Genomic DNA, 115,343 nt, shown 5'->3' with positions numbered 1-115,343 from the left:
CGCCTACGCGGCCGAGGGCCACCGCCCGGACGCCGTGCTGTCCAGGGCATCCCGCTTCCTGTCGGGCCTGACCGACGCGTACGACCATGCCGACGGGGACGGGTCCGACGCGACGCGCTTCGCGACCTGCCTGTACGCGGAGGCCGACCCGGACACCGGCACCCTCGACATCGCCCGGGCGGGCCACCCGGACCCGGTGGTGATCAGTGTCGACGGCACCGCGGTGATCCGGCAGACCGCGGGCGGGCTGCCCCTCGGGATCGAGACGGACGCCGACTACCCGACGACCCGGGTCGTCCTGGGCCCGGGTGAGACGATCATGCTGTGCACGGACGGGCTCATCGAGACCGGCGGGCACGACATGGCCACCGGCTGGACCCGGCTCCGGCCGGTCCTGGAGAAGCCCGCGGAGGACCTGGAGGAGCTCGCCGACGCCCTGGTCCAGGCCGTGCACGGCCCCGGCTCGCACTACACGACGGGGCCGCTCGTGGACCGGCGCGAGGACGACATCGCGGTGCTCGTACTCCGGCGGGAGGCCGCGCGGACCCGCAAGCCGCCCGGTCGCCGCTCGGCGATGACGATCGCCCAGGCCGAGCCCGAGCGGGTCGCGGCCGCCCGGCAGCAGCTGCGGGAGCTGCTGCACGACTGGGCGGACGCGGAACAGGTCGACTCCGCCGAGCTCATGGTCTCCGAGATGTCCACGAACGTGCTGGTCCACACGGACGGCGACGCCCTGCTCGTGGCGGAGGTGACCGGCGTACGTGGCGAGCGGCGGCTGCGCGTGGAGGTGGCCGACGCGAGCGACGAGCTGCCGCACAAGCGGCGGCCCGGCGAGATGGCGTCCAGCGGCCGCGGACTGGTGCTGATGGAGATGCTCGCCGACGCCTGGGGCGTCGACCCGCGGGGCGAGGGGAAGTCGATCTGGTTCGAGCTGTACGAGTCCGAGGACCCGGTGGAACTCGGCCGAGCCGGCTCATGAGCCCCCGGCGGCCTCGTGTCCCATGCGTTCCCCGCCGTTCCCGTGGTGGGCGCGCAGCTCGCCGATCACGCTGAAGACCGCGGCGCACAGCGGCACCGCCAGGAGGATGCCCAGCAGCCCCGCGACGCTCGCGCCCGCGGTCAGCGCGATCATGATCATGGCGGGGTGCATCTGGACGGTCCTGCTCTGGATGACGGGCTGGAGCACGTGCCCCTCCAGGACCTGGACGGCGAGCACCACCCCGAGCGTCCACAGGGCGATCGCGAGCCCCCGGTCGGCCAGCGCGACGAGCACGGCGACGCCGCCGGAGAGGAAGGCACCGAGATAAGGGATGTAGGCGCCGACGAAGACGAGTGCGCCGAGCCCCGCCGCGCCCGGCACCCGGAGGATCAGCAGGCCCACGGTGATGCAGAGCGCGTCGATCAGGGCGATGACGGTGGTTCCGCGCATGAAGCCCTCGACGGCCTCGAAGGCCCTGCGCCCCATGGCTTCCACGAGGTGGCCCGTACCCCGCGGCGCGATGCTGTGGGCGAGTCTCGCGGCGCGGTCGGAATCGCGCAGGAAGAAGAAGGTCAGCAGCAGGGCCAGGATGCTCGTCGTCAGGAGCGACCCGATCAGGCTGATCCCGCTGAGCAGGCCGCCCGCCGCGCTCGCGCCGAACTTCTCGACGAGCGTCTTCGCGTTGTCGGCGAGATCGTCCACGTCGGCGACGCCGGCGATGTCGAAGTGGTCGATGACCCACTGCGCGGCGTCCTTGAGGGAGTCCACGATCTGGTCACCGGTGTCGACGAGCGCCGTGACGACGATGTAGCCGGCGCCTCCGACCACCGCGACGAGCGCCGCGCAGGTGAGTCCGGCGGCCAGTGACCTGTTCACGCCGTAGGCGCTCAGCCGGCGGTGGACGGGCCCGAGCAGCGCCGTACCCAGCAGCGCCAGCAGGACCGGTGTGACCGCGGTCTTGAGGGCGGCGCAGAGCCAGATCGCCACCGCCGCGACGCCGGCGGCGAGGAGCAGGACACCGCACCAGGCGGCCGTCCGCCGCGCGGCTTCGGGCAGGAGGGGCTTCCGGGTGGGCACCTGTCCACCCGATCACGGGCCGGGCACGGTGTCCCTCCCGCACCGGCGTCCGGGTGACGGCCCGTCACCCGGACGCCGGTGCGGGGTCGTTCACATGCCGTGGACGGCGGGGACCTTGCCGAGGCGGCCGGCCTGGAAGTCCTCGAAGGCCTGCTTGAGCTCGTCCTGGGTGTTCATCACGAACGGTCCGTAGTGCGCCATCGGCTCACGGATCGGACGCCCGCCGAGCAGCACGACCTCCAGGTCCGGTGTGTTGCCGTCCTGGCCCTCGTCGGCGCGGACGGTCAGCGACGAGCCCTTGCCGAAGACCGCGGTCTGCCCGGTGCGGACGGGGCGGCGCTCGGTGCCGACGCTGCCGCGTCCGGCGAGGACGTAGGCGAGGCCGTTGAAGTCCTCGCGCCAGGGCAGGGTCACCTCGGCGCCCGGCCGGACCGTCGCGTGGACCATGGTGATCGGGGTGTGCGTGATGCCCGGCCCCTCGTGACCGTCCAGGTCACCGGCGATGACACGCAGCAGCGCGCCGCCGTCCGGGGAGGCGAGGAGCTGGACCTGTCCGCCGCGGATGTCCTGGTAGCGCGGGGCCATCATCTTGTCGGCCCTGGGGAGGTTCACCCAGAGCTGGAGGCCGTGGAAGAGCCCGCCGGACATGACGAGCGCCTCCGGGGGCGTCTCGATGTGCAGGAGGCCCGAGCCGGCCGTCATCCACTGGGTGTCGCCGTTCTCGATGGCTCCGCCACCGCCGTGGCTGTCCTTGTGGATGAAGCTCCCGTCGATGATGTACGTGACGGTCTCGAAGCCGCGGTGCGGGTGCCAGGGAGTTCCCTTGGGCTCACCTGCCGCGTACTCCACCTCACCCATCTGGTCCATCATGATGAACGGGTCGAGGTGCCGGTAGTTGATCCCGGCGAAGGCGCGCCGCACCGGGAACCCCTCGCCCTCGAAACCGCTCGGGGCGGTCGTGACGGTGAGCACGGGACGGGCCACGGCATCGCCCGGAGCTGCGATCTTGGGCAGGGTCAGCGGGTTTTCGACGGTCACTGCGGGCATGGGAGCCACCTCCGGGAGTCTTCTGACCCCAATTTAGTTGAACACTGAACATCCTGCAAGGCGGCGCGCGCTCCCGCCGCCACCGGACCGCCGCGATCCGGCCGCCGCCCGGACAGCACCGAGGGCCCGCACCTGGTCGGTGCGGGCCCTCTGACCACCTCGTACGCGGGTGTCCGTCAGCCGTACATACGGCGCATGGCGAAGTCCACCATCTGCTCGACCGCCTTGGCGTCGAAGACCATGCGGTGATCACCCTCCATGTCCAGGACGAAGCCGTAGCCGGTCGGGAGCAGGTCGATCACCTCGGCGCCGGTGATCACGAAGTACTTGGACTCCTTGCCCGCGTAACTCCGCAGTTCCTTGAGCGTGGTGAACATGGGGATCACCGGCTGCTGGGTGTTGTGGAGGGCGAGGAAGCCCGGGTTGTCACCGCGCGGGCAGTAGACCTTCGCCGTGGCGAAGATCTGCTGGAAGTCCTCCGCGGACAGGGATCCGGTCGTAAAGGCCCGTACCGCATCGGCCAGGGAGGGCGGCGAGGGCTCGGGGTACAACGGCTGCTCGCCGTAGCCGCCGCCCATCTGCTGCTGTGCACCCGGGTTCTGGTCGTAGCCATACATGCGACAAAGAGTAATCGGACACATCTGTGCCTCGGGGGGTTGCGTCTTATTACTGACGGGTAGCATCATCGTGGGGGTCAGGTGACACACCCACGCCAGGCCGTCCGCCGCCCGATCCTCAGTCCTCCCCGGGGCGCTGCGCGCCACTGCTATTGATTACGGAGCCTTCCCATGGGGCACTACAAGTCGAATCTCCGCGACATCGAGTTCAACCTCTTCGAGGTCCTCGGGCGCGACAAGCTCTACGGCACCGGCCCGTTCGCGGAGATGGACGTCGACACCGCGAAGAGCATCCTGGACGAGGTCACCCGCCTCGCGGAGAACGAGCTGGCCGACTCCTACGCCGACGCCGACCGCACCCCGCCGGTCTTCGACCCCGAGACCAACACCGCGCCCGTCCCGGCCTCCTTCAAGAAGTCGTACCAGGCGTTCATGGACTCCGAGTACTGGCGCCTGGGCCTGCCCGAGGAGATCGGCGGCACCACCTCCCCGCGCTCCCTGATCTGGGGCTACGCGGAGCTCCTGCTCGGCGCCAACCCGGCCGTCTGGATGTACTCCTCCGGCCCGGCGTTCGCCGGCATCCTCTTCGACGAGGGCAACGAGGCGCAGAAGAAGGTCGCCGAGATCGCCGTCGAGAAGCAGTGGGGCTCGACGATGGTCCTGACCGAGCCGGACGCCGGTTCGGACGTCGGCGCTGGCCGCACCAAGGCGGTCGAGCAGGAGGACGGCTCCTGGCACATCGAGGGTGTGAAGCGCTTCATCACCTCGGGCGAGCACGACATGTCCGAGAACATCCTCCACTACGTCCTGGCGCGCCCCGAGGGCGCCGGCCCGGGCACCAAGGGACTCTCCCTCTTCCTGGTCCCGAAGTTCCACTTCGACTGGACCACCGGCGAGCTCGGTGCGCGCAACGGCGTGTACGCGACGAACGTCGAGCACAAGATGGGCCTCAAGGCCTCCAACACCTGCGAGATGACCTTCGGCGACCAGCACCCCGCCAAGGGCTGGCTGATCGGCGACAAGCACGACGGCATCCGGCAGATGTTCCGCATCATCGAGTTCGCCCGCATGATGGTCGGCACGAAGGCCATCGCCGCGCTCTCCACGGGCTACCTCAACGCCCTGGAGTACGCCAAGGAGCGCGTCCAGGGCACCGACCTGTCGCAGTTCATGGACAAGGCGGCCCCCAAGGTCACCATCACGCACCACCCCGACGTGCGCCGCTCCCTCATGACGCAGAAGGCGTACGCCGAGGGCATGCGCTCGCTCGTGCTGTACACCGCCTCCGTCCAGGACGCGATCCAGGTCAAGGAGGCCGCGGGCGAGGACGCCAAGGCGCTCAACGGCCTGAACGACCTGCTGCTCCCGATCGTGAAGGGCTACGGCTCCGAGAAGTCCTACGAGCAGCTCGCGCAGTCGCTCCAGACGTTCGGCGGCTCCGGGTACCTCCAGGAGTACCCGATCGAGCAGTACATCCGTGACGCCAAGATCGACACCCTGTACGAGGGCACGACGGCGATCCAGGGCCAGGACTTCTTCTTCCGGAAGATCGTCCGCGACCAGGGCGCCTCGCTGAACGCCCTCTCCGAGGAGATCAAGAAGTTCCTCGCGGGCGCCCAGGGCGACGAGGAACTGTCCGGGTCGCTGGACAACCTCGCCAAGGCCGCGGTGGACCTGGAGGCGATCGTCGGCACGATGATCACCGACCTCACCGCGACCGGCGAGGACGTCAAGAACATCTACAAGGTGGGCCTCAACACCACCCGCCTGCTGATGGTCTCCGGTGACGTCGTCGTCGGCTACCTGCTCCTCAAGGGCGCGGCCGTGGCCTCCGAGAAGCTGCGCAACGCCTCCCCGAAGGACGTCGCCTTCTACCAGGGCAAGATCGCCGCCGCGAAGTTCTTCGCTGCGAACATGCTGCCGGGCGTCTCTGCCGAGCGCGCCCTCGCCGAGGCGGTCGACAACTCCCTGATGGAGCTGGACGAGGCCGCGTTCTAGTCCTCGTTCCCTGCACGTGCTCCACGCAGAACTGGTGCGGCCCGCCCCCGTCACGGGGGCGGGCCGCACCTATGATCCCGGTGACTACCGAGGGGGACGAGTCCATGAGCACCATACCGATGAGGACAGCGGGCATACGGTGGGCGGCCGCCGGGGCGGCCGCCCTGCTGCTGGCGGGCTGCGGCGGAACCGAGGACGAGGCGACGGCCCTGGACAAGGCACAGGTCGCGTCGGTGCTGCCGGACGAGAGCGCGCTGCCCGGCTGGAACGTCTCGGAGAAGCCGTCGGCCGCCGCGATGGGCGAGGCCGGCCGGAGGGCCATCTGCCTGTCCGCGGAGGGCGAGGGCTGCGAGGACTCCGCTTTTCTCGGCTCCGTCTCCCTCCTGCGGGACGACGAGAGCGCGAGCACCCGCTTCTGGCTGGTCGCGTACAAGGACGAGAAGGCCGCCGAAGCCGCGTACGACGTGCTGTGGACGCAGACCTCGCGCAACGCAGGCAGGGACGAGGCCGACCTGGGCGCGGTCGGCGCGGAGCGCGACGCCGTGGCCGGCCCGTCGGGTTACGACGGCGCGTACGCCGTGACCGGCCAGATCCGGGTGGGGACGGCACTGCTCTGGGTCTCGTCCGACGCCCGGAGCGAGAAGGCTCTCGACGAGGATCTGGTCAAGGACCTCGCGGCACTGTTCTCCGACCGCGCCCAGCAGGCCCAGAACGGCGAGGAGCCGTCCGCACGGCTCTGACCGCGTCAGGACGGGACCGGGCGCTTTCCGGATGACGGCCGCAGGCGGCGGCCGTCCGCCGTGAACCCTCCCGGGCCGCCGTCGTTACAGTGAAGAACATGAGCTCTTCCCTCCGCTTCGACCGCGGGCACACCGACGACCTGATGGCCTTCCTGATGGCCAGCCCCTCCCCGTACCACGCCGTGGCCACCGCCGCCGCACGACTGGAGAAGGCCGGTTTCCGGCAGGTCGAGGAGACGGCCGCGTGGGACGGCTCCACGGGTGGCAAGTACGTCCTGCGGGGCGGCGCGATCGTGGCCTGGTACGTGCCGGAGGGTGCCGGTGCCCACACCCCGTTCCGGATCGTGGGAGCTCACACCGACTCACCCAACCTCCGTGTGAAGCCGCTGCCGGACACCGGGGCGTACGGCTGGCGCCAGGTCGCCGTCGAGATCTACGGCGGAACCCTCCTGAACACCTGGCTCGACCGGGACCTCGGCCTGGCCGGGCGGATCTCGCTGCGCGACGGCACGCACCGGCTCGTGAACATCGACCGGCCGCTGCTGCGGGTGCCCCAGCTTGCCGTCCACCTGGACCGCTCCGCCAACCCCGACGGTCTCAAGCTGGACCGCCAGAAGCACATGCAGCCGATCTGGGGGCTCGGCGACGTCGAGGAGGGCGACCTCATCCGCTTCGTCGCCGAGGAGGCGGGCGTCGACGCCGACCAGGTGACCGGCTGGGACCTGATGCCGCACCCCGTCGAGCCGCCTGCCTACCTGGGCAGGGACCGCGAACTGCTCGCCGGTCCCCGGATGGACAACCTGCTCTCGGTGCACGCGGCGACGGCCGCGCTGGCGGCCGTGGCCGGGCAGCCGGACAAGGAGATCCCCTACATCCCCGTCATGGCCGCCTTCGACCACGAGGAGAACGGCTCCCAGTCCGACACCGGGGCGGACGGTCCGCTCCTCGGCACGGTCCTGGAGCGGTCCGTGTTCGCCCGGGGCGGTTCGCTGGAGGACCGCGCCCGCGCCCTCGCCGGAACCGTCTGCCTCTCCTCGGACACCGGCCACGCCGTGCACCCCAACTACGCCGAGCGCCACGACCCGACGCACCACCCGGTCGCCAACGGCGGCCCGATCCTCAAGGTCAACGTCAACATGCGGTACGCGACCGACGGCAGCGGCCGCGCCGTGTTCGCGGCGGCCTGCGAGAAGGCCGGCGTGCCGTGGCAGACGTTCGTCTCCAACAACGCGATGCCGTGCGGCACGACGATCGGCCCGATCACCGCGGCCCGGCACGGCATCCGGACCGTCGACGTCGGTGTGGCCATCCTGTCGATGCACAGCGCGCGCGAACTCTGCGGCGCCGACGACCCCTACCTCCTGGCCAACGCGCTGGCGGCGTTCCTCGCGGGCTGAAACGCGTCCCAACCGCCTTCCCGGACATGCTTGTTGCCGGGCCGGGTACCCGATCCGTACACCGGCCCGGATTCACCGGGCCGTCGAGGAGGCGGAAATCATGGGACTCGGAGGATGCATTCTCCTGATCGGTGCCGGGGCGATTCTCGCGTTCGCCACGGACTGGGAGATGGACACCGTCAACGTCGACCTGGTCGGCTGGATCATGATGCTCGTCGGCCTCGTCGGGGTCTTCGTCTACGTGAGCATCGCGCGGCGCCGCCGCATGGTCGTGCCGCCCACCACCACGGTCGTCACGGAGGAAGAGCGCCGCTACCAGTAACGGCGCACGGAACGCACCCCGCCCGCCCGGAGCAACCCCCCGTCGGGCGGGCGGGACCACCTGCGCCGTGGGGTGTGGGGTCCCGTCCCGCAGCGACGACGCGGCCGCGGCGGCCTGTCAGGCCTGCTCGTCCATCCCGGCCAGCACGAGAGGAAGCCTGGACGTCCCCCCGGCGGTGACGCTGACGGGAACGCCCCAGTCCTGCTGGTGCACATGACAGGCCGGGTACTCGTTCGCAGGGTCGTCGTCGCAGGAGGCGGCCATCGCGGAGACGTGCAGGACGCCCTCGGTGAACCCCTCCGCGAGGACCAGGTCACGGCTCAGGTCCGTACCCGGCCCCGAGCCCTCGGCCAGGAGTTCCGGCGGGGTCGAGGAGACCAGGAGCCGCGTCGATGGCCCGTAGCGGACATCCAGTTTCTGCCCGGCGGGGGCCTGGAAGACCACGTCCAGCCGCAGGGTGCCGGCGGCGACCTCGGTGGCCGCCCGCTGCGTGCGGTGCGCCCGGTCCGCGACGCGCACGGCCTCCTCGGGCAACCGCAGCCGGGTCAGCCGGTGCCGGGCGGACTCCACGACGACCAGGTCGCCGTCCACGAGGACCGCGTCGCTCGGCTCCCGCAGATCCGTGGCCAGTGTCGTGACCTCGCCGCTCTCCGGGTCGAACCGGCGCAGCGCGTGGTTGTAGGTGTCGCTGACGGCGACGGAGCCGTCCGGGAGGGCCGTGACGCCCAGGGGGTGCTGGAAGAGCGCCTGGCCGGCGGCGCCGTCCCGGTGGCCGAAGTCGAAGAGCCCGGTACCGACGGCCGTGTGCACGCCACCGTCCAGGTCCACGTACCGCAGGGACGAGGTCTCCGAGTCGGCGACCCAGAGCCGGTCCCCGGCCGCCGCGAGGCCCGAGGGCTGCGCGAACCACGCCTCGGGGCCGGGCCCGTCGACGAGACCCTCGTTCGTCGTCCCGGCGGCGACCCGCACCGTCCCCTGCTCGGGGTCGTAGGTCCAGAGCTGGTGGACTCCGGCCATGGCGATCCACAGCCGGTCGCCGAACCAGGCGATGTCCCACGGCGATGACAGGTCCACCTCGGCGGCCGGGCCGCTGGTGGGGGAGCCCTGCCACCACTGGCGGCCGGTCCCGGCGAGCGTCGTCGTCGCACCCGTCGCGAGGTCGAGAGCCCTGATGGCGTGGTTGACCGTGTCCGCGACGGCGATGCGGCCGTCCGGGAGGAAGGCGAGGCCCTGGGGTTCGCTGAACCGCGCCTCGGACCGGCCGCCGTCGGCGAACCCGCGCTCACCGCTGCCGTAGTGCCCGCGCACGGTCTCACCGTCGGCGTCGAGCTCGACCAGGCGGTGGCGCGTGGTGTCGGAGACCAGGAATCCCCCGTCGGGCAGGACGAGTGCCTTGCCGGGGAAACGCAGGTGGGTGGCGACCGGCTCGGGAGCCACGTACGGGCCGTCGCCGCGGCGCAGCGTGCCCTTCTCGGCGTGCTCGGCCTCCAGCTCCTCGACCAGCTTCCCGATGGCGTGCGCGTGCCCTTCACCGGCGTGCTGCGCGACGACGTATCCCTCGGGGTCCACCACGACGAGGGTCGGCCATGCCCGCACGGCGTACTGCTTCCAAGTGGCGAGCTCGGGGTCGTCGAGGACCGGGTGGTGCACCCCGTACCGCTCGACGGCGTCGACCACGGCCTCGTGCTCGGCCTCGTGGACGAACTTCGGCGAGTGGACGCCGATGATCACCACGGTGTCGCGGTGTTTCTCCTCCAGCTCGCGCAGCTCGTCGAGCACATGCAGGCAGTTCACACAGCAGAAGGTCCAGAAATCCAGAATGACGATGCGTCCCCGCAGGTCAGCCAGGGTGTACTGCCGGTCGCCTGTATTGAGCCAGCCGCCCTTGCCGATCAGTTCGGGGGCGCGGACACGTGCACGTGCTGTCATGACAACAGTCAACAGCACCGTGGCCTGCGCGCATTCCGGTCAGGCGTCGGGGAACCTGTGATCCATGAGACTTCTCGTGCGTGAGCGACTGTTCGGCGTCGGCGACGACTACTGGATCGAGGACGCGGACGGGCGGAAGCTCTTCCTCGTCGACGGCAAGGCCATGCGGCTCCGCGACACCTTCGAGCTGAAGGACACGGACGGCCGGGTACTGGTGGAGATCCGCCAGAAGCTGATCAGCCTGCGCGACACCATGCTCATCGAACGGGACGGCGACGAGCTGGCCAAGGTCAAGCGGAAGCGGCTCTCGCTGCTGCGCAACCACTACCGGGTGACCCTGGTGGACGGCACGGAGCTGGACGTCAGCGGCAAGATCCTGGACCGCGAGTTCGCCATCGACTACGACGGCGAACTGCTCGCGCAGATCTCGCGGCGCTGGCTCACCGTCCGGGACACGTACGGCGTCGACGTCGTGCGGGAGGACGCCGACGTGCCGCTGCTGATCGCGGTCGCCGTGTGCGTGATCGTGCTCGCCGACAAGGACCGCGAGGACTGAGAGCGCGCACGAGTCCGGCCCGGTTTCACGTGAAACCGGGCCACGGGCCCCGTGTCCTCAGCGCGGGGGCGCGAGGCCCAGGCGGCGGTCCTTCAGGGCCGGGAACTGCTCCCGGGTGGCGGCGGTCCTCGCCGGGTCGAACTCGACGGTGAGCACTTCCTCGGCCGCTCCGGCCTCGGCGAGCACTTCGCCCCAGGGGTCCACGACGATGCTGTGGCCCGCCTGCTCGACCCCCCCGTGGGTGCCCGACGAGCCGACCGCCAGGACGTACGCCTGGTTCTCCACGGCGCGGGCCTGCGCGAGCAGGGTCCAGTGCGCGCGGCGGCGCTCCGGCCAGCCGGCCGCGACGACCAGGGTCTCGGCGCCCGCGTCGACGAGCCCTCGGAACTGCTCGGGGAAGCGCAGGTCGTAGCAGGTGGCGAGGCCGAGGGTGGTCTCGGGCAGTGCGACGGTGACGAGCTCCTCGCCTGCACCCATCATCACCGCCTCACCCTTGTCGAAGCCGAACCGGTGGATCTTGCGGTACGCGGCGACGCGCTCCCCCTCGGGGGAGAACACGAGCGAGGTGTTGTAGAGGGTGCCGTCCTCGGCGCGCTCGACGAAGGAACCCGCGTGCAGCCAGACGCCGGCCTCGGCGGCGGCCTTCGCCATGACGTCGTGCGTGGGACCCCGCAGCGGTTCGGCCGCGTCCTCGAACGCGGTGTAGGCGAACGCCCCGACGGGCCAGAGTTCGGGCAGGACGACCAGGTCCGCGCCCCGCTGGGCCACGACCAGTGAAGCCGCGCGCTCTCTACGGGAATTGATCGATTCATCCGGGTTTACAGCGATCTGGATGAGCGAGGCGTGCACACTACCACCGTCCTGGCATGGAAGCCGTCAACGCGGGCCTACGATCGTCACACGAAAGCACTGCCGGGGTGCCTGCTCGCAGCGTAACTTAGCGAGCGAACCTCCCACGCAGCCCGCAGACAGCACCGTCGCTGCCGGCCCTCCCGCCGGCACTCCCTGCTCTCCAGCCCATGCACCGCAGAACCGCACGAGGGGTCCCGTGACCGTCCATCCCAGCCTCCAGACCTACGCCGACGCCTGGACCCACTCCGTCGAGTCGATATCCGAGCTGGTCAAGCCGCTCGCCGAGGGAGAGTGGAACCGCCGCACACCCTGCCCGGGCTGGTCGGTCCGCGACATCGTCTCGCACGTCATCGGCATGGAATGCGAGCAGCTCGGCGACCCCCGGCCGATCCACACGCTGCCGCGCGACCTCTATCACGTGCAGAACGACAAGCAGCGCTACATGGAGATGCAGGTCGACGTGCGGCGCCACCACACGGCTCCGGAGATGACCTCGGAGCTGGAGTACACGCTCATCCGCCGGATGCGTCAGCTCCGCAACGAGACGCGCGCCCCCGAGACCATGGTGCGGGCCCCTCTCGGTGCCGAGCAGACCCTGGAACTCGCGCTGCGCATGCGCGCCTTCGACGTATGGGTGCACGAGCAGGACCTGCGTACGACGCTGGGGCAGCCCGGCAACCTCGACTCCCCCGGCGCCCCGCTCGTCAGGGACGTCCTGCTGATCGGGCTGGCGAAGGTGGTCGCCAAGGACGCCGGCGCGCCGCCCAACTCCGCCGTCGTCTTCGACGTGCACGGCCCGCTGGAGTTCCTGCGCACGGTCAGGGTCGACGGCGAGGGCCGGGGTTCGGTCGACGGTGCGCCCTCCCTCGGTCCCGCCGCGACGCTGGCGATGGACTGGGAGACGTACTACCGCCTGGCCTGTGGCCGGGTGCGTCCGCAGGCCGTGGAGGACCGGATCAAGATCGACGGGGACCAGGACCTGGCAGCCGAGATCCTGCGGAACTTCGCCGTCACCCCGTGACGCCCGGCCGGCGACGGACGGGGCGGGCGCAACGCCGGGCCCGCGCGGGCACCGGCCCGGCGGTCAGGCGGGTACGTGCACGGCTTCCACCCGGCTGACGACGTGGTGGTCGCGCTCCCTGTGGGTCGCCCTCCCGTGCAGCCGGAGGATCTGCACGACACCGAGTGCCTCCAGGACGAAGACCGAGGCGAACGCGACACGGTACTCGTCGCCCGTCGCGTCCAGCAGGACCCCTACCGCGAACAGTGTCGTCATCGAGGCGATGAATCCACCCATGTTGACGATCCCGGACGCGGTGCCCTGACGCTCGGGCGGGTTCGCGGGCCGGCCGAAGTCGAAGCCGATCATCGACGCGGGGCCGCACGAGCCGAGCACCAGGCACAGGGTGACGAGCAGCCACATCGGCGCGCGGTCACCGGGGTAGAAGATCGTGGAGCCCCAGAGCAGCGCCGTCATGGCGACCGTACCGAGAGCCAGTGGGGCGCGCGCGGCGTGGTGACGGGCGATCACCTGGCCGTAGACGAGTCCCACCACCATGTTGGAGAGCACCACCAGCGTGAGCAGTTCACCCGCCGTGCCCCTGCTCAGCCCCTGCGCCTCGACGAGGAACGGCATGCCCCACAGCAGCAGGAAGACCATGGCGGGGAACTGCGTGGTGAAGTGGACCCACATGCCGAGCCTGGTACCGGGTTCCCGCCAGGCGGCGGCGATCTGCTTGCGCACGTACGCGGCACCCGCGTGCTCGGCGGGCGGAGGTTCGTGGCCCTCGGGGTGGTCCTTGAGGAAGGCGAGCAGCAGCATCAGTACCAGGACGCCCGCCGCGGCGCTGCCGACGAAGGTCGCCGTCCAGCCGTAGCCGTGCAGGGCACGGGCGATGAAGAGCGTCGAGACGAGGTTGCCCGCCATGCCGAAGAGCGCGGCGACCTGGCCGATCATCGGCCCGCGGCGGGCCGGGAACCACCGGGCGCCCAGCCGCAGCACGCTGATGAAGGTCATCGCGTCGCCGCAGCCGAGCAGCGCGCGGGAGGCGAGCGCCATGCCGTACGAGGGCGAGAGCGCGAAGCCGAGCTGCCCGAGCGTGAACAGCACCGCCCCGAGGGTGAGGACCTTCTTGGTGCCGAACCGGTCGACCATCAGCCCCACGGGTATCTGCATGCCCGCGTAGACCAGCAGTTGCAGGATGGAGAACGTCGACAGGGCCGAGGCGTTGACGTCGAACCGGTCGGCGGCGTCCAGCCCGGCGACACCGAGGCTGGTGCGGAAGATGATGGCGACGAAGTAGACGGCGACACCGATGCCCCAGATGCAGGCGGCACGGCGGCCGCCCGGCGGGTCTCCGGGCAGCGACAGGGCTGGGGCGGCCGAGCTCATCGGTCATCACCCCGGACCAGCACCCTGACCCGGCTGACGTGGCGGCGCACGACCTGTGCGGCGCCTTCGGCGTCACCGGACCTGATGGCCTCCAGCAGTTCACCGTGCTCGGTGATGTTGGCGGCGATCCGGTCGGGGTGGGCCTCCATCACGGCGACGCCCATCCGCAACTGCCGGTCGCGGAGCTGGTCGTAGAGGCGCGAGAGGATCTCGTTGCCCGCGTTTTTGACGATCTCGGCGTGGAAGCAGCGGTCCTTGACGGACACGGCGGCCAGGTCCCCCGCCCCCGCGAGTTCCCGCTGCTGCTCCAGGAGTTGTTCGAGCCTGGCGATCAGGCCCGGGGAGGCCGGCACGGCCTTGCGGGCCGCGAACTCCTCCACCAGCAGCCGGGTCTCGACGACGTCCGCGATCTCCTGGGCGGAGACGGGGAGCACGAGGGCGCCCTTCTTCGGGTAGAGCTTGATCAGGCCCTCGGCCTCCAGCCGCAGCAGCGCCTCCCGGACGGGAGTCCGGGAGACGCCGACGGCCCCGGCGAGGTCGCCCTCGGTCAGGAGCGTGCCGCCCTCGTAGCGGCGGTCGAGCACCGCCGTCTTGATGTGCGTGTAGACGCGTTCGGCGGCGGGTGGGGACTTGGGATCCGCCTTGCGGGCGGCGGGCGGGACGAGGGACGAGGCTGGCATGCGCACAGCATAGATACAAGATGGGTGCGTCCGCCGACGCGTCCGCGATCCGGACCCGCCTCCCTCCCCGGCAGCCCTTCCCGGCATCCCGTCCACCGGCCGAGCGCCAGGCGGACGGCCTCCGTGGCCCGATCGTGTCCGGCCGCCGCACATCCGGCACCCCGCGGGGGGTTCGGACAAGGCCCGCGGTTCGTATAATCCGTGCAGTCGGAATCGATCTCACCCGTACGTGAGCACATCCATTCGGCAGCCTCGCGAGTCTCACCACCAAGCGGCACTCTCACGTGACCGCATTTCAGGTGTATTTGGAGCGTTTGACTTGAAAATCGGTCTTAAGGGCATAAACCGCGCAACCGTTGCCGCCACCGTGGCTCTCACCGCGGGTGCCGTCCTCGCGGGCAGCGCGTTCGCCTCAGCAGCCCAGGCAGCGACCCTGCCGACGCCCACGATCACCGCCAAGGGCGGTTTCGTGATGAACAACGGCACCGCGAAGACGCTGTACAGCAAGTCTGCGGACACCCGCCGGTCCACCGGTTCCACCACCAAGATAATGACCGCCCGCGTGGTGCTGTCCCAGAAGAACCTGAACCTGGATTCCAAGGTGACGGTCCAGAAGGCGTACAGCGACTACATCGTCAAGAACACCGCCTCGTCGGCTCGTCTGATCGTCGGCGACAAGGTAACGGTCCGTCAGCTCCTCTACGGTCTGATGCTGCCGTCGGGCTGCGACGCCGCCTACGCGCTGGCCGACAAGTTCGGTTCCGGCACCACGCGTGCCGCCCGGGTGAAGTCGTTCCTCGGCAAGATGAACGCCACCGCGAAGACGCTGGGCATGACGAACAGCCACTTCGACTCGTTCGACGGCATCGGCAACGGCTCGAACTACTCGACGCCGCGCGACCTCACCAAGCTCGCCAGCTCCGCGATGAAGAGCTCCACGTTCCGCGCGATCGTGAAGACGAAGTCGACGAAGCAGAAGGTCACGACGAAGTCCGGCGGCTACCGCTACATGTCGTGGACCAACACCAACCTGCTGCTGGGCAGCTACAGCGGCACGATCGGTGTGAAGACCGGCTCCGGCCCGACGGCCAAGTACTGCCTGGTCTTCGCCGCGACCCGCAACGGCAAGACGGTCATCGGAACCGTCCTCACCGCGACGTCCTCGACGACCCGTACGTCCGACGCGAAGAAGCTCATGGACTACAGCTTCAAGAAGTAGTCCGGTCCGCACACGCGCGAAGGGGCCCGCCGCATCCTGCGGCGGGCCCCTTCGCGTGGCCGGTCAGGCCCAGGTGATCAGACGCTTCGGCTGTTCCAGGATCGCCGCGACGTCCGCGAGCACCTTGGAGCCCAGCTCGCCGTCGACCAGCCGGTGGTCGAACGACAGCGCCAGCGTGGTCACCTGGCGCGGCTTCACCTTGCCCTTGTGCACCCAGGGCTGGAGCTTGATCGCGCCGACCGCGAGGATCGCGGACTCGCCGGAGTTCAGGATCGGCGTACCCGTGTCGACGCCGAAGACGCCCACATTGGTGATCGTCACGGTGCCGCCCGCCATGGCCGCGGGAGACGTCTTCCCCTCACGCGCCGTGGTGACCAGCTCGCCCAGCGCCCCGGCTAGCTCGGGCAGCGTCATGGCGTGCGCGTCCTTGATGTTCGGCACGATCAGGCCGCGCGGGGTGGCGGCCGCGATGCCCAGGTTCACGTAGTGCTTCTGCACGATCTCCTGGTTGGCCTCGTCCCAGGCGGCGTTGACCTCGGGGTTGCGCTTGATCGCGACCAGGAGGGCCTTGGCGATGATCAGGAGCGGGTTGACCCGCACTCCCGCCATGTCCTTGTCCTCCTTGAGCTCCGCCACGAGCTTCATCGTGCGCGTGACGTCGAACGTCACGAACTCGGTGACGTGCGGCGCGGTGAAGGCACTGCCGACCATGGCCTGCGCGATGGCCTTGCGCACACCCTTGACCGGGATACGGGTCTCACGGCCGGCCGTGTCCGCGGGCACGGCGACCGGTGCGGGGGCGACGGGCGCCGCCACCGGCTGCGTGGGGACCTCGGCGGGGGCCGGGGCGGCCGCCGCGTGGACGTCCTCGCGGGTGATGATCCCGCCCTCGCCGGTCGGGGTGACCGTGGCCAGGTCGATGCCCAGGTCCTTCGCCAGCTTGCGCACCGGCGGTTTGGCGAGCGGTCGGGCCTCCGGGACCGCTGCGGCATGGCCGTTCATCTCGGCCTGGATCGCGGCTGCGGCCGGGCCGGGGATCTCCACGCCCTTGCGGGCGCGGCGCTTCGTGGAGGACTCGGCCACTCCGTAGCCGACCAGCACCGGCTGCCGCCCCTTGGGGGCATCCGGTTCGGCTTCCGGTTCCGCCGGGGCCACGGGCTGCTGAACGGTCTCCGCGGGAGCCGGGGCGTCACCGCTGCCGGGCGCCACGTCCACCGCGATGATCACCTGGCCGACGTCCACGGTCGTGCCCTCGGGGAAGCGGAGCTCGTGCACCACCCCGTCGAAGGGGATCGGCAGCTCCACCGCCGCCTTGGCGGTCTCCACCTCGCACACGACCTGGCCGTCGGAGACGGTGTCGCCGGGCTGGACGAACCACTTGAGGATCTCCGCCTCGGTCAGTCCTTCGCCCACGTCCGGCATCTTGAACTCGCGGAAACGAGCAGACGTATCGGTCATCGTCGTCACGATCCCTCTCCTCAGTACGCCAGCGAGCGGTCGACGGCGTCGAGCACCCGGTCGAGCCCCGGCAGGTACTCGTCCTCGAGCCTGGCCGGCGGGTAGGGGGCGTGGTAGCCGCCGACCCTCAGCACCGGTGCTTCGAGGTGGTAGAAGCAGCGCTCCGTGATCCGGGCGGCGATCTCCGCGCCCGAGCCGTAGAACACCGGCGCCTCGTGGACCACGACGAGCCGGCCCGTCTTCTCGACCGACGTCTGTACGGCGTCGAAGTCGATCGGGGACATCGACCGCAGGTCCAGCACCTCGAGGGACTTGCCCTCCTCCTGCGCCGCGGCCGCGGCCTCCAGGCAGACCTTCACCATCGGGCCGTACGCGGCGAGCGTGAGGTCGGAGCCCTCACGTGCCACGACGGCCTTGTGGAGGGGGAGGGGGATGGACTCGGTGTCGAGATCGCCCTTGTCCCAGTACCGGCGCTTCGGCTCGAAGAAGATGATCGGATCGTCGCTCTGGACGGCCTGCTGCATCATCCAGTAGGCGTCGCTCGCGTTGGACGGCGAGACGACCTTCAGGCCCGCCACGTGCGCGAACAGCGCCTCGGGCGACTCGCTGTGGTGCTCGACGGCACCGATGCCGCCGCCGTACGGGATACGGATGACGACCGGCATCTTGATCTTGCCGAGCGCACGGGCGTGCATCTTGGCGAGCTGCGTGACGATCTGGTCGTACGCGGGGAAGACGAAGCCGTCGAACTGGATCTCGACGATCGGGCGGTAGCCGCGCAGGGCCAGACCGATCGCCGTGCCCACGATGCCGGACTCGGCGAGCGGGGTGTCGATGACACGGTCCTCGCCGAAGTCCTTCTGGAGACCGTCCGTGATGCGGAAGACCCCGCCGAGCTTGCCGACGTCCTCACCCATGATGAGGACCTTGGGGTCGGTCTCGAGGGCCTTGCGCAGCGACTCGTTGAGCGCCTTCGCGATGGACAACTTCTGGGCTGCCATGACTAGTTGCCCTCCTCGGCGAACGATGCCTGGTAGGCGGCGAACTGGGCGCGCTCCTCGTCGACGAGCGGGTTGCCGTCGGCGTACGCGTGGTCGAAGATCGCCAGCCGGTCGGGGTCGGGCATGGCCCGCACCGCTTCACGCACCCGCTTGCCGAGGGTCTCGCTCTCCTCCTCCAGCGCGGCGAAGAACGCCGCGTCGGCGAGGTCCTGCTTCTCCAGGTACGTACGCAGCCGCAGGATCGGGTCCTTGGCCTCCCACGCCGCCCGCTCCTCGTCCGCCCGGTACTTGGTCGGGTCGTCCGAGGTGGTGTGGGCGCCCATCCGGTAGGTGAACGCCTCGACGAGGGTGGGCCCCTCGCCCCGGCGGGCGCGCTCCAGCGCCGACCTGGTGACGGCCAGGCACGCCAGTACGTCGTTGCCGTCGACCCGGACACCCGGGAAGCCGAATCCCTGCGCGCGCTGGTACAGCGGCACTCGCATCTGCTTCTCGGTCGGCTCGGAGATCGCCCACTGGTTGTTCTGGCAGAAGAACACGACGGGGGCGTTGTAGACGGCGGAGAAGGTGAAGGCCTCCGCGACGTCGCCCTGGCTGGAGGCACCGTCACCGAAGTACGCGACCACGGCCGAGTCCGCACCGTCCTTGGCGACGCCCATGGCATAGCCGGTGGCGTGCAGCGTCTGCGAGCCGATGACGATCGTGTAGAGGTGGAAGTTGTTGGTGCTCGGGTCCCAGCCTCCGTGGTTCACGCCGCGGAACATCCCGAGCAGATTCGTCGGGTCGACGCCCCGGCACCACGCCACACCGTGCTCGCGGTAGGTCGGGAAGACGTAGTCGTCGTCGCGCAGGGCGCGGCCCGAGCCGATCTGTGCGGCTTCCTGGCCGAGCAGCGAGGCCCACAGGCCCAGCTCGCCCTGACGCTGCAGTGCGGTGGCCTCGGCATCGAAGCGCCGGGTCAGAACCATGTCCCGGTAGAGGCCGCGGAGCTCGTCCGGGCTCAGGTCGATCTCGAAGTCCGGGTGCTCGACGCGCTCACCCTCCGGCGTCAGCAGCTGTACCAGCTGGGGCTCGGAACTCTGTGGCGTCTTCGCGGCGCTGGTCCGCTTGCTGCTGCGTCGCGGTTTGCGCGCGGCAGTGCTCTCCACGGTCACGTGCGTGCTCCTCCGTCGGTCCGGCCCCCGGGATGGCCGGGGAACCAGTGCGGCTCGCCTGTGTCCGGACCCGTGCACGGGGTGGGTGCCGCTGGCCGGGAACAGGCGTGACAGGTGCCCCGGCGAGCGTCCTGTCATAAGCACGTTACCCAGTGCACCGCACAACTGCGAAACACCTTGTGACCTGCGATTTTGCTTGGATTTCCAAGTAAATCGCAAAAACCGCGAAGTCTTGCTGGTCACAGCACTGGCAACAGCCTGGCAGGCGGCCGGAACAACGGCACGTTATCCCGCGCCGCTAGTGCCAGGGAAGGGCGGACAACAAAGGAGTGTGTGAGACTTCGAATGTGCGCGAAGAAGGAAAAATCACGGTATTCCTGCTCGATGATCACGAAGTGGTGAGGCGCGGCGTCCACGAGCTGCTTTCCGCCGAGGGGGACATCGAGGTCGTCGGCGAGGCCGGCACGGCGGCGGACGCGCTCGCCCGGATCACGGCGACGCGTCCCGACGTGGCCGTCCTGGACGTACGGCTGCCCGACGGAAGCGGTGTGGAGGTCTGCCGCGAGGTCCGCTCGGCGGACGACCGCATCAAGTGCCTGATGCTCACCTCGTACGCCGACGACGAGGCACTCTTCGACGCGATCATGGCGGGTGCCTCGGGGTACGTCCTGAAGGCCATCCGCGGCAACGAGCTGCTCAGCGCCGTCCGGGACGTGGCGGCCGGGAAGTCCCTGCTCGACCCCGTGGCCACCGCCCGCGTACTGGAGCGCCTGCGCGAGGGGAAGAACGGCAAGGACGACCGGCTCGCCGGTCTGACCGAGCAGGAGCGCAAGATCCTCGACCTCATCGGCGAGGGCCTCACGAACCGGGTGATCGGCGAGCGGCTGCACCTCGCCGAGAAGACCATCAAGAACTACGTCTCCAGCCTGCTCGCCAAACTGGGCATGGAGCGGCGGTCGCAGGCCGCGGCCTACGTGGCGAGGCTCCAGGCCGAGAGGCGCTGAACGCGGGGCAGGGCCAGGACCTTCGTCCCGGACCACGGGGGGCCGCGGACCCTTACGCCGCGTCTGCGGCGTGGCGGAGAGTGGAGCGCATGCTTTTCTCCAGCCCTCGTGCCACCGCGCCGGGCTCCGGTCCGGCTTCCGCCACCGGTTCCGCTTCCGGTCCGGCTTTCGGTCCCTGCGGTTCGCCCGGTCGCGAGTCCGGCCCCGCCCCCGTCTCCGGCTTCACCCACGGCAGGTCCCGCGCCATCGAGCTGCTGGCCGGCGTGCGCCATGGCCGGATCGCCATGAGCATGCGTGCCCTGCCGTTCCTGGCCGTGGCCCGGCACCTGGTGGTCGAGGGCCGCGTCGTCCTGCGGATGCACAGGGGGCTCGGCTTCCACGAGTCCTGCGACGGCAGCGTCGTGGCCTACGGGGCGGACAACCTCGACGCCCCGGCGTCCTCGGGGGAAGACCGCTGGTCGGTGCAGTTCACCGGCCCCGCCGAGATCGTCCGGCCCGCCCTCGACCAGCGTGAACTCTTCGGGCCCGGCCCGTCGGAGGTGAACGGCGAGCGCTTCGATCCCGTGTACCTCCGCATCGATCCGCAGCTCGCACGGATGCACACTCTGAGCTACAGCGCAAGTCCGTAAATCCAGCCACACAGCGTCACCTAACATGTGGCGAGTGCTGCGCTCATCTGTGACCCTTCCACCTGTTCCTCCGGTCGGCGAGGTGCTGCGCCGCTACCCCGCCGCCGGCGAACCCCTCGCCTGCGAACCCCTGACCAAGGGCCTGCTCAACCACGGTTACCGCGTGTCCACCACCCGGGGCTCGTACTTCCTCAAGCACCACCTCGACAAGCACCATCTCGACGACGCCAGCGGTGATCACGACACGATCGTGAGACAGCACCGGGCGACCCAGCAGTTGCACTCGCTCGGTGTGCCTGTAGCGCCGCCCCTGGCGGACACGCACGGTGACACCGTCACCGTCATCGAGGGGCAGCGCTATGCCCTGCACCACTGGGTGGACGGCCTCCACCGCGACGGCGCCCAGCTGACGACCGCTCAGTCGCGGCGGCTCGGAGCGCTGCTCGGCGCCGTACACACCGGGCTCGAACAGGTCATGGGGGACGACCAGCCGCCTCCCGTACGGGGACAGAGTCCCCATCCCGCCGACACGTTCGCGCTGATCGACGAGTTGCTGTCGGCCGCCGGGGGCCTGGGCCCCCGGGACGCCTTCGACGAGCTCGCCGTGCACCGGCTCGTCGAGCGCCGCGCCCTGCTGGAACAGCACGCGCACCGCAGGCCGCCCACGCCCGCCGGTTCCGCGCGGGGCTGGGTGCACGGTGACTTCCATCCCCTGAACCTGCTCTACCGGGGCGCCGACCCCGTCGCGATCGTGGACTGGGACCGGCTGGGCGTACAGCCCCGTGCGGAGGAGGCGGTGAGGGCGGCGGCCATCTTCTTCGTCCGGCCGGACGGGGAACTGGCACTGGAGAAGGTGCGGGCGTACGCCCGCGCCTACCGGCGCGCGGCCGGCGCCGGAGCTGCCGAGATGACGGCCGCGGTGCACCGGGTCTGGTGGGAGCGGCTCAACGACTTCTGGATACTGCGCTGGCGCTACCGCCTCCACGACCGCAGGGCCGACCCGCAATTCCCTGCGGTGTCGGCCCTGGCGGTGTGGTGGACGCGTGAGTACGAAGCGGTAGGCGAGGCCTTCACCGGGTGAGGCCAGGCGCCCGTCAGCCGGCGGTGGTACCCGTCGTCGTACCCGCTGCGGCGCCCGCCGAGGTCCCCGCGGGGGTCCCTCCGGCCGTGGTGCCGTCCGTGGTCCCACTGGTGGTCTCTCCGGTACCGCCCTCGTCGGTGCCGCCGTCGGTCGTGCCGCCGTCCGCCGTGGTGCCGCCGTCCGTCGTGGTGCCGCCGTCCGTCGTGCCGGGGTCGGACGACGTGGGCGTCTCGGTCGGCTTCTGGGTCGGCTCGGTCGGATCGTCCGACGGCGTGAACGTCGGCTCCCTGGTGGGCCACGTCTGACCGCCCGTGGAGCTGTCGGGTTCCTCCGACTCCTCCGTCTCCTCGTCCGTGGGATCGGGTGACTTCGGCGACTCGCTCGGGGAGACCGAGGTGGAGGGGCTGGACGGGGTCTTCTTGCTCTTGTTGTTGTCGTTCGCCGCCTGGACGGCGAAGGCGACGCCCGCCCCGATCGCGATGAGGGCGAGCAGGACGAAGAGCCACATCTTGTTGCGGCCGCCACCGTTGTGGTGCCCGCCGGCGTACGCCCCGTCGTCCGGGTTCATGGGCGGCAGGATCGGACCCTGCGAGGTCTCCCCGTGCATGGGGTGACCCATCGCGGCGGTGCCGCCGCCGATGTTCATCGGCGCCGTGTGACCACCGTCGTGCACGGTGACCGGGCCGGTGTTCCACGTGCCGGTGTGCCCGCCCTGGACCTGCAGCATCTGCAGGCTGTACTGGACGAGGCCGCGCATCTCCTCGGCACTCTGGAACCGGTCGTCCGGGTCCTTGGCCAGGGAGCGCATGACGAGGCCGTCCAGCTCCGGCGGGACCGCTCCGGCGGCCTCGGAGGGCGGGAGCGGCATGTCCTGGACGTGCTGGTACACGACGGAGAGCGGCGTCTCACCGGTGAACGGGGGCCGCAGGGCGAGCAGTTCGTACAGCAGGCAACCGGTGGCGTACAGGTCGGAACGGTGGTCGACCGCCTTGCCGAGCGCCTGCTCCGGGGAGAGGTACTGCGGGGTGCCCATGACCATGCCGGTCTGCGTCATCGTCGACTGCACGCCGTGCAGCGCGCGGGCGATGCCGAAGTCCATCACCTTGACCGCGCCGGAGTGCGTGATGATCACGTTCGCCGGCTTGATGTCACGGTGCACGATGCCGTGCTGGTGGGAGTACGCCAGAGCCTCCAGCACGCCGGAGACGATGATCAGCGCCTGCTCGGGCGGCGGCGCCTCGGCCTCCAGCAGCAGGTCGCGGATGGTGTTGCCCTCGACCAGCTCCATCACGATGTAGGGCACGGTCGAGCCGCCCACGACGTCCTCGCCGGAGTCGTACACCGCGACGATCGCATGGTGGTTGAGCCCCGCGACCGACTGCGCCTCACGCGTGAAACGCGCCTTCGAGACGGGGTCCTCCGCGAGATCGGAGCGCAGCAGTTTCACCGCGACCGTCCGCCCCAGACGGACGTCCTCCGCTGCGTAGACCTCGGCCATGCCGCCGCGGCCGAGCCGGTGCGTCATGCGGTAGCGGCCGTCTCCGACCACACCGCCGACACCCCAGGAGTCGGTGCCATCCGAAACTCCGCCGCCGTTTGCTTCGGATTCGGGTGCCATCAGTCCTCGCCGTCGTATCTGTCCGCGCGTCCGCGGGTTCTCACGGTGCCTTGCTGCATCGCCACGTCACGCTACAGCCTCTGTCGGGCCCCACCGGTTTCGAGAGTGACGGGCCATCCAATCGGCTGGCGCGCCGCCTGCGCAAATTCCATGTTCATCCTGTAACGCTTCCGAGACGCTTCTTGTGCGTAGGGTCACGGAACGGGCACCCGGCTTGACGTGTCGTACCCCTCGGGCAGACTTGGCGCGTAATAGGGATCACGCGTCCGCCGGGCGCCGAGGGGGATGCAAGTCATGAGCCACGACGGCGCACAGGGGCGGTACGCGGGCGGTTCCGTGGCCGGCGGCCGCTACCAGCTCCGCGACCTGCTCGGCGAAGGCGGGATGGCGTCCGTCTACCTCGCGTACGACTCAGCCCTGGACCGCCAGGTCGCCATCAAGACCCTGCACACCGAGCTGGGCCGTGAGCAGTCCTTCCGCGAGCGTTTCAGGCGCGAGGCGCAGGCGGTCGCCAAGCTCCAGCACACCAACATCGTCTCGGTGTTCGACACGGGCGAGGACGAGCTCGGCGGCGCCCTGATGCCGTACATCGTCATGGAGTACGTCGAGGGGCAGCCGCTCGGCTCCGTACTCCAGGCGGACATCCGGCAGTTCGGCGCGATGCCGGCCGACAAGGCGCTCAAGGTGACGGCCGACGTGCTGGCCGCCCTGGAGACCAGCCACGAGATGGGCCTGGTCCACCGCGACATCAAGCCCGGCAACGTGATGATGACCAAGCGCGGCGTGGTCAAGGTCATGGACTTCGGCATCGCCCGGGCCATGCAGTCGGGCGTCACCTCGATGACCCAGACCGGCATGGTCGTCGGCACCCCGCAGTACCTCTCCCCCGAGCAGGCACTCGGCCGCGGCGTCGACGCCCGCTCCGACCTGTACTCGGTCGGCATCATGCTCTTCCAACTGCTGACGGGGCGCCTGCCGTTCGACGCGGACTCCCCGCTCGCCATCGCGTACGCGCATGTCCAGGAGGAGCCGGGCGCACCGTCGAGCATCAACCGGTCGGTCACGCCCGCGATGGACGCCCTGGTCGCCCGTGCGCTGAAGAAGAACCCGAACGAACGCTTCCCCAGTGCCGCGGCCATGCAGGACGAGATCGCCCGCCTGCTCAGCGCGGGCGCCCCCGGCGGCGCCCCGGCGATCGTCGGCGGCAGCGGTCCGGCGAACAGCGGCTCGGGAGTCGGCTCGGCGGTCTTCCCGCCCGTCGGCCAGGCCACGCCGGCGCAGCACAGCGTGCAGACGCCGTACCAGCCGCAGCCCCACCCGCAGCAGCACCAGCCCGGCCCCTACGGCCCGCCGACCCCCGCTCCCACGCCGGGCTACGGCTACCCGCAGGCGGCGCCCCAGCAGTACGGTGCACCCGCCCACCTGGGGCACGGGACCCCGCCTCCGTACACGATGTCGCCGCAGACCTCGACGGGCCAGGGCGGCGGGTCCGGCCGGAACATGCCGGTCGTCGTGGGCGCGATCGTGGTAGCCCTCGTCGCGGTCGGCGGACTGATCGCCTTCCTCAACATGGACGGCGACGCGGAGAACGGCAAGGGCGGTGACCCCGGCTCCAGCGAGTCCGCGGCGGCCGGCGAGCACAAGCCGCCGGAGCGCAACCGGACGATGGACACCGAGGACTGCACCGACGCCACGGAGGACACCGACGACCCGGCGAAGGTCCAGGCCCCGAACTTCATCTACAAGGACATCATCTCCGCGAAGTCCTGTGCTGCAGCCGCCGGTTGGACGGTCAAGGTCGTCAAGGTCGAGGGCAACACCTACGCCGAGGACCAGGTCATCGACCAGTTCCCGACGTCGGGGACGGCAGTGGCGGAGCGTGGCGCCCACTTCGAGCTGCGTATCGCGACGGGCGATCCGGCCTGACCTGCGGGATCCCGGCCGGTCCGGGCCGACCTGCCGGGCTCCCGATGTTCCCGTCCCGACCTGCAGGCTCCATGGATTCCGGATGTCCGGAGTTCCGGCTACGAGCCGGGCTTTCGACTGCACGCGGGGCATCCGGCCGGGGCGGACCGGCGCCCCTCGGGGCTGCTCCATGGCTTCCCGCCACCACCCCGGGCCGTTCAGGCCGGTCAGCGTGTGCGGGGCTCGTTGACGTGCGGCCTTTGGCCGCACTCCAGATGCCGGACATATCGGCACATGTGACGCTGATCTCATGCCTCCAGGACTCCTGGTCTCACGGCCGTCACGCTTTGTGGCCTGTCTGGTGCTGGCGGTCGGGACGGCGCTCGGGCCACCCGCCTGGGCCCACGCACACGACGGCGCCTCCTCGTCCCACCGGGGCCGTCCGGGATCTGCGATCACGGCGCCTGCGGCGTTCCCCGGGCCCGGCACGGCCACGACCTCCGGAGCGTCCGGAGCAGGCGCGGTGCCCGTAGCGTTCTCGCGCTCTTCGGCCACTCCCGACGAAGGCCCCTCCGCGGAGGAATCACCGCTCGCCGGGCGGCAGGCCGGGGAGGGCCGGGCGCGGCCGGGGCGCTCACTGTCGCCCGTCGAGATCGCGGACTCCGAGGCGGCGGCGGACGAGATGCCACCGGACTCGGACCCTGCCGGGGTCCCCGAGTTCACGCCGCCGCCGGACGCGTTTCCCAAGCCCGGCGAGACGGCGAGGCAGAAGCGGGCGCTGGATGTGGCGGCCGTACGGCAGGTGCGGGACGTGTCGCTGGGCAGCGGGATCGCACTGGTCGGGATGGGCCTGGCGTTCCTGGCGTTCCGCATCCGCCGGACGACCTGACCGAGGCCCCGAGGCGGCCGCACACGGCGGGTGCCGACCTCACCACGCTCGGCGCGGTGGACATACCCCCAGGTGTACGGCGTTCACTCTCCGGTTTCCAGTGCCTGGTGGTCGCGCTCACGGGCGTGCTGCTCGGCAAGTGGCGGGCATCGTGCCTGCCGTGGCACTGCGTCTGGTCGACCCCTGGGAGGCCATCGGCCTGCTGGCCCGGGTGGTTCCGGTCCTGGCGGGGCTGCTCGCCGCCGCCTTCGCGGGTACCCGGGCGGCTGCGACCCGTCGCGCGGGATGAACCCCGGCGGCTGACCGGTGGTTCCGGTGTCCCCGAAGAGGGTGATCTTCCCTTTCCGGGGGCACCACCATGTGATGAGGCGTGTGTGCGAGACAATGGCGTCATGGAGATGCCGAGGAATGAACGGTCGCAGGAGCACCCCCAAGTCCTCGTGGTGGGGCAGGACGGAATGGCCATCGGCGGGGGCGCCGGGGCCGGCGGCGACGAGTCGCGCGAGGTCCCGGTGACGGAGATGGTCGAGCAGCCCGCCAAGGTCATGCGCATCGGCAGCATGATCAAACAGCTTCTGGAAGAGGTCAGGGCGGCTCCTCTCGACGAGGCGAGCCGGGTCCGGCTGAAGGAGATCCACGCGAGCTCCGTCAAGGAGCTTGAGGACGGCCTGGCCCCGGAACTCGTGGAGGAGCTCGAGCGCCTTTCGCTGCCGTTCACCGAGGAGTCCGTACCCTCCGAGGCCGAGCTGCGGATCGCGCAGGCCCAGCTGGTCGGCTGGTTGGAGGGCCTTTTCCACGGCATCCAGACGGCGCTCTTCGCCCAGCAGATGGCGGCGCGTGCGCAGCTGGAACAGATGCGCCGCGCCCTTCCTCCGGGCGTCGGGGGCGACGACGACGAAGCGGCCGTCGACCCCCACGGCCCTGCGCGCTCCGGCCCGTACCTCTAGCCTTCGGTCCACCGTCGACCGCTGTACGCGTCAGGGCCCGGCACACGCGATGCGTGCCGGGCCCGGATGCCTGTACGCCGGGGCCGTTGAGCTCCGCCGGGACCGCCGGGCTCCGCGTCGGGCGTACGGGGCCTGGCTCCATCAGGCGCCGGAGGGGTCGATACCGGCGTCCACAGGTGCCCGTGCCGGGGCGTCCTCAGGCGTTCGGCGCGGCCAGGAGGATCTTGCCGATGTGGCTGCTGGACTCCATCAGCCGGTGAGCCTCCGCCGCCTCCGGCATCGGCACCGTGCGGTCGACCACCGGCCGGACGACCTCCGCGGCGATCAGCGGCCACACGTGCTCGCGTACGGCGGCGATGATCGCCGCCTTCTCCGCCAGCGGACGGGAGCGCAATGAGGTCGCCGTGACGGCGGCCCGCTTGCTCAGCAGGGCACCCAGGTTCAGCTCGCCCTTGGCGCCGCCCTGCAGGCCGATGATCGCGAGGCGGCCGTTCACGGCCAGGGCCCGCACGTTACGGTCCAGGTACTTCGCTCCGACGATGTCGAGGATGACGTCGGCCCCCGCACCGTCGGTCGCCTTGCGCAGTTCGTCGACGAAGTCCTGCTCGCGGTAGTCGATGAGGATGTCGGCACCGAGCTCCTGACAGCGCGCCAGTTTCTCGGGACCGCCGGCTGTGACCGCGACCCGCGCGCCGATGGCCTTGGCGAGCTGGATGGCCATGGTGCCGATACCGCTGGACCCGCCGTGGATCAGCAGGGTCTCGCCGGGGCGCAGGTGGGCCACCATGAAGACGTTGGACCAGACCGTCGCCGCCACCTCGGGCAGCGCCGCGGCCTCCGCGAGGTCCACTCCCTCGGGAACGGGAAGAAGCTGGCCGGCGGGCACAGCGACCTTTTCCGCGTATCCGCCCCCCGCCAGCAGCCCGCAGACCTCGTCGCCCACGGACCATCCGGACACGCCGGGGCCGAGTGCCAGGACGCGGCCCGCGCACTCCAGGCCCGGATAGGGTGACGCGCCGGGCGGCGGGTTGTAGAAGCCCTGCCGCTGGAGGACATCGGCGCGGTTGACCGCGCTGGACACGACCTCGACGAGGACTTCACCATCGCCGGGCACGGGTTCGGGGACCTCGGCCCATACGAGCGCTTCGGGACCGCCTGGTTCGGGGATCGTGATCGCATACATGGCCGCGAGGCTACTCCGTGAGGACGCCCGGGCGGGGGCGGAGCCGTCCGCGCCGTGTGCGAGGGCTTGTACGTCTTACGGCCGCGCGGGCCGGCCTCCCCGTACGGCCGCGCGGGCCGCTTTCCGTACGGCGGCTCCCCGGCCGGCGTCCGTGCACCGCCCTCCGGAAGACGCGGCCGGCACGTTCGTACAGCCCCTCCACCCGGGCCGATCCGTACGCCGTGGTCCTATGTCCGCGACCCGGACTGCGGAGGGTGAACCGTCTGCTGGACGTGGATCGGTGTGGCGCGCACGATCGTGATCACCCGGTCCGTGAGCTGAAGCGGGCTGGCGGCCGGATCGTCGTACCCGATCAGCCTGTGGCCCCGCAGGACGCTGACCACCAGGTCATCCGTCTCGCGAACGTTCTTGCCCACCTCGGACTTTATGACCGGCCGCTCGACCAGATCGAGCCCGCTGCCCTGCTGGATGAGGTCCTCCATCACCGTGCCCGCACTCGGACTCAGCACGGACAGGCCCAGCAGCCGGCCGGCGGCACTCGCGCTGGTGATCACGGCGTCGGCCCCGGACTGCTTGAGCAGCGGCGCGTTCTCCTCCTCACGCACGGCGGCAACGATCTTCGCACCTCGGTTGAGCTGCCGGGCCGTCAGCGCGACCAGCACCGCGGTGTCGTCCCGCTGGGTGGCGATTATGATCTGCCGGGCCTTCTGGACCTCGGCCCGCAGCAGCACATCGCTGCGCGTCGCATCGCCCAACACGCCGACGTAACCTTCGGCATTGGCCGCTTCGATCACCTTGCCGGCGGGATCGACGACGACGATCTGGTCCTTCTTCAAGCCGGTGGCACACAGCGTCTGGATCGCTGAGCGTCCCTTCGTGCCGAAGCCGACGACGACGGTGTGTTCACGCAAGTTGCTTCTCCAACGCTTCAGCCGGAAGTCCTCCCGGGTCCGCTCCGTCAGGACCTCGAGAGTGGTGCCGACCAGGATGATCAGGAAGAGCACGCGCAGCGGCGTCACCAGGATGACGTTGACCAGCCGCGCCGGATCGCTGTAGGGAACGATGTCGCCGTACCCGGTCGTCGACAGCGTCACCGTCGCGTAGTAGACGGCGTCGAGGAAGTCGACTTTGCCGTCCGCGTTGTCGTGGTAGCCGCTGCGGTCGGCCCAGACGATGAAGACCGTCAGAGCCAGCACGGTCAAAGCCATCGCCAGCCGCTTGGCCACCTGGCGCAACGGCCTGTCGATCACCCGACGGGGCAGAAGCACCCGGGTCGGTACGACGTGTTCGTCTGCACGCCTGGCCATCGCGTCCTGGCCGGGAAGTTTCACGTGAAACACCCTTCCGTCCACGGCGACGCCGAGGCCCACGGTAGATCGAGGATCTCCACCTCGGTGCCGGACCGTACCCCGCCGGGCGGCACCACGGCCAGCCCGTCCGCGGCGGCGATCCCACGCAGCATGGCCGGGCCGTTGTAGTGCAGGGGAAGAACGCTGTCGTCACGGTGGACCACCGGGATCAGCCGGGTGTCGTGCGGGTGTCCGTGCACCTCTTCGTGCACCGGCGCACGGTAGGCGTCCTGGGCGGTCCGGCCGGCGATACCCCGGAGGAGCGGCTCGGCCAGGGTCAGCAATCCGGATACTGCGGCAAGAGGGTTGCCCGGCAGGCCGACCAGACACGGTCCCTGCTCGGCGAGCCGTGCCAGAAGCATGGGATGACCAGGGCGTACGGCCACCCCGTCGACGAGGAGCTCGGCCCCCATCCGGGCCAGGACCGGGTGGACGTGATCCACGGGCCCGGCAGCCGTACCGCCCGTGGTGAGGATCAGGTCGGCGTCCGAGGAGACGAGTGCGCGGTGCAGTGCCTCGGCGTCGTCCCCCAGCCGCAGGGGCTCGGCGACCTCTGCTCCCAGGGCGCGGAGCCAGGGAGCGAGCATGGGGCCGAGGGCATCCCGGATGAGTCCTTCGCGCGGAAGACCCGCGGTGAGGAGTTCGTCACCGAGCACGAAAACGTCCACGCGGGGCCGGGGCACGGCGACGAGGGCGTCATATCCCGCAGCAGCTGCCAGGCCGAGCACGGGCGGGGTCACCACCGTTCCGACGGGCAGGAGCTCGTCACCGGAACGGCACTCCTGGCCCCGGGGCCGGATGTCCTGCCCCGGTACGACATCGCGGGTCGCGTGCAGCAGTCCCTTGGCCTCGTCGGCGTGTGCGTGCTCACTGCGGATCACGGCCGTGGCGTCGGAGGGGATGCGGGCACCCGTGGCAATCCTGGACGCCTCACCGTCGGGCAACCGCTCGACGGCTCCACGCCCGGCGAGCAGCCCTGCGCCCTCCTGTACGGTCCACGGCCCTGGTCCTGCGACGACCCAGCCGTCCATGGCCGAGGTGTCGAACGGCGGCAGGTCGGTGAGCGCGACGACGCGCTCCGCCAGGACGTGCCCCAGGGCACGGTCCAGCGGCAGTCGATGGGCGGCCAGCGGGGCAGCCCGGCCCAGACGCTCGGCCAGGGCACGTGCCTCGGCCCAGGGTGTGGCCCGGGTCCGGTGAGCCTTGGACAAGGCTGCCGCCCCGCGTGCCGGCGGCGACACGCGGCGGTACGTGGTGCCAAGGGCCGAGGAGTCCGGGCCGGCGGGATCCCAGTCCTCGGGGTCCGCCGTGTCCGGCCCGGCCGCCTGCCTGCTCGGCGTGGTCGGCTTCGACGAGCCCGAGTCCTGAGCGCTTGAGACCGGTGTACTGGGAGCGTGAGCGCCGGAAGCCGGTGTCCTGGGAGCCTCCGTACTGGGGGCCGTTGGTCCGGAGGCCGTCGCTCCGGGGACTGTTCCCCTGGAGGTAGCGCGGCCGCCTCGGGGTGAATCGCCCGGGGTCGCGTCGCCGGGGGTCGGGGCGCTCGGGGGAGGGGCGGCGGAACTCCCGCCCCGTTCGGCCGGGGCAGGCACCGGAACCGCGTCGCGCGAACGGTCCGAGGGCTGCGCCTCATGGCCGGAGCAGGCCGACACCGGGTGAGCCGCCTGCGGACGCCGGGCTACGAGGGCGAGTGCCTGCGCAACGGCACGCTCCTCCTCGGCGTCCCGTTCCTCCCGGGAGGCCCGCTCCTCCCCTGGCGTCCGTTCGGTCCGCGCCGTACGGTCCGCTCGAACCGCTCGATCCGCCTGCGCCGGGCGGGAGCCAGAGGTCCGCCCGGCGTCGCCGTCCTGCGTCGGGCGGGCACCACGGGTCCGCCCGGCATCGCCGTCCTGCGGCGTCATGGCGTCGCGGGCTCGCTGCCCGGTGCCGCCTCTTCCTCCCACCGGAGCGCGAGGGCCGCGGCCTTGCGGGAGGCCTCCGCCACTGCTTCCGCAGCGGCCTCAGGGCTCTTGCCGCTGCTCGCCATGGCCGCCGCGTATCCCACCAGGAACGTGGTCAGGGGCGCGGCGGGCCGGGCGACGCCGTGCGCGGCGTCACGAGCGAGGTCGAGGAGGGCGCCGGTGTCGACGTCGAGGTCGATGCCCAGCTCGTTCTTGACTGCGGTGATCCATTCGTCCAGCACGGTCCCATGCTCCCTGATCCGCGCTCTGGCGGCAGCAATGTCTTCCCAGGTGTCGCAGTCGAAAGAGGCGAGCGGTCCCGCCTCCACCCGGGCCAGGTCCAGTTCAGCCGTCAGCAGGCGCAGCGGAAGGCCCGCGAGGCTGCCGTACTCCGTGGCGAGCAGGGCCAGCTCGCGTCGCAGCGGCTCGGCACGGTAGACGGCGACCAGCGGCTGGTCCCGGCCGTCCGGATCCGTGCACAACGCGCCCTCCCGGGCGCCTGCCCCGGCCGCGGTCAGCAACGAACGGACCGTCGTCTCCGCCAGAAAAGGCAGATCCGCGGAGAGCACCAGAACGTTCGCCGCCGCGGTCTCCCTGACCCCGGCACCCAGCGCCGCCAACGGGCCTCCCCCCTCGGGTACTTCACGCGTCCATGTGACGGGACGCGTGGTCGGCCTCCGGCCACCGACCACCACCGTGGAACCGGCGTCGGCGCAGACGGCGAGAACCCGGTCGAGCAGGGCACGGCCGCCCACACGAAGGCCCGGCTTGTCGGCCCCCCCGAGCCGCTTCGCGGCTCCCCCGGCAAGAACGATGGCGTCATACGCGGTCATGCACCCGAGTATGCGGGCCTCACACGGACAGTGGTCCCTCCGGGAACGCGAAACGTCACCGAGAGGGACCGAACTCACAGGCGGTCCGGACAGAAGCTCCGCAACCCCACTGTCACTACAGCGTCCGCAACAGCACCGCCGGCTGCTCCACGCAGTCCGCCACGTACCGCAGGAACCCTCCTGCGGTACCTCCGTCGCAGACCCGGTGGTCGAAGGTCAGCGAGAGCTGCACGACCTGGCGGACCGCCAGTTCACCCTCGTACACCCAGGGCTTGGCCATGATCCGGCCGACGCCGAGCATCGCCGCCTCGGGGTGGTTGATGATCGGCGTCGAGCCGTCCACTCCGAACACGCCGTAGTTGTTCAGCGTGAACGTCCCACCGGTGAGCTGCGCCGGTGTCAGCTTCCCCGTCCTGGCCGCCTCGGTCAGCCGGGCGATCTCGGCGCCGATCGACTCCGCGTTCCGTGTGTGCGCGTCCCGCACAACCGGGACCATCAGGCCTCGCTCGGTCTGCGCGGCGAAGCCCAGGTGGACACCTGGCAGCCGCACGATCTCCCGGGACTCGGTGTCCACCGTCGCGTTCAGCTCGGGGAACCGGGCCAGAGCGGCTGTGCAGATGCGGGCCAGCAGCGCGAGCACCGACACCTTCGGACCGGCGGCGGAACCCCCGGCGGCGTTCATGGCCGCCCTCGCTGCCATCAGCTCGGTGGCGTCCGCGTCCACCCAGCAGGTGGCGTCGGGAATCTCGCGCCTGCTGCGGGCCAGCTTCTCGGCGACCGCACCGCGGACTCCGCGCAGGGCGATCCGCTCGCCCTGTGGTGCCTGCCGTGGCGCCTCATCGGGGACGGCGGCGATCACCACGTCCTTGACCGTGGACTCCGCGTCCTTGACGGTCGACTCCACGTCCCTGATCGCAGACTCCACGTCACTGCGCAGAATCAGTCCGTCCCGTCCGGTGCCGGAGATCTGCCGGAGATCGAGATCGTGCTGCCGCGCCAGTTTCCGCACCAGCGGCGAGATGACCGCCACCGGCCCCGTCGGCGCCGTCACCGCCGCGGGGGCGGGAGTCGACACCACGGTGGGTACCGAAGCCGCCACCGGCCGAACGGGAGCCGGAGACGAACCGGGACCCGAGGAGCCGGACGAGGACGGCACCTGCGCCGGCCTGACCCTGCGGCGTCGCGCGGCCGGTGCGCCCGTGCCGTAGCCGACGAGCACGTTGCCGGAGCCCTCACCGTCGGCGCCGGACGCGTCTCCGGCCGGCCCGGTCGTAGCCGTGCCGTCCACGACGGGATCCACCGAGCCGACGGCGACCGTCAGCAGAGGTGCCCCGACCGGGAGTTCAGCGCCCTCCGCGCCGAAACGTGCGGTCACCACCCCCCCGTACGGACACGGCACCTCCACCATGGCCTTGGCCGTCTCGACCTCGACGACCGGCTGATCGATGGCGACGACATCGCCCACCTCCACCAGCCAGCGCACGATCTCTGCCTCGGTCAGCCCTTCGCCGAGATCAGGCAGCTTGAATTCGAGTACCTGTGCCATCAGCTGTCCGCCTCCCACTGAAGACGGGCCACCGCGTCGAGCACCCGGTCCACGCCCGGCAGATGGTGCCGCTCCTGCATCGGCGGCGGGTAGGGGATGTCGAACCCGGCGACACGCAGGACCGGCGCCTCCAGATGATGGAAGCACCGCTCGGTCACCCGGGCCGCGATCTCCCCTCCGGGACCGCCGAAACCGGAGGACTCGTGAACGACCACCGCACGCCCCGTACGCCGGACCGATGCCGCGACCGTCTCGTCGTCGAACGGCACCAGCGAACGCAGGTCGACCACCTCCAGGTCCCAGCCCTCGGCCGTGGCCGCCTCGGCGGCCTCCAGGCACACCGGGAGGGAGGGGCCGTACGTGATCAGGGTCGCGCTGCGCCCGGGCCGCCGCACCACGGCCCGGCCGATCGGCTCGACCTGCGCCGGTGCCTCAGGCGACCAGTCGGCCTTCGACCAGTAAAGACGCTTGGGCTCCAGGAAGACCACCGGGTCGTCGGACGCGATCGATTCCCTCAGCAGCCCGTAGGCGTCGTCGACCGTGGCGGGCATGACGACGTGCAGTCCCGGTGTCGCCATGTAGTACGCCTCGGAGGAATCGCTGTGGTGCTCGACCCCACCGATGCCGCCGCCGTACGGCACCCGCACCGTGATGGGCAGCGGCATGGCACCCGCGGTGCGGTTCCGCATCTTGGCGACATGGCTGACCAACTGCTCGAACGCGGGATAGGCGAAGGCGTCGAACTGCATCTCCACCACGGGGCGCAGACCGTACATCGCCATGCCCACGGCGGCGCCCAGGATCCCCGCCTCGGCCAGAGGGGTGTCCGTGCACCGGTCGTCGCCGAACTCCTTCGCCAGACCGTCGGTCACGCGGAAGACCCCGCCGAGCGTGCCGACGTCCTCGCCCAGGACGTGCACCGTCGGGTCCGCCGCCATCGCGTCCCTCAGGGCCCGTCCGAGCGCCTGTGCCATCGTGGCCGGCTTCGCCCTGCCGGTCCGTCCGCCGACCGTCGCCGCAGCGGTGCTCATCGCCGTCCCTCCACGCCGTTCTCCTCCAGCGGGTCGTGCTCGGCGGCGAGCTCGCCCCGCAGCATCTCGGCCTGCTCGCGGAGCTGCCCGGTCCGCTCCTCGTAGACATGGGCGAACAGGTCCATCGGATCGAGCACCGGATCGGCGTTCATCTGCTCGCGCAGGCCTTCGGCCATGCGCTCCGCCGCCTCCCGCGCCGTCGCGATGCCCTCCTCGTCCAGCAGCCCGCGCCCCGTCAGCTCGCGCTCCAGAAGCCGGATGGGGTCGTGCTCGCGCCACGCCTCGACCTCGCCGTCCCCGCGGTAGCGGGTGGCGTCGTCGGCGTTGGTGTGCGCGTCCATGCGGTACGTGACCGCCTCGATCAGCGTCGGTCCCTCACCTCGCCTGGCCCGGGCCACGGCCTCGCCCAGCACCTGGTGCATGGCGGCCGCGTCGTTGCCGTCGACCAGCCGTCCAGGCATTCCGTATCCGACGGCCTTGTGGGCAAGGGAGGGCGCGGCGGTCTGCTTGGCCAGGGGTACCGAGATCGCGAAACCGTTGTTCTGCACGAGGAACACGACCGGAGCGCGCCAGACGGCCGCGAAGTTCAGTGCCTCGTGGAAATCGCCCTCGCTCGTCCCTCCGTCGCCGACCATGGCGAGCGCCACCACGTCGTCGCCCTTGAGGCGCGCGGCGTGGGCCAAGCCGACGGCGTGCGGCAGCTGAGTGGCCAGGGGCGTGCACAACGGGGCGATGCGATGCTCACGCGGGTCGTACCCCGTGTGGCGGTCGCCCCGCAGCAAGGTCAGGGCCTCGACGGGGTCCAGGCCCCGTGCCACGGCGGCGAGGGTGTCGCGATAGCTCGGGAAGAGCCAGTCGCGCTCCTCCAGCACCAGCGCGGCGGCGATCTCGCACGCCTCCTGGCCGGTGCTCGACGGATACACCGCGAGCCTTCCCTGCTTCGTCAGAGCCGTGGCCTGCGCGTTGTACCGGCGGCCGCGCACGAGCTCCGTGTAGAGCCGCAGCAGCAGCTCGGGGTCGGCGTCGGCCGCGGAGTCGGTGCCGAGCACGCGGTACGGCTCGGGGTCCGGGAGCAGCGGCGCGGGATCGGTGAGCGGCTTCCAGGCCGGGGGCGGCGTGGGCCTGTAGGCGGCTGCGCCGGGCAGCTCTTGGACCGTCATGACAAGCACCTCCTGGCATCGAGATGTATCGAGGGGTGTCGAAATCCGCAGGAATGTCGGGGTGGGGGCGAGGCGACGGTGTGGTGTGCCTCACCAAGCGATTGTTCGGTCGCGGCGGCAATTTGGCTACAGGCACCTCCAGCCTGTGGACAAACGGTTCTCCACAGCCTGGGATAGGAGCAGGTCGTCCACAACAGGGAGGCACGGGCAGATGGCAGCTGAACAAATGGCTGACCGGGGCACCGATCCCGGCGGCACTCCGCCCGCCCGGCCGCTGGACTCCACCGACCGGGCCATTCTGCGCATCCTCCAGACGGACGGCCGGGCCTCGGTACGGGCGGTCGCCGAGCGTGTCCACGTGTCGCGGGCCAACGCGTACGCCCGGATCAACCGGCTGGTCGAGGACGGCGTCATCCGGGGTTTCAGTGCCCGCGTGAACCACGAACGGGCGGGAGAGGCGGCCTCCGCCTACATCACGCTCAAAATCGTCCAGAACTCATGGCGCACCGTGCGCGAACAGCTCCAGGCCCTGCCGGGTGCCACTCACATCGCGCTGGTCAGCGGCGACTTCGACGTCCTGCTGCTCGTGCACACCCCGGACAACCAGGCCCTGCGCGAACTCGTCCTCACCCGGATCCAGGCCATACCGGAAGTACTCTCCACCCGCACCCTGCTGGTGTTCGAGGAAACCGATCTGGGGCCGCGCCCGGACCGCCCCGCGGAACTCGCCTGAGGGGCGCCGGGCGGCCCGGTAGACGCGGGAAGGCCACCGGCCTCGCGGTCAGCCGGCGCGCATACCCTCGAAAGCGAGCCGGACGACCGTGTCGGCGAGCTGATCGGCTTCCGGGGAGCCGCCCTGCTGCGGCCGGTACCACTCGACCAGCGAGTTCACCATGCCGAAGAGCAGCCGGGTGGCCAGACGTATGTCCACGTCGGCGCGCAGATCGCCCTCCGCCACCGCGGCCTTGAGCAGTTCGGACACCCGCTGGTCGAACTCACGCCGCCGCTCCAGGGCCCAGCGCTCGGTCCTGGTGTTGCCGCGCACCCGCAGCAGCAGAGTGACGTACGGCAGCTCGTTCATGAGGACCTCGACCGTGCGGCGAGTGACGTACTCGACCCGGGCTATCGCCCGTCCCCGTGTCGCCCCCGCCTCGTCGAGAATGCCGAAGAGCCCGTCGAGCGCCCGGCTGACCGCCCGCCGCAGCAGCTCCTCCTTGCCCGCCACATGGTGGTAGATGGAGGATTTGGAGATGCCCGCCGCCTTGGAAAGATGCTCCATGGACGTGCCGTCGTAGCCGCGCTCGTTGAAGACGCGGACGGCAACGGTGAGGAGCGTCTCCGGGGTGTACGTGTCCCGCTTGGGCGTGGTCATGTCCGCGATCCTCCCCCATGAGTTGTCCACAGGTTCCTTGGGGCCCCTTGTCCCGACCGATCGTTCGGTTACTCTAACTCCGTCCGCACACACCCGCCCGGCTCGACGAGGAGTTGGTCCGTGATGGCCCCCGCGCTTTCCCCCGAAAAGCTGTCCGAGATCCACCGCCCGACGCTCGACCAGGCACTCGACGCGATCCGCACGCGCGCGTACTGGTCCCCGCACCCCGAGCACCCGAAGGCCTACGGCGAGGACGGCCTCCCCGGCAGCCTCGGCGCCGCCGAGGGCAAAGCCGCGTTCGACGCGGTGCTCAACACCCGCATCGACCTGGGGCAGCCCGGTACCGACGGCTGGACGGGCGGGGAGATCTCGCCGTACGGGCCGAAGCTCGGCGTCGAGTACCCGCACGCCGACCCGGACATCCTGCTCCCCGCGATGCGGGCCGCCATGGGCTCCTGGCGTGCGGCCGGGCCCGAGACGCGGGCGCTGGTCTGCCTGGAGATCCTCTCGCGCATCAGCGGGCGTACACATGAGCTGGCACACGCGGTGATGCACACCAGCGGGCAGGCCTTCGTGATGGCCTTCCAGGCCGGCGGCCCGCACGCCCAGGACCGTGGCCTCGAGGCGGTGGCGTACGCCTACGAGGAGCAGACGCGCACGCCCCGCACAGCGGACTGGTCCAAGCCCCAGGGCAAGCGTGACCCGCTCCAGCTGCACAAGTCGTTCACGGCGGCCGGGCGCGGTGTCTCGCTGATGATCGGCTGCAACACCTTCCCCACCTGGAACGGCTACCCGGGCCTTTTCGCGTCACTCGCGACCGGCAACCCCGTGCTGGTCAAGCCGCACCCGCGGGCCGTCCTGCCGCTCGCGCTGACCGTCCAGCTCGCACGCGAGGTACTGGCCGAGGCGGGATTCGACCCCAACCTCGTCGCGCTCGCCACCGAACACCCGGACGAAGGCATCGCCAAGACCCTGGCGGTGCGGCCCGAGATCAAGATCATCGACTACACGGGCTCCACGGCCTTCGGTGGCTGGCTGGAGGCCAACGCCCGCCAGGCTCAGGTCTACACGGAGAAGGCGGGCGTCAACACCGTCGTCCTCCACTCCACGGACAACTACCGGGGCATGCTGTCCAACCTGGCCTTCTCGCTCTCCCTCTACAGCGGTCAGATGTGTACGACCCCGCAGAATCTGCTGATCCCCAAGGACGGGATCAGCACGGACGCCGGCGACAAGCCCTACGAGACCGTGGTGGCGGACATCGCCGACGCGGTGAGCGGACTCCTCGGCGACGACGCCCGGGCCAACGGACTGCTCGGCGCCCTGGTGAATCCGGACGTGAAGGCCCGGCTGGAAGCGGCATCGGGACTGGGCGACGTCGCCCTCGCCTCACGTCAGGTGACCAACCCCGACTTCCCTGACGCCGTGGTGCGTACGCCGGTCGTGGTCAAGCTCGACGGCACCGAGCCCGACGACAGGGCGGCCTATCTCTCCGAGTGCTTCGGCCCGGTCTCCTTCGCCGTCGCGGTCGAGTCGACCGAGGCCGCCCTGGACCTGCTGCGCCGCACGATCAGGGAGAAGGGCGCCATGACCGTCGGCGCCTACACCACCTCGGCCGAGGTGGAGCGCGCGATCGAGGACGTCTGCTTCGACGAGTCGGCTCAGCTCTCGCTGAACCTCACCGGCGGGGTGTTCGTCAACCAGACCGCGGCGTTCTCCGACTTCCACGGCTCGGGCGGAAACCCGGCAGCCAACGCGGCACTGTGCGACGGGGCGTTCGTGTCCAACCGGTTCCGGGTGGTCGAGGTCCGCCGCCAGGCCTGAGCCGCTCGCAGCCCAGCCGGCGTCGTCACGGTCCGGAGAGCGAGCTCCCGGGGCCGGGTGCGGGAACAGCCGCCCGGAGCGAAGGGCCGGTGGAGCGGGAGTCCGCTCCACCGGTCAGGGCCCCGTGGGGCACGGGTCCGTAAGTCTCAGGTTCAGGTCCCGTCGGTCTCGGTTCATGCGCGTCAGCTGCCCTGTGGGCCGGGGGTCGGGATGTCGGCGTACCGCTGCACCCAGGCGTGCATGGCGATGGCTGCGGCGGCGCCCGCGTTGATCGACCGCGTCGAGCCGAACTGCGCGATCGAGCACACCATCGAAGCGTGCTTGCGCGCCTCTTCCGTGAGCCCCGGACCCTCCTGCCCGAACAGGAGCACGCACCGGCGCGGAAGCTCGGTCCGCTCCAGCGGTACGGCCCCGGGAAGGTTGTCGATCCCGATGATCGGGAGGTCCTCGGCCTCCGCCCACGCGGTCAGATCCGCCGTGTCCGGGTGGTGCCGCACGTGCTGGTAGCGGTCGGTGACCATCGCGCCCCGGCGATTCCAGCGCCGGCGCCCGACGATGTGGATCTCCTTGGCGAGGAAGGCGTTGGCGGTACGGACGACCGAGCCGATGTTGAAGTCGTGACCCCAGTTCTCCACCGCCACGTGGAAGTCGTGCCGCCGGAGATCGAGATCGGCGACGATCGCCTCCCGTGTCCAGTAGCGGTAGGCGTCACCCACGTTGCGCCGGTCCCCGTTCGCCAGGAGCTCGGGGTCGTAGCGGCCCCCCTCGGGCCACGGCAGCGGATGCGGCCCGACACCGATCTCGTTGCCGTAGCCGTCGTCGTACTGGACCGGTTCCGCGGACGCGTCGGTCGCCGGTGTCGACGGGGATTCTTCTGTACTGCCGGTCTCGCTGGTCACCCGACGAGCGTATGGCCCTTGTCCCCGCCGCCGTGCGGTGCCTCCCCCTCGCCCACAACGGGGCCTCGCTGCGCGGGAACGGTGCGTCCGTCCTTCGAAGGCCGGGAGAACAGCCGTCCCCGGCCCAGCGCGACCATGCGCCCCAGCCAGACGAGGAAGACCGTCGGCAGGAAGACCGCGTCCGCAGCGATCATCGCCATCGAGAAGAACGGCAGACCCAGCAGGACCGCGATCCCCGCATGCTCACCGATCATGAGGACCAGCAGCACGTTCTTGACGCGCCGGTTGAACAGCGTGAAGGGGAAGGCGACCTGCACGATGACCGTGGCGTACGTCATCACCATGACCATCAGGGCGCTGGAGGCCACGAGGCCCGAGAGCTCCGGCCAGGGCGCGAAGTAGTCCAGCTTCAGCGGGTAGTAGATCGCGGTGCCGTCCTGCCAGCGGGAGCCCTGGATCTTGTACCAGCCGGCGGTCGCGTAGATCAGGCATACCTCCGCCATGATCACGACCAGGGCGACGTTGTGAGCGAGGTTGGCCAGGACGTCGAGGAGGGTACGCAACTCGCGCTCCGGCGCGTACCGGCTCAGTGCCCACCACGCGCCATTGCCGAGCCACAGGACCCACAGGAGCGCGGGCAGCCACCAGGTGCCGCCCAGTCCGCCCATCAGCGTGGCGGGGAGCAGTACCGCGCCGAGGACGCCCCACAGAAGCGGCCCGGTCACGTCGCGGGGCGCCCGGAGTCCCTCCGTGACGCGAGCGGCATGTCGCGCCGCGCGGCGGGCGTCGAGCGACCACACCCGCGCGCAGCGCGTCAGTACCAGGTAGATCGCCATGAGATGGATGACGTTGTCGCCGCCGTCGCCCATGAAGATGCTGCGGTTCTGGAGGGAGAGCACTCCCGCCATGAACAGCACGGACGTGATCCGCGTCCGCCAGCCGATCATCAGCAGCGCTGCGCACACCAGCGTGAACGCGTAGACGCACTCGAACCAGACCGTGCTGTCCGACCACATCAACACGGTGAAGGCGCCGTTGTGGGAAAGGAGCCCGCGTGCCATGTCCCAGCTCCACGGCCCGTCAGGGCCGTAGAGCTCACGGCGGTGGGGCAGTTCCCGGAGCAGGAACAGCAGAAAGGTCGCGGAGATCCCGATCCTGACGACGGCGGCCTGGTAGGCGCCGAGGGGCCCCTCGGTGATGCGCTGGACTGCCCGGGTCACCGAACTGCCCGCCTTCCCGGGGACACGGGCCGCGGTGGAGGCGCTCACTTCTGCGCCCTCCCGTCGCGCGCTGCCTGTCCGGTCGTGTGTGTACCGGGGAGATCGGCCGGCCTGACGGTCCACCACGGGAGCAGCCGGTAGTCGGGATCGGTGCTGATCTTCTCGTCGCTCCACGACGGGGCTCCCAAGGAACGTACGTCGGATCGCACCTGTATCCGCTCCACCTTGCCGCCGAGGTCGTGGTCGGCCAGGCGCAGCATCACGATGCGGCGGATGTAGCGCTCGGACAGGTCCCCGCGGAGGCCGTTGGAACGGTTCTCGCTGTCGTGGGACCCGGTGAAGAAGTCCCAGGCACGACGAAGCTCGTTCTGGTCGACGTGGCTGGGGAGAACGTTGCCGCGTATTGCCGCCCCGTCCTCGCGCGAGAGGTCGATCCAGCGAGTGGTGCTGCGCCCACCGTCACCGGCCACCTCGGCGCGGACCTGGACTGCGACGTTCTGCTGGAGAGGGTTGGGGGCGAACAGTTTCCAGTTCTGCTCGAACTCGGGGTAGACCCAGTCGTCGACCACCGCGCCGTGCTGCTTCGTCAGCGTGTTGGACGGCGCGACATGGAGGAAGATCACGGCGATGTGTCCGCAGGCCAGCACGCCCATGACGGCCAGCGCGATCGCGGCGACGACCTGGTACGGAAGTGAGAGCCCCGCCATGCCGCCTCCGCCCGGACACCGGGCCGGGCCCTCGGGCACGAAGGTGCCGCCCGGGGGTGTCTCCGCAGTGACGAGCGCCTGACGGTCGTCCGGGGAGCCGCCCTCCCGGGACGGAGGTCGCAGAGGTTCGTCCGCGCCCGCGCCGCGTTCCGGACGGGTTCCCACCACGGACACCTGCTCCGAGAGATCGCCCGCCGGCCCGTCCGTCGAAGCCGTGGGGTCCGGACGGGCGCCGGGGACCGGTATCCCCGCGTGCGCGTCGTCCGCCTCCGGCCCGGGGACGGCGCTGTCCGGGGCCGGGGCGGCTCCCCGATCCCCGGCACGTTCCGCGTCCGGGCCGGCGTCGGGCCCTGCGTCCGGCTCACGGTCGCGAGCAGGGTCCGGGTGGTTCGTCACTCCGGACCAGGGGCGCTTGTTGTCGCTTCCGGCGCGCCCACCGAGCTCCGCATCCATGCCGCCCCGTTCACCGTCGATCACCACTCAGTTATCCACAGGGTTGACACCCTACGGGCCCCCGACTCACCATTGAAGCCAAGGAACCGAACGATCGGTCGGTAGGGAGCCCGAGATGGCGGCAGTGACTGCGGACCAGACGACGCAGAGGACAGCGGGCACGGCGGACCCGATGGATGGGGGGCGCACCGCGGCTTTCGACGCCGCGGTGGCGGCCGACGACCGGATCGAACCTCGGGACTGGATGCCCGACGCGTACCGGGCCACACTGGTCCGCCAGATGGCCCAGCACGCGCACTCCGAGATCATCGGCATGCAGCCCGAGGCGAATTGGATCTCTCGGGCACCCTCCTTGCGCCGCAAAGCGATCCTGATGGCAAAGGTGCAGGACGAGGCGGGGCACGGCCTCTACCTGTACAGCGCCGCCGAGACGCTGGGGACCAGTCGCGAGGAACTCCTCGACAAGCTGCACGCCGGCCGGCAGCGCTATTCATCGATCTTCAACTACCCGACGCTGACCTGGGCGGACGTCGGCGCGATCGGCTGGCTGGTGGACGGCGCGGCGATCACGAACCAGGTTCCGCTCTGCCGCTGCTCCTACGGACCGTACGCACGGGCGATGATCCGCATCTGCAAGGAGGAGTCCTTCCACCAGCGCCAGGGCTACGAGCTGCTGCTCGCCCTCAGCCGCGGCACCTCCGCCCAGCACGAGATGGCGCAGGACGCGGTGAACCGCTGGTGGTGGCCGTCCCTGATGATGTTCGGCCCGCCCGACGACTCCTCGTCGCACTCCGCTCAGTCGATGGCCTGGAAGATCAAGCGCCACTCCAACGACGAGCTCCGCCGGCGCTTCGTCGACATCTGTGTGCCGCAGGCGGAGGCCCTGGGGCTCAGCCTCCCCGACCCCGACATCCGGTGGAACGAAGAGCTCGGACAGCACGACTACGGGGCGATCGACTGGACGGAGTTCCAGGAGGTCCTCAAAGGCAACGGCCCCTGCAACGAACAACGGCTCGCCCAGCGGCGCACCGCCCACGAGGAAGGCGCGTGGGTGCGCGACGCGGCGGCGGCATACGCAGAGAAGCACGCGGTACGGACCGGAACCGCCGGCGCCACCGCCGAGCCCGTGGAGGCGACCGCATGAGCAGCTCGACCGACTGGCCGCTGTGGGAGGTGTTCGTGCGATCCCGGCGCGGGCTGTCCCACACCCACGCGGGAAGCCTGCACGCGCCGGACGCCGAAATGGCCCTGCGCAACGCTCGCGATCTGTACACCCGCCGCTCGGAGGGCGTGTCCATCTGGGTGGTGCCCTCCACCGAGGTCACCGCCTCGTCGCCGGACGAGAAGGACTCGTTCTTCGAACCCGCCGGGGACAAGCCCTACCGCCACCCCACCTTCTACGAGATCCCGGAAGGGGTGAAGCACCTGTGACCGCGGCCCTCGCCCTCGGCGACGACGCGCTGGTGCTCTCGCACCGGCTGGGGGAGTGGGCCGGTCACGCCCCCGTGCTGGAGGAGGAAGTGGCGTTGGCCAACATCGCCCTGGACCTGCTCGGGCAGGCGCGGATGCTGCTCTCGTTCGTGGGTGACGAGGACGAGCTCGCCTTCCTCCGCGAGGAGCGGGCCTTCCGCAACGTCCAGCTGGTGGAGCAACCCAACGGCGATTTCGCCCACACGATCGCACGACAGCTCTATTTCTCCGTCTACCAGCACTGCCTGTACGCACAACTGGCTTCCGGGGAGGGTGAATTCGCTGACCTCGCGGCCAAGGCCGTCAAGGAGGTCGCTTACCACCGCGACCACGCCGAGCAGTGGGTACTCCGGCTGGGCGACGGCACGGCGGAGAGCCACGACCGCATGCAGCTGGGCCTGGACGCCCTGTGGAAGTTCACCGGCGAGCTGTTCGAGCCCGTCGAAGGTGTGGACGTCGAGTGGCAGGCTCTCCGCGACACCTGGCTGGCCGCCGTCACCGCGGTGGTGGAGCAGGCGACTCTCACCCTCCCGTCGGGCCCGCAGAGCGGCGCCTGGGCTGCGGGGGCAGGCAGGCAAGGCCTGCACACGGAGCCGTTCGGGCGGATGCTCGCCGAGATGCAGCATCTGCACCGCAGTCACCCGGGAGCGTCATGGTGACCACCGAGACACCGCTGGAGGCGGAGCTGCACCGGCTGGCGGGCTCCGTGCCCGATCCCGAACTCCCGGTCCTCACCCTCGACGAACTCGGTGTGCTCCGCGGGGTGCGGGCCGAAAACCCGGACCGGGTCGTCGTGCACCTGACACCGACCTACACAGGCTGCCCGGCCATCGAGACGATGTCCGCCGACATCGAACGGGTGCTGCACGAGCACGGTGTGGCCGAGGTCTCCGTCGTCACCGTCCTCGCACCCGCCTGGTCGACGGATGACATCAGCGACGAAGGACGCCGCAAACTCACGGAGTTCGGGATAGCTCCGCCCCGCCCCGGTGGCGCTGCGGGTGGTCCGGTACCGCTGACGCTCTCGGTGCGCTGCCCGCACTGCGGCTCCACGGACACCGAGCTGCTGAGCAGGTTCTCCTCCACGGCGTGCAAAGCGCTGCGCCGGTGCGTGGCGTGCCTCGAACCGTTCGATCACTTCAAGGAGTTGTAGATGTTCCATCCGCTCCGGGTCAGCGCGATCGAACGGATCACGGACGACGCGGTGGCCGTCACCCTCGCCGTGCCGCCGGAATTGCGCGAGACCTTCCGCCACCGGCCCGGCCAGCACCTGAACGTTCGCTACAGCGTCGGCGGCGAGGAGATCCGCCGGTCGTACTCGATCTGTGCTCCGGCCACCGAGCGGCCGGCCGAACCGTCGCTGCGGGTGGGAATCCGTATGGTCGACGGAGGCGCGTTCTCCACGTACGCCCTCAAGGAACTGGCCGTCGGTGACCTGATCGAGGCGATGGCACCGATGGGCCGCTTCGTCCTCGAGCCTCGCCCCGGGCACTTCGCGGCGATCGTCGGCGGCAGCGGCATCACACCCGTGCTGTCGATCGCCGCGACACTGCTGGCACGCGAGCCCAGGGCCCGCTTCTGCCTGATCCGGAGCGACCGGACGGCCGCTTCGACGATGTTCCTCGACGAGGTGGCAGACCTCAAGGACCGTTATCCGGGCCGCCTCCAGCTCGTGACCGCACTGTCCCGTGAGGAGCAGGCAGCCGGTCTCCCCTCGGGGCGGCTGGACCGCGAACGGCTCACCGGTCTGCTTCCCTCTCTGCTGTCGGTACCCGACGTGGACGGCTGGTTCCTGTGCGGACCGTTCGGCCTGATCCGGGAGGCGGAGGGCGCGCTTCGCGCGCTCGGGGCGGACCGGGCCCGCATCCACCAGGAAATCTTCCACGTCGCCGATGAAGGGGCCGACCGTCCGCCGACGGCCCGGACGACCACTCCGGCGGAGAGCAGGCTCACAGCGACCCTCGACGGGCGTTCGGGCAGGTGGCCCGTCCAGGACGGGGAATCGCTGCTGGACACGGTGCTGCGAAGCCGCGCGGACGCTCCGTACGCCTGCAAGGGCGGAGTCTGCGGGACCTGCCGGGCGTTTCTGGTGTCGGGCGAGGTGCGCATGGACCGCAACTACGCGCTCGAGCCGGAGGAAACGGGCGCCGGGTTCGTACTGGCCTGCCAGTCGCACCCCGTCACTGCGGAGGTGGAGATCGACTTCGACCGCTGACGGTCCGCGCGACACCTGGCCCTGCGGTGTCCGAGCTGTCAGGGCCAGGCCGCCGGGCAACGGCGAGCCCCGCCAGCCGGGCCGCCACCGTCGGGCCGCCACGGCCCGAGCGCGGATCGCTAACCTCGATCTTTCGTGACGGGTCGTTGGTTCTTTCGGCGCCCGTTTCCGCTGGCGAGACTGGTTGCGGACAGGGTGATGGCCCGGCTGTCGTGTCGGGTCGGCGCCGGGTTCCACGGCTCCGGTGGGTGCATCAGGGCTCGTTGGGGTGGGTTGCTGTTGTTCAGCCGGGGTTGGGGAGGGCGTCCAGTCGCTGGACCGCGGCGGTGATGATGCCGGTCCAGGGCCAGTGCCGGGTGAATCTGAGGTGCTGGCGGCGGCCGGTGGTGATCAGCTGGGCTGCGGCGGAGAACAGTCGCAGCCGCAGACGGCGGGGTTCCCAGAGGCGGGGTTTGCCGGTCAGGGCGAGCATCGGCATCCACGCGAGGAGGTCGAGTGCGAGCTGGACGATCTCCAGCCAGACCTGGTTCTGTGCGGTGTCGTGCAGGGGCAGGTTGCGCAGGCCGGTGGCACGCGCGTTGCGGATGCGGTCCTCGGCCCGGGCCCGCTGGCGGTGCCGCAGTTCGAGTGCGGCGATGGCCTGGCCCGGGGTGTTGGTCGCGAAACAGGTCAGACGCAGGCCGTCGGCGTCGGTGAACCGCAACTGGGCACCGGGATGGGGCCGTTCCTTGCGGACGATCAGCCGCATCCCCGCTGGCCAGCCCTTGAGCGGGTCACCGTCGAGTTCGGCGACCCAGGCGCCGTCACGGATCTGGCCGTCGGGTTCGACGGCCGGGGCCCAGGCCAAGGCCGGGACCTGCAGCACGGCCTGGTGAACGGCGTCGGTAACGGTCATGCCGACCGAATACGACAGCCACCTTCCCCGCTGGGCGAGCCAGCCCACGAACTCGTGCGTCCCACCTGCTGAGTCCGTGCGGACGAGCGTGGACCGGCCCCGCCGGTGCCGCCTGGGGAGTTGGGCCAGGGCGATGCGGGTGGCGGCGATATGGTCGACGGCGGTGTTGGAGCCGGCGTTCCCGGGTCGCAGCACAGCGACCACCGGCTCCCCCGTGCCACCGCGGCCGTGGTCCACGAACCCCATCAGCGGGTGGTGCCGTATGTCTTCTTCCACGTCGCGGCCGCGTCCTGCTTGTCGGAGTGGGCCAACACCAGTACCCCGTCCAGGTCCACGACGACCTGACCGCCCGCGTCCGGCGCGGCGGCCCCGGCCAGTTTCCAGACGCGCTCACGCACGACGGCGCGGGCCGCGCGGATCGCGGTCAGGGCCTTCGGGCCGGCCGCGGCCAGGGTGTCGATCAGCCGGGACACCGTCGGATCGGAGGCCACCGGCCCGAACACGCCGGGCTCAGCCCGCAGCATCCCCACATCGGCCAGGCAGTCTCCACCCAGCGCGACCGCCAAGGCGACATCCAGCAGGATCTTCCCCGGATCGTGTACCGCCCGCAGGCGCCGCCACGGCGCCAGCGCCGCCGATATCTCCCGGTCCAAACCAATCTTGCGAACCGTCTCCACCAGCAACACGGCCCCTGCCTGCGAGACCACCCCACGCCCGCCGCCCTCGACACGGACACGCGGATAGAACCCGATAGGCTTTCTCGCGTTTTTGATCAAGCCTCGGACACCCTGTCTCGTGAAAGCCTGAGGCCAGAAACACTCGTGAGCGCGGAAAAGGTCAACACCCCTTGCGGCGGGTTGCGGACATTCGGTCGTGGTGCGGCCGCACCCGGCTCCGCTCCCCGCCCGCCGGGGATCCCGGCGGGACTGTAGATCGAACAACACGACAACATGTAATTCCCGATCATGGAAGATGCGCCGATGACCAGCAGGAACACAGCCGGGCCCGGATCGCCGGGGCGGCTGGGCCGGAGGCGGTCCAGCGGGTGGACGACCAGCTGATCGGCGAAACCTGCAAGAAGGGCCAGGCGGAGGGTCAGCAGCTCACCGGCGGGGACCGGCTGCTGCCACCGGCACCCTGTGCTTTCCCTTGTTGCGCCACGCTCGGGTCGGGTGGACCCCCGCGGCCCACCCGACCGGCCTGCCGGGGTAGTCGGCGGCCGGCTCGGTGCCACCGGCCCGCCAGCAGCCTCCACGGGCGAGAGCAGACACTCGGCCCCGCCCGTCTTCTCCAGTGGACGCGCAGGCGGTGTGAGGGCACGCGTGCTCACTGGGCGTGCACTAGGAGCCCGACGGCCGCGAGGATCGCGGAACGCCGAACCGGTTGCCCCGTGGCCTCGGCGCCAGGGGTCAGCGGTGTGCCGCTCAGGGACAGCGTGAGCAGGAGGTTGAGGAGCTCGTCGGCCGACAGGGTGCCGGGTAGCACGCCATGCGCCTGGGCGTCGCGGATGCGCTCGATCTTGTCATGCTGCGCGGCCACCACAACGTCGGGAAGCTCCTGGTCGGGGCGCTCAAGCTGTCGCCAGGCCGCCAGACGGACGACGTCCGGGTGTTCGGCGTAGTAGTCCAGGAGACGGTCGACGTAGCCGACCAGGTCGGCCGGGTTCAGGGGGACATCCCGCACCAGATCGGTCACCAGGTCGCTGTAGACAGCGTCGAAGAGGTTGAGCTTGCTGCCGAAGTACCGGTACAGCAGAGCACCGTTCACGCCGGCTGCCCGAGTGATGCGGTCGACACGCGCGCCGGCGATGCCGTGGCGCGCGAACTCCTCCGTTGCCGCCTCCAGGATCCTGCTCTGCGTCTCCTGTGCGTTTCGCGCCACCCTGACTCCAATGTAAGTAGGTAGTTACTTGACCAGTGTGCCACGGCGACGTACGGTCAAGTAAGTAAGAAGCTAATTACTTACTTGAAAATGGAACTGCTTTGATCACTTACGACAAGCTCTACATCGGCGGACACTGGACCGCTCCTGTCGACGGTGAGCTGCTCAAAATCTGCTCACCTCACGACCAGTCCCTCGTCGGGCTGGCGGCCCAAGCCTCTCCGGCAGACGTCGATCTGGCAGTCGCGGCAGCCCGCAAGGCATTCGACGACGGTCCGTGGCCCAGTCTGCCGCCGGCGGAGCGCAGCGCCCTCGTGTCTCGGTTCAACGAACTTCACGCCGCGCGTTCGCAGGAGATCGCCGACCTGGTCACGTCCGAGAACGGCTCGGCCAGCTGGTTCACCAGCGCTTTGCAGACCTCGCTGGCCGAGCAGACCGACGCCTTCGTGCGGGCGGCATCCGGCTATGCCTGGGAGAAGCGTGTCCGCACGTCCCTGGGTTCCGAGGCGGTGGTGCGGCGTGAGCCCGTCGGCGTCGTGGCGGCGGTCATACCGTGGAACGCGCCGCACCAGTCGGCCCTGGTCAAGCTGATCCCTGCGCTGCTGGCCGGGTGCACCGTCATCCTGAAAGTCTCACCGGAAACATCCCTCGACGGCTTGCTGCTCGGCGAGCTCTTCACCGAGGCCGGCTTCCCGGAGGGCGTGGTGAGCATCCTGCCCGCCGGACGGGAAACGAGCGAGTACCTGGTGTCCCATGCCGATGTGGACAAGATCGCTTTCACCGGATCGACCGCGGCCGGCCGCCGCATCGCCGCTGTCGCCGGGGAGCAGCTCAAGCGCGTCAGCCTCGAACTGGGCGGCAAGTCCGCGTCGATCATCCTGGAGGACGCGGATGTCGCCGCCGTGGCCGAAGGCGTGAAGTACACATCGTTCGCCAACAACGGCGAGTCGTGCGTCTCTCACACGCGCATCCTTGCCCCGCGGAGCCGCTACGAGGAGATCGTCGCGGCGCTCGCGACGATGGCGGAGGGCATCAAAGTCGGTGATCCGCGCGACCCGCAGACTTTCGTCGGGCCGATGGTGCGGGCCGATCAGCGACAGCGCATCGCGGCCTACATCAGCCTCGGCCTGGAGGAGGGCGCCCGATTGGTCGCCGGAGGTCCAGGCACCCCCGAGGGTCTGGAGACAGGCCACTACGTGAGGCCGACCGTCTTCGCCGACGTGGACAACTCCATGCGGGTCGCGCAGGAGGAGATCTTCGGACCCGTTCTCGTCGTCATCCCCTACCAGGATGAGGACGACGCCGTACGGATAGCCAACGACTCCCCCTACGGCCTCAGCGGTGGAGTGTGGACCAGCAGCGAGGAACGCGGGCTGGCCGTGGCGCGGCGCATCCGCACCGGAACCTTCACTGTCAACGGGGCGCCGCTGAGCTTTGAGACCCCCTTCGGCGGGTTCAAGGCCAGTGGTCTGGGAAGGGAGTTCGGCACGGCGGGGCTGGCCCAGTACGTGGAGCAGAAGACCATCGCTCTGTGACGTCGAAGAGTGCCGTGGTCGAGGTGGCCGGAGCGCCGGGGAGCAAACCGGGACTGACCCTTCGCTGCGGTGTGAGGTGTGGGGACCATTCGGCCGTTTCGGTCCTCGCCACAGCCTTGGAGGCCGCCGCCGCAAGTTTGAAGGGCAGGCAAGGCGGGACTGCCCTGCCCGGCGGCGGCCCGGGACGATCAGTGCCTGCGCGGGTTCAGCGGATCGAGGGGAGCGCTTTGGCGCGAAAGGCGTCCAATGCCCCGGTACGAGCACGCCAGAGCCCGTACCGGGGCGGAGGACTGCCCGACCCTGAGCGCCCATCAGCAGGCATGCAAGAGCCTCGGCAGGCTCACGCCGCACCGGGGTGCCCCAGGTCGGCGAGACCACCGTGCCCCCACCGCCTGGACGCGGACAGGCGGGTACGACCCGATACGCTTGTTCACCTGGAGAGTGCTTCTTTCCTTGCAGCGGACAGGACCCTAGACAAGTCCCATCGTTGCAGGTCAGTAGGACTCTCCACTTATTTGGCCCAGGCCCGGACAAGGCCGCTCGTGAAAGCGTGAGGCTAAGCACGGACCGCCACGTACGGACCATCAGGCGAAGACCTCAAGCACCGACCTCAGACACCGGCATGGGGCTGCCAAGAATGGGGCCGCCGTGTCGGGGTCTCTGCGGCAGACGTTCAGGTACCGGCCGTCAGAGGACGAAGGCCGAGTTCCCGTCGTCCGTGACCATCGGGCGACCGGCGCCGTCCCAGGCGAGCATGCCGCCGTCGATGTTCACGGCGTCGATGCCCTGCTGCACGAGGTACTGGGTGACCTGCGCGGATCGCCCTCCCACACGGCACATCACGTGCACACGACGGCCGCCGTCCGCCGCTTCGGTCAGCTCACCGAAACGGCCGACGAAGTCACTCATCGGGATGTGCAACGCCCCCTCGACATGCCCTGCCGCCCACTCGTCGTTCTCCCGGACGTCCAGCACGAGGCCGTCCGACGGAACCGCGGCAACATCCACCGAGGGCAACGGGGCGAAATTCATGGGTCTTGCCTTCTCTCGTACGTACGCGCCAAGTCACCCGAAACGCTACTGCACCAGGCCCGCCAGCTCTGCCTCGCGCTGGGCCACCTCGCCCAGGAGCTTCTCGCCGATGTCGTCCAGAAGACGGTCGGGATCGTCCGGCGCCATCCTCAGCATCGAACCGATCGCGCTCTCCTCGAGTTCCTTGGCCAGAACCGTCAGCAGCTCCTTGCGGCGGCTGAGCCAATCCAGCCGTGCATAGAGCTCCTCGCTCTCGCTGAGCCGCAGCTCAGGTGCCACCGGCCCTGCCGCCCACTCGGCCGCCAGTTCCTTCAGCAACTCGACGTCACCGCGTCCGTAGGCCCCGTTGACCCGGGCGATGAACTCGTCACGCCGTGCGCGCTCCTTCTCGTCCGGCGCCAGATCCGGGTGGGCCTGCCGAGCCAGCTCGCGATAGAGCTTGCGTGCCTCCTCGCTCGGCCTGACCCGCTTGGGCGGCCGGACGGGCTGCTCCGTGAGCATGGCCGAAGCCTCGGGCGAAAGGCCGTCCGAGTCCATCCAGTCATGGAAGAGCTCGTCGACCCCGGGCATCGGCATCACGAGCGCCCGTGCCTCCTGCGCCCTGCGCACGTCCTCCGGATCGCCCGAGATCGCTGCCCGCGCCTCGGCGATCTGGGCGTCGAGCTCGTCCAGCCGCGCGTACATCGGGCCGAGCTTCTGGTGGTGCAGCCGGGAGAAGTTCTCCACCTCGACCCGGAAGGTCTCCACCGCGATCTCGAACTCGATCAAGGCCTGCTCGGCCACACGTACCGCCTTCGCGAGCCGCTCCTCCGGCCTGGGCGCGGCAGCCTCACCCACCGGCGTCTCGCCACCCACGCCGGCACGCGTGCCTCCGGTCGGATCCGCCCCCGCCCCGTCGGCCGTGGTGCTGTCCCGCTGCCCGTGGTCGCTGTCCGCCCGCAGGCCACCCTGCGACGCGTCCTGCGCGTGCCGCGGCTCGTCCTGCCGGTCCTGGTCCTGCCGGTCTTCGTCGTTCCGGGTGGTCGGCACCCCGGCGGCTTCGTGGGTCACCCGTCCAGCGTATGGCCACGGCCGGCGCCCCGGGCACACGAGGTCCCGGCACGGGCCGGTCAGACACCGAGTTCGGCGGCTATTCGACCGGCTCCGACAGCCCTGACGAGCTCGGCATGATCCGCCTCGGTCCTGTCCGCGTACGTCACGGCGAAAGCGGCGACCGCCTCGTCCAGCTCGGAGTTCTTCCCGCAGTAGCCCGCGAGCAGCCTGGGGTCGGCGGTGTGCGCGTGGGCCCGGGCGAGCAGCGCCCCGGTCATCCGTCCGTAGTCGTCCACCTGGTCCGCCGCGAGCGCGGCCGGATCCACGCTGCCCTTGCGGTTCCGGAACTGGCGCACCTGGTACGGCCTGCCGTCGACCCCGGCCCAGCCGAGCAAGATGTCACTGACGACCTGCATTCGTTTCTGGCCGAGCACCACCCGGCGCCCTTCGTGCTCCACGCCCGGCACGTCGAAGCCCACCTGCGGGAGGTAGGGAGAGAGGGCCGAGGGGCGGGCCTCCTTCACCTGCAGCACCAGAGGCTCGCCGCGGTGATCGAGTAGCAACACCACGTAGGACCGGGTCCCCACACTGCCCGTGCCGACCACCCGGAACGCCACGTCGTGTATCGCGTAGCGGGCCAGCAGCGGCACCCTGTCCTCGGACACCGTCCCGAGGTATCCCTCGAGCCCTGCCGCCACAGCGGCGGCCTCCGCGTCCGGCACGCGTCGCAGCACGGGTGGCGCATCGACGAAGCGCCGGCCGCCGTCCTCGCAGTCCTCGGTCGATCTGGCGGCGAAGCGGGCGCTCGTGTTGTTGCGCGCCTTGGCCGACACCCGCTCCAGCGTCCCCAGCAGGTCTCGGGCATCCGTGTGGGAGACGAGTTCCTCGTCCGCGATGGCGTTCCACGCGTCGAGTGCGGACAGACCGGCCAGCAGACGCATCGTGCGCCGGTACGCCCCAACCGTGTCGAACGCACCTTGCCGGCAGGTGTCCTCGTCAGCCCCGGCTTCCCGCCCGGCCAGCACCAGCGAAGTGGCCAGGCGCTTGAGGTCCCACTCCCAGGGGCCGAAGACGGTCTCGTCGAAGTCGTTGAGGTCGATGACCAGATTGCCTCGCGCGTCGCCGTACAGGCCGAAGTTCGCCGCGTGGGCGTCCCCGCAGAGCTGGGCTCCGACACCCGTGACCGGTGTACCCGTCAGATCGTGGGCCATCAGCCCGGCCGAACCGCGCAGGAACGCGAAGGGAGTCGCCGCCATCCGCCCCACACGCATCGGTGTCAGCCCCGGCACCCGGCCCAGGTTCGACTCCTCGACGGCCTGCACCGCGCCCGGCCGTCCCGGGGGCAGGACCAGGGAACTGTGCGCGGAGCGGGGCACTTCGAGCCTCAGCGCCTTGCCGGCGGCCTTGCGTGACGCAGCACCTGGGCCGGCCGACCGACCGCTCGCCTCCGCACGTCGCGCGAAACCGCGCACGAAGGGGATACGGGGTTCTCCCGCTGTCCGCTGTACCGGCACCGTCGCCTCGACCTCGCCCATGGAGCGCCGCCTCCCGTCTCGTGCAGCCGTCGTGTCCAACATCAACCGCGGATGACGGTACAGCCGTTGCACAACGACCGTCTGTCCCTGTGGACGACGTGCCGGCGGGGCTGTGGACAACCGTCGCGAACGCACCCCGCACGGATGCCCGGGCCACGGCGGCTCCGGCAGAGGGGCACGGCGCCCGCTGACGCCCACAGCTGTGCCGGCCCCGGCGCCCGAGGTGTCAGACGCCCACCGATTCCTCCATCTCCTCCTCTGCTGCCCCGGATACCGCGGAGGGGGCTGCGTCCGAGGTACGCGCGGCCGCCACCATCCGCTCCCGCTCCGCGGCGTCGCGACGCCGCTTCGCCTCCGCGAGGCCCGCGAGCCCCACCACTGCCAGCCCGGCGACGAACCACAGCACCAGCACGAGCACGTGGCCACCCAGCGCGTGACCGCCGAAGTACACGTGACTGCGCACGCCCTCGACGAAGCCCGCACCGTTCCAGAAGGCGTGGAGGGATCCGAAGAAGCCGGGCTGGAGCTCGGGCCGGAAGATGCCGCCGGAACTCGTGAAGTTGAGCATGACGAAGAGCAGCATCACGCCGAGCGTGGTCCATCGCTTCAGGAAGGTGTGGAGCCCGACTCCGATCAGCAGGATCCCAGCCGAGTAGAGCCACGCCATCGCCCAGAGGCCGCCGAGCCCCTGATCGACGAGCCCGAACACCGGCCCGGCGAACGCGGCCCCGATCGCACTCACCGCGAGCGAGGTCCCGAGCGCGAGGCCGGCCCTGACCCGCAGCGCGAGCACCGCACCCGCACCGCCGATCACCGCCACCGACGCGTACGACCCGATGCTGACGGCCACCAGCAGGAAGAAGATCCCTTGTCCGGTCGGATCGCCGTCCGCGGTGGGCGCGACGTCCGTCACGAGGAGCGGCGAGCCCTGGCCGGCGGCAACCTCCGTGAACACCTTCTGGACGACTGTGGCACTGGTGTCCGACGAGGCGGTGGCCACCACCAGTTCGGGGCTGGGCCCCGGCAGGTAGGCACCAAAGCTCTGTTGCGTCCTCAGGTGGTCCACAGCGGTGGCGCGATCAGCAACCGTACGCACACTCAGCGCACCGTCGCCCTTGTCCTGGAGGGACTGCGCGAGCACCTGGGCACTCGCTCCCGAGCCGACGACGTCCACCCTGAGGGCGTGCGGCTCCGGGGCGTGGAAGGCGCCCAGGTAGGCAAGCCCCATTCCTATGCACATCAGCAGCGGTGTGACGAGATGGCTGAGTACGTGGCGCAGCGCACCGCGGTCGGAGCCGGCGCTCGTTCCCGCGGAGCCGACGCTCACACCTGCGGACATAAAGGCCCCTCCTTCAAAAGGTTGGCTTTTACAACTTCAATCTCGTTGTATCATACAACTACATTCATGAAAGGTGTCACCGTGGCGAACACCCCCTGGGGACGCGAGGAATCCCTGGACGTCATCCAGCGGGAACTGACCGCCTTCGCCCGCCGTGCGCGGGCGGCGGCGGCACGCCTCCACCCGGATCTGCCCCTGGTCCCGTACACACTGCTCGCCCACATCGAGCACCGGAACGGCTGCCGCGCGACGGACCTCGCAGCGCACTACATGCTGGACAAGTCGACGGTCAGCCGACAGGTCGCCACCCTGGAGAAAATGGGCCTGGTCGAGCGCCATCCCGCCCCGGACGACCACCGCATCCAGGTGCTGCATCCCACAGCCGCTGGACGTCAGGCGCTGGCCTCGACCCGGGCCAGCCGCCGGAACGCCTACCGAGAGCGCCTCGGCGACTGGACGTCCGACGATCTCGCCCGGTTCGCCGACTACCTTCTGCGCTACAACTCCGCGGGCGAGGAGCAGGCCGCACGATAGGGACTCGGCGACACCCGCCGGCGGGTCAACAGCGCCCCGGCCCCGACAGGTGGGCGTCCGCCCACTGCCCCAGTTCCTTGAGAGCGGGCTCCATCGCGGCACCGGCCTCCGTCAAGCGGTACGCGACCCGCAGCGGGGGCCCCTCGTCAACCTCACGCACCACCAGACCGGCCGCCCCCAACTCGGCGAGCCGGTCCGAGAGCATGCGCTCACTGATGCCCGGGATGGCGCGGCGCAGATCCGCGAAGTGCACCGTCTGACGCATCAGCACCGAGACGATCGGGCCGGTCCAGCGCTTCCCGAACAGCTCGAAGACACGCGTGATCCCCACATCGACCCGCCGACAGGCCTGCTCACCGTGATCCGCCATGCCCTCAGGGTACTGCGCCATCGCAATGGACTTACTAAAAGTAAGTAGCTGTGTTATCAATAGGTACGTACTGAAAAGCAGTACGCCCCGCCCGCGATCGTCGGCCTCCCACCATCGCGGCACCGGCGCCTCACTCTTCTTCGCTCCCAATGGAGAACCCCATGGCCACGTTGCTGCACCTCGACTCAGCCGTTTTTCCCCAAGGCTCCGCATCCCGCGATGTCACTGCCGCGTTCGTCGCCGCCTGGCGCGAGCAGCACCCCGACGGCCAGGTCGTGTACCGCGATCTCGCGGCTGACCCCCTGCCGCACCTGGACGCTTCGGCGATCTCCGCCGGCGCGGACGACGCACTGCGCGGGGAACTCGCCGCAGAGCTCGCGAACGCGGATGCCGTGCTCATCGGGGCACCGATGTACAACTTCTCCATCCCGTCGACCTTGAAGGCCTGGCTGGACCAAGTGATCATCGTGGGCCACAACGCCGCACCCGGGGGACCCGTCACCGGCACCCCGTTCACCGTCGTGGCCAGTCGCGGAGGTTCCTACGCCTCGGGCACCCCGCGCGCGGACTTCGAGTTCGTCCAGAACTACCTGGAGAAGGTCCTCACGGGCCTGCTGGGCGCCGAAGTGGACTTCATCGTCCCGGAGTTGACCCTGGCCCACTCCAAGCCCGAGATGGCCGAACTCGTCCCCCTCGCTGACGCGTCCCGTACGCAGGCGTTCACGGACGCCAAGGAGAAGGCGAAGGCTCTCGCAGCACGCCTCGCCGCCTGACCGTGGCAAGCCCGGGTTCCGCCACCCCACGCAGCGCACCCCACGGGGTGGCGGACGGGCGCCTCCCGGGTGCGACCTCGACGGCCCCGCAGGTAACCCCCAGCGGTCTCGGTTCGGTTCACCCAACCCGCCGCGAGAAGACTCACAGGCCGCACCCGCAAAACGCCCCTTCGGCACGGAAGCGACGTTTCACGTGAAACACGTCTCGCCTCGACCGTCACCTCTTGCGGCGTGCTCACTGCACGGCAGAAACATGGGCGGGTCACGACAGAGACGGGGGCGAGACTCTCGGACACCCGCGAACTTTCGGACGACGGCCAGCTCCCACAGACCCGCGAAAGCACCCCTCGCACGATCACCCAGCAGCCAACGTCTCCCCCTCCCGAGGCGCAAAGCGACCCAGCTGCCGGGCGCCCCCCGCTCCGGGCAGCAGGTCGCGAGGGATCGCGCGGGCTCACGGCCGGCCATGAGCGCACACAACGAAGAGCCCCCGCCCCGGATCTCTCCGGTGCGGGGGTTCTGTCGAACCAACCTGGCAGTCGCAAGCGACAACCCGTTGTGCGCGAGGGGGGATTTGAACCCCCACGTCCCTAAGGACACTGGCACCTGAAGCCAGCGCGTCTGCCGTTCCGCCACTCGCGCATGAGTGGTGTTTTCAGGCTCTCCCACTGTTCGGTGCGAGCGCCTGGCGACAAACGGAAGATTAGCACGCTGGACTGGGTGGATTCACATCCGTTGTTTCGGCGGACCCACCGAGGGAACCGGGAACGCGGGAAGCCCGCCCCCACTCCTCCTGAGTGCACCCGGAGTGCGGGACACTGTCAGGAGGCCACCTCTACGATCCGTGTGAGGGGTGACACTCATCCACTGTGCAGACAAGGGGAACCAGCCGATTTCCCGACGCGTGGATACGATCAGTAAGCAGTACAGGGATGACGACACCGGAGGAGGTGCCCCATGGGAGTCATGAAGCGTTTCGAGCAGCGTCTCGAAGGTCTGGTCAACGGCACCTTCGCCAAGGTCTTCAAGTCCGAGGTGCAGCCGGTCGAGATCGCGGGAGCTCTCCAGCGCGAGTGCGACAACAACGCAACGATCTGGAACCGCGAGCGGACCGTCGTACCCAACGACTTCATCGTCGAGCTCAGCACCCCCGACTACGAGCGCCTCAGCCCGTATTCGGGACAGCTCGGCGACGAACTGGCGGGGCTCGTGCGCGACTACGCCAAGCAGCAGCGGTACACCTTCATGGGCCCGATCAAGGTCCACCTGGAGAAGGCCGACGACCTGGACACAGGTCTCTACCGCGTCCGCAGCCGGACCCTGGCGTCGAGTTCGTCACAGCAGGGCCAGCAGTCCGGCCCCGCCCCCGATGTCCAGCCCGGCCGGCCCGGCGCCCCTCAGGGCCGCGGCGGCTACGGATACCCGCCGTCCGCTGCTCCGCCCATGCCCGCGGCCCCGCCGCCGGGCTCGGGGCGGTCAGGCGGGCCTTCCAGCGACTGGCGTCCGCCGGCTGCCTCCGGCCCCGCGCCGGACGCCCAGGTCAGACGTTGGATCGAGATCAACGGCACCCGCCATCAGATCTCCCGCCCGACGTTGGTGATGGGACGAAGCACCGACGCCGATGTGCGGATCGACGACCCCGGCGTATCGCGCCGGCACTGTGAGATCCGGACCGGAACGCCCTCGACGATCCAGGATCTCGGGTCCACCAACGGCATCGTGGTGGACGGGCAGCACACCACCCGCGCTACGCTCCGCGACGGCTCTCGGATCGTCGTGGGCAGTACCACCATCGTTTACCGGCAAGCCGAAGGGTGAAGCGGGGGCAATGTCAGAGCTGACCCTTACGGTCATGCGGCTAGGTTTCCTGGCTGTTCTGTGGCTATTCGTAATCGTGGCCGTCCAGGTCATTCGCAGCGACCTGTTCGGAACGCGTGTCACGCAGCGCGGCTCACGCCGCACCGCGAGTGACACCCGCCCGCAGCAGGCTCGCCAACAGCAAGCAGCACCACCTCAGCAACGCCAGCAGTCGGGGCGTCAGCGTCGTGGGGCTCCCACGAAGCTGGTCGTCTCCGAAGGCACCCTCACCGGCACCACGGTCGCGCTCCAGGGGCAGACCATCACCCTGGGCCGGGCTCACGATTCAACGATCGTGCTGGACGACGACTACGCGTCCAGCAGGCATGCCAGGATCTACCCCGACCGTGACGGCCAGTGGATCGTCGAGGATCTCGGGTCCACCAACGGCACCTATCTCGACCGGACCCGGCTCACCACCCCGACACCTGTTCCGCTGGGCGCGCCGATCCGCATCGGCAAGACCGTCATCGAGCTGCGGAAGTAGTACGACAATGAGCGAGCGGAGCGAGCGAGCCGCTGCGGTCCTGACGATGGACCCGGCCCGGCTCCCGACCGGAGGGTGGGCAGTGTGGCTCGAGACCGGCTGTACCCCGAACCGACGGGCGAGGTGCGCATGAGCTTGTCCCTGCGCTTCGCCGCCGGATCGCACAAGGGCATGATCCGGGAAGGCAACGAGGACTCCGGTTACGCCGGCCCCCGTCTTCTCGCGATCGCCGACGGCATGGGCGGCCAGGCGGCCGGCGAGGTCGCCAGCTCCGAGGTGATCTCCACGCTCGTCCAGCTCGACGACGACGTGCCCGGCTCCGACATCCTCACGTCACTCGGTACGGCGGTGCAGCGGGCCAACGACCAGCTGCGCGTCATGGTCGAGGAGGACCCTCAGCTGGAGGGCATGGGCACGACGCTCACCGCCCTGCTCTGGACCGGTCAGCGTCTGGGCCTCGTGCACGTCGGCGACTCCCGTGCGTACCTCCTGCGCGACGGTGTCCTGACGCAGATCACCCAGGACCACACCTGGGTGCAGCGTCTCGTCGACGAGGGCCGGATCACCGAGGAAGAGGCCACCACCCACCCGCAGCGCTCCCTGCTGATGCGGGCCCTGGGCAGCGGCGACCACGTCGAGCCCGACCTCTCCGTCCGCGAGGTCCGCGCCGGCGACCGCTATCTGATCTGCTCGGACGGACTCTCCGGCGTCGTCTCGCACCAGACGATGGAAGAGACCCTGGCCAGCTACCAGGGCCCGCAGGAGACCATCCAGGACCTCATCCAGCTCGCGCTGCGCGGCGGCGGACCCGACAACATCACCTGCATCGTCGCGGACGTCTTCGACGTCGACGGCAACGACACTCTGGCCGGGCAGCTCAACGACACCCCGGTCATCGTCGGCGCGGTAGCCGAGAACCAGGCCGCACAGGCGAACGACGGCCGGGCCATGGAGACGCCGGCGGGACGCGCGGCCGGCCTCGGCCGCACCGTGCCGCCCCCCGCCGGAGGCTTCGGTCCTCCCGGCAGCGGCGACGACATGGGCTACGGCCCGGGTCCGGACGACGCCTTCGACGCATACACCGACGACGACTTCGTAAAACCCCGCGGTGGCCGCAGGTGGCTGAAGCGGTCGTTCTACATCGTGCTCGCGCTGGCCGTCATCGGCGGGGGCGTGTACGGCGGCTACCGCTGGACCCAGACACAGTTCTACGTAGGCGCGCAGGACGACAACGTCGCCCTGTACCGCGGCATCAGCCAGGATCTTGCCTGGGTCTCTCTTTCGAAGGTCGAGGAGAACACCCAGATCGAACTGAAGTACCTCCCGCCCTACCAGCGCAAGCAGGTCGAGGCGACGATCGCCGAGGGCAGCCTGCCCGATGCGCGCAAAAAGGTCAGCGAACTCGAAGCCCAGGCCTCCGCCTGCAAGAAGGACGCGCAGCGCCGCGCGGCCGAGGCGGACACCAATGCCGCCAAGGACAAGGACGCGGCCAAGACCACCGACAGCACTTCCGCCAAGGCCCCCGCCAAGGGGACCAAGCCGACCGCTACTCCCACTCCAGGCCCCAGCCTCTCGGAGGAAGAGAAGAAGCTGGTCCCGCAGTGCGGTAAGCAGTAAAGCCGTAGGGGGCCTTCAGCACCATGAGCGTTGTCACCAACACCACCACCATCGGCGCGATCGACGCGCCGAGCCGCCGCAACACCGAGCTGGCACTGGTCGCGTTCGCCGTCTTGATCTCGGTGTTCGCGTACGCCAACGTGGGCCTTGCCATCAACGGCGAGCTGCCCGCCGGCATGCTCGGGTACGGGCTCGGCCTCGCCCTGCTCGGTGGCGTCGCGCACATCGCCGTCCGCAGATTCGCGCCGTACGCGGACCCGCTGCTGCTCCCGCTGGCGACTCTGCTGAACGGTCTCGGCCTGGCCATCATCTGGCGGCTGGACCAGTCGGAGCGGTTCCAGCAGACGCCGAACTTCGTCGCGGCCGCCTCCAAGCAGTTGCTGTTCTCGGCCGCCGGTGTGGCCCTGCTGGTCGTCGTCCTGCTGGCCCTCAAGGACCACCGCATCCTGCAGCGCTACACCTACATCTCGATGCTGGTGGCGCTCTTCCTGCTGGTTCTTCCGATGTTCTTCCCCGCGGTGAACGGCGCCAAGATCTGGATCAAGATCCCCGGCGTCGGCACGATCCAGCCGGGAGAGTTCGCGAAGATCATCATCGCGGTCTTCTTCGCCGGCTATCTCATGGTCAAGCGTGACGCACTGGCCCTGGCCAGCCGGCGCTTCATGGGGCTCTACCTGCCCCGCGGCCGCGACCTGGGCCCGATCCTCATGGTCTGGGCCTTCTCGATCCTGATCCTGGTCTTCGAGACCGACCTCGGCTCCTCGTTGCTGTTCTTCGGCATGTTCATCGTCATGCTCTACGTCGCCACCGAGCGCACCAGCTGGATCGTGTTCGGTCTGCTGATGTCGGGGGCGGGTGCCGTGGGTGTGGCGATGTTCGAGCCGCACGTCCAGCAGCGTGTGACCGCGTGGCTCGACCCGTTCGCGGGCTGGGGCAAGCTGGCAGCGAGCGAGCAGATGGCGAAGTCGCTGATGGCGTTCGGATCCGGGGGAACCCTCGGCACCGGCCTCGGCCAGGGCAACTCCGACCTGATCGGCTTCGCGGCCAACTCCGACTTCATCCTCGCCACCGTCGGCGAGGAGCTCGGCCTCGCCGGAATGATGGGCGTCCTGCTCGTCTACGGTCTCGTCGTCGAGCGCGGTGTCCGCACGGCGCTCGCCGCCCGCGACCCCTTCGGCAAGCTCCTGGCCATCGGCCTGTCGGGCTCCTTCGCCATCCAGGTCTTCGTCGTCGCCGGCGGTGTCATGGGACTCATCCCCCTGACCGGTATGACGATGCCGTTCCTCGCGGCCGGCGGTTCGTCCGTCATCGCCAACTGGGCGCTCATCGGCATCCTGATCAGAATCAGCGACACCGCCCGCCGGCCCGCCCCTGCACCCGCACCGTCCCCGGACGCCGAAATGACCCAGGTGGTCCGACCGTGAACAAGCCGCTCCGCAGGATCGCGATCTTCTGCGGCGTCCTCGTGCTCGCCCTGCTCGTCCGCACGAACTACATCCAGTACGTCCGTGCCGACGAGCTCAACTCGAACGAGCACAACCGCCGTGTCCAGATCGAGCGCTACGCCCACGAGCGCGGCAACATCATCGTCGACGGCGAACCCGTCACGGGCTCGGTCGAGACCAAGGACAGCGACTTCAAGTACAAGCGGGTGTGGAAGAACGGTCCCATGTGGGCTCCCGTCACCGGCTACTCGTCGCAGGCCTTCGACTCCTCGCAGCTGGAGAACCTCGAGGACGGCATCCTCACCGGCAGCAGCGACCAGTTGTTCTTCGACCGCACGCTGTCGATGTTCACCGGCGAGAAGAAGACCGGCGGGAACATCGTCACCACCCTCGACGGCGCCGCCCAGAAGGCAGCCTTCAAGGGCCTCGGCGACAAGAAGGGGGCCGTCGCCGCACTGGACCCGCAGACCGGGGCCATCCTGGCGCTCGCCAGCACGCCTTCGTACGACCCCTCGGTCTTCGCGGGCAACTCGTTCAAGGACTCGGACGCCCGGCAGAAGCTCCTGAACGACAAGGACAAGCCGATGCTGAACCGGGCCCTGCGGGAGACCTACCCGCCCGGCTCGACGTTCAAGGTCGTCACCGCGTCCGCGGCGCTCGAGAACGGCCTCTACACCGACATCGACGCGAAGACGGACTCCCCGCTGCCCTGGCGCCTCCCGCAGTCCACCAACCTGCTGCAGAACGAGGGCAGCATCCCCTGCAAGGACGCCTCGCTCCGGGAAGCGCTCCGGTATTCCTGCAACACCGTCTTCGGCAAGATGAGCCACGACCTCGGCAACGAGAAGATGATCGAGCAGGCCGACAAGTTCGGCTTCAACAAAGAGGTCTTCACCCCGGTCCGCGCCGACGCCAGCATCTACCCGAAGGACAACCAGCCGCAGAACGCCATGGCGGGCATCGGCCAGGCGTCCAACCGCGCGACCCCGCTGCAGATGGCCATGGTGGCGTCCGCGATCGCCAACGACGGCAAGCTCATGCAGCCGTACATGGTCGCCCAGCGGCAGGCCCCCAACCTGGACGTCATCTACACGCACGAGAAGGAGCAGCTCAGCCAGCCCCTCTCGGCGGAGAACGCCCAGAAGGTGCAGCAGATGATGGAGACCGTGGTCAAGACCGGCACGGGAACCAATGCCCAGATCGACGGCGTCACCGTCGGTGGCAAGACCGGCACCGCCCAGCACGGCCTCAACAACAGTGAGAAGCCGTACGCGTGGTTCATCTCGTACGCCAAGACCGACAGCGGCTCCCCGGTCGCCGTTGCCGTGGTCGTCGAGGACGGCAACGCCAACCGGGACGACATCTCCGGTGGCGGTCTGGCCGCGCCCATCGCCAAGAGCGTGATGCAGGCGGTACTCGACGGAAAGAAGTGACACCTGTCACAACTTCTGTCCACACCCGCACATTGGCATACCGGTCGGATATCAGCTGAAGGATGCGGGCCGATCACACCGGGCGGGCCCGGTAGCGTTAGCGCGAACAGCGCACCGCCGGACCACACACGGGTGCGGTCAGGACTGACGGAGAGGGCTGGATCAGTTATGGAAGAGCCGCGTCGCCTCGGCGGCCGGTACGAGCTGGGCTCGGTGCTCGGCCGTGGTGGCATGGCTGAGGTCTACCTCGCCCACGACACCCGGCTCGGCCGCACCGTCGCTGTGAAGACGCTGCGGGCCGATCTCGCCCGTGACCCGTCCTTCCAGGCACGGTTCCGCCGTGAAGCCCAGTCCGCCGCCTCGCTCAACCACCCCGCGATCGTCGCCGTCTACGACACGGGCGAGGACTACGTCGACGGCGTGTCCATCCCGTACATCGTGATGGAGTACGTCGACGGGTCGACGCTCAGGGAGCTCCTGCACTCCGGCCGCAAGCTGCTGCCCGAGCGGACCCTCGAGATGACGGTCGGGATCCTCCAGGCCCTGGAGTACTCGCACCGCGCCCAGATCGTGCACCGCGACATCAAGCCGGCGAACGTCATGCTGACGCGCACCGGCCAGGTCAAGGTCATGGACTTCGGCATCGCCCGCGCCATGGGTGACTCCGGCATGACCATGACCCAGACCGCCGCCGTCATCGGCACCGCCCAGTACCTCTCCCCGGAGCAGGCCAAGGGCGAGCAGGTCGACGCCCGTTCCGACCTTTACTCCACCGGCTGCCTGCTCTACGAGCTGCTCGCGGTCCGGCCTCCGTTCGTCGGTGACTCGCCCGTAGCGGTCGCCTACCAGCACGTACGCGAAGAGCCGCAGCCCCCCAGCAACTTCGATCCCGAGATCACGCCCGAGATGGACGCGATCGTCCTGAAGGCGCTGACCAAGGACCCCGACTACCGCTACCAGTCGGCCGACGAGATGCGCGCCGACATCGAGGCCTGCCTCGACGGTCAGCCGGTCGCGGCCACGGCCGCCATGGGCGCCGCGGGCTACGGGGGCTACAACGCCTACAACAGCGACCAGCCCACCACCGCTCTGCGAGCGGCGGACTCGAGCGGTGCCCAGACGTCCATGCTGCCCCCGGTCAGCCCGGACGACGGCGGCTACGGCTACGACGACCGCCCGGACCGCCGTCGGCAGAAGAAGAGCAACACCTCGACGATCCTCCTGGTCGTCGCCGGCATCCTGGTGCTCATCGGCGCGATCCTGATCGGCCGGGCGGTCTTCACCGACAGCGAAGGCAGCGGCGGCAAGATCGACGTCCCGAACATGGTCGGGTCGACGGTCGAGGATGCGCAGAGACTCGCGGACAACGCCGAGGTCGTCCTGAAGGTCGGCGCCAAGGAACCCTGCGCGACCCAGGAGAAGGACCAGATCTGCAGCCAGACCCCCTCGGCGGACGAGCAGATGAGCACGGGCGAGACGGTCACGGTGGTCGTCTCCACCGGTGCGCCGAAGGTCGAGGTTCCGGACGTCCTGGACGACAGCGAGGAGGACGCCCGTAAGGCCCTGGAGGACAAGGGCTTCACGGTGAACGTCAAGACGGCCGAGTCCGACAAGACCCCGGACACGGTCATCTCGCAGAACCCCGAGGGCGGCTCGAAGGCCGAGAAGGACTCCGAGGTCACGATCACGGTGGCCAAGAAGACGACTCAGAACGTGCCCGGAGTGGTCGGCAGGTCGTTCGAGGAGGCCGAGGCCCAGTTGAAGGGGGTCGGGTTCGACAACGTGTCCCGGACCGATGTCGACTCGGATCAGCCCGCCGGCACGGTCATCGAGCAGACCCCGCCCGCGAACAGCAAGCAGGCCAAGGACGTGCAGATCGTCCTCAAGGTCTCCAAGGGCCCGCCTCAGCCCGAGCAGGTGACCATCCCGGGTGACCTCCAGGGCAAGCGGTTCCAGGAGGCGAAGGCCGCACTCGAAGGCCTGGGGCTGGTGGTCGCGCTGGCCCCCAACTCGCCCGACAAGCCGAACGCCATCGTGATGCAGTCCGCCCCCGGCCCCAACACCCCGGTGGCAAAGGGGAGCACCGTCACACTCACCACCATCGGGGGCGGCGGCGACGGAAACATCTTCGGCGGTCCCTCGGGACGGTAGCGCCGGCCACGTAACGCGTACGCACAGCGACAGGGCCCCGGGTCACCTCGAAGGTGACCCGGGGCCCTGTCGCCGTTCCGGACGGATTCACGGCCTGTCCGACCGGGGGCTACCGCAGCTCCGCCGGCTTCGTGCGGTCCCTGTCGACCTTCTCGGTGCGCACCAGCTCGCCCCACACGATGTAGCGGTAGTTCGACGTGTACACGGGGGTGCACGTCGTCAATGTGATGTAGCGGCCGGGCTTCTTCACGCCCGACTCCTTGGGGACGGCGGCGATCGCGTCGATGTTGAACTTCGAGGTCTCGGGCAGCTTCGCGTAGACCTTGTAGACGTACCACGTGTCCCTGGTCTCGAAGACGACGGCGTCGCCCTTCTTCACCTTGTCGATGTTGTGGAACTTGGCGCCGTGTCCGTCCCGGTGCGCCGCGAGGGCGAAGTTGCCCGTCCGGTCGGAGGGCAGGGCCGACTTCACGGGGTCCGTGTAGTAGCCGGCCACGCCGCTGTTCAGCCTCGTGGTGCCGGTGCCCTTCCCGACCAGCACCTCACCGTTCCTCATGGCGGGCACATGGAGGAAGCCGATGCCGTCCCTCGTGTCCAGGGCCCCCGGTCCCCCCGCCCAGCGGTCACGGACGGTGTTGCCCTGCTTGTCGGCCTCGCGGTCGGCGAGGACATTGGTCCACCACAGCGAGTAGACGACGAACAGTCCGAGCACCAGGCCGGCGGTGATCAGCAGTTCGCCGAAGAGACTCACCACCGCGGCGACGGGATGGCGGCCGTCGCGTGGCGCCGGCGGAGGTGGCACGTCGACACGCTCGTCCTGCTCGGTCCCAGCTGCCACCGCACCCGCCCCTGTCGTGATGTCGTCCAGCCCGCTTCAGCCGACGAGCGCGTCGGGCTTCCCCTTGCTCCGCGGGCGTTCGTCGACCATCTTGCCCCACACGATCATTCGGTACGTACTCGTGAATTCCGGCGTACAGGTCGTCAGTGTGATGTACCTGCCGGGGCCGGTGAATCCGGAACCCGGGGGGACTTCGTCGATCACCGCCACGTTCGAAGGCGACGTCTGCGGAAGGATGCTGGTCATCTCGTACGTGTAGTAGGCGTCCTGGGTCTCGACCACGATCGGGTCACCGGGCTTCAGCTTGTTGATGTAGCGGAACGGTTCGCCGTGGGTGTTGCGGTGACCCGCCACCGCGAAGTTGCCCTGCTGCGCCGACGGCATCGCGGTCTTCAGCTTGCCCTCGCCGTAGTGACCGACCATGCCCCGGTCGAGGACCTTCTCCTTGCTGATGCCCTCGGCGATCGGCGCGACGACGTCCAGCTTCGGGATGTGCATGATGGCGAAACCCTGGCCCGGTTCGAAGGCGCCCGGACTGCGCTCACCGCTCGCCCAATCGTCCTGGATCTTGTGCGTCTCCCGGCCGGCGATCTGGTCGGCACGGACGTTGGTCCACCACAGCTGGTAGGTGACGAACAGGAGCATCAGCACACCGAAGGTGATGAAGACTTCCCCGACGACCCTGCTCGCCACCACGGCGGGGCTCTCCTTGGCCGCACGGGCCGCGCGACGAGCCTCCACCCGTGACATCGGGGCTCCGGACTCCACCGTCCCCGATCCCGCAGTCGGTTCGGATTCCGGCCGCCGCCGTCCGCGCCCCTTGGCCGCCCGGCGGCGCTCGGCCCGGCCACCGGTGGCCGTCGTTTCGGCCGCGAGGGCCGTGGAGTCCGTCGCGGCCGGGCCCGTCGCGCGCTGGGTGTCGGCCGTCCGCAGGGCTATCGTCTCGTCGCCGACGGCCGACCGTGCCTGGGGCGGGACCGCAACGCGCCCCAGGGCAGGGCTCCGTGGCGGCGGCGGCTCTACGGGCTCCTGGGCGGAGGCGGGCACGGGTTCGGCCACCGTGGTCACGAGTCCGGGCAGCACGACGGTCCCTTCGGCGGGGCCTGACGTGGGCCCCGTGCCTGGCCGCTGCTGCCCGTACCAGTCCCTCTGGTAGCCCTCGGGGTCGTACCACTCGCCCGGGGTCTCCGCGGGCGCCTGGGACGCCGTCCTGGGCTTCCCGGGCGGCTCCTCGCCGACCGCTGCGGTCTCCGGCTGGTTCCAGGAGGAGGCGTGCTGACCCGGCAAGGGGTCGTTCAGCGGGTCGGCGAGCTGTTCCACCGCCGCCTCGAACGTGCCGTCGGGCTCGTACGCTCCCTGCGCGTACGAGCCTTCCTGCCCGGAGTCGGGGCGGAATGAGGTCACGCCGCGACCTTGCCCACCACCGGGGCGAGCCCCACCGATCTCGCCACTGCCCCCACGTCGCCGCACTGCTCCAGCCAGTTGGCGAGCATCAGGTGCCCGTGCTCCGTGAGCACCGACTCGGGGTGGAACTGCACACCCTCCACGGGCTGTTCACGGTGGCGCAGCCCCATGATGATGCCGTCGACGGTGCGCGCGGTGACCTCCAGCTCGGGCGGGATCGTCGCGGGCTCGGCGGCCAGCGAGTGGTAGCGCGTGGCGGTGAAGGGGGACGGCAGACCGGCGAACACCCCCTTGCCCTCGTGCAGCACGGGAGAGGTCTTGCCGTGCAGCAGCTCCGGCGCCCGGTCCACGACGCCGCCGTAGGCGACGGCCATCGACTGCATACCCAGGCAGACACCGAAGACCGGGACACCGCTCCGCGCACAGTGATGCACCATCTCGATGCAGACACCGGCTTCTTCGGGCGTGCCGGGGCCAGGGGAGAGCAGGACCCCGTCGAACCCGTCGTCGGCGTGCGCCGTGGTCACCTGGTCGTTGCGGACGACTTCGCATTCCGCGCCGAGCTGGTAGAGGTACTGGACGAGGTTGAAGACGAAGCTGTCGTAGTTGTCGACGACGAGAATGCGTGCGCTCACTGACCGGTCCCCGCTCCGCCCGTGCCTTCGCCGTCCACCGTCACGTCACCGAACGGGAGCAGCGGCTCCGCCCAGGGGAAGACGTACTGGAAGAGCGCGTAGACAACCGCCAGCGCCAGCACGAGCGAGATGAAGCCCCGTACCCATGCGTTGCCCGGCAGATGCCGCCAGATCCAGCCGTACATGCTGTTGCCTCCGTTCGGTACGGCACCAGACTAAACGGCGCGGGCTCAGGCGTGGGTCAGCTGTGGAAAGCCGCCGGGGCGGGTCCGTCACAAGGCCGTCGTACGGGTCCGGTACCGGCGCGTCGTACGGGGTGCCGGCGCGGCACCGTCCCGGCCGGACGGCCCCGGACCGCCCTACCGAACAGGCTGTGCGTAATGAAGGTCGACGGTGCCCGCGTAGCCGGGGAGCGTCAGCCTGTCGCTCTCCTCGACCTTCCATCCCAGCCCGTACGCCTTCACGTACAGCTGGTAGTTCTGGATCGCCGTGGAGTCGTCGAGCGCCTGCCTGAGCTTCCCCCGGTCACCGACGGCGGTGACCTTGTACGGGGGCGAGTAGACCCGGCCCTGCAGGATCAGCGTGTTGCCGACGCAGCGCACCGCGCTCGTGGAGATCAGGCGCTGGTCCATCACCCGGATCCCCTTCGCCCCGCCCTGCCAGAGCGCGTTGACCACGGCCTGGAGGTCCTGCTGGTGGATGACCAGGTCGTTCGGCTGCGGATCGGGGTATCCCGGGTTTGCCGTGGCGTTCGGCGGCGCGTCGTTCAGCGTGACCGAAAGCGCCTCCCCGGTGACCGCCGTGGTGCCCGCGGCCTTCTCCAGGGCGTCCAGCTCGGCATCCTCGGCGCGGGTGCTCCCGTCGTCGCGCCGGGCCAGGCTGTCGATGTCCGCGCGGACCGATGCGGTCGATTCGTCCAGTTCCGCGTTCTTCTCACTGCGCTGCTGGATGAGATCCGAGAGTTTCAGCAGCGAGGAGTCGGTGCGGATGTCGGTCCCCTTGGCCGCGTTGGCGCTGGTGACGAAGATCAGTCCGGCCAGCGCGAAAACGGCAGCGGTGAGGCCCTGGACCGGCCGGCGGGAGATGCGTCGGGCCGGGCCTCGAGGAGAGTCGTCAGAATTGCTCAACGTACCCTTATCTCCTTAGGCGCCACGGAAGCACTACGCTAACGGACGCCCCGGGGAGGCAGCATTCCCCCTCGCGCCCCGGCGCCAGCCACAGATCCCTGCGCGGTCACGCAGCGCATCGACAGGAGAGTCCCTCGTGCCGAAGTCACGTATCCGCAAGAAGGCAGACTTCACGCCGCCGCCGGCGAAGCAGTCGACGAGCATAAAGCTGTCCAACCGCAGTTGGGTGGCGCCGGTGATGCTGGCGCTCTTCCTGGTCGGTCTGGCCTGGATCGTGCTCTTCTACGTCACCGAGGGCGACATGCCGCTCAGCGCGCTGGGCAACTGGAACATCGTGGTGGGCTTCGGCTTCATCGCCGGTGGCTTCGGTGTCTCCACACAGTGGAAGTAGCTCTGCCCTGAAGTTACCCACAGAGTTATCCACAGGCGGGGGAAAAGGTCAGACGATCTGTGGATAACTTCCCTCGCGGTTGACGCCGGTGTGACTACACACTTACGCATTGCGAGAGGGCGTGCCCCTTGTCCTGGCTGGGAGAACCCGGTCCAGCGACAAGGGGCACACCTGTTCCCCAGGTCGTGCACAAGACCGGCACGTTCTGTGGACAACCACACCCCTGGAGCGAAGAACTACGCTCAGGTGAGCGCGGCGGTCCTCGCCAGGACGACGGCCACGACGACGAACAGGACCAGTGCGCAGGCGCCGTACTGCACGAGATTCCGGCGCTCGCGCGGTGCGTGGATCATGGCGATCGCGATCAGGGCACCGGCGACCAGGCCGCCGACGTGCGCCTGCCAGGCGATCCGACCCCACGGGTTGAAGGTGAAGATCAGGTTCACCACGAGCAGCGCGATGACCGGACGCAGGTCGTAGTTCATCCGGCGCATGAGCACCGCCGTGGCGCCGAGGAGACCGAAGACCGCGCCGGATGCACCGAGCGACCCCTGTGCCGGGTCTGCGATCAGGTACGTGAGTGCGCCGCCCGCGAGTCCGGAGAGCACGTACAGCGCGAGGTACCGTGCACGGCCGAGTGCGGCCTCCAGCGGCCCCCCTAGCCACCAGAGCCCCAGCATGTTGAAGGCGATGTGCCACACCTCCACGTGCAGGAACATCGACGTCACCAGCCGGTACCACTGCCCCTCGGCCACACCCTCGGAACCGGCGGAGGGGTCGTCCGTGGTGGCACGGCCGAACAGCAGGAGATCGTCGAGGAACTCCGGCTTCGCCCAGACCACGACGAAGACGATGAGGTTGATGGCGATGAGGATCTTGGTGATCAGCCTGGGGTCGGCCGCGACGCTGCCACCGGCGAGGGTCCGCGGCCGGGCGGCGGCAGGGTGATGGCCGGACCCGGAGCCCTGGCGGACACAGTCCGGGCACTGGAATCCCACCGACGCACCGATCATGCAGTCCGTGCAGATCGGCCGTTCGCACCTGGCGCAGCGGATCCCGGTCTCCCGCTCCGGGTGGCGGTAACAGGTGGGAGCGCCACCCGCAGCCGCAGACCCGTCCTGGCCTTCCGGCGGCTGGTGCTTCTCCATCGGTCACAGCCCCTTCGGTCCTCGTCCGGGGAGGCGGCGCACATGCGGCCACCTGCTCGCCCGTTATGTAACAGTACGGACGAGCAGGACGGTAGGTTCCCGTGCGGGCAGGCCGTGCGCCGGGTCAGCGGCCCCGGCACGGCAGGGTGCGTGGGATCAGCGGGTCTCGACGACGACCGACTCGATCACCACGTCCTGGAGCGGCCGGTCGGTGCGCGGGTTGGTCGGAGCGGCCGCGATGGTGTCCACGACCTTCCTGCCGGCCTCGTCGGCGACCTCGCCGAAGATGGTGTGCTTGCCGGTCAGCCAGGCAGTGGGGGACACGGTGACGAAGAACTGCGATCCGTTGGTCCCCGGCCCCGCGTTGGCCATGGCCAGCAGGTACGGCTGGGTGAAGGCGAGATCGGGGTGGAACTCGTCGGGGAACTCGTAACCCGGCCCCCCCGTTCCGTTGCCCAGCGGGTCGCCGCCCTGGATCATGAAACCGCTGATGACGCGGTGGAAGACCGTTCCGTCGTACAACTTGTCCGTGGACTTCCTGCCGGTCTCCGGATCGGTCCACTCACGCTCACCCTTGGCGAGCTCGACGAAGTTCCTGACCGTCTTGGGCGCGTGGTTCGGCAGAAGCCGGATCGCGATGTCGCCGTGGTTGGTCTTCAAAGTGGCGTAAAGCTCCTCGGCCACGATCTGCCTTCCGTAAGTCCTCGCTGATGACCACCGATCCTCGCACGGCGAACCCCCTCCACACCCCGCTCACCGTCCTGCGACAGGGCCGCGCTCACCTTGTTGCCCCCTTCCCCCTCTCCGGCGCGTCCGGCGCACGAGGTGCGGCCAGGTGCCCGACGGTGCGAAGCGCGCCGACACGAACCGTGGCATCGTCGTCGACACGCTCCTCTTGCACCGCATTGCCCGAGAATGCCGACATGACCCGGATGCCCGTCCCGCATGGCGCTCCGTGCCTCAGCGGGCATGATTTCGAATTGGGTGGATAGGCGGAGTACCTACCCGCCACCAAGGAGGAGGATCCCGTGACCCGCATCGACAGCGTGCGCGCCGCAACCTACTCGGCGAAGGACAGCGCGCAGCACGCCGCGGAAGTGGTGGCGCCCTACGCCGACACGGCCAAGGAACAGGCCGCGCACTACGCCCAAGAGGCTCGCGCCCGGCTCGCGCCCAAGATGTCGAAGGCAGCCGCGCAGGCCCGCGTCCAGTACGGCGCGCACCTCGCACCTCGCATCGAACAGGCACTGACCTATGTGCCCCCCAAGGTCGACGAGGCCGCGCACAAGGCAGCTGTACGGACGCGCAGTGCGGCCCGGACAGCGGCGGACTACACCGTGCCCCGTGTCGAGTACGCCGTGGCGGCGAGCCGCCCCATGGCGGAGGAGGCCACCGCACGCAGTACGGCCGCGCTGGCCGCGCTGCGGGGCCAGGTCACGGCCAAGGAGATCCACAAGCTCGTCAGGAAGCACGAGCGGCGGGCCAAGGCCGGCCGGACGGCGAAGGGCTTCCTCGTGCTGGGCGTGCTGGCCGGCGGAGCCTTCGCCGCCTGGAAGTGGTGGGACAAGCAGGCCAATCCGGACTGGCTCGTCGAGCCGCCCGCCCCCACCGAGGTGGCTGACGACCGCGCTCCCCTGACCTCGGTCGACGGCAGCGGCACCTCGGTCCTCGACCCGGAGGTCCGCGTCAAGCAGGACGAAGCCGAGTCCGGACCGGAGCGTGCGGACGGCCGGGACGACAACCGCTGACCGACGGCGCCGACCCGGTACTCCGGGGAAACGACGCCTGCGAGGGGCGCCGGAAGACCTCACGGTCTCCGGCGCCCCTCGCCGTTTCACGTGAAACCGAATCGCCCGCCGCTTCCGCAGCTCGACGTACCTGACGGGCACGTGGGGCCACGACGGTGCCGGTCCACACAAGAGAGCCCGGTCGACCTGCGGAAACACAGGTCGACCGGGCTCTCCGAGTGTGGAGCCTAGGAGATTCGAACTCCTGACATCTGCCTTGCAAAGGCAGCGCTCTACCAACTGAGCTAAGGCCCCGAAAAGAGGACGCCACAGCACACATCCCTGCCGCGAGGTCCGTCGCAGAACAGAGTACCGGGTGACCCCCTGAATCTTGCAAAAGGATTGGGACTCCCGGTCTGGAACCGCTCTCCGTAAGATGCACGACGAGGTTCGCAGCAGCGAAGCCGCAGCGAAGGGGAGACGCAATGGACGCAGCGCAGCAAGAGGCCACGGCTAGAGCCAGAGAGCTCCAGCGCAGCTGGTACGGGGAGCCGCTGGGGGCGCTCTTCCGCAGGCTGATAGACGACCTGGGCCTGAATCAGGCCCGGCTCGCCGCGGTGCTCGGGCTGTCGGCCCCGATGCTCTCCCAGTTGATGAGCGGCCAGCGCGCCAAGATCGGCAACCCCGCCGTGGTCCAGCGGGTCCAGGCACTTCAGGAGCTGGCCGGCCAGGTGGCGGACGGCAGCGTCAGCGCGGGCGAGGCGACGGACCGGATGGAAGAGATCAAGAAGGCACAGGGCGGTTCCGTCCTCACCAACACCGGCCAGACCGCCACCACCGGCGGAGCTCCCACGGTGCGCCGCGTGGTCCGCGAGATCCAGTCACTGCTGCGGTCGGTCGCCGCGGCCGGAGACATCATCGACGCGGCCGACTCCCTCGCCCCCGCCCACCCGGAGCTGGCAGAGTTCCTCAGGGTGTACGGGGCCGGCCGGACCGCCGACGCGGTCGCGCACTACGAAGCCCACCAGAGCTAGGGCCCTTCGCCAAGAGCAGGCCCAGGGCCCGGAACTGCCACGGGAAAGCACAGCCCGTGGCAGTATCCCGACAGCCGGGGCACGAACCGATAGGGAACGGGAGCGGGCACAGCGCAATGGGTGAGGTCTTCGCCGGTCGGTACGAGCTTGTCGATCCGATCGGACGTGGCGGGGTCGGCGCCGTCTGGCGTGCGTGGGACCACAGACGCCGCCGTTACGTGGCGGCGAAGGTCCTTCAGCAGAGCGACGCGCACACGCTGCTGCGTTTCGTCCGCGAGCAGGCACTTCGGATCGAACATCCGCACGTCCTCGCGCCGGCCAGCTGGGCCGCCGACGACGACAAGGTCCTCTTCACGATGGACCTGGTCAGCGGCGGATCCCTCGCCCATGTCATCGGCGACTACGGCCCGTTGCCTCCTCGCTTCGTCTGCCTCCTCCTCGACCAGTTGCTGTCCGGACTGTCCACCGTGCACGCCGAGGGGGTCGTTCACCGGGACATCAAGCCGGCCAACATCCTCATGGAGGCCACCGGCACCGGGCGTCCGCATCTGCGGTTGTCCGACTTCGGCATCTCGATGCGCAAGGGCGAGCCACGGCTGACCGAGACCAACTACGTGGTCGGTACGCCGGGTTACTTCGCTCCCGAACAGATGATGGGCGCGGAACCGGACTTCCCGGCGGACCTGTTCGCCGTCGGCCTGGTCGCGCTCTACCTGCTGCAGGGACAGAAGCCCGACGCCCAGGCGCTGATCGAGTACTTCGCCGCCCACGGCACCCCCGGTGCCCCTCAGGGCGTGCCCGAGCCCCTGTGGCAGGTACTCGCCGGTCTGCTCCAGCCCGATCCGCATGCCCGCTTCCGCACGGCCACAGGGGCGCGCAAGGCGCTGACGGCAGCGGTGGAGATGCTGGCCGAGGCCGGTGCGGACGACGAACCGGTCGAAGTGTTCGACCAGATCGGTCCCCTGCCGGCGGGTTTCGGCCCTGACGGACCGGAAGCCCCCGCCGACGGTCCGCCGGGGCCCGCGCAGCCGGCCGTCGGCCGGGCGACGCCGCCGCAGCCCTCCGCACAGTCGTACGTGCCCGTGCAGGACAGCGGGCAGCAGGTGCCCCAGCCGTCTTCGATGTCGGAGACAGGCAGTTTCCACCTCGCGCCCCCACCGCAGCAGGTGCCCGTCCCGCAGCAGCCCCCGGCCTCTCCGTACGGGCCCTACGCGACCGACTCCGCACCCGACCTCTCGCAGGCGGCGACGGCAGCCGTGCCCTTCGGCGCGGCCCCTACCCGCTCCTACACGGCGCCGCACCCCCAGGCTCCCCATGCCTTCGTACCGCCCGTGGCCGCCCCGCACGCGGCTCCCGCGAGACGGCCGGGCCCTCCCCCGAAAGTGGCGATCCCGGTACTGCTGGTGGCCCTGATCTGCTTCGCGGTGGGCATCTGGGCGCTGACCCAGACCTGACCGGCTACCAGGCGGGGGGCTGCCCGCCCGCCTGCTCCCCTGCAGCGGCAGGCGTGGCGAGTGCCTCCCGGCGCCTGGCGAGGAGCGTCCACACCCCGAGTCCGAGCACGAGCGCGGCGCCTGTACCGATGCCACCCGCGGCCACTGTCTCCATGGTGGCGCTCCTGCCGGCGTCGGAAGCGCTCTGACCGCTCCTGGCCATGTCCCTGTCGTCGTCGCCGACCCCGAAGATTCCGGCGTCCCCCTGATAGGGCGACGGCTTGCTGTCGTTGACGACCTTGACCTTGAGCGTCAGCCCGATCGGGTCGTCGTCGTAGTACTCCGCGACCTTCGGGGAGAGCGTCACCGAGAGGTAGTACCAGCCGGCGAAACGCATGGCGCTGACGCCTGCCGCCGAGGCGTGGCGGTTCTCGTAGGCCACGGGCGGCAGAGGTTGCAGGGAGACGGAGTTGGGGGCTCCGGAGTACGACAGGGTCGCATCGTCCACATGGCCGTGTGCCGGGTTGTCCAGGGACACTGCCAGGGCGTTGCCGAGGAATTCGGTCGACCGGCTGCTGTTGCTCAGCGCGGCCGTGGCGAAGATCTGCTGTCCCCAGTCCACGGGCACCCGGTAGAAGCGGGTCTGCCCGGGAACGATGTCGTCCACCCATTCCCCGGACTCCAGACCGGTGGCGTCGGCGAAACCCGTGCCCCCGGAGCGTTTCTGGCTGCCCGCGGGCGGCACCGGTGAGGCGGAAGGCCAGTTCTCCGGCGCCTCGGTGGGCTGCGATCCGGCGTCCTTCACCGTCGGCTCGTTCTCGAAACGCAGCTCGAGGTCCCAGGCGGCAGTGGCGGACGTCGCCTTGCTCTCGCGCTCGATCAGCACGTTGTACGTGCCGCTCGCGGCGCAGGTGGTGCTGCCCTTCTGCACGGTCCTGTGGGCGTATGCGGCGATCGGCCGGGGGAACTCCGCCGGCCCGAAGTACGCGTCCTGCGAATCGCACCGGTTGTCGTCGAGATCCCTGATGCTGATCGTCATGCCGTCCCCATAGGCCACCTGCCCGGCCGTCTTCGGCACGACGACCGCGGACACGTAGGCGTCGGTGGCGTCGTCGAGCTCCAGGCGGTAGTAGAGCTTCTGGTCCTTATCGATGGAACTCCGGTAGACCGCACCGGACTTCAGTTCCACCGCCTCGGCGTTCGTCTCGGCGCCCCGGACCGATGTCGCCGCGGGATCGAAGGTGTAGTCGGCCGGGGGGTCCGCCGCGCGCGCCTGCCCCGGCAGCGCGACCACCGCGCACATCACCCCGACCGACGCCAGCGCCACCCGGCCCCTGTTGCGCTGCCTCTTCACGCGCTTCCCCTCGTCGTGTGCCTGCCTGCCCCGCGCCGGCGGCGTACGAAGGCGGGAGCGGCGAACGGAGTGATCACTGCGCCCGCGCCGGCGTCGGGCGCGATGCCCGTCCATCCTGCCCCGCCGGTACCACCGCTGTCTCCGGTCACCGCCCTGTCGCCGCCGCTGCCCGGCCTCCGATCGCCCCATGTCGACGAAGCCGGCACGACCCGCACGATTCATTGCATATGCAACCTCATGATTCGCTTGAGTGAATCGTGAATCCGCGAGCGCGACTGCGGTCATGCCGGCACAACAGCACCGCCCGGACAGCACAAAGCCCCGGCCGCTCGGCGGCCGGGGCTCTTAGCAGACTGTTCCGTCTCACACACCCGGACCTGCGGGCACGGAGTCGGTCGCCTCCGTCCACAGATCCTGCTCGGCGCGATCCGCCTGGATCTGGCGGTACACGAGGAGCCCGCCGATGGCGGCCAGTGCGACCAGGAGAAGCTTCTTCACCGCGCGACCTCGTCTTTCCTTGGCGTATAGGGGACTTCTGCCGCCCGACTATACACACCGGCCGATACCGATCGGTGACCTGCCCGCACCCCCGCAGAAGCCCCTTTGCGGGGCCCCTGTGCACCTCGGAGACAGGTTGTCGAGGCCGGTTGAACCATAAGAGTGGTGTTCATCAGAAGATCGGCGCAGCGGGGGCGTCGCTGCCGGAATCCGCGGCCCACATCCACATCATCGGAAAGGTAAGCAAACCGGACCACCTGAAAGCGAGGGGCCATGAGCACCTTCAGGGTCAAGAGCATCTGGACCGCCTTCATCACCGCCTTCTTCGCACTTCTCGCCTCGCTGGGCCTCGCCACCGCCCAGACCGCGGCCGCGGAGCCGACCAGCACGAACCAGGAGCACACGGGTGTGACCGCGGCAACCGCGACCACCCCGTCGGTCCGATGGACCCTTCCGCGTGACAGGGCGCTGCCACCCACGATGAAGCAGCGCATCCGCGCCGAGGCGCACGGCTCGTCGCCCGCCACCCGGCAACTGGCCGCCGACACCACGGAGGCGGCACACGCGACCGGCAGCACACGCTCCGCCCGCGATGCGGCTCCGGCCGGGGACTCCTCCCCGCTGCCGCCCTGAGAGCGATGCTGACGCCACCCAGGCCCCTGTTCCGGTCCACACCGGCAGGGGCCTTTCTGTGCGCCCGGTGGGCCCTCCCTGTGTGCCCGCGCCCGCTCCCGGCCGGCGCCCGGGAGAGGTCATGTGCCGCACGCCCGGGAAGGGCGGCGAGGGCCACCACCATTTCCCCGTGGCGCCTCGAAGGCTCCCGTCCGAGGGACCGGCCGGCGGGCCGGGCCTCCCCCGAAATCGCCCGCCCGGCCGCCAATCGTTCATGGCGCCCCGGAGCCCAGAGGCGTGACCACAGCCCGACATCCGGAGCAGGTCGCTCCGGCCCCTGGAAGAACTGCCCTTCGGCCGGAACCGGCCCTATACGCCGAAGACCCCCAACCATGATCGGTTGGGGGTCTTCGTGCTGGTGGGGCTAACAGGATTTGAACCTGTGGCCTCATCCTTATCAGGGATGCGCTCTAACCAACTGAGCTATAGCCCCGCCGCGCTGCTGCGCTGACTTCTGAAGATTAGCGCACGTCGGGGCCAGTCCCAAAATCGATACCCGGCGCCCTACTCGTCCTCGGCGAGAGTGAGCTCGACACCACCCACGAAGCCGGCCGACAAGTTGTAGATGAAGGCGCCCAGCGTCGCCAGCGCGGTGGCCAGCACCACATCGATCACGGCGATGACCGACGTGAAGATGAGGACCCGCGGAAGAGACAGGAACGACTGGAGATCGAAGCCGTTGCTCTCGTTCGAGCCGGTGGCCTCACTGATCGTGCCGCCCACGGTGGAGAACACGCCCATCGCGTCCATCACCATCCACAGGACCGCGGCAGCGACCACCGTGCAGATGCCGAGCGCGATGGAGAGCAGGAAGCTCACCTTCATCACCGACCACGGATCGGCCTTCGCCACCCGCAGACGGGCCTTGCGGATACGCGGAGTCGTCCGCGCCCCCGTCCGAGGCCTACGCATCGCCTGTACGCCGCCCACGCCCTGCGCTCCGCCCTCTGTGCCGCCACCCTGCGTACCGCCCGCGGGGGACGGGTACGCCTGCGGCGGGTGATAGGGCCCCGCCTGGCCCGGTGCGGGCTCCCGCTCACCGGGCAACGGCCCGGTCGCGTACCCCTCGTACTGCGGCTGAGGTCCCCGAGTGTCCGTCACAGTGCCCCCTTGGGAGTCCGTGGCAGGGCCACGGGCGCCGCTCGCCCCTGCTCCGGAAGCGGCCGAACCAGCGCCCGTGGCTCCACTCACGCTCTACTCCTCGTGCTCCCCGGCCGAAGGCGCCGTGCCTTCGACAGTGCCCTCGACCACGATCGCGGCATCGGCCTCGACCGTGGCGCCTTCGGCCTCATCGGTCCCGTCGACCTCTTCGGCCTCGCGACCGGCCTCGGCGTTGCGCGCGATGCCGACGACGGCATCACGCTTGCCCAGATTGATCAGTTGGACGCCCATGGTGTCACGGCCCGTCTCCCTGACTTCATTGACCCGCGTACGAATTACACCACCGCCGAGCGTGATGGCGAGGATCTCGTCCGCCTCCTCCACCACCAGCGCGCCGACGAGGGAACCACGGTCCTCCACGATCTTGGCGGCCTTGATGCCCAGACCGCCGCGACCCTGGACGCGGTACTCGTCCACAGCGGTCCGCTTCGCGTAACCGCCGTCGGTGGCAGTGAACACGAACGTACCGGGCCGGACAACATTCATCGAGAGCAGTTCGTCTCCCTCGCGGAAACTCATGCCCTTCACGCCCGAGGTGGCACGGCCCATGGGACGCAGTGCGTCGTCCGTCGCGGTGAACCTGATCGACTGGGCCTTCCTGCTGACGAGAAGCAGGTCGTCCTCCGCCGACACGAGCTCGGCACCGATCAGTTCGTCGTCCGCGCCGCTCTCCGTCTCCCGGAGATTGATCGCGATGACGCCGCCGGAACGCGGCGAGTCGTAGTCCTTCAGCGAAGTCTTCTTCACCAGGCCGCCCTTGGTGGCGAGGATCAGATAGGGCGCCGCCTCGTAGTCACGGATCGCCAGGATCTGCGCGATCTGCTCGTCGGGCTGGAAGGCCAGCAGGTTCGCGACGTGCTGACCGCGTGCGTCACGGCCGGCGTCCGGCAACTCGTAGGCCTTGGCCCGGTACACCCGGCCCTTGTTCGTGAAGAAGAGCAGCCAGTGGTGCGTCGTCGACACGAAGAAGTGGTCGACGATGTCGTCTTCCCTGAGCTTCGTACCGCGAACGCCCTTGCCACCGCGCTTCTGCGAGCGGTAGTCGTCCGTCTTCGTGCGCTTCACGTAGCCGCCGCGGGAGATCGTGACGACGATGTCCTCCTCGGCGATCAGATCCTCGATGGACATGTCGCCGTCGAAGGGCACGAGCTTCGAACGCCGGTCGTCGCCGAACTTGTCGACGATCGCCGCGAGCTCCTCGCTGACGATCTGCCGCTGCAGCTCGGGAGAGGCAAGGATCGCGTTGTACTCGTTGATCTTCGCCTGGAGTTCGTCGTGCTCCGCGGTGATCTTCTGGTGCTCCAGCGCGGCCAGCCGGCGCAGCTGCATCTCCAGGATGGCGTTCGCCTGGATCTCGTCGATCTCCAGCAGGCCCATCAGGCCCTCACGCGCGATCTCCACGGTGTTGCTGCGCCGGATGAGCGCGATGACCTCTTCGATCGCGTCCAGCGCCTTGAGCAGGCCGCGCAGGATGTGTGCCCGCTCCTCCGCCTTGCGCAGCCGGAACCTGGTGCGCCGGACGATGACCTCGATCTGGTGGGTCACCCAGTGCCGGATGAACGCGTCGATCGACAGCGTGCGCGGCACCCCGTCGACCAGCGCCAGCATGTTCGCGCCGAAGTTCGTCTGAAGATCGGTGTGCTTGTACAGGTTGTTCAGCACGACCTTGGCGACCGCGTCACGCTTCAGTACGACGACCAGGCGCTGGCCCGTGCGCGAGGACGTCTCGTCGCGGACGTCGGCGATCCCGCCGACCTTGCCGTCCTTCACCAGGTCGGCGATCTTCTGCGCAAGGTTGTCAGGGTTGGTCTGGTACGGGAGCTCGGTGACCACCAGGCACTGACGGCCCTGGATCTCCTCGACCGCCACGACGGCGCGCATCGTGATGGAGCCGCGCCCGGTGCGGTACGCCTCCTCGATGCCCTTGCGGCCGACGACCAGCGCGCCCGTCGGGAAGTCCGGGCCCTTGATGCGCTCGAGCAGCGCGTCCAGGAGTTCCTCGTGCGAGGCCTCCGGGTGCTCCAGGTACCACTGCGCACCGGCCGCGACCTCGCGGAGGTTGTGCGGCGGAATGTTGGTCGCCATGCCGACCGCGATACCCGCGGAACCGTTGATCAGCAGGTTCGGGAAGCGCGCCGGCAGAACCACCGGCTCCTGGTTACGGCCGTCGTAGTTGTCCTTGAAGTCGACGGTCTCCTCGTCGATGTCCCGGACCATCTCCATGGACAGCGGCATCATCTTGCACTCGGTGTACCGCATCGCGGCGGCCGGGTCGTTGCCCGGGGAACCGAAGTTGCCGTTGGAGTCCACGAGCGGCATGCGCATCGACCAGTGCTGTGCCAGTCGCACGAGCGCGTCGTAGATGGAGGAGTCGCCGTGCGGGTGGTACGTGCCCATGACGTCGCCGACGACACGGGCGCACTTGTAGAAGCCCTTCTCGGGCCGGTACCCGCCGTCGTACATCGCGTAGAGCACCCGGCGGTGGACGGGCTTCAGGCCGTCCCGTACGTCGGGCAGCGCGCGCGACACGATGACGGACATCGCGTAGTCGAGGTAGGAGCGCTGCATCTCCGTCTCGAGCCCCACGGGCTCGACACGCATGCCCACGCCCGCGACCGCGGGCTCCTCTTCAGGGGTCACAGGGGTGTTCTCGTCGGCCATTGCTGGTCAAAGTCCTTTCGAGCTGCGGCGTGCTTGTACGGCCGACTCAGATGTCGAGGAAACGGACGTCCTTGGCGTTGCGCTGGATGAACGAACGCCGCGCCTCGACGTCCTCGCCCATCAGCACCGAGAACAGGTCGTCGGCCTGCGCCGCGTCGTCCAGCGTGACCTGGCCGAGCACCCGGTGGTCGACGTCCATGGTCGTGATGCGCAGCTCCTCGGCGTTCATCTCGCCGAGCCCCTTGAAGCGCTGGATCGAGTCTTCCTTGATCCGCTTGCCGTTCTGCTTGCCGAGCGCCACCAGGGCGTCGCGCTCGCGGTCCGAGTACGCGTACTCGAAGTCGTCGCGGCCCCACTTGATCTTGTAGAGCGGCGGACGCGAGAGGTACACGTGCCCGGACTCCACCAGCGGCCGCATGAAGCGGAACAGGAAGGTCAGGAGCAGGGTGTTGATGTGCTGGCCGTCGACGTCGGCGTCAGCCATCAGAATGATCTTGTGATAGCGGAGCTTCTCGATGTCGAAGTCCTCGTGGACCCCGGTGCCGAAGGCTGAGATCAGCGCCTGGACCTCGGTGTTCTGCAGGATCTTGTCGATCCGGGCCTTCTCGACGTTCAGGATCTTGCCGCGGATCGGCAGGATGGCCTGGTACATCGGATTACGGCCGGACTTCGCCGAACCACCGGCGGAGTCACCCTCGACGATGAAGATCTCGCACTTCGTCGGGTCGTTCGACTGGCAGTCACTCAGCTTGCCGGGAAGCGAGGCGCTCTCCAGGAGCCCCTTGCGCCGGGTGAGGTCACGCGCCTTACGGGCCGCGACACGCGCCGTGGAGGCCGCGATGCCCTTGCGGATGATGTCGGCGGCCTCGTTGGGGTTCCGGTCGAACCAGTCCGTCAGCTGCTCGTGGACGACCTTCTGGACGAAGGTCTTCGCCTCGGTGTTCCCCAGCTTGGTCTTCGTCTGGCCCTCGAACTGCGGCTCGCCCAGCTTCACCGAGATGATCGCCGTCAGACCCTCGCGGACGTCCTCACCGGTGAGGTTGTCGTCCTTATCGCGCAGCAGCTTCTTGTCGCGCGCGTAACGGTTGACCAGCGAGGTCAGCGCCGCACGGAAGCCCTCCTCGTGCGTACCGCCCTCGTGCGTGTGGATGGCGTTGGCGAAGGAGTAGACGCCTTCGGTGTACTGCGTGTTCCACTGCATGGCGATCTCGGCGGAGAGCAGCCGGTCCTTGTCCTCGGCCTCGATGTCGATCACCGACTGGTGAATGAGGTCGCCCTTGCGGGAGTTGAGGTACTTGACGAAGTCGACGATGCCGTTCTCGTAGTGGTACGTGACCGTGCGGGCCGGCTCCTCGTCGGGGACTTCGACGGCCTCGGCGCTGTCCGCGCCCACCGTCGCCTTCGCCGACTCGCGCTCGTCCGTGAGCTTGAGGGTGAGGCCCTTGTTGAGGAACGCCATCTCCTGGAAGCGGCGCGAAAGGGTCTCGAAGCTGTACTCGGTGGTCTCGAAGATGTCCCCGTCGGCCCAGAAGGTGACCGACGTGCCGGACTCGTCGGTGGCCTCGTGCTTGGCCAGCGGGGCGGTCGGAACACCGAGCTTGTAGTCCTGGGTCCAGCGGTAGCCGTCCGTCCTGACCTCGACGGAGACCCGGGTGGACAGGGCGTTGACGACGGAGACACCGACGCCGTGCAGACCGCCGGAGACGGCGTAGCCGCCGCCGCCGAACTTTCCGCCCGCGTGCAGGACGGTGAGCACGACCTCGACGGCCGGCTTGCCTTCGGACGGCACGATTCCGACCGGGATACCGCGGCCGTTGTCGACCACGCGCACCCCGCCGTCGGCGAGGATCGTGACGTCGATGGTGTCCGCGTGCCCGGCCATCGCCTCGTCGACCGAGTTGTCGACAACCTCTTGCACGAGGTGGTGGAGACCGCGCTCACCGGTGGACCCGATGTACATACCGGGTCGCTTGCGGACCGCGTCCAAGCCCTCCAGCACGGTGATCGCGCTGGCGTCGTACGAGGCGGTGACCTCGCCGTGCTCACCGGCTGTGGACGGGATGTTCTCGTTGGGGTTGCCGGAATCGGCCACGAAGCGCCCTTTCTGGCACAGCACAGGCCGTTCTCCGGCTGGCGGGAGCGGCTGCGTCGTTCGGCGTGTATCGACGACTCCCGCGAGGAAGCGGGATTGTCCATCAGTCTACCGGTAGCGCTGACATGAATGGGGGTTTGCCGGTGCCTGAGTACGCATGTGCCGCCCTGAACCAGCGGCTGACGACTCCCCATATACAGGAAGGGGCCCGGGGAGGCTCACGACGGCATTGCGCGCTTCGGGCTGTCAACCTCCCGCTACGGTGAGGGACGCCTCACGCTCCCCCCGAGAACCAAACGGGCATGCAGTCGATCAAAGCGGACACGTCGTGTCCATGGCAAAGCGGGACAGAAGGCTGATCACCGGCCATCGGGCGTTCTGCCGTGTGATCCGGTATCCACGGCAAGGGGAGCGGGAAAGCGCTGCTCAGCCGTAGGTGTCGCCCGGACCCCTACTCCCGGGAGCACGGAGGGGCCCGAACCTGCGCTGCGGGCCCCCCGGCCCCTGCACCTTGATCATCCGGACCGTGCCCTGCCCCAGATCCGCGTTCAGCCGGGCAACCAGCTGCGGCGCGAGCAGCCGAAGCTGCGTCGCCCACGCCGTCGAATCGCACTGCACCGTCAGAACCCTCTCGCCGGGATCCTCGTCGTACCGCAGGGGCACACAGTGATTGGCCAGATCGTCGCCGACGATCTGCGGCCAGCGGCCCATCACCCCGCCGACCGCCGCGGGGGTCTCCCAGCCCCGCTCGGTGATCAGCCGGTTGATCGCCGAGCCCAGAGCGAGCGGATCACGCCCGTCGGAGCGCGCTCCCGACCGCAGCCCGCCACCACGCCTGGCCTGTTTCTTCTGCTGCGCGGCGGCGCCCCGCGCGCGCGCCTGCTCCTTCGCCGCGCGCAGGGCCACCCGCGCCAGGTCGACGCCCGACACCTCGGGCTGCTTCGCGGGGCCCGGTGTGGGGGCGCCGCCCGCCTCGTCCGGTCTGTTCACAGCCGCTCCACCGCACCCGCCGACACCGCGTACCGCGCTCCCGCCAGCACACCGGGGACGTCGTCGTCCACCGCCGCCGTCACCAGCACCTGCTCGCCCTGCGCGACCAGCTCGGCCAGCCGTTCGCGGCGGCGCGCGTCCAGCTCGGCGAAGACGTCGTCGAGCACGAGCACCGGCTCGTTTCCCTCGGTGCGCAGCAGATCGTAAGAGGCCAGCCGCAACGCCAGCGCGTACGACCACGACTCTCCGTGGCTCGCGTACCCCTTCGCCGGCATTCCGCGGAGGCCCAGCACCAGGTCGTCCCGGTGCGGACCGACCAGCGTCACGCCGCGTTCGATCTCCTGCTTCCGCGCGTGCGCCAGCGCGGCCGTCACCTGCTCGTACAGCTCCTCGCGGGTACGCGCCGGCTCCACATCCGCACCGATCGAGCTCCGGTACTCCAGCGACACGGGACCGCCGCCGGGAGCCACGTCCGCGTACGCCTTGTCCGCCAGCGGCTGCAGGGTGGCGATCAGATCAAGCCGCTGTGCGAGGAGTTCGGCCCCCACCTGTGCCAGATGCTGGTCCCACACGTCCAGCGTGGACATGTCCATCGACCGGCCGCCGTGCCTTCGGGCCATGGCGGCGGACTTCAGCAGGGTGTTCCGCTGCTTCAGCACCCGCTCGTAGTCGGAGCGGACGCCGGCCATGCGCGGGGAACGCGCGGTGATCAGCTCGTCCAGAAAGCGGCGCCGCTCACCGGGATCGCCCTTCACCAGAGCAAGATCCTCCGGGGCGAACAGCACCGTGCGCACGATCCCCAGAACGTCACGCGGTCTGACCTGCGACGACCTGTTGATGCGCGCACGATTGGCGCGGCCCGGATTGAGCTCCAGCTCGACCAGCTGGGAGCGCTCGCCCTGGGTGACCGCGGCGCGCACGACGGCACGCTCCGCGCCCATCCGGACCAGGGGGGCGTCCGAGGACACCCGGTGGCTGCCCAGCGTGGCGAGATAGCCGACCGCCTCGACCAGGTTGGTCTTGCCCTGGCCGTTGGCCCCCACGAACACGGTGACGCCCGGATCAAGAGGGACCTCGACCCGGGCGTACGAGCGGAAATCGGCCAGCGAGAGATGCGTGACGTGCATGGTCGCCGACCTTTCCGACTTCTCTTCCGTGTGCTGCTGTACCGCCTGCCGCTTACTTCAGCGGCTACTTCTTGTTCTCGACCGCGTGCCCGCCGAACTGGTTGCGCAGCGCGGCGATCATCTTCATCTGCGGGGAGTCGTCCTGCCGCGAGGCGAAGCGCGCGAACAGCGAAGCGGTGATCGCGGGCAGCGGCACCGCGTTGTCGATGGCGGCCTCGACCGTCCACCGGCCCTCGCCCGAGTCGGCGGCGAAGCCGCGCAGCTGGTCCAGGTGCTCGTCGTCGTCCAGCGCGTTGACCGCCAGGTCGAGCAGCCAGGAACGGATGACCGTGCCCTCCTGCCAGGAGCGGAAGACCTCGCGCACGTCCGTGACGGAGTCGACCTTCTCCAGGAGCTCCCAGCCCTCGGCGTACGCCTGCATCATGGCGTACTCGATGCCGTTGTGGACCATCTTGGCGAAGTGGCCGGCGCCGACCTTGCCCGCGTGGACGGAGCCGAACTGGCCCTCCGGCTTGAGCGCGTCGAAGATCGGCTGGACCTTCTCGACGTGGGCCGCGTCGCCGCCGTACATCAGGGCGTAGCCGTTCTCCAGGCCCCAGACGCCGCCGGAGACACCGCAGTCGACGAAGCCGATGCCCTTGATGCCGAGCTCGACGGCGTGCTTCTCGTCGTCGGTCCAGCGGGAGTTCCCACCGTCCACGACGACGTCACCCGGGGAGAGCAGCTCGGCCAGCTCGTCGACGGTGGACTGGGTCGCGGCACCCGCCGGGACCATGACCCACACGACGCGCGGGCCCTTGAGCTTGCCCACAAGCTCTTCGAGGCTGTGGACATCGGCGATGTCCGCGTTGCGGTCGTAACCGATGACGGTGTGGCCTGCGCGGCGGATGCGCTCGCGCATGTTGCCGCCCATCTTGCCGAGGCCGACGAGACCGAGCTCCATCAGAGATTCCTTTAGCGTTGTGCCGATTCGTACCCGGGTCCGAGCCTACGCCCGCCCAGGACGGCACGGCGGGGGGCGGCGGGGTGGGCACGCTCGGCGCTGAGCCTGCCCACCGGAAGCCGCGGTAAGAGGAACGGTGCCCGGATCAGCCCGAGAGACGAACGGGCATGATCAGGTACTTGTAGGCCGCGTCGGCCTCGGCGTCGACGGCGGGCCGGCCGCTCAGGAGGGCGGGCTTGGTCGACGTCGTGAAGGAGAGCTGGGCCACCGGGGAGTCGATGGCGCTGAGCCCGTCCAGCAGGAAGGTCGGGTTGAAGGCGATCGAGATGTCGTCCCCCTCGAGCACCGCGTCGACCCGCTCCACAGCCTGTGCGTCGTCGCTGGAGCCCGCTTCGAGGATCAGGACGCCCTGCTCGAAGCTGAGGCGCACCGGAGTGTTCCGCTCGGCGACGAGGGCCACACGCTTGACGGCCTCGACGAACGGCGCGGTCTCGATGACCGCGACCGAGTTGAACTCGGTGGGGAAGAGCGTCCGGTACTTCGGCAGGTCGCCCTCGAGCAGGCGGGTGGTCGTACGACGGCCCGCGCCCTCGAAACCGATCAGGCCCTCGCCGGCCCCCGAACCCGACAGCGCCAGGGTGACCGTGTCGCCGCTGGTAAGTGCCTTGGCGGTGTCCAGGAGCGTCTTGGCGGGCACCAGGGCCACGGCCGAGGCGTCCGGGTTCTCGGGCTTCCAGAGGAACTCACGGACCGCGAAGCGGTAGCGGTCGGTCGACGCGAGGGTGACGGTGTCGCCCTCGATCTCGATCCGGACACCGGTCAGGACGGGCAGGGTGTCGTCGCGCCCCGCCGCGATCGCGACCTGGGCCGCGGCAGAGGCGAAGACCTCACCCGGGACGGTGCCCGTGGCGGTCGGCATCTGCGGAAGCGCGGGGTACTCCTCCACAGGCAGTGTGTGGAGTGTGAATCGGGAGGAGCCGCAGACGACCGTCGCCCGCACACCGTCTGTGGAGATCTCGACGGGGCGGTTCGGCAGGGCACGGCAGATGTCGGCGAGCAGCCGGCCGGAGACGAGGACCGTGCCGTCATCCTCGATCTCCGCGTCCACGGAGACCTTGGCCGAGACCTCGTAGTCGAAGCTCGAGAAGCTGAGGGCACCGTCCTCGGCCTTCAGGAGAAGGCCCGCGAGAACGGGAGCCGGAGGCCGGGCCGGGAGGCTGCGGGCCACCCAGGCCACTGCCTCCGCGAGTACATCGCGCTCCACCCGGATCTTCACCGGAACCGCCTCCTGCTGTTGCTCGCTCGCCCTGCTGGCCTTCGTCGTCTGACCGGGGCTCCCCGCCGATGGGCTGGGGAGGCCGCCGGGGTCCAGTCTGACGTACGGCGCCGACAGCCGTTGCTGCTCGGGGTCAAGTCGCGCCAAGAGGTTCGCCGAGCTCGCCGCTCGAGTTGTGCACAGGCCCCACTTCGAAGCTGATTCCTGGCTAACTCTGAGTGGTAGTAGTAGTAGGTCCTGTGGAAACCGTGGATAACGTCGTTTGCGCAGGTCACCATCGGTTTTTTGTCCACCGACCCTGTGGGTGGCACCGGTGGACAACCGGGCACTTCTGTGGACACAGGAAAGTTCTGCACACCCGATGCACAGGGCGGGGTGACTTCTCCCCAGGGCTGTCCCCAGGTTTACCCCCGTTCCCCACAGCCCAACCACGACCCCCGGTGTGACGCCTTTCACTCTTGGCAGTGAAGGCGGGTGTCGGGTTGCCGAACAGTGGACAGGCGTGTGGAGAAGCTGGGGACAAGAGCGCCTGGCCTGTGGGCCGCCGGTGGACAACAGCATCGAGGCCCTGTGGACGAAAATTCTGTCCACAGGCTGTGGATCATCGTTGACCACAAATCCCCAGGCACCTGACCTGGCCTGATGGAGTATCGACAGTCAGGCCTGTGGACGCAATATGAACAACTTCGCAGTCCCCAGGCTGTGGACGCCAAAATCCCGGGTCACCTGTGGAGAAGGGCCCCTCAGAGGCCCGCATTCGAACAGTCCGCGCAGGGGGCGCCTGCTCGGGCAAGGGCCAGAGCGGTCTCGGCGAGCCCTTCAGGCGGGCACAGCGGCCTCTCGCACCGTCTCGGCAGCCTGATTCCTGGGCGCGTCTCAGCCGGTCCTGACGAAGAAAAGGCGCCTCCCGAAGACCTTGCGGTCTCGGGAGGCGCCTCCGGGTGCGCTGAGCGGGGACGTGCCGCCGGCTCCTGCCTCAGCCGTTCTTGATGCGGTTGGTGAGCTCGGTGACCTGGTTGTAGATGGAGCGTCGTTCCGCCATGAGCGCGCGGATCTTCCGGTCGGCGTGCATGACCGTCGTGTGGTCCCGCCCGCCGAACTGGGCTCCGATCTTGGGCAGGGAGAGATCCGTCAGCTCACGGCACAGGTACATGGCGATCTGCCGCGCCGTCACCAGCACGCGGCTGCGCGACGATCCGCAGAGGTCCTCCACCGTCAGCCCGAAGTAGTCAGCGGTGGCCGCCATGATGGCCGGAGCGGTGATCTCGGGAGCCGAGTCCTCGCCTCCCGGGATCAGGTCCTTGAGCACGATCTCGGTCAGACCGAGGTCCACCGGCTGCCTGTTGAGGCTCGCGAACGCGGTCACACGGATGAGCGCGCCCTCGAGCTCGCGGATGTTCCGCGAGATGCGGGACGCGATGAACTCCAGTACCTCCGGCGGGGCGTTGAGCTGCTCCTGCACCGCCTTCTTGCGGAGGATCGCGATACGCGTCTCGAGCTCGGGCGGCTGGACGTCGGTCGTCAGCCCCCACTCGAACCTGTTGCGCAGCCGGTCCTCCAGGGTCACCAGCTGCTTGGGCGGCCGGTCCGAGGACAGCACGATCTGCTTGTTCGCGTTGTGGAGCGTGTTGAAGGTGTGGAAGAACTCCTCCTGCGTCGACTCCTTGCTCGCGAGGAACTGGATGTCGTCGACCAGGAGGATGTCCACGTCCCGGTAGCGCTTGCGGAAGGTGTCGCCCTTGCCGTCGCGGATCGAGTTGATGAACTCGTTGGTGAACTCCTCGGAGCTCACGTACCGCACCCGGGTGCCCGGGTAGAGGCTGCGCGCGTAGTGCCCGATGGCATGCAGCAGGTGCGTCTTCCCCAGGCCCGACTCCCCGTAGATGAAGAGGGGGTTGTACGCCTTCGCGGGCGCCTCCGCCACCGCGACTGCCGCGGCGTGGGCGAATCGGTTGGACGCGCCGATGACGAAGGTGTCGAAGAGGTACTTCGGGTTCAGCCTCGCGTGCGGCTCGTTCGTGCCGGGAGGCGGCGGGGACTGTGCGCCCATCGGCCCGCCCCCGGCCCGGCCCGTGCCCGGCCCGCCCTGGCGGTGCTGCGGCTGCTGCTCCTGCAGGTCACGACGGTCGCGGTCGTCCCGCGGCTGGTCGTAGCCCTGGTGCTCGGGCGGCTGCGGACGGTAGTCGTGCCGGGGCTGCTGCGGGCGCGGGCTGGCGTAGGGGTCGCGCTCCTGGTAGCCACCGTGCCGTGGCTGCCAGGCGAGGTCCTCCTGGGCACGGGGCCAGGCGCCGGGCTCGGGACGGTGCTGCTGGTAGTCCGGGTACGCGGGGCGGGCCGTCGGCATCCCGTCGTCCGAGGGCCTGGAGCCGTAGCCGTCGTACCCGTCGTTGTGGGAGGGCTCGTCGCGCTGGGGCCCCTGGTAGCGGCGGGGCTCATGCGACGCGTGCATGGGGGGTGCGGGCGGCGCCGGCGGCTCGCCGGCGGAGTCGTCGACGGTGATGGCGATCCTGATAGGACGCCCGCATTCACGCGTCAGCGTCTCGCTGATCAACGGGGCGAGTCTGCCCTCGAGGACGCGCTTGCCCCACTCGTTGGGCACGGCGAGCAGCGCGGTGTCGGCGACGAGTGCCAGGGGCTGGCAGCGCTCGATCCACTGCTTGTCCTTCGGCTCGATGGCCTGCTGGCCCTCCCCGAGGAGTTGTTCCAGCACTCGTGGCCACACTGCGGCAAGATCGGCAGGTACGTCAGCCACAAGGCACGCTCTCTCGCATGTCCCACGAATGTGTGCTTCTCGGGACGGGATGGGTCGGGTCGGGTGAGGCCCGGCAGGGGGGAAGGAAAGGAACCGGAGTTCAGCCACGGTAGTCAGGGCGACCCGCGCGGTTCAAGTTGTTGTCCACAGGCTGTGTACAGCATGGGGTGCCGCGAAGCCGGTTTGACCGAATGGCGCAGCCGCGCGTACCGTGACCAGGTCGAGTTGTCGATGGCTGCTGCCGCCTGCCTCCGATGGGCAAAGATCACGATCTGTGATTGTGAAGCGGTGCACTAAGGCGTTTACGCGAGTTCCTCGTGGGCGCACGGTGACAGCCAGGCGATGTCCCGCCAACACACGAATCATTTCTGGAGCCCCCGAGTGAGCAAGCGCACCTTCCAGCCGAACAACCGTCGTCGCGCCAAGACCCACGGCTTCCGGCTGCGTATGCGTACCCGTGCCGGCCGCGCGATTCTCGCGAACCGCCGTGGCAAGGGCCGCAGCAGCCTGTCCGCCTGATCGCTTACAGGTCCATGACGTGCTGCCTTCAGAGAATCGGCTGAGGCGGCGCGAGGACTTCGCGACCGCGGTACGACGAGGGCGTAGGGCAGGACGCCCGCTCCTCGTCGTCCATCTAAGCAGCGGTGTAACGGACCCGCACGTGACTGGGGAGAGTGCTCCTCCGCCGCGTGCGGGTTTCGTTGTCAGCAAAGCAGTGGGGGGAGCCGTCGTCCGCACCGCGGTGAAGCGGAAACTTCGCCATCTGGTACGCGATCGGCTGGCTCAGCTGCCCCCCGGTAGCCTTGTTGTCGTACGAGCGTTGCCCGGATCGGGTGACGCCGATCATGCACAGCTGGCCCGAGACCTGGATGCCGCCCTCCGGCGGTTGCTGGGAGGGGGCGCGCGATGAAGTACCCGCTGCTGGCTCTCATCAAGCTGTACCAGTGGACGATCAGCCCGCTCCTCGGGCCCGTCTGCCGGTACTACCCGTCGTGTTCCCACTATGGATATACGGCGATCGACCGGCACGGAGCGATCAAGGGAACAGCGCTGACCGCATGGCGCATCCTGCGTTGCAATCCGTGGTCACCCGGTGGCGTGGATTACGTACCGCCACGCAAACGTCCGCGGTGGCACGAACTGCTGCGCAGCTCTTTGCGCGGCGGCAAGGGCGGGGACTCAGCCGCCGATGTGCCTTCCGGGGGGTCGGTCTCCGAACCCCTGAGCCCGGCCAAAGAGACCTCGCCCAAAGCTCAAGGAGCCTGATTAGTGGACACGATTGCCAGTCTGTTCAGCTTTATCACCACACCTGTCTCGTGGGTCATCGTCCAGTTCCACAAGCTGTACGGAGCGATTTTCGGGGACGACACGGGGTGGGCCTGGGGCCTGTCCATCGTGTCCCTCGTGATCCTGATCCGGATCTGCCTGATCCCGCTCTTCGTGAAGCAGATCAAGTCGACCCGGAACATGCAGGTGCTCCAGCCGAAGATGAAGGCGATCCAGGAGCGCTACAAGAACGACAAGCAGCGTCAGTCCGAAGAGATGATGAAGCTGTACAAGGAGACGGGTACCAACCCGCTCTCCTCGTGCCTTCCCATCCTGGCGCAGTCCCCGTTCTTCTTCGCCCTGTACCACGTGCTCTCGGCCATCGCCTCGGGCAAGACGATCGGTGTCATCGACCAGCCGCTCCTGGACAGTGCGCGTAAGGCGCACATCTTCGGCGCTCCGCTGGCGGCCAAGTTCCTGGACAGTGAAGACAAGGTGCAGGCGCTCGGCGCCTCCCTGCTGGACGTGCGTGTCGTCACCGCGATCATGATCGTGATGATGTCGGCGTCGCAGTTCTTCACTCAGCGCCAACTGATGACGAAGAACGTCGACCTCACGGTGAAGACGCCGTACATGCAGCAGCAGAAGATGCTGATGTACATCTTCCCCGTGATCTTCGCCGTCACCGGCATCAACTTCCCCGTCGGTGTCCTCGTGTACTGGCTGACCACGAACGTCTGGACCATGGGTCAGCAGATGTACGTGATCAACCGGAATCCCACTCCTGGCAGCAAGGCGCAGGACGCCTACCTGGGCAGGGTGCTGAAGAGCGTGACCGCGCACGGCGACGTGCGGGGCAGGACGCGGCGCAACACCGTCAAGGCCATCGTCGCCAAGGGCCCCGACCGCAACGACATCGAGCGCAAGTTCATCACCGGCCTCGGGAAGCTGGGCCTCGCGGCCCAGGAGGACGGCACGGTGGCGAAGAGTGAAGCCGCGGTACTCGAGGCCGAGGGCGGTACTCCGGCCAAGCGGCAGCAGCCCAAGCGCCAGACGAAGGCGAAGCGCCACACTGCCGCCACGCACCCCGGTGCGGCGAAGGACTCCGACTCCGGCGACTCGGGACCCAAGACCTCGCTGGAGAAGCAGGACGCACCGCAGGAAGACAAGCCGAAGCCGACGGGCAAGCCCGCCGCGTCCGGCTCCTCACGCCAAGCCAAGTCCGGACAGCGCAAGGGCCCGCAGCGGCCCAAGCACCCGTCCAAGAAGTAAGAAGGAGTCCATCCGTGACGGAAGGCACCACCACCACGGCCGCTGAGGGCAGCGACACTCTGACCCGCCTCGAGCAGGAGGGCGAGATCGCGGCCGACTACCTCGAAGGCCTGCTCGACATTGCCGACCTCGACGGCGACATCGACATGGATGTGGAGGCGGACCGGGCCGCGGTCTCGATCATCAGCGACTCGGCGCGTGACCTGCAGAAGCTCGTGGGTCGCGACGGTGAGGTGCTGGAAGCGCTCCAGGAGCTGACGCGCCTGGCTGTTCACCGTGAGACCGGTGACCGCAGCCGCCTGATGCTGGACATCGCCGGCTTCCGGGCCCAGAAGCGTGAGGTTCTCGCCGCACTGGGGGCCAAGGCCGCGGACGAGGTCAAGAGCTCCGGCGAGCCGGTGAAGCTCGAGCCCATGACGCCCTTCGAGCGCAAGGTCGTGCACGACGCGATCGCCGCGGCGGGTCTGCGAAGTGAGTCCGAGGGCGAGGAGCCGCAGCGCTTCGTCGTCGTTCTTCCGGCCTGACCGGATCCTTGTTGTGTCGGCCCCGTCTGTTCGCAGGCGGGGCCGATCTTTGTCAGCCTGATAGTCAGCCACCCACAGTGGGGCGGGGACTTCGTTCGGATCCGGTCGCACATGCGCGCGGCCGGTTGGGCACACTGCTTGGCATGATCTGAGCGAGACCCGATGAGTGCGGTACGGAAGGACGGTCCCCGTGACGGAGGAAGCAGAGCTCCCTCAGGCGCCCAAGGAGGCGCAAGCGGTATTCGGAGAGTTCTTCCCAGAGGCTGTCCGGTACGCGGAGCTTCTCGCTGACGCAGGCGTCAAGCGTGGCCTGATCGGCCCTCGTGAGGTTCCTCGCCTGTGGGAGCGGCACCTCTTGAACTGCGCGGTGCTGTCAGAGGTGGTGCCCGAAGGGGTCACGGTCTGCGACGTGGGATCGGGGGCCGGCCTTCCCGGCATTCCGCTGGCATTGGTGCGCCCGGACCTGAAGATCACGCTGCTGGAGCCCTTGCTGCGCCGCACGAACTTCCTTCAGGAGGTCGTCGAGCTGCTCGGCCTGGACCACGTGACGGTCGTGCGTGGGCGCGCCGAAGAGGTACTGGGGACGCTCCAGCCGGTGCACGTAGTGACGGCCCGCGCGGTGGCCCCTCTCGACCGGCTCGCGGGGTGGGGTGTCCCTCTGCTCCGTCCGTACGGGGAGATGCTGGCGCTCAAAGGCGGAGCCGCCGAGGAGGAGATCCACGGGGCTCGCGCTGCTCTGAGCAAGCTCGGCGTGGTGGAGACCGAGGTGCTGCACGTCGGTGAGGGGCTGGTCGATCCGACGTCCACGGTCGTGCGCGTGGTGGTCGGGGAGAGCCCGGGTGGTGTGAGGTTCGCCGCAAAGCGAGCCAAGGCTGCACGGGTCAGCCGCACGCGCCGACGCCGCTGAGGAACTCCCCGAGGCGGTGCGTGACACCACCGCGCCCTTTTTGCTGCTTCAGGGACCGCTTCGTGTCGATGCTCCATGCAAGCAGTGATATGTGATGGCTGCGGAGTGTCGAGGTCGTGCCGTTGGGCTGCGCAGGCATCGTGTTTCACGTGAAACGTCGCTCTCTGCTGCAGGGGATCATCGGCCGCGGTCGTGCGGCTGCCACGCCGCGCGGCCGCACCCCCGTACGGGTCGCCAAGTTGTCCACAGAACCGGATTCATCCACAGAACAGTCGGCCTCGCTGGTTCACGACCCCGAAAGCATGGCAGGCTCTGTTCATTGCGAGCCTGAAGTCGAGGAGAGTGAATCCTTGCGGTCCGACGCCAACATCGCGGGACCGATGACCGATCCGGTCCCCGGTCCCCGTACCGAGTCCCTGGGGGATGGTGTTTCACGTGAAACACCGCCTCCGATGGACGACACCCCTATTGGCCGCGCTGCCCAGTTGGCGGTCGAGGCGCTCGGCCGCGCCGGCGAGGGGCTGCCCAGGCCAGACCGGACACGCGTCATGGTGGTGGCCAACCAGAAGGGTGGAGTGGGTAAGACGACCTCGACGGTCAACCTGGCCGCTTCGCTCGCGCTCCACGGAGCCCGTGTTCTGGTGGTGGACCTCGACCCGCAAGGGAACGCCTCCACGGCTCTGGGGATCGACCACCATGCAGAGGTTCCCTCCATCTACGACGTCCTGGTGGAGAGCATGCCGCTCTCCGAGGTGGTCCAGCCCGTCCCGGACGTCGAAGGTCTCTTCTGCGCCCCAGCGACCATCGATCTCGCCGGTGCGGAGATCGAGCTCGTGTCGCTGGTGGCGCGGGAGAGTCGATTGCAGCGGGCGATCCAGGCCTACGAGCAGCCTCTCGACTACATCCTCATCGACTGTCCGCCCTCGCTCGGCCTGCTCACGGTCAACGCGCTCGTCGCCGGGGCCGAGGTGCTCATCCCGATCCAGTGCGAGTACTACGCGCTAGAAGGACTCGGACAGTTGTTGCGGAACGTCGACCTGGTCCGTGGGCACCTGAACCCTGATCTGCATGTGTCCACAATCCTGCTGACCATGTATGACGGGCGAACCAGACTCGCTTCGCAGGTCGCAGAAGAGGTTCGTACGCACTTCGGCAAAGAAGTGCTGAGGACGAGCATTCCGCGGTCCGTGCGCATCTCGGAGGCGCCGAGCTACGGGCAGACCGTCCTGACGTACGATCCGGGCTCCAGCGGGTCCCTGTCGTATCTGGAGGCGGCCCGTGAGATCGCCCTGAGGGGTGTGGGAGTGCACTACGAGGCCCAGCACGCCTCGTCGGTCGAGCATGCCCGCACGGGCATGTCGAACAACCAGCAGAGCAACTCGGAGGGCATGCAGTGAGTGAGCGTCGTAGAGGGCTGGGGCGTGGGCTCGGTGCGCTGATTCCCGCAGCTCCGCAGGAGAAGCAAGTAGTCGCCACCGACGGGTCGGTCGCGTCGTCCGTGTTGACGGCCGAGCGGGGAGTAGCGGCCGCGAAGCTGGCCGCTCTGCCCACGGGAGCCAAGGTTCCCGAGCCGAGTTCACCCGTTGCCGAGATGGAGTCCGTCGCGGAGCAGGTGAACGTCGCGGGCGCCTACTTCGCCGAGATCCCTCTCGCCTCGATCGTTCCGAACCCCAAGCAGCCCCGTGAAGTCTTTGACGAGGACGCTCTGGCCGAGCTGGTCACCTCCATCAAAGAGGTCGGCCTTCTTCAGCCCGTCGTCGTGCGCAAGGTTGCCGAGGACCGTTACGAGCTCATCATGGGTGAGCGCCGTTGGAGGGCGTGCGGCGAAGCGGGGCTGGAGGGTATCCCGGCCATCGTTCGTGCGACCGACGACGAGAAGCTGCTCCTGGACGCTCTTCTGGAGAATCTGCACCGGGCTCAGCTGAACCCGTTGGAGGAGGCGGCTGCGTACGACCAGCTGCTCAAGGACTTCAAGTGCACCCACGACCAGCTGGCCGATCGCATCGGTCGGTCCCGTCCGCAGGTGTCCAACACGCTGCGGCTGCTCAGGCTCTCCCCGTCGGTGCAGCGAAGGGTCGCGGCGGGCGTTCTCTCCGCGGGGCATGCGCGGGCGCTGCTGTCCGTCGACGACTCCGAGGAGCAGGACCGGCTGGCTCACCGCATCGTTGCCGAGGGACTGTCGGTGCGTGCGGTCGAAGAGATCGTGAACCTTCTGGGATCCGAGCCCACGAGTTCGGCCAAGCCGAGGGGCCCCCGCGCCGGCGGGCGGGTCTCTCCGGCTCTGACCGATCTGGCATCGCGCCTCTCGGACCGTTTCGAGACGCGGGTAAAGGTCGACCTGGGTCAGAAGAAGGGGAAGATCGTCGTCGAGTTCGCTTCGATGGAGGATCTGGACCGCATCCTCGGCAGCCTTGCTCCCGGTGAGGGGCGTGTGTTGGAGCGGAGCATCGAGTCGGGGCAGGACGAGGCCGACGAGGGCTGAGGCGACTTGTGGCAAAGGGCGGGCCGGGTTCCGGAACTTTCCGGAACCCGGCCCGCCCTTTGCCGTTCCTCGGTATCCCCATCACGTCTGGGTGGATACGATGCGTTCTGGTATGGCGTATCCACCACCGTGATCCACCTCAGAGGAGGCGGGGGCCGTGCGATCAGTGAATCGCAGCCACCTGGTGTCAGTCGGTTTGGGGCTTGGTGCTGTCGGGGGGTTCGTAGGCAGCCTGTTCCGAGAACGCAGTGCGCTCGCAGCCGCACGTGATGCGGCGGGCGAAGGAAGCGAGGAACCGCCTACATGGGGCGTCGGTTTGTACCGCTCACACTGGACAACCTTCCGGATCTCCCCAAGCGATGCCGCTCGTGCGTCTTCTGGGAACTTGATCCGGTCAGCGGGCAAGCCGCGATAGAGGCCGGCAGAGCCGAACTCGAGAAGGAAGCCTGGATCTCCGCTGTCCTGCTGGAGTGGGGTTCCTGCGGCAGAGTCGTCTATGTGGACGATGTGGCTGTGGGGTACGTCCTTTACGCTCCGCCCGCGTACGTCCCACGATCGACCGCCTTTCCGACCAGCCCGGTCTCCCCCGACGCCGTGCAGCTGATGACGTCCCTGATCGTGCCGGGATTCCAGGGCCAGGGATTGGGCCGCGTGATGGTGCAGACAGTGGCCAAAGACCTTCTGCGGCGCGGGTTCAAGGCCATCGAGGCCTTTGGTGACGCGCGATGGAAAGAGCCTGCGTGCATGCTCCCGGCGGACCATCTGCTGGCTGTGGGATTCAAGACGGTACGACCGCACCCCGCACACCCACGGCTGAGGCTTGAGCTTCGCACGACGCTCTCCTGGAAGGAGGACGTCGAACTGGCACTGGACAGATTGCTGGGCGCCGTACAGAAGGAACCCGTGCTTCGACCGCTCTGAGCGGGTCTGCAGACCGGTGGGGCGAATGCAGAACGGGCCCACCCCTGAGGGTGGGCCCGTTTCACGTGAAACAGTGCGTTGCTGCTACTCGCTGATGAACGGCTCGAGGTCGCGGAGGATCGCGGCCTTCGGCTTGGCGCCGACGATGGTCTTGGCCACCTCGCCGCCCTGGTAGACGTTCAGCGTGGGGATCGACATCACGCCGTACTTGGCCGCAGTGGCCGGGTTCTCGTCGATGTTGAGCTTGACGATCTCGATCTGGTCACCGTGTTCTGCGGCGATAGCCTCGAGCGACGGGGCGATCTGGCGGCACGGTCCGCACCAGGCGGCCCAGAAGTCGACCAGAACGGGCTTGTCGCTCTTCAGGACGTCCTCGTCAAAGGAGTCGTCGGTTACGTTCTTCAGGGCGCCGGCCACGGCTGCCTCCTTGAATTCGCGGGGTGTGGGGTTGGGGGAAAAGTCAGACTGCCGGGGTCTTCTCCGGCTCCGCGAGCTGCTCGTCGGAGAGCGCGGCGAGGAAGCGCTCAGCGTCGAGAGCTGCGGAGCAGCCTGTTCCGGCGGCGGTGATGGCCTGGCGGTAGGTGTGGTCCACGACGTCACCGGCTCCGAAGACGCCCTTGAGGTTGGTGCGCGTCGAGGGGGCCTGAACCTTGAGGTAACCCTCGTCGTCGAGGTCGAGCTGACCCTTGAAGAGCTCCGTACGGGGATCGTGGCCGACGGCAATGAAAAGACCCGTCACCGGAAGCTCGGACGTCTCACCCGTCGTGGTGTTGCGCAGGGTGAGGCCGGAGAGCTTCTGGTCGCCGTGGACCGCGGCCACCTCGCTGTCCCACGCAAACTTGATCTTCGGGTCGGCGAAGGCGCGCTCCTGCATGGCCTTCGAGGCGCGCAGGGAATCGCGGCGGTGGACGATCGTGACGGACTTGGCGAAGCGGGAGAGGAAGGTCGCCTCCTCCATCGCGGTGTCGCCGCCGCCGACCACGGCGATGTCCTGGTCCTTGAAGAAGAAGCCGTCGCAGGTGGCACACCAGGAGACACCCCGACCGGAGAGTGCGTCCTCATTGGGAAGACCGAGCTTGCGGTGCTGGGAGCCCGTGGTGACGATGACCGCCTTGGCGCGGTGCACCGTGCCAGCGGTGTCCGTGACCGTCTTGACGTCACCGGAGAGGTCGACGGAGACCACGTCGTCGGGGATGAGCTCAGCACCGAAGCGCTCGGCCTGGGCACGCATGTTGTCCATGAGGTCCGGGCCCATGATGCCGTCCTGGAAGCCCGGGAAATTCTCCACGTCGGTGGTGTTCATCAGCGCACCGCCGGCGGTGACGGCACCTTCGAACACCAGCGGCTTCAGAGAGGCGCGAGCGGTGTACAGGGCGGCGGTGTAACCAGCCGGCCCGGAGCCGATGATGATCACATTACGGACGTCGCTCACGGGTTCTTCCTCGTCTCTGCGGACTGCCTGCTGCCTACTGGGGTCGGTTCCTCGACTCTCACCCCACCCAACGGATCCTACGGGGCATGCATTCCCGAAGTTTCCGCTCGGATACCGGCACGGGCCTCAGGGGCGTGCGTAGGAATGCGCGAGCAGCAGCTGTCCCTTTGCCGCCGAGGCGGAACCCACGCACGTGGCATCGACGACGTAGGCCGTGACGCGGCCGGGATCACTCGCATGAGGCAGGACGACGAGGAATGCGACGGCGCCCTCGTAGCTGCCTTCTTCTACGGCCAGAGCAGGTACGTCGCCGCGGCCGGTGCCCGCCTGGACACAGGACGGGACCACCACGGTCGCTGCGCGCAGAGGAGTGCGGGGAGAAGAGCCTTCGGGGGACGCACCCTCCGGGGACGACTTGGTGTCCAGGGACGGCGGAGCCGCCTCGACGTCGGGGGATTGTGCCGCTGCCGCCTCGCTCAGGAGCGTACGGACCTGTCCTCCGAGCGTGCTCTCGGAGAAGTCTCCACCCCTTGTCTCTGCGGCGCTGACTCCCGAGTCGGCCATTTTGCTGGCCGAGCCCTCGGTGTACTGGGCGGACTGCGACAGGAAAACGCTCACACCTATGGCCGCCGCGCCGAAAGCGGTTCCCAGGATCACTGTGCGACGGCGTCGCCGAGCCGGGCGCCTGCCGGGGCCGGTGGCGCCACGAGGACGTCCCCCAGGGCGGGGAGCGGCCGCGCCCTCGGTCGGTTGGTCGTATGTTTCACGTGAAACATTCGTAGCTGTGGTCGGAGTCTCGGCAGAAGCGGCCGACTCCTTCGCCAGGGCCGCGTCGATGCGTGCGGCGACATTTTCTGGCATCGCCTCATCGAGGGGAAGGTTTCCGAGCAGCGCTCGGATCTCCTCCAGTGAGGCGTGGACCTCGGCGCACTCGCCGCAGTCGGAGAGGTGTTGACGGAGAGCTGTTGCACGGGGTGGCGGGAGCAGCCCTTCAGTGAGATCAGAGATCTCCGAGACGTCCGGGTGCTGAGCCGTGTCGGCCGTGGATGTCATGCGAGCCCGCCTCCCTTCACAGCCGCGGCACTGCTGTCGCCGGTATCTTTTGGTCCTGATGGCGATGGGACGGATGTCCCTGGCGTCCGGTTCCTTGCCAAGACGCTGCCCTCGCTGTCCGCTCTGCCGCCGCGCAGGTGCGTGAGCAGAGGCAGCAGTCTGGCTCGGCCTCGGGCACAGCGGCTCTTCACGGTGCCTGTCGGTACGTCGAGGATGCGTGCGGCCTCAGCGACGGGGTACGCCTGCATATCCACCAGGATGAGAGCCGAGCGTTGTTCCGCCGGCAGGGTGGCCAGAGCTGCCACAAGCTCGCGGTGCAGGTCCTGCCGTTCCGCAGGAGCCTCGGCGGACTCGTGCGGCTCCATCAGCTGGTCGAGCCGCTCCGCGTCGTCGACCGGCGCGGTCTTCCGGGAAGCCGCCTTGCGGGCGCGGTCGAGGCATGCGTTGACCGTGATTCGATGGAGCCAGGTGGTGACCGCGGACTGACCACGGAAGGTGTGCGCGGCACGGAAGGCGGACACGAGTGCGTCCTGCACCGCGTCGGCTGCCTCTTCACGGTCGCCGAGTGTACGGAGCGCTACGGCCCAGAGACGGTCGCGATGCCGCCGGACCAGCTCACCGAAGGCGTCAGGATCGCCTGCGACGTGCTGAGCCAGGAGATCCTGGTCGCTGGTGTCTGCGAAACCGGCGTCGTCCAACGGTGAGCCCCCTCCCCCTGAAGCTGTCAGCTGGTGACCTTGATGTCCGAGATCTTGCCCCGGTAGTTCCCGCCGTCACTCGGAGGCAGTTTGGTCAGCCAGACCAGAAGGTACCGCGCTTGCACCGGCTTGTCGGGCTTCAGTGACACCTTTGTTCCGGTTCCCTTGGCCGCCCTGGTGAAGCCGTCCGGCATGGGGGGCACGGACGCGCCCTCGGTCGTTCTCAGCTCGACCGACGTCTCTCCACCGAGGAAGGACACATCGACGCTGCCGACCTGCTGGACCTCACCGAGGTCGAGGACGACGCCGACGCCTTCCTTGAGCTTGCCGAAGTAGGCGCTGTAGTAGCCGTCCGTGTTCCAGTAGGAGGCGGCGTCCCCGTCGTAGACGTTCTTTATCGAGGCCGGCTTCTCGGAGCCGTCCGAACCGAGCGGGTCGTAGTCCTGCGCGCCCACGATCTTCACGGGTTTGCTGGGCTCGATGGCGTTGTTGTCGTCGCCCGAGTCGGTCGTGTCGGTCTGCGTGGGGGTGGGCTCTTCGGAGTCCTTCCTGTCGAGCAGGGCCTCCGCAAGCTGCCAGCTGCCGAGTCCCAGGGCGGCGATGAGCAGCGCGGAGACGGCCCACTTGAGCACCTTGCCGGTGCGGCTCTGCAACGGAGGGGGAGGAACGGCGATGACCGGCTGTGTGGCGGAGGTGGGCCGGGTCGAGGGCCGTCCGTACGTGCCCTGCTGGTAGGTGGTGCGCTGGTACTCGGGCGGTGCGGTGAAAGTCGACTCCGGGGGGAGGACCCGCGGCATGGCAGCGACGGCCTTCGCCAGTTCGTCCGGGGTGGTGCAGGGCTGTTCCTGGCGCGACGCGGTGGCACCGTCGTTGGCGAGTGCGCGCATCGCGATCTCGGACAGCCCACGGTGCACGCCGGCCCGGACCTGGTCCGGAGGGATGAGGCCCAGGTCCTTGGGAAGTCCGGTAAGACCGTACGCGTCGTTCTCGTAGGGCCAGCGACGGGTCAGCGCCGCGTAGAGAAGGGCTCCGATGGCTTCGGTGTCCGTACGCAGAGGTTTGTCGGCCGTGATGCCGCGAAGAGCGGCGTTCACAGCCAGCCCACGGATGCGGTACTGCCCCGTCGAACTGCGCAGTACTGCTCCGGGCGTGAGGCGCAGGTGCGACAGGCCTTCGCGATGGGCCGCTGCCATGGCCTGGGAGATCTGGCTCACGAGCTGGTACGCGTCGTGGGCCTCCAGCGGTCCCGCGGCCAGCAGGGCGGTGAGTTCGGTGGCGTCGGGGAGCCATTCATGGACGACGTAGACGAGGTCGTCCTCCTCCACGGCGTCCAGTACCTGGACGAAGCGAGGGTCACCGAGCAGGGCCGAGGACCGGGCTGCGGCCAGCACCGAGCGGGCGCGTGGATGGTCGGCAGGCAGGAGATGCACGCCGACCGCGCGGCGCAGCTTCTCGTCGACGGCGCGCCAGCTGCTGAATCCATCCAGCCGGGTGACGCACTCCTCGAGCCGGTAGCGTCCGGCCAGTTTGTGACCACTGTGCAGGTCGGGCGTCGCGGGGACGCCGGCCGAGTCCTCGCGCCCGTCGCTCTCCGAGACCGTGGCCTCTGAGTCCTGGGTTTGTGCCGTCCCGTCGGTCGTGGCCGCTTCCGCCTTGGCGGTCAGCGGCTTGTCGCCGCTGTTGTCGGCCACGTCGACAGCGGCCGTGCTACGTTCCGCCACCGTCGTTCCTGCCTCCCCATCCGTTGCGCGATGCCAGCCCGCTCGGCATCACGCCAATTGTGCCCACACTCCGGCGCTATGCACGACACGCGGTGTCCAGCGATGGTTGTGCGGTCCGGCGTGCATTCAGCGTCCGAGTCGTCCCCGGACCATGCCGACCATGCCGTTGAGCTCCTCGATGCGCATCTTCTTGGCTGCGGCGAAGAAGATGCCCAGCAGGATGACACTGCCGCAGACCAGCGCCACCACCGAACCGCCGGCCCCGTCGCCGAGAGCCGCGAGAAGGGCGAAGCCCACGACGCCGCCGACGATGGCCGCGGGAAGCGCCGCCAGACAGAGGCGGGCGTAGGTGCGCACCACCCGGGCGCCGTCGAGACCACCGCCGAGCCTGTTGCTCAGCCGGCGCCAGGCGATGCCGACGCCCACCGCGTAGGCCAGCCCGTACGAGGCCGCCATACCCACGACTGCCCACTGAGCCGGAAGAACCACGTAGCAGAGTGCTGACGCGGCGGCATTGACCGCAGCCACGATGACCGTGTTGTAGAACGGGGTGCGGGTGTCCTCGTACGCGTAGAAGCCGCGCAGCACGACGTACTGCACGGAGTACGGGATCAGGCCCAGACCGAACGCCATGAGGATGAAGCCCATGGACCGTGCGGCCTCGGTACCGCTGGAGGCGTACAGCAGGGTGCACATCGGCAGGCCGAGCGCGAGGAACGTGAAGGCGACCGGGACGATGGCGACGGCCGAGTTGCGCAGTCCCTGCGAGATGTCGTCGCGGACTGCCCCTGGGTCGTTGTCATGGGCTGCCCGGGAGATGCGGGGCAGCAGGGCGGCCATGACCGACACGGTGATGATGGCCTGCGGCATGCCCCAGATCAGCTGGGCGTTGGAGTAGGCCAGGAAGCCCGCTCCGTCCTTGCCCGAGAGCTTGCCCGCCGAGGTGGCCAACTGCGTGACGACGATGACGCCTGCCTGGTTGGCAAGGACGAAGAGGACGGTCCACTTGGCGAGCTTGACCGTCTTGCCGAGCCCGTGTCCCTTCCAGTCGAAACGGGGACGGAAGCGGAACCCCGCCTCGCGCAGGTACGGAATCATGGCCAGCGCCTGGACGACCAGGCCCAGAAGGGTGCCGATGCCGAGCAGGCGGACGCCGTCCGCAGGGATCGTCTCGACACCCATCCGGGATTCGGCGGAGCTGCCGTAGACCCAGATGAACAGACCGAACGTGCAGATCATGACGATGTTGTTGAGGACCGGGGTCCACATCATCGCGCCGAACTTCCCGCGGGCGTTGAGGATCTGCCCCATCACCACGTGCACGCCCATGAAGAAGATGGTCGGCAGGCAGTAACGGGCGAACGTCACGGCCACACTGTTTGCCGCGGGGTCGTTCGCGATGGGGCTCGACATGAGGTGGATCAGCCACGGGGCCGCGAAGACCGCGACCGCGACGATCGCACCCAGTGCGACCATGACCAGCGTCAGCAGCCGGTTCGCGTAGGCCTCGCCGCCGTCGGCGTCGTCCTTCATGGACCGGACGAGTTGCGGGACGAAGACCGAGTTGAGCCCGCCGCCCACGGTCAGGATGTAGATCATCGTGGGCAGGGTGTACGCGATGGTGAAGCTGTCACCGAGCAGAGCGGCACCCAGCGCGGCAGTGATGACGAGGCTGCGCACGAAGCCTGTGAGCCGGGACACCATGGTGCCCGCGGCCATGAGGGCACTCGACTTCAGTATCCCGCCGGCCCGGCCCCCGGACTTGGGCGGCACGGGTACCGGAGCGGCTTCCGGCTCGGCGGGAGGGCCCGGAGGGCGGCCCGACCCCTCCTGGTCGCGGAACAGGTGAGCGAAGGCGTCCTGGTCCTCACGGTCGTCCGACGCTCGCGTCACCAGGTCGTCCACCCCCACGTACTGGGTGGTCGCGGCATTGTCACCGTACGGAAGGTGCCGAGAGGGGCCCGCAGGCTCCGGTGGCGGTGTCTGAGCCCAGATCCGGGGGTCGGGAGCGTACTGGGCCGCGGGAGGCTGCTGGTAGAGCGCCTGCGGCTCCTGGTAGGTCCCGGGAGGCGGGGGCGGGTGCGAGGCGCGGTCGTACAGCGCCTCGGCCACCGGATCCTGCGCGGCGAGGTCCTGGGCGCGGTACGGATCGTGGTCGTACGCGTGCTGCAGGTACGGGTCAGGGATCTCCCCGTCCTGGCCGGAGCCGGGCGGCACCGGCGGACCACTGGAGGACCCAGCCCCGCCCGCGCCCTGGCCGCGGTCACCGTCGTACGGCGCGTTCATCGAAACCCCACCTCATTGTCCGCGGCCGACCGGCCCCGACAGACGTCGCTCAACGGTCCACTTTCTCACCCGGGCCCGACGGGGCACCGCTTTCCGGACCGGTGTCCGGCCGCGGGTCACTCGGCTGCTCGGGTTCACCGCCGCCGCCCTCCACCGTGCCATCGGCGGCGGCGCGCTTGCGGTGGGTATACATCCTGATGCCGGCCAGGACCAGCAGGAGCAGCCCGCCGGCGATGACGAGAAGCACCGTGGGCGTGACTTCCGAGACCTTCACGGTGAAGGTCATCGCCTCGCCGTACGGCACATTGTCCGTGGTGAAGAGCCGTGCCGTGACGTGTGCCTGCCCGTTGGCGTTGGCCGAGGCGTCGAACTTCACGGACTGGCTGTGTCCGCCGGCGATCTGGATCGGCTTTTCGGCCACCGCTCCGCCGTCGTTGAGCTTCAGGCGTGTGGCATTGCCCGAGGTCAGACGGAGCACCAAGTGGTCGACACCCTGGACCAGTTTGTTCTGCACGGTCACGGGGATCGTCGCGCTGCGCCCGGAGAGGGTCACATCCGACTTCGCGATCAGCTGCACCTCGTCGGTGAGGCTTTGCAGGTAGGTACGGACCGAATCGCGGTACCGCTGCGCCTCCAGTGGCCTCCCGCGCCACGATGTCGAGACGGAGCGGTTGATCGCGTTCCCGAAGGGGGTCACCACCCTGTCGGACTGGGTGAGGATCACCTGGAAATTGTTCAGCGAGTCCTGCGTCGTCCTGATGTCCTGGAACGCCTGTGTGGGCAGCTCCTGGCTGCGCAGCTTCTTCGGGTACTGGGACGCCCTGGGCACCTTGGTGGTGGCCTGGGCGTCCGGCTTCTCGTCCGCGGCCGCCACCAGATCGAGTGGCTGTGTCCAGCGCTCGGGGGTGAGGGCCTGCAGCGCACGTGCCATGGTCTGGGCCTGTGCGGCGGTGGGAGCGCGCTGGGGGGCGACGACGATGCTGCGTTCGCCGTCGGATTCCTGCTCCGTCAGTGCGAGCGTCTGGGCGAGGAACTTCTGGACGGCGAGTGTCGAGGCGCCGGCTTTGGCCATGTCGCCCGTGAACGCCGTGGACAGCCGGTGGTCCGCGACGACGGCGGTGGTGCCACCGCCGATCGGCCGGGCCGATGTCGGCGTGTAGGGCAGCCCCCCCGTCTCGTCGAGACTGTCGCTGCGGGCGATCACCTTGTGCGCGCCGGCGGACGTGGCGACATCCACCACGGACGGGTCGATCGCGCCGTCCACCGGCCAGGCGAAGTCGGTCGACGGCTTGACGTGCAGAACCGTCTCCACGGTCTTGCCCGCCACCTCGGTCGCCGTCTGCAGGTGGCTGAGGGTGCCCGAGACGTTCTTGCCGCGGTGGGCGATGGAGGCCAGGTCCGGGTCGGCGAACGGCAGAGCCACCACCTTGCCGTCCTTGACGGCCCCTTCCAGGTCGTTGAGCCACTTCTTGGCGATGGCCTGGTTGGTCCCCGCGACGGTCTTGTCGCCGACTCTGACGCGGTAGTTCTTGGTCATCGCGTCGACCGAAGCCAGCAGGTCCGGGTCGATCACCCACGTCACGGGAAGCGGACTTCCCAGCGACACCAACTGCTCCAGCCGGCCGCCGGGAGCGAGTTCGAGGGCCAGGTCGTCGTTCGAGAAGACGGGCGTCTGCTGTTCGTCCGAGCCTGTCTCAGCCGTGACGTGGGCCGACGCGATCAGCGGCCAGAGGAAGGTCAGTTTGGTCTTGCCCTTGCTGTCCTCGGGCTGCCAGGGGAGGAAGGTGCGCTGGATGCCGAGCACCTGGTCGTAGGCGTAGTCGGAGGTCTTGCCGGTGAGGGAGACCCCCAGTTGGTAGACGCCTTCGTCGTCCAGGTCCAGCTTGTCCACCGGGACCGCGAGGGTGAAGTCCTGGCTGACCCCCGGGGCGAGCTTGGAGACCTTCACCGAGTACTTGCCACCGAGCTTGGCCGGGTCGCTGCCGGGCAGGTACCCGGTGCGCTCGGCCGCCTCGTCGATGGCGCCCCTGCCGGAGAGCGTCGGCCCGACCCGCAGGTCGACCTCGGCATCGGTGACCGCCTTCTTGCCTTTGTTGGTCAGGGTTCCGGAGATGCTGAGGGTGTCGCCCTCGACCGGTGCGCTGGGAGAGAGCGTGTCCAGAGACACATCGACGGTGCGTGATCCGGTGGGGGCCTTGGCGGCTTGCCCGGCCTGCGCGGAAAGCGCCGCGGGGCCGGCCAGGAGGCCGGTGATCAGCGGTGCCCCGACGATCAAGGAGGCTGTGCGCCGGAGCCACCGGCGGGCAGGGGAGGGTTTCATCCCCTGAAAGTCTGCCGCCTCGGCCACGCGTACCCGTCCCTCGTCGTCGGTTGGATGCCGGTCCTGCCGGTCTCTGCGTCCACGCATGGTAACGATGAGCCCGCGAGCTGAGTGCCGGGGACCATGCCACATGATCGGGAGAGTCTCGCAGGGCCGCCGGAAACGGTGACGCCCGGGCCGGTCCGGGCACGTACCCTTTTCTGTTGTGCCGAACGCCAACGAAGACAGCCCCCGTGCCCTGAGCCAGGTGCAGCACCGCGCAGTCAGCGAACTGCTGCGGGTCTCCCCCGTCGCCGACGACCTCGCCCGACGATTCCAGGAAGCCGGATTCGGTCTCGCTCTGGTCGGAGGGTCCGTCCGCGACGCGTTGCTCGGCCGGCTCGGAAATGATCTGGACTTCACCACCGACGCGCGCCCGGAGGACGTACTCAAGATCGTCCGGCCCTGGGCGGACTCGGTCTGGGAGGTCGGTATCGCCTTCGGCACCGTCGGTCTGCAGAAGGACGGCTATCAGATCGAGGTCACCACCTACAGGTCCGAGGCGTACGACAGGACCTCGCGCAAGCCGGAGGTCTCCTACGGCGACTCGATCGAGGAAGACCTCGTGCGCCGCGACTTCACGGTCAACGCCATGGCTGTCGCACTCCCTGAGAAGGAGTTCATCGATCCGCACGGCGGGCTCGACGACCTCGATCAGCGCGTACTGCGTACCCCGGGTACACCTGAAGCCTCGTTCTCCGATGATCCGCTGCGCATGCTGCGTGCAGCTCGGTTCGCCGCCCAGCTGGACTTCGACGTCGCTCCTGACGTCGTCACGGCGATGACCGACATGGCAGAGCGCATCGAGATCGTCTCTGCCGAGCGAGTCCGTGAGGAGCTCAACAAGCTGCTCCTGTCCGGGCACCCCCGCAAGGGTCTGGGACTGCTCGTGGACACCGGTCTGGCCGACCGGGTGCTGCCCGAGCTTCCCGCGCTGCGCCTGGAAAGTGATGAGCATCACCGTCACAAGGATGTCTATGAGCACTCCCTGACGGTCCTGGAGCAAGCGATCGATCTCGAGGAGGACGGCCCCGACCTCGTGCTGCGGCTGGCCGCCCTGCTGCACGACATCGGCAAACCGAGGACGCGTCGCTTCGAGAAAGACGGCCGTGTCTCGTTCCACCACCACGAGGTGGTCGGAGCGAAGATGGCCAAGAAGCGGATGACGGAGCTCAAGTACTCCAACGACCTGGTGAGGGACGTCTCGAAGCTGGTGGAGCTTCATCTGCGCTTCCACGGCTACGGTGACGGCGAATGGACCGACTCCGCTGTACGCAGGTACGTGCGGGATGCGGGGCCACTGCTGAACAGGCTGCACAAGCTGACGCGATCGGACTGCACGACGCGGAACAAGCGCAAGGCGAATGCCCTGTCGCGCACGTATGACGGGCTCGAGGAACGCATCGCGCAGTTGCAGGACCAGGAGGAGCTGGATGCGATCCGGCCGGACCTGGACGGCAACGAGATCATGCAGATTCTGGGTGTGGGGCCGGGCCCTGCCATCGGGAAGGCGTACGCCTTCTTGTTGGAGCTGCGGCTGGAGAACGGGCCGGTGGAGCGTGATGCCGCGGTTGCCGCTCTGAAGGAGTGGTGGGCCGCTCAGGACTGACACGGTCCTGAACGTGTGCGCGGGTGTGGCCGACCGCGCTGAGCCGGGTCATGTTTCACGTGAAACATGACCCGCGAAACGGATGGGCAAGCCGGTGAAGGGGTGCTGTTTCACGTGAAACAGCACCCCTCACTCCTTGGCGCGGACGCGTGCCGACGCCAGGTGCGCACGGCGTCGCCGCAACAGTGCTGCCGAAGTCATGGCGTAGAGGACCGCCACGGTCACCACCACGACGACGGACCGCCCCTCCTTGGGAAGCACGAGGGCGGCCAGCGCGGCGGCCGCGACGAAGGCGACGTTGAACAGAACGTCGTAGAGAGAGAAGATCCGGCCGCGGTAGGCGTCGTCCACGGATGCCTGCACCTGTGTATCCGTCGTGATCTTCGCTCCCTGGGTGATGAGCCCGAGGATGAACGCCGCCGCCACCATCGGGACGGGGGCGAACGACAGTCCCAGTGCCGGTTCCAGCAAAGCTGCCGCTCCGGCGCACCCTCCCATCCAGCCGAAGCGGCCGAGTCGGCCGACGGCCCACGGTGTGACGAGGGCGGCCACGAAGAATCCCGCAGCTGAGGCGCCGAGTGCCAGACCGAGCAGGGCCAGACCGTCGGACTCGCTGTCGGACCAGGCATACCGGCAGAGCATCAGCAGCATCACGGTGAGCGCCCCGTAGCAAAAACGCAGCACCGTCATCGCGGTCAGTGCCCGTGCCGCGTCCTTGCGTTCCGCCAGATGGCGCAGCCCGGCCAGGAGACCCGACGCCGTGGTGCTCAGCGCCTCACGCACCCGCACATGGTGTTGGCCCCGATCCGGCCCGAGGAGGGTGCGGGGCAGCGTCAGGGAGGCCACGGCCGACAGGAGATAGAGGAGAGCACCCAGAAGGACCACCGTCGCGTCGGACCCGTCGGTCAGCAGTCGGATGGCCAGAGCGAGACCTCCGCCCGCCGTGGCGGCCAGCGTTCCAGCAGTCGGCGAGAGCGAGTTGGCGATGACGAGCCGGTCGGTGTCCACCACGCGGGGCAGGGCCGCCGAGAGGCCGGCCAGGACGAAGCGATTCACCGCGGTGACGCAGAGGGCGGAAACGTAGAAGAGCCAGTCCGGGACCGAGCTCAGGAGCAGCAGGGCCGTGCAGCAGGCCAGGGCGGCCCGTAGGAGGTTGCCGTAGAGGAAGACCTGGCGGCGTGGCCAGCGGTCGAGCAGTACTCCGGCGAAGGGGCCGATCAGCGAGTACGGGAGCAGCAGTACGGCCATGGCGGAGGCGATGGCCCCAGGCGTCGTCTGGTTCTCCGGTGAGAAGACGACGTAAGTGGCGAGCGCGACCTGGTAGACGCCGTCGGCACACTGTGAGAGAAGCCGTACGGCTAGCAGGCGACGGAAGTTCCTCAGGCGCAGGAGCACGCGAAGATCACGCACGACAGGCATGTGCGCAAGGGTCACACACATGAGGGGTCCCCGGGCGGATTGCCCGGGGACCCCTCACAGAAGCGAACAAGCGTCGCCCGGGTCGATCAGCGCTCGACGTCGCCGCTGATGAACTTCTCGACGTTCTCGCGGGCCTCGTCGTCGAAGTACTGGACCGGCGGGGACTTCATGAAGTACGAGGAGGCCGAGAGGATCGGGCCACCGATGCCGCGGTCCTTGGCGATCTTCGCCGCGCGCACGGCGTCGATGATGACACCGGCGGAGTTCGGGGAGTCCCAGACCTCGAGCTTGTACTCCAGGTTCAGCGGGACGTCGCCGAAGGCGCGGCCCTCGAGGCGCACGTACGCCCACTTGCGGTCGTCCAGCCAGGCCACGTAGTCCGAGGGGCCGATGTGGACGTTGTCGGCGCCGAGCTCACGGTCGCGGATCTGCGAGGTGACGGCCTGCGTCTTCGAGATCTTCTTGGACTCCAGGCGCTCACGCTCGAGCATGTTCTTGAAGTCCATGTTGCCGCCGACGTTCAGCTGCATCGTGCGGTCCAGGATGACGCCCCGGTCCTCGAAGAGCTTCGCCATCACGCGGTGCGTGATGGTGGCGCCGACCTGCGACTTGATGTCGTCGCCGACGATCGGGACGCCGGCCTCGGTGAACTTGTCCGCCCACTCCTTGGTGCCGGCGATGAACACCGGCAGGGCGTTGACGAACGCGACCTTGGCGTCGATGGCGCACTGCGCGTAGAACTTCGCAGCGACCTCGGAACCGACGGGCAGGTAGCAGACGAGGACGTCGACCTGCTTGTCCTTGAGGGTCTGGACGATGTCGACGGGGGCCTCGGTGGACTCCTCGATCGTCTCGCGGTAGTACTTGCCGAGCCCGTCGTGGGTGTGGCCGCGCTGAACGGTCACGCCGGTGTGGGGCACGTCGGCGATCTTGATGGTGTTGTTCTCGCTGGCGCCGATGGCGTCCGCGAGGTCGAGGCCGACCTTCTTCGCGTCGACGTCGAAGGCGGCGACGAACTCGACGTCACTCACGTGGTAGTCGCCGAACTGGACGTGCATCAGGCCGGGCACCTTGCCGGCCGGATCGGCGTCCTTGTAGAACTCGACGCCCTGCACCAGTGAGGCGGCGCAGTTGCCCACGCCGACGATGGCTACGCGAACCGAACCCATGCCGATTGCTCCCTGTGTGTTCTCGGTGTTCCCCGGTACCGCACGCGGTTCTGCGGGGATTTCACTTGGTGTCGTCGGACGGATCCGGCCGGGATTGGTCCCCGTGCCGGGGCAGGCCGCCCGTCTCTCCTGATGTTTCGTGCTGAGAGGAGCCCTCGGGCGAGGATCGGCGACGATCCTTTCCCGACCGCTCGCTCTCGATGAGCTCGTTCAGCCAGCGCACCTCGCGCTCCACGGACTCCATGCCGTGTCGCTGCAGCTCAAGCGTGTAGTCGTCGAGTCGTTCCCGGGTGCGGGCCAGCGAGGCGCGCATCTTCTCGAGGCGCTCCTCCAGCCTGCTGCGGCGCCCTTCGAGCACACGCATCCGCACGTCGCGCTCCGTCTGCCCGAAGAAGGCGAAACGAGCGGCGAAGTGCTCGTCCTCCCAGGCGTCCGGGCCGGTGTGCGAGAGCAGCTCCTCGAAGTGCTCCTTACCTTCCCCCGTCAACCGGTAGACGATCTTGGCGCGTCGCCCCGCCAGTGAGGACGTGGGAGTGACCCCGCGGCCTGTGGTGGGCGGCGACGCCGGGACGCTCATCGGCTCCTCGATCAACCAGCCGCTTGCGACCAGCGTCTTGAGGCAGGGGTAGAGGGTGCCGTAGCTGAAGGCGCGGAAGATTCCCAGCGACGTGTTGAGGCGCTTCCGCAGCTCGTACCCGTGCATCGGCGACTCACGGAGCAGGCCGAGTACGGCGAATTCGAGGATGCCGGAGCGTCTGCTCACCTTCGCCGTCCCTTCTTCACCCTGCGTCCGCGGGGCCGTGGGCCCACCTTATGCCGTGCTGATGTATCGACTCGATACATCAGCACGATAGATCGGTCCGTGATGTTCGACAAGGGCGCGGTTCGTGAGCGGCGTCACATCAGGGATTCATAGGGAGCGACTTGCGTGATTTGGGGTGAAGTTCGGTCCCCGGAGGTTTTTGACCGTGCGTAGTCTGTGCGGCATGCAGACCACCGGGAACCGCGAGACGGCCCGGCGCGTCCGTTATCGCGGACTGCCGGATGCAGCGCGGGTGGGCCTTCCGCAGGGCTTGTCCGTAATTCGGGGGGACCGGATCTCAACTGCCGCTTCCAGGCACTCTTGCCTGCCCGAGGAGTAGTCGTTCGATGAGCGAGCACCGTCGCAAAGCGTCCCAACCGCAAGGTGGCGGGCGCGCAGCGGCCAGACGAGCCGCCCAACAGCCTGCTGGACGTCGCACTGATGCGTCACGCAGAGCAACTTCAGAGTCACCCTCCGACACCTACGGCGAGGAGTCGTCGCCCGGCGGCCGCGCCGAGGCGCGCCGTGCCGCCCAGCGGGGCGGGAGCAGGCGACGGGGAGGTGGTGACAACAGCGGTCAGGAAGGGCGTGGCAGGGGGCGCGCCGATTCCGGCAAGAAGCGCCTGATCGATTACCCGCGGGCCGGCAAGTACGGTGCACGTCGCTGGGTTCCGTCGTGGAAGCTGTTCTCCGGCCTGGCCCTGGGCTTTCTCGGCGTCATGATGGGCGCCGCCGGCATCGCCTACGCCCTGGTGGTGCCGCCGGAGCCCAAGGACCTCGCCACCGCCCAGAACAACATCTACTACTGGGCCGACGACACGCCGATGGCCGCCGCGGGCGGTGACGTCAACCGCCAGGAGATCGAGTACGCCCAGATTCCGGTGGCGATGCGGAACGCCGTCATCTCCGCCGAGAACAAGTCGTTCGAACACGACAGGGGCATCGACCCCATGGGCATCGCCCGCGCCTTCTACAACATGGCGAAGGGGGGTGACACACAGGGCGGTTCGACGATCACCCAGCAGTACGTGAAGAACTCCATGCTCACCCAGGACCAGACTCTGAGCCGGAAGTTCAAGGAACTCTTCATCACGCTCAAGGTCGGCAAGACGGAGAGCAAAGAGAAGGTCATGAAGGGGTACCTCAACGTCTCCTACTACGGACGTGGTGCTTCCGGACTGCAGGCCGCGGCGCGTGCGTACTACAACAAGGACGCCCAGGAACTGAACCCCAGTGAGTGCGCCTTCCTGGCGACGCTGCTCAAGGGCGCGAGCTACTACGACCCCGCCGGTGCCCCTGAGATCGACCCGGTGAGGGCCACAAAGAAGGAGAACACCCGGCGGGCCAAGGCCCGCTGGAAGTGGATCCTCGACGAGGAGGTCAAGGACGGTCGGTTGCCGGCGGCCGAGCGTGCCAAGTACACGACCTTTCCCATGCCGCAGGAGCCGAAGACGGACGACGCACTGGGCGGCCAGACCGGTTACCTCGTCGACCTCGCCAGGAAGTACTTCCTCGCGCACAACAAGAGGCACGTCACCGGCAAGGAACTCGCCCTGG

At 69.2% G+C, this 115,343-nt stretch carries 101 protein-coding genes, 3 tRNA genes and 2 pseudogenes (2 of these 106 cut by a window edge); 47 read left to right on the top strand and 59 right to left on the bottom strand.

All coding sequences use genetic code 11. From position 1 onward, the window contains the following. On the top strand, window positions 1-979 hold the final stretch of the coding sequence (locus OG206_RS17155) for an ATP-binding SpoIIE family protein phosphatase (RefSeq protein WP_327116955.1). It extends 1,139 nt beyond the left edge of the window; the window shows 979 of its 2,118 coding nt (coding positions 1,140-2,118); its start codon lies off the left edge, out of view; the stop codon is at window positions 977-979. Here OG206_RS17155 and OG206_RS17150 read toward each other — a convergent pair. The 3 genes from OG206_RS17150 to OG206_RS17140 all read right to left on the bottom strand — a co-directional run bounded on the left by OG206_RS17150 (window position 974) and on the right by OG206_RS17140 (window position 3,720). Next, window positions 974-2,056 (bottom strand): AI-2E family transporter, encoded by a 1,083-nt coding sequence (locus OG206_RS17150; RefSeq protein ID WP_327116954.1) that lies wholly within the window; start codon window positions 2,054-2,056, stop codon window positions 974-976. The two genes, OG206_RS17155 and OG206_RS17150, sit on opposite strands and share 6 nt — an antisense overlap. 90 nt (window positions 2,057-2,146) lie before the next feature. Beyond that, window positions 2,147-3,103: a pirin family protein gene (locus OG206_RS17145; protein WP_327116952.1), complete on the bottom strand. Its 957-nt coding sequence runs from the start codon at window positions 3,101-3,103 to the stop codon at window positions 2,147-2,149. 176 nt (window positions 3,104-3,279) lie between these two features. After that, window positions 3,280-3,720 (bottom strand): SseB family protein, encoded by a 441-nt coding sequence (locus OG206_RS17140; RefSeq protein WP_073750539.1) that lies wholly within the window; start codon window positions 3,718-3,720, stop codon window positions 3,280-3,282. 171 nt (window positions 3,721-3,891) lie between these two features. Here OG206_RS17140 and OG206_RS17135 point away from each other — a divergent pair, with 171 nt between their 5' ends. The 4 genes from OG206_RS17135 (at window position 3,892) to OG206_RS17120 (ending at window position 8,177) form a co-directional block, all read left to right on the top strand. After that, window positions 3,892-5,718, top strand: a complete 1,827-nt coding sequence (locus tag OG206_RS17135) for an acyl-CoA dehydrogenase (protein ID WP_327116948.1) — start codon at window positions 3,892-3,894, stop codon at window positions 5,716-5,718. Between the two features lie 104 nt (window positions 5,719-5,822). Continuing rightward, entirely contained in the window at window positions 5,823-6,458 is a 636-nt protein-coding gene (locus OG206_RS17130) for a hypothetical protein (protein WP_327116946.1), read from the top strand. A gap of 98 nt (window positions 6,459-6,556) precedes the next feature. After that, window positions 6,557-7,855 carry a M18 family aminopeptidase gene (locus OG206_RS17125; RefSeq protein ID WP_327116944.1) on the top strand — a complete coding sequence of 433 codons (1,299 nt, stop codon included), beginning with the start codon at window positions 6,557-6,559 and terminating at the stop codon, window positions 7,853-7,855. Window positions 7,856-7,955: 100 nt separating this feature from the next. Continuing rightward, window positions 7,956-8,177: a DUF6458 family protein gene (locus OG206_RS17120; protein ID WP_327116942.1), complete on the top strand. Its 222-nt coding sequence runs from the start codon at window positions 7,956-7,958 to the stop codon at window positions 8,175-8,177. Between the two features lie 117 nt (window positions 8,178-8,294). Here the strand turns inward: OG206_RS17120 and OG206_RS17115 are convergent, their stop codons facing one another. Further along, window positions 8,295-10,106, bottom strand: a complete 1,812-nt coding sequence (locus OG206_RS17115) for an NHL domain-containing thioredoxin family protein (RefSeq protein ID WP_327116940.1) — start codon at window positions 10,104-10,106, stop codon at window positions 8,295-8,297. Between the two features lie 64 nt (window positions 10,107-10,170). On the opposite strand from OG206_RS17115, the gene OG206_RS17110 reads away from it, so the two are divergent. After that, on the top strand, window positions 10,171-10,662 hold the full coding sequence (locus OG206_RS17110; protein ID WP_327116938.1) for an LURP-one-related/scramblase family protein: 492 nt from the start codon (window positions 10,171-10,173) through the stop codon (window positions 10,660-10,662). A 57-nt stretch (window positions 10,663-10,719) separates the two neighbouring features. Here the strand turns inward: OG206_RS17110 and OG206_RS17105 are convergent, their stop codons facing one another. After that, window positions 10,720-11,511 (bottom strand): carbon-nitrogen family hydrolase, encoded by a 792-nt coding sequence (locus OG206_RS17105; protein WP_327116936.1) that lies wholly within the window; start codon window positions 11,509-11,511, stop codon window positions 10,720-10,722. Between the two features lie 199 nt (window positions 11,512-11,710). Between OG206_RS17105 and OG206_RS17100 the strand changes: the two genes are divergently transcribed. After that, window positions 11,711-12,535 (top strand): maleylpyruvate isomerase family mycothiol-dependent enzyme, encoded by an 825-nt coding sequence (locus tag OG206_RS17100; RefSeq protein WP_327116934.1) that lies wholly within the window; start codon window positions 11,711-11,713, stop codon window positions 12,533-12,535. Window positions 12,536-12,598: 63 nt separating this feature from the next. Here the strand turns inward: OG206_RS17100 and OG206_RS17095 are convergent, their stop codons facing one another. Both OG206_RS17095 and OG206_RS17090 read right to left on the bottom strand, forming a co-directional pair. Next, complete coding sequence (locus OG206_RS17095; RefSeq protein ID WP_327116932.1) at window positions 12,599-13,906, bottom strand: MFS transporter; 1,308 nt, start codon at window positions 13,904-13,906, stop codon at window positions 12,599-12,601. Then, window positions 13,903-14,586 carry a GntR family transcriptional regulator gene (locus OG206_RS17090; RefSeq protein ID WP_327116930.1) on the bottom strand — a complete coding sequence of 228 codons (684 nt, stop codon included), beginning with the start codon at window positions 14,584-14,586 and terminating at the stop codon, window positions 13,903-13,905. Before OG206_RS17090 ends, OG206_RS17095 begins: the two co-directional genes overlap by 4 nt. A 319-nt stretch (window positions 14,587-14,905) precedes the next feature. Here OG206_RS17090 and OG206_RS17085 point away from each other — a divergent pair, with 319 nt between their 5' ends. After that, the gene (locus OG206_RS17085) at window positions 14,906-15,805 is read left to right on the top strand and encodes a D-alanyl-D-alanine carboxypeptidase family protein (protein ID WP_327116928.1); all 900 of its coding nucleotides are present in this window, start codon (window positions 14,906-14,908) and stop codon (window positions 15,803-15,805) included. Window positions 15,806-15,868: 63 nt separating this feature from the next. Here the strand turns inward: OG206_RS17085 and OG206_RS17080 are convergent, their stop codons facing one another. The 3 genes from OG206_RS17080 to pdhA (OG206_RS17070) are packed head-to-tail and all read right to left on the bottom strand — an operon-like array spanning window position 15,869 to window position 19,415. Then, the gene (locus tag OG206_RS17080) at window positions 15,869-17,272 is read right to left on the bottom strand and encodes a dihydrolipoamide acetyltransferase family protein (RefSeq protein WP_327116926.1); all 1,404 of its coding nucleotides are present in this window, start codon (window positions 17,270-17,272) and stop codon (window positions 15,869-15,871) included. A gap of 11 nt (window positions 17,273-17,283) precedes the next feature. Continuing rightward, window positions 17,284-18,264 carry an alpha-ketoacid dehydrogenase subunit beta gene (locus OG206_RS17075; RefSeq protein ID WP_327116924.1) on the bottom strand — a complete coding sequence of 327 codons (981 nt, stop codon included), beginning with the start codon at window positions 18,262-18,264 and terminating at the stop codon, window positions 17,284-17,286. Window positions 18,265-18,266: 2 nt separating this feature from the next. Then, window positions 18,267-19,415 (bottom strand): pyruvate dehydrogenase (acetyl-transferring) E1 component subunit alpha, encoded by a 1,149-nt coding sequence (gene pdhA, locus OG206_RS17070; protein WP_327116922.1) that lies wholly within the window; start codon window positions 19,413-19,415, stop codon window positions 18,267-18,269. A 347-nt stretch (window positions 19,416-19,762) separates the two neighbouring features. Here pdhA (OG206_RS17070) and OG206_RS17065 point away from each other — a divergent pair, with 347 nt between their 5' ends. From OG206_RS17065 to OG206_RS17055, 3 genes are all read left to right on the top strand, one after another. Further along, on the top strand, window positions 19,763-20,419 hold the full coding sequence (locus OG206_RS17065; protein WP_327116920.1) for a response regulator transcription factor: 657 nt from the start codon (window positions 19,763-19,765) through the stop codon (window positions 20,417-20,419). 89 nt (window positions 20,420-20,508) lie between these two features. Continuing rightward, complete coding sequence (locus tag OG206_RS17060) at window positions 20,509-21,048, top strand: pyridoxamine 5'-phosphate oxidase family protein (RefSeq protein ID WP_327116918.1); 540 nt, start codon at window positions 20,509-20,511, stop codon at window positions 21,046-21,048. A gap of 82 nt (window positions 21,049-21,130) precedes the next feature. Further along, the gene (locus OG206_RS17055; protein WP_327122304.1) at window positions 21,131-22,129 is read left to right on the top strand and encodes a phosphotransferase; all 999 of its coding nucleotides are present in this window, start codon (window positions 21,131-21,133) and stop codon (window positions 22,127-22,129) included. Window positions 22,130-22,142: 13 nt separating this feature from the next. Here the strand turns inward: OG206_RS17055 and OG206_RS17050 are convergent, their stop codons facing one another. Then, on the bottom strand, window positions 22,143-23,747 hold the full coding sequence (locus OG206_RS17050) for a protein kinase domain-containing protein (RefSeq protein WP_327116916.1): 1,605 nt from the start codon (window positions 23,745-23,747) through the stop codon (window positions 22,143-22,145). A 294-nt stretch (window positions 23,748-24,041) separates the two neighbouring features. On the opposite strand from OG206_RS17050, the gene OG206_RS17045 reads away from it, so the two are divergent. The 4 genes and pseudogenes from OG206_RS17045 (at window position 24,042) to OG206_RS17030 (ending at window position 27,488) form a co-directional block, all read left to right on the top strand. Further along, window positions 24,042-25,673 (top strand): protein kinase domain-containing protein, encoded by a 1,632-nt coding sequence (locus tag OG206_RS17045; RefSeq protein ID WP_327116914.1) that lies wholly within the window; start codon window positions 24,042-24,044, stop codon window positions 25,671-25,673. Window positions 25,674-26,175: 502 nt separating this feature from the next. Continuing rightward, a complete protein-coding gene (locus OG206_RS17040) occupies window positions 26,176-26,541 on the top strand; it encodes a hypothetical protein (RefSeq protein ID WP_327116912.1) in 366 nt (121 codons plus the stop codon). 26 nt (window positions 26,542-26,567) lie between these two features. Beyond that, window positions 26,568-26,830, top strand: a pseudogene (locus OG206_RS17035) (hypothetical protein); the annotation flags it as partial. 103 nt (window positions 26,831-26,933) lie between these two features. Then, window positions 26,934-27,488, top strand: a complete 555-nt coding sequence (locus tag OG206_RS17030) for a bacterial proteasome activator family protein (protein WP_442805853.1) — start codon at window positions 26,934-26,936, stop codon at window positions 27,486-27,488. A gap of 196 nt (window positions 27,489-27,684) precedes the next feature. Here OG206_RS17030 and OG206_RS17025 read toward each other — a convergent pair whose 3' ends face one another. The 7 genes from OG206_RS17025 to pdhA (OG206_RS16995) all read right to left on the bottom strand — a co-directional run bounded on the left by OG206_RS17025 (window position 27,685) and on the right by pdhA (OG206_RS16995) (window position 36,527). Next, window positions 27,685-28,671, bottom strand: a complete 987-nt coding sequence (locus OG206_RS17025) for an NAD(P)H-quinone oxidoreductase (protein WP_327116910.1) — start codon at window positions 28,669-28,671, stop codon at window positions 27,685-27,687. A 227-nt stretch (window positions 28,672-28,898) separates the two neighbouring features. Beyond that, window positions 28,899-30,041, bottom strand: coding sequence for a potassium channel family protein (locus OG206_RS17020; protein WP_327116908.1), 1,143 nt, complete (start codon window positions 30,039-30,041; stop codon window positions 28,899-28,901). Next, complete coding sequence (locus tag OG206_RS17015) at window positions 29,999-31,609, bottom strand: molybdopterin-binding protein (protein ID WP_327116906.1); 1,611 nt, start codon at window positions 31,607-31,609, stop codon at window positions 29,999-30,001. The genes OG206_RS17020 and OG206_RS17015 overlap by 43 nt, the downstream gene beginning before the upstream one ends. A 305-nt stretch (window positions 31,610-31,914) precedes the next feature. Then, window positions 31,915-32,790: an NTP transferase domain-containing protein gene (locus tag OG206_RS17010; RefSeq protein ID WP_327116904.1), complete on the bottom strand. Its 876-nt coding sequence runs from the start codon at window positions 32,788-32,790 to the stop codon at window positions 31,915-31,917. Between the two features lie 115 nt (window positions 32,791-32,905). After that, window positions 32,906-34,336 (bottom strand): dihydrolipoamide acetyltransferase family protein, encoded by a 1,431-nt coding sequence (locus OG206_RS17005; protein ID WP_327116902.1) that lies wholly within the window; start codon window positions 34,334-34,336, stop codon window positions 32,906-32,908. Then, on the bottom strand, window positions 34,336-35,367 hold the full coding sequence (locus tag OG206_RS17000; protein ID WP_327116900.1) for an alpha-ketoacid dehydrogenase subunit beta: 1,032 nt from the start codon (window positions 35,365-35,367) through the stop codon (window positions 34,336-34,338). The genes OG206_RS17005 and OG206_RS17000 overlap by 1 nt, the downstream gene beginning before the upstream one ends. Then, window positions 35,364-36,527 (bottom strand): pyruvate dehydrogenase (acetyl-transferring) E1 component subunit alpha, encoded by a 1,164-nt coding sequence (gene pdhA / locus OG206_RS16995; RefSeq protein ID WP_327116898.1) that lies wholly within the window; start codon window positions 36,525-36,527, stop codon window positions 35,364-35,366. Before pdhA (OG206_RS16995) ends, OG206_RS17000 begins: the two co-directional genes overlap by 4 nt. 211 nt (window positions 36,528-36,738) lie before the next feature. Here pdhA (OG206_RS16995) and OG206_RS16990 point away from each other — a divergent pair, with 211 nt between their 5' ends. Beyond that, window positions 36,739-37,260: an Lrp/AsnC family transcriptional regulator gene (locus OG206_RS16990; RefSeq protein ID WP_327116896.1), complete on the top strand. Its 522-nt coding sequence runs from the start codon at window positions 36,739-36,741 to the stop codon at window positions 37,258-37,260. A gap of 48 nt (window positions 37,261-37,308) precedes the next feature. Here the strand turns inward: OG206_RS16990 and OG206_RS16985 are convergent, their stop codons facing one another. Further along, entirely contained in the window at window positions 37,309-37,899 is a 591-nt protein-coding gene (locus OG206_RS16985) for a TetR/AcrR family transcriptional regulator (RefSeq protein WP_327116894.1), read from the bottom strand. Between the two features lie 123 nt (window positions 37,900-38,022). Between OG206_RS16985 and paaN the strand changes: the two genes are divergently transcribed. After that, the gene (gene paaN, locus OG206_RS16980) at window positions 38,023-39,723 is read left to right on the top strand and encodes a phenylacetic acid degradation protein PaaN (RefSeq protein ID WP_327116892.1); all 1,701 of its coding nucleotides are present in this window, start codon (window positions 38,023-38,025) and stop codon (window positions 39,721-39,723) included. 182 nt (window positions 39,724-39,905) lie between these two features. On the opposite strand, the gene OG206_RS16975 is transcribed toward paaN, so the two are convergent. From OG206_RS16975 to OG206_RS16965, 3 genes are read right to left on the bottom strand one after another with little or no spacing between them, the layout of a single operon-like run. After that, window positions 39,906-40,622 (bottom strand): TrmH family RNA methyltransferase, encoded by a 717-nt coding sequence (locus tag OG206_RS16975; protein ID WP_327116890.1) that lies wholly within the window; start codon window positions 40,620-40,622, stop codon window positions 39,906-39,908. Further along, entirely contained in the window at window positions 40,619-41,890 is a 1,272-nt protein-coding gene (locus tag OG206_RS16970) for an HTTM domain-containing protein (RefSeq protein ID WP_327116888.1), read from the bottom strand. Before OG206_RS16970 ends, OG206_RS16975 begins: the two co-directional genes overlap by 4 nt. Beyond that, window positions 41,887-43,029, bottom strand: a complete 1,143-nt coding sequence (locus tag OG206_RS16965; RefSeq protein WP_442805852.1) for a DUF5819 family protein — start codon at window positions 43,027-43,029, stop codon at window positions 41,887-41,889. The genes OG206_RS16970 and OG206_RS16965 overlap by 4 nt, the downstream gene beginning before the upstream one ends. 88 nt (window positions 43,030-43,117) lie before the next feature. On the opposite strand from OG206_RS16965, the gene paaA reads away from it, so the two are divergent. Genes paaA through OG206_RS16940 form a run of 5 tightly spaced genes read left to right on the top strand, consistent with a single transcriptional unit; the run spans window position 43,118 to window position 46,687 of the window. Beyond that, complete coding sequence (gene paaA, locus OG206_RS16960) at window positions 43,118-44,146, top strand: 1,2-phenylacetyl-CoA epoxidase subunit PaaA (RefSeq protein WP_327116886.1); 1,029 nt, start codon at window positions 43,118-43,120, stop codon at window positions 44,144-44,146. Then, on the top strand, window positions 44,143-44,433 hold the full coding sequence (paaB, locus tag OG206_RS16955; RefSeq protein WP_327116884.1) for a 1,2-phenylacetyl-CoA epoxidase subunit PaaB: 291 nt from the start codon (window positions 44,143-44,145) through the stop codon (window positions 44,431-44,433). Before paaA ends, paaB begins: the two co-directional genes overlap by 4 nt. Further along, window positions 44,430-45,131 carry a 1,2-phenylacetyl-CoA epoxidase subunit PaaC gene (gene paaC / locus OG206_RS16950; protein WP_327116882.1) on the top strand — a complete coding sequence of 234 codons (702 nt, stop codon included), beginning with the start codon at window positions 44,430-44,432 and terminating at the stop codon, window positions 45,129-45,131. The genes paaB and paaC overlap by 4 nt, the downstream gene beginning before the upstream one ends. After that, window positions 45,125-45,625 carry a 1,2-phenylacetyl-CoA epoxidase subunit PaaD gene (paaD, locus tag OG206_RS16945; protein ID WP_442805851.1) on the top strand — a complete coding sequence of 167 codons (501 nt, stop codon included), beginning with the start codon at window positions 45,125-45,127 and terminating at the stop codon, window positions 45,623-45,625. The genes paaC and paaD overlap by 7 nt, the downstream gene beginning before the upstream one ends. Further along, window positions 45,626-46,687: a 2Fe-2S iron-sulfur cluster-binding protein gene (locus tag OG206_RS16940; protein WP_327116880.1), complete on the top strand. Its 1,062-nt coding sequence runs from the start codon at window positions 45,626-45,628 to the stop codon at window positions 46,685-46,687. It begins immediately after the preceding gene. 283 nt (window positions 46,688-46,970) lie between these two features. On the opposite strand, the pseudogene OG206_RS16935 reads toward OG206_RS16940, so the two are convergent. Both OG206_RS16935 and OG206_RS16930 read right to left on the bottom strand, forming a co-directional pair. After that, window positions 46,971-48,355: pseudogene (locus OG206_RS16935) on the bottom strand (IS1380 family transposase). Window positions 48,356-48,908: 553 nt separating this feature from the next. Then, window positions 48,909-49,463, bottom strand: a complete 555-nt coding sequence (locus OG206_RS16930) for a TetR/AcrR family transcriptional regulator (RefSeq protein ID WP_327116878.1) — start codon at window positions 49,461-49,463, stop codon at window positions 48,909-48,911. A 101-nt stretch (window positions 49,464-49,564) separates the two neighbouring features. On the opposite strand from OG206_RS16930, the gene OG206_RS16925 reads away from it, so the two are divergent. Continuing rightward, complete coding sequence (locus OG206_RS16925) at window positions 49,565-50,998, top strand: aldehyde dehydrogenase (RefSeq protein ID WP_327116876.1); 1,434 nt, start codon at window positions 49,565-49,567, stop codon at window positions 50,996-50,998. A gap of 687 nt (window positions 50,999-51,685) precedes the next feature. Here OG206_RS16925 and OG206_RS16920 read toward each other — a convergent pair. The 4 genes from OG206_RS16920 to OG206_RS16905 all read right to left on the bottom strand — a co-directional run bounded on the left by OG206_RS16920 (window position 51,686) and on the right by OG206_RS16905 (window position 55,936). Beyond that, entirely contained in the window at window positions 51,686-52,030 is a 345-nt protein-coding gene (locus OG206_RS16920) for a rhodanese-like domain-containing protein (RefSeq protein WP_327116874.1), read from the bottom strand. Between the two features lie 45 nt (window positions 52,031-52,075). Beyond that, window positions 52,076-53,080, bottom strand: coding sequence for a J domain-containing protein (locus tag OG206_RS16915; RefSeq protein WP_327116872.1), 1,005 nt, complete (start codon window positions 53,078-53,080; stop codon window positions 52,076-52,078). Between the two features lie 59 nt (window positions 53,081-53,139). After that, the gene (locus OG206_RS16910) at window positions 53,140-54,597 is read right to left on the bottom strand and encodes a DUF2252 domain-containing protein (RefSeq protein ID WP_327116870.1); all 1,458 of its coding nucleotides are present in this window, start codon (window positions 54,595-54,597) and stop codon (window positions 53,140-53,142) included. A 226-nt stretch (window positions 54,598-54,823) separates the two neighbouring features. Further along, window positions 54,824-55,936, bottom strand: a complete 1,113-nt coding sequence (locus OG206_RS16905; protein ID WP_327116868.1) for a hypothetical protein — start codon at window positions 55,934-55,936, stop codon at window positions 54,824-54,826. A 66-nt stretch (window positions 55,937-56,002) separates the two neighbouring features. Here OG206_RS16905 and OG206_RS16900 point away from each other — a divergent pair, with 66 nt between their 5' ends. Then, on the top strand, window positions 56,003-56,470 hold the full coding sequence (locus OG206_RS16900) for a MarR family winged helix-turn-helix transcriptional regulator (protein ID WP_327116866.1): 468 nt from the start codon (window positions 56,003-56,005) through the stop codon (window positions 56,468-56,470). A 25-nt stretch (window positions 56,471-56,495) separates the two neighbouring features. Here OG206_RS16900 and OG206_RS16895 read toward each other — a convergent pair whose 3' ends face one another. Further along, window positions 56,496-56,840 (bottom strand): winged helix-turn-helix transcriptional regulator, encoded by a 345-nt coding sequence (locus OG206_RS16895; protein ID WP_327116864.1) that lies wholly within the window; start codon window positions 56,838-56,840, stop codon window positions 56,496-56,498. Window positions 56,841-57,001: 161 nt separating this feature from the next. On the opposite strand from OG206_RS16895, the gene OG206_RS16890 reads away from it, so the two are divergent. Beyond that, on the top strand, window positions 57,002-57,613 hold the full coding sequence (locus tag OG206_RS16890; protein WP_327116862.1) for an FMN-dependent NADH-azoreductase: 612 nt from the start codon (window positions 57,002-57,004) through the stop codon (window positions 57,611-57,613). Between the two features lie 559 nt (window positions 57,614-58,172). On the opposite strand, the gene OG206_RS16885 is transcribed toward OG206_RS16890, so the two are convergent. Beyond that, window positions 58,173-58,255, bottom strand: a tRNA-Leu gene (locus OG206_RS16885). 315 nt (window positions 58,256-58,570) lie between these two features. Here OG206_RS16885 and OG206_RS16880 point away from each other — a divergent pair. From OG206_RS16880 to pknB, 6 genes are all read left to right on the top strand, one after another. Continuing rightward, entirely contained in the window at window positions 58,571-59,431 is an 861-nt protein-coding gene (locus tag OG206_RS16880) for a DUF3662 and FHA domain-containing protein (protein WP_327116860.1), read from the top strand. A 10-nt stretch (window positions 59,432-59,441) separates the two neighbouring features. Continuing rightward, window positions 59,442-59,957, top strand: a complete 516-nt coding sequence (locus OG206_RS16875; protein WP_327116858.1) for an FHA domain-containing protein FhaB/FipA — start codon at window positions 59,442-59,444, stop codon at window positions 59,955-59,957. A 129-nt stretch (window positions 59,958-60,086) separates the two neighbouring features. Continuing rightward, on the top strand, window positions 60,087-61,574 hold the full coding sequence (locus tag OG206_RS16870) for a Stp1/IreP family PP2C-type Ser/Thr phosphatase (protein WP_327116856.1): 1,488 nt from the start codon (window positions 60,087-60,089) through the stop codon (window positions 61,572-61,574). A gap of 23 nt (window positions 61,575-61,597) precedes the next feature. Next, the gene (locus OG206_RS16865; RefSeq protein WP_327116854.1) at window positions 61,598-62,998 is read left to right on the top strand and encodes an FtsW/RodA/SpoVE family cell cycle protein; all 1,401 of its coding nucleotides are present in this window, start codon (window positions 61,598-61,600) and stop codon (window positions 62,996-62,998) included. Continuing rightward, on the top strand, window positions 62,995-64,452 hold the full coding sequence (locus tag OG206_RS16860) for a peptidoglycan D,D-transpeptidase FtsI family protein (protein WP_327116852.1): 1,458 nt from the start codon (window positions 62,995-62,997) through the stop codon (window positions 64,450-64,452). The genes OG206_RS16865 and OG206_RS16860 overlap by 4 nt, the downstream gene beginning before the upstream one ends. 168 nt (window positions 64,453-64,620) lie before the next feature. After that, window positions 64,621-66,603, top strand: a complete 1,983-nt coding sequence (pknB, locus tag OG206_RS16855; protein WP_327116850.1) for a Stk1 family PASTA domain-containing Ser/Thr kinase — start codon at window positions 64,621-64,623, stop codon at window positions 66,601-66,603. A gap of 109 nt (window positions 66,604-66,712) precedes the next feature. On the opposite strand, the gene OG206_RS16850 is transcribed toward pknB, so the two are convergent. The 5 genes from OG206_RS16850 to OG206_RS16830 form a co-directional block, all read right to left on the bottom strand. Beyond that, window positions 66,713-67,441 (bottom strand): class E sortase, encoded by a 729-nt coding sequence (locus OG206_RS16850; protein WP_327116848.1) that lies wholly within the window; start codon window positions 67,439-67,441, stop codon window positions 66,713-66,715. Window positions 67,442-67,477: 36 nt separating this feature from the next. Beyond that, on the bottom strand, window positions 67,478-68,845 hold the full coding sequence (locus tag OG206_RS16845; RefSeq protein ID WP_327116846.1) for a class E sortase: 1,368 nt from the start codon (window positions 68,843-68,845) through the stop codon (window positions 67,478-67,480). Next, on the bottom strand, window positions 68,842-69,480 hold the full coding sequence (locus tag OG206_RS16840) for an aminodeoxychorismate/anthranilate synthase component II (protein WP_327116844.1): 639 nt from the start codon (window positions 69,478-69,480) through the stop codon (window positions 68,842-68,844). Before OG206_RS16840 ends, OG206_RS16845 begins: the two co-directional genes overlap by 4 nt. Continuing rightward, window positions 69,477-69,665, bottom strand: a complete 189-nt coding sequence (locus tag OG206_RS16835; protein ID WP_327116842.1) for a hypothetical protein — start codon at window positions 69,663-69,665, stop codon at window positions 69,477-69,479. Before OG206_RS16835 ends, OG206_RS16840 begins: the two co-directional genes overlap by 4 nt. A gap of 174 nt (window positions 69,666-69,839) precedes the next feature. Next, window positions 69,840-70,607, bottom strand: a complete 768-nt coding sequence (locus OG206_RS16830) for a DUF881 domain-containing protein (protein WP_327116840.1) — start codon at window positions 70,605-70,607, stop codon at window positions 69,840-69,842. 136 nt (window positions 70,608-70,743) lie between these two features. Here OG206_RS16830 and crgA point away from each other — a divergent pair, with 136 nt between their 5' ends. Beyond that, window positions 70,744-70,998 (top strand): cell division protein CrgA, encoded by a 255-nt coding sequence (crgA, locus tag OG206_RS16825; protein ID WP_327116838.1) that lies wholly within the window; start codon window positions 70,744-70,746, stop codon window positions 70,996-70,998. A 242-nt stretch (window positions 70,999-71,240) separates the two neighbouring features. Here crgA and OG206_RS16820 read toward each other — a convergent pair whose 3' ends face one another. Both OG206_RS16820 and OG206_RS16815 read right to left on the bottom strand, forming a co-directional pair. Next, window positions 71,241-72,146, bottom strand: a complete 906-nt coding sequence (locus tag OG206_RS16820; RefSeq protein WP_327116836.1) for a rhomboid family intramembrane serine protease — start codon at window positions 72,144-72,146, stop codon at window positions 71,241-71,243. Between the two features lie 156 nt (window positions 72,147-72,302). Then, the gene (locus tag OG206_RS16815; RefSeq protein WP_327116834.1) at window positions 72,303-72,830 is read right to left on the bottom strand and encodes a peptidylprolyl isomerase; all 528 of its coding nucleotides are present in this window, start codon (window positions 72,828-72,830) and stop codon (window positions 72,303-72,305) included. A 344-nt stretch (window positions 72,831-73,174) separates the two neighbouring features. On the opposite strand from OG206_RS16815, the gene OG206_RS16810 reads away from it, so the two are divergent. Then, window positions 73,175-73,894 (top strand): DUF5324 family protein, encoded by a 720-nt coding sequence (locus OG206_RS16810; RefSeq protein WP_327116832.1) that lies wholly within the window; start codon window positions 73,175-73,177, stop codon window positions 73,892-73,894. A 221-nt stretch (window positions 73,895-74,115) separates the two neighbouring features. Here OG206_RS16810 and OG206_RS16805 read toward each other — a convergent pair. Further along, window positions 74,116-74,188, bottom strand: a tRNA-Ala gene (locus tag OG206_RS16805). 170 nt (window positions 74,189-74,358) lie between these two features. Between OG206_RS16805 and OG206_RS16800 the strand changes: the two genes are divergently transcribed. Together OG206_RS16800 and OG206_RS16795 are read left to right on the top strand one after the other, a co-directional pair. Further along, window positions 74,359-74,907: a helix-turn-helix domain-containing protein gene (locus tag OG206_RS16800; protein WP_327116830.1), complete on the top strand. Its 549-nt coding sequence runs from the start codon at window positions 74,359-74,361 to the stop codon at window positions 74,905-74,907. Between the two features lie 116 nt (window positions 74,908-75,023). Next, window positions 75,024-76,361, top strand: coding sequence for a serine/threonine protein kinase (locus OG206_RS16795; protein ID WP_327116828.1), 1,338 nt, complete (start codon window positions 75,024-75,026; stop codon window positions 76,359-76,361). 4 nt (window positions 76,362-76,365) lie between these two features. On the opposite strand, the gene OG206_RS16790 is transcribed toward OG206_RS16795, so the two are convergent. Both OG206_RS16790 and OG206_RS16785 read right to left on the bottom strand, forming a co-directional pair. Further along, the gene (locus tag OG206_RS16790; protein WP_327116826.1) at window positions 76,366-77,694 is read right to left on the bottom strand and encodes a hypothetical protein; all 1,329 of its coding nucleotides are present in this window, start codon (window positions 77,692-77,694) and stop codon (window positions 76,366-76,368) included. Between the two features lie 363 nt (window positions 77,695-78,057). After that, window positions 78,058-78,192: a DLW-39 family protein gene (locus tag OG206_RS16785; RefSeq protein WP_219818897.1), complete on the bottom strand. Its 135-nt coding sequence runs from the start codon at window positions 78,190-78,192 to the stop codon at window positions 78,058-78,060. Between the two features lie 273 nt (window positions 78,193-78,465). Here OG206_RS16785 and OG206_RS16780 point away from each other — a divergent pair, with 273 nt between their 5' ends. Then, window positions 78,466-78,825, top strand: coding sequence for a DUF6344 domain-containing protein (locus OG206_RS16780; RefSeq protein WP_327116822.1), 360 nt, complete (start codon window positions 78,466-78,468; stop codon window positions 78,823-78,825). A 395-nt stretch (window positions 78,826-79,220) separates the two neighbouring features. Here the strand turns inward: OG206_RS16780 and OG206_RS16775 are convergent. From OG206_RS16775 to dnaA, 9 genes are all read right to left on the bottom strand, one after another. Continuing rightward, window positions 79,221-79,297: transfer RNA gene (locus OG206_RS16775), tRNA-Ile, on the bottom strand. 71 nt (window positions 79,298-79,368) lie between these two features. Further along, window positions 79,369-79,965, bottom strand: coding sequence for a DUF3566 domain-containing protein (locus OG206_RS16770; RefSeq protein WP_327116820.1), 597 nt, complete (start codon window positions 79,963-79,965; stop codon window positions 79,369-79,371). A 93-nt stretch (window positions 79,966-80,058) separates the two neighbouring features. Beyond that, a complete protein-coding gene (gyrA, locus tag OG206_RS16765) occupies window positions 80,059-82,686 on the bottom strand; it encodes a DNA gyrase subunit A (RefSeq protein WP_327116818.1) in 2,628 nt (875 codons plus the stop codon). Between the two features lie 46 nt (window positions 82,687-82,732). After that, a complete protein-coding gene (gyrB, locus tag OG206_RS16760) occupies window positions 82,733-84,802 on the bottom strand; it encodes a DNA topoisomerase (ATP-hydrolyzing) subunit B (protein WP_327116816.1) in 2,070 nt (689 codons plus the stop codon). Window positions 84,803-85,204: 402 nt separating this feature from the next. After that, a complete protein-coding gene (locus OG206_RS16755; RefSeq protein WP_442805850.1) occupies window positions 85,205-85,768 on the bottom strand; it encodes a DUF721 domain-containing protein in 564 nt (187 codons plus the stop codon). Further along, the gene (gene recF, locus OG206_RS16750; RefSeq protein ID WP_327116814.1) at window positions 85,765-86,895 is read right to left on the bottom strand and encodes a DNA replication/repair protein RecF; all 1,131 of its coding nucleotides are present in this window, start codon (window positions 86,893-86,895) and stop codon (window positions 85,765-85,767) included. The genes OG206_RS16755 and recF overlap by 4 nt, the downstream gene beginning before the upstream one ends. A 64-nt stretch (window positions 86,896-86,959) precedes the next feature. Then, complete coding sequence (gene gnd, locus OG206_RS16745; RefSeq protein WP_327116812.1) at window positions 86,960-87,838, bottom strand: phosphogluconate dehydrogenase (NAD(+)-dependent, decarboxylating); 879 nt, start codon at window positions 87,836-87,838, stop codon at window positions 86,960-86,962. Window positions 87,839-87,983: 145 nt separating this feature from the next. Further along, complete coding sequence (gene dnaN / locus OG206_RS16740) at window positions 87,984-89,114, bottom strand: DNA polymerase III subunit beta (RefSeq protein ID WP_327122299.1); 1,131 nt, start codon at window positions 89,112-89,114, stop codon at window positions 87,984-87,986. A gap of 976 nt (window positions 89,115-90,090) precedes the next feature. Beyond that, window positions 90,091-91,866 carry a chromosomal replication initiator protein DnaA gene (gene dnaA, locus OG206_RS16735; RefSeq protein ID WP_327116810.1) on the bottom strand — a complete coding sequence of 592 codons (1,776 nt, stop codon included), beginning with the start codon at window positions 91,864-91,866 and terminating at the stop codon, window positions 90,091-90,093. 381 nt (window positions 91,867-92,247) lie between these two features. On the opposite strand from dnaA, the gene rpmH reads away from it, so the two are divergent. The 9 genes from rpmH (at window position 92,248) to OG206_RS16690 (ending at window position 99,238) form a co-directional block, all read left to right on the top strand. Then, window positions 92,248-92,385, top strand: a complete 138-nt coding sequence (rpmH, locus tag OG206_RS16730; RefSeq protein ID WP_003967884.1) for a 50S ribosomal protein L34 — start codon at window positions 92,248-92,250, stop codon at window positions 92,383-92,385. A 19-nt stretch (window positions 92,386-92,404) separates the two neighbouring features. After that, a complete protein-coding gene (rnpA, locus tag OG206_RS16725) occupies window positions 92,405-92,776 on the top strand; it encodes a ribonuclease P protein component (RefSeq protein WP_327116805.1) in 372 nt (123 codons plus the stop codon). Next, window positions 92,773-93,132 carry a membrane protein insertion efficiency factor YidD gene (gene yidD / locus OG206_RS16720; RefSeq protein WP_327116803.1) on the top strand — a complete coding sequence of 120 codons (360 nt, stop codon included), beginning with the start codon at window positions 92,773-92,775 and terminating at the stop codon, window positions 93,130-93,132. Before rnpA ends, yidD begins: the two co-directional genes overlap by 4 nt. 3 nt (window positions 93,133-93,135) lie before the next feature. Further along, window positions 93,136-94,404 carry a membrane protein insertase YidC gene (yidC, locus tag OG206_RS16715; protein WP_327116801.1) on the top strand — a complete coding sequence of 423 codons (1,269 nt, stop codon included), beginning with the start codon at window positions 93,136-93,138 and terminating at the stop codon, window positions 94,402-94,404. Window positions 94,405-94,418: 14 nt separating this feature from the next. Continuing rightward, window positions 94,419-94,928, top strand: coding sequence for a Jag family protein (locus tag OG206_RS16710; protein ID WP_327116799.1), 510 nt, complete (start codon window positions 94,419-94,421; stop codon window positions 94,926-94,928). Window positions 94,929-95,118: 190 nt separating this feature from the next. After that, the gene (gene rsmG, locus OG206_RS16705) at window positions 95,119-95,835 is read left to right on the top strand and encodes a 16S rRNA (guanine(527)-N(7))-methyltransferase RsmG (RefSeq protein WP_327116797.1); all 717 of its coding nucleotides are present in this window, start codon (window positions 95,119-95,121) and stop codon (window positions 95,833-95,835) included. Between the two features lie 302 nt (window positions 95,836-96,137). After that, window positions 96,138-97,232, top strand: coding sequence for a ParA family protein (locus OG206_RS16700; protein ID WP_327116795.1), 1,095 nt, complete (start codon window positions 96,138-96,140; stop codon window positions 97,230-97,232). Next, window positions 97,229-98,317 (top strand): ParB/RepB/Spo0J family partition protein, encoded by a 1,089-nt coding sequence (locus tag OG206_RS16695; protein ID WP_327116793.1) that lies wholly within the window; start codon window positions 97,229-97,231, stop codon window positions 98,315-98,317. The genes OG206_RS16700 and OG206_RS16695 overlap by 4 nt, the downstream gene beginning before the upstream one ends. 303 nt (window positions 98,318-98,620) lie before the next feature. Next, window positions 98,621-99,238 (top strand): GNAT family N-acetyltransferase, encoded by a 618-nt coding sequence (locus OG206_RS16690; protein WP_327116791.1) that lies wholly within the window; start codon window positions 98,621-98,623, stop codon window positions 99,236-99,238. Window positions 99,239-99,322: 84 nt separating this feature from the next. Here OG206_RS16690 and trxA read toward each other — a convergent pair whose 3' ends face one another. The 7 genes from trxA to OG206_RS16655 all read right to left on the bottom strand — a co-directional run bounded on the left by trxA (window position 99,323) and on the right by OG206_RS16655 (window position 108,775). Further along, a complete protein-coding gene (trxA, locus tag OG206_RS16685) occupies window positions 99,323-99,655 on the bottom strand; it encodes a thioredoxin (protein ID WP_327116789.1) in 333 nt (110 codons plus the stop codon). A gap of 43 nt (window positions 99,656-99,698) precedes the next feature. Next, complete coding sequence (trxB, locus tag OG206_RS16680) at window positions 99,699-100,670, bottom strand: thioredoxin-disulfide reductase (protein ID WP_327116787.1); 972 nt, start codon at window positions 100,668-100,670, stop codon at window positions 99,699-99,701. Window positions 100,671-100,796: 126 nt separating this feature from the next. After that, window positions 100,797-101,288, bottom strand: coding sequence for a hypothetical protein (locus OG206_RS16675; RefSeq protein WP_327116785.1), 492 nt, complete (start codon window positions 101,286-101,288; stop codon window positions 100,797-100,799). 431 nt (window positions 101,289-101,719) lie between these two features. After that, window positions 101,720-102,421 carry an RNA polymerase sigma factor SigM gene (gene sigM / locus OG206_RS16670; RefSeq protein WP_327116783.1) on the bottom strand — a complete coding sequence of 234 codons (702 nt, stop codon included), beginning with the start codon at window positions 102,419-102,421 and terminating at the stop codon, window positions 101,720-101,722. 26 nt (window positions 102,422-102,447) lie between these two features. Next, on the bottom strand, window positions 102,448-104,142 hold the full coding sequence (locus OG206_RS16665) for a protein kinase family protein (RefSeq protein ID WP_327116781.1): 1,695 nt from the start codon (window positions 104,140-104,142) through the stop codon (window positions 102,448-102,450). A gap of 126 nt (window positions 104,143-104,268) precedes the next feature. Further along, entirely contained in the window at window positions 104,269-106,428 is a 2,160-nt protein-coding gene (gene murJ / locus OG206_RS16660; protein WP_327116779.1) for a murein biosynthesis integral membrane protein MurJ, read from the bottom strand. A 49-nt stretch (window positions 106,429-106,477) separates the two neighbouring features. Next, a complete protein-coding gene (locus tag OG206_RS16655) occupies window positions 106,478-108,775 on the bottom strand; it encodes a DUF6049 family protein (RefSeq protein ID WP_327122298.1) in 2,298 nt (765 codons plus the stop codon). Window positions 108,776-108,953: 178 nt separating this feature from the next. On the opposite strand from OG206_RS16655, the gene OG206_RS16650 reads away from it, so the two are divergent. Next, window positions 108,954-110,396: a CCA tRNA nucleotidyltransferase gene (locus tag OG206_RS16650; RefSeq protein ID WP_327116777.1), complete on the top strand. Its 1,443-nt coding sequence runs from the start codon at window positions 108,954-108,956 to the stop codon at window positions 110,394-110,396. A gap of 129 nt (window positions 110,397-110,525) precedes the next feature. Here OG206_RS16650 and OG206_RS16645 read toward each other — a convergent pair whose 3' ends face one another. From OG206_RS16645 to OG206_RS16635, 3 genes are all read right to left on the bottom strand, one after another. Then, window positions 110,526-111,815: an MFS transporter gene (locus OG206_RS16645; RefSeq protein ID WP_327116775.1), complete on the bottom strand. Its 1,290-nt coding sequence runs from the start codon at window positions 111,813-111,815 to the stop codon at window positions 110,526-110,528. 86 nt (window positions 111,816-111,901) lie between these two features. Then, complete coding sequence (locus OG206_RS16640; RefSeq protein ID WP_327116773.1) at window positions 111,902-112,984, bottom strand: inositol-3-phosphate synthase; 1,083 nt, start codon at window positions 112,982-112,984, stop codon at window positions 111,902-111,904. A 61-nt stretch (window positions 112,985-113,045) separates the two neighbouring features. After that, complete coding sequence (locus OG206_RS16635; RefSeq protein WP_327116771.1) at window positions 113,046-113,747, bottom strand: PadR family transcriptional regulator; 702 nt, start codon at window positions 113,745-113,747, stop codon at window positions 113,046-113,048. Window positions 113,748-114,133: 386 nt separating this feature from the next. On the opposite strand from OG206_RS16635, the gene OG206_RS16630 reads away from it, so the two are divergent. Then, window positions 114,134-115,343, top strand: partial view of a transglycosylase domain-containing protein gene (locus OG206_RS16630; RefSeq protein ID WP_327116769.1) — the beginning only. It continues 1,490 nt past the right edge of the window; only the first 1,210 of its 2,700 coding nucleotides appear in the window; its start codon is at window positions 114,134-114,136; its stop codon lies beyond the right edge, outside the window.

The sequence above is a fragment of the Streptomyces sp. NBC_01341 genome, assembly GCF_035946055.1.
In the GTDB taxonomy this organism is placed as follows: Bacteria; Actinomycetota; Actinomycetes; order Streptomycetales; family Streptomycetaceae; genus Streptomyces.
This window is presented reverse-complemented; position numbering and strand designations above follow the sequence as displayed.

Excerpts from the sequence above, each read along its gene's own strand:
- OG206_RS16985 (WP_327116894.1), bottom strand. The coding sequence starts at position 37,899 with ATGACCACGCCCAAGCGGGACACGTACACCCCGGAGACGCTCCTCACC.
- OG206_RS17145 (WP_327116952.1), bottom strand. The coding sequence starts at position 3,103 with ATGCCCGCAGTGACCGTCGAAAACCCGCTGACCCTGCCCAAGATCGCA.
- OG206_RS17010 (WP_327116904.1), bottom strand. The coding sequence starts at position 32,790 with ATGACCGCGTATGACGCCATCGTTCTTGCCGGGGGAGCCGCGAAGCGG.
- pdhA (WP_327116898.1), bottom strand. The coding sequence starts at position 36,527 with ATGACGGTCCAAGAGCTGCCCGGCGCAGCCGCCTACAGGCCCACGCCG.
- pknB (WP_327116850.1), top strand. The coding sequence starts at position 64,621 with ATGGAAGAGCCGCGTCGCCTCGGCGGCCGGTACGAGCTGGGCTCGGTG.
- OG206_RS16920 (WP_327116874.1), bottom strand. The coding sequence starts at position 52,030 with ATGAATTTCGCCCCGTTGCCCTCGGTGGATGTTGCCGCGGTTCCGTCG.
- paaA (WP_327116886.1), top strand. The coding sequence starts at position 43,118 with ATGGCGGCAGTGACTGCGGACCAGACGACGCAGAGGACAGCGGGCACG.
- murJ (WP_327116779.1), bottom strand. The coding sequence starts at position 106,428 with ATGAACGCGCCGTACGACGGTGACCGCGGCCAGGGCGCGGGCGGGGCT.
- OG206_RS17125 (WP_327116944.1), top strand. The coding sequence starts at position 6,557 with ATGAGCTCTTCCCTCCGCTTCGACCGCGGGCACACCGACGACCTGATG.
- OG206_RS17005 (WP_327116902.1), bottom strand. The coding sequence starts at position 34,336 with ATGGCACAGGTACTCGAATTCAAGCTGCCTGATCTCGGCGAAGGGCTG.
- OG206_RS17025 (WP_327116910.1), bottom strand. The coding sequence starts at position 28,671 with ATGTATGCGATCACGATCCCCGAACCAGGCGGTCCCGAAGCGCTCGTA.
- gnd (WP_327116812.1), bottom strand. The coding sequence starts at position 87,838 with ATGGAGCTCGGTCTCGTCGGCCTCGGCAAGATGGGCGGCAACATGCGC.
- paaN (WP_327116892.1), top strand. The coding sequence starts at position 38,023 with ATGGCCCCCGCGCTTTCCCCCGAAAAGCTGTCCGAGATCCACCGCCCG.
- OG206_RS17090 (WP_327116930.1), bottom strand. The coding sequence starts at position 14,586 with ATGCCAGCCTCGTCCCTCGTCCCGCCCGCCGCCCGCAAGGCGGATCCC.
- recF (WP_327116814.1), bottom strand. The coding sequence starts at position 86,895 with ATGCACGTCACGCATCTCTCGCTGGCCGATTTCCGCTCGTACGCCCGG.
- OG206_RS16820 (WP_327116836.1), bottom strand. The coding sequence starts at position 72,146 with ATGGAGAAGCACCAGCCGCCGGAAGGCCAGGACGGGTCTGCGGCTGCG.
- OG206_RS16835 (WP_327116842.1), bottom strand. The coding sequence starts at position 69,665 with ATGTACGGCTGGATCTGGCGGCATCTGCCGGGCAACGCATGGGTACGG.
- OG206_RS16690 (WP_327116791.1), top strand. The coding sequence starts at position 98,621 with ATGGGGCGTCGGTTTGTACCGCTCACACTGGACAACCTTCCGGATCTC.
- gyrA (WP_327116818.1), bottom strand. The coding sequence starts at position 82,686 with ATGGCCGACGAGAACACCCCTGTGACCCCTGAAGAGGAGCCCGCGGTC.
- OG206_RS17045 (WP_327116914.1), top strand. The coding sequence starts at position 24,042 with ATGAGCCACGACGGCGCACAGGGGCGGTACGCGGGCGGTTCCGTGGCC.
- OG206_RS17050 (WP_327116916.1), bottom strand. The coding sequence starts at position 23,747 with ATGGCACCCGAATCCGAAGCAAACGGCGGCGGAGTTTCGGATGGCACC.
- OG206_RS17000 (WP_327116900.1), bottom strand. The coding sequence starts at position 35,367 with ATGAGCACCGCTGCGGCGACGGTCGGCGGACGGACCGGCAGGGCGAAG.
- OG206_RS17095 (WP_327116932.1), bottom strand. The coding sequence starts at position 13,906 with ATGAGCTCGGCCGCCCCAGCCCTGTCGCTGCCCGGAGACCCGCCGGGC.
- OG206_RS16900 (WP_327116866.1), top strand. The coding sequence starts at position 56,003 with ATGAAAGGTGTCACCGTGGCGAACACCCCCTGGGGACGCGAGGAATCC.
- OG206_RS16780 (WP_327116822.1), top strand. The coding sequence starts at position 78,466 with ATGAGCACCTTCAGGGTCAAGAGCATCTGGACCGCCTTCATCACCGCC.
- OG206_RS17060 (WP_327116918.1), top strand. The coding sequence starts at position 20,509 with ATGCTTTTCTCCAGCCCTCGTGCCACCGCGCCGGGCTCCGGTCCGGCT.
- OG206_RS16700 (WP_327116795.1), top strand. The coding sequence starts at position 96,138 with ATGGCAGGCTCTGTTCATTGCGAGCCTGAAGTCGAGGAGAGTGAATCC.
- OG206_RS16645 (WP_327116775.1), bottom strand. The coding sequence starts at position 111,815 with ATGCCTGTCGTGCGTGATCTTCGCGTGCTCCTGCGCCTGAGGAACTTC.
- OG206_RS17115 (WP_327116940.1), bottom strand. The coding sequence starts at position 10,106 with ATGACAGCACGTGCACGTGTCCGCGCCCCCGAACTGATCGGCAAGGGC.
- OG206_RS16905 (WP_327116868.1), bottom strand. The coding sequence starts at position 55,936 with ATGTCCGCAGGTGTGAGCGTCGGCTCCGCGGGAACGAGCGCCGGCTCC.
- paaD (WP_442805851.1), top strand. The coding sequence starts at position 45,125 with ATGGTGACCACCGAGACACCGCTGGAGGCGGAGCTGCACCGGCTGGCG.
- OG206_RS17030 (WP_442805853.1), top strand. The coding sequence starts at position 26,934 with ATGGAGATGCCGAGGAATGAACGGTCGCAGGAGCACCCCCAAGTCCTC.
- OG206_RS17110 (WP_327116938.1), top strand. The coding sequence starts at position 10,171 with ATGAGACTTCTCGTGCGTGAGCGACTGTTCGGCGTCGGCGACGACTAC.
- OG206_RS16865 (WP_327116854.1), top strand. The coding sequence starts at position 61,598 with ATGAGCGTTGTCACCAACACCACCACCATCGGCGCGATCGACGCGCCG.
- OG206_RS17130 (WP_327116946.1), top strand. The coding sequence starts at position 5,823 with ATGAGCACCATACCGATGAGGACAGCGGGCATACGGTGGGCGGCCGCC.
- OG206_RS16880 (WP_327116860.1), top strand. The coding sequence starts at position 58,571 with ATGGGAGTCATGAAGCGTTTCGAGCAGCGTCTCGAAGGTCTGGTCAAC.
- yidD (WP_327116803.1), top strand. The coding sequence starts at position 92,773 with ATGAAGTACCCGCTGCTGGCTCTCATCAAGCTGTACCAGTGGACGATC.
- OG206_RS16870 (WP_327116856.1), top strand. The coding sequence starts at position 60,087 with ATGAGCTTGTCCCTGCGCTTCGCCGCCGGATCGCACAAGGGCATGATC.
- OG206_RS17140 (WP_073750539.1), bottom strand. The coding sequence starts at position 3,720 with ATGTATGGCTACGACCAGAACCCGGGTGCACAGCAGCAGATGGGCGGC.
- OG206_RS16890 (WP_327116862.1), top strand. The coding sequence starts at position 57,002 with ATGGCCACGTTGCTGCACCTCGACTCAGCCGTTTTTCCCCAAGGCTCC.
- paaB (WP_327116884.1), top strand. The coding sequence starts at position 44,143 with ATGAGCAGCTCGACCGACTGGCCGCTGTGGGAGGTGTTCGTGCGATCC.
- OG206_RS16990 (WP_327116896.1), top strand. The coding sequence starts at position 36,739 with ATGGCAGCTGAACAAATGGCTGACCGGGGCACCGATCCCGGCGGCACT.
- OG206_RS16940 (WP_327116880.1), top strand. The coding sequence starts at position 45,626 with ATGTTCCATCCGCTCCGGGTCAGCGCGATCGAACGGATCACGGACGAC.
- OG206_RS17075 (WP_327116924.1), bottom strand. The coding sequence starts at position 18,264 with ATGGCAGCCCAGAAGTTGTCCATCGCGAAGGCGCTCAACGAGTCGCTG.
- OG206_RS17120 (WP_327116942.1), top strand. The coding sequence starts at position 7,956 with ATGGGACTCGGAGGATGCATTCTCCTGATCGGTGCCGGGGCGATTCTC.
- OG206_RS16800 (WP_327116830.1), top strand. The coding sequence starts at position 74,359 with ATGGACGCAGCGCAGCAAGAGGCCACGGCTAGAGCCAGAGAGCTCCAG.
- OG206_RS16875 (WP_327116858.1), top strand. The coding sequence starts at position 59,442 with ATGTCAGAGCTGACCCTTACGGTCATGCGGCTAGGTTTCCTGGCTGTT.
- OG206_RS16640 (WP_327116773.1), bottom strand. The coding sequence starts at position 112,984 with ATGGGTTCGGTTCGCGTAGCCATCGTCGGCGTGGGCAACTGCGCCGCC.
- OG206_RS16895 (WP_327116864.1), bottom strand. The coding sequence starts at position 56,840 with ATGGCGGATCACGGTGAGCAGGCCTGTCGGCGGGTCGATGTGGGGATC.
- OG206_RS17135 (WP_327116948.1), top strand. The coding sequence starts at position 3,892 with ATGGGGCACTACAAGTCGAATCTCCGCGACATCGAGTTCAACCTCTTC.
- OG206_RS16910 (WP_327116870.1), bottom strand. The coding sequence starts at position 54,597 with ATGGGCGAGGTCGAGGCGACGGTGCCGGTACAGCGGACAGCGGGAGAA.
- OG206_RS16795 (WP_327116828.1), top strand. The coding sequence starts at position 75,024 with ATGGGTGAGGTCTTCGCCGGTCGGTACGAGCTTGTCGATCCGATCGGA.